This window comes from Pseudoalteromonas sp. S327, from assembly GCF_005886415.1.
GTDB lineage: Bacteria > Pseudomonadota > Gammaproteobacteria > Enterobacterales > Alteromonadaceae > Pseudoalteromonas > Pseudoalteromonas atlantica.
Genome location: NZ_PNDP01000032.1, coordinates 1 through 115343, shown reverse-complemented (window position 1 = coordinate 115343; position 115343 = coordinate 1). Strand labels below are relative to the sequence as shown.

Here is a 115343-nt window from a genome sequence, read left to right as displayed (position 1 = left end):
TTTATTGTATGCATGTAAAAAGCTGAATGTTGAGCCGAGTAAGGCTATTATGATTGGCGATTCAAAAAGCGATATATTGGCAGCACATGCCGCTAAAATTGATGTAATAGCGGTGGATTATGGTTATAACCAAGGCGAAAATCTTGAGGATTATAATCCACAGTACCTATGCGATAACTTCTTAGATATAATACCAACACTAACACAGCGTTAAAATTTTTAATTAACTAAACACTAAAGGAAAATCATGAGTAAACCAGTAGTTTTAAGTGGCATTCAGCCAACCGGTGGTATGACAATAGGCAACTATGTTGGCGCTATTAACCAGTGGCTAAAGCTACAGGAAGACCACGAAAGTTTCTTTATGCTTGTTGATTTACACGCGATTACCGTGCGCCAAGAGCCTGAACTTCTTCGCTCTCGTGTATTAGATGGTATAGCGTTATATGCGGCATGTGGCATAGACCCTGAAAAATCGGCCTTATTTGTACAGTCGCAAGTGCCAGAACACGCGCAGTTAGCATGGGTGCTAAATTGTTACGCACAAATGGGCGAGCTTAACCGCATGACTCAGTTTAAAGACAAGTCATCTAAGCATGCTAACAATGTAAACGTCGGTTTATTCTCGTACCCAGTATTGCAAGCAGCGGATATTTTATTATATCAAGCTGACCAAGTACCGGTAGGGGATGACCAAAAGCAGCACTTAGAGTTAACGCGTGATATAGCGACACGCTTTAATAATTTATACGGTGACGTATTTAAGTTACCAGAGCCATATATTCCTGAATTTGGCGCACGCGTAATGAGCCTTCAAGATCCGCTCAAAAAAATGTCTAAGTCTGACGAAAACCCTAATGGCTACATCATGCTATTAGATGAGCCTAAAAAGATTGAGAAAAAGCTTAAAAAAGCAGTAACCGATTCAGACGAGCAAGCGCGTATTTACTTTGACCGTACTGAAAAGCCAGGCGTTTCTAATTTACTTACTTTATTAAGCGTAGCCACTAAGCGCTCAATTGAAGACTTAGTGCCAGAGTACGAAGATAAAATGTATGGCCACCTGAAAAAAGACACAGCCGATGCAGTTGTTAGCATGATTGAGCCAATCCAAGCACGTTTTAAAGAGATCAGAGAAGATCAAAACCTACTTGATAGCATCATGAAATCAGGCGCAGAAAAAGCCAGTGTACGTGCAGAAAAAACTCTTAAATCGGTTTACGATGCACTAGGGTTTATTCCTCGTACATAAATTGCTTTACTAGTATAAGCAAATAAAAATGCCGCTAAATTTAGCGGCATTTTTGTGACTTTTAATGAATACTTTTTATTATCTATCTTAAAGCAATGGCTTTAGGTAATGCCCAGTATGCGAGCGTTCACATTCGGCTACTTCTTCAGGCGTGCCTGCAATGAGTATTTCACCGCCGCCAGCGCCCCCTTCAGGGCCTAAATCAACCACCCAGTCTGCGGTTTTAACCACATCTAAGTTATGCTCAATTACCACAATGGTATTACCATGATCGCGCAGGCGATGTAATACCACAAGTAGTTGTTCAATATCGGCAAAGTGAAGGCCGGTTGTTGGCTCATCAAGTATATACAGTGTTTTACCTGTATCGCGTTTAGAAAGCTCACGAGCCAGTTTTACACGTTGTGCTTCACCACCAGAGAGCGTGGTAGCAGCTTGTCCTAGGCGAATATACGATAAACCTACGTCCATTAGCGTTTTAAGTTTACGCGCTATTGCAGGTATTTTATCAAAGTAGTCGTGCGCGTCTTCAACGGTCATTTCGAGCACTTGGTGAATGTTTTTACCTTTGTATTGTACTTCTAAGGTTTCGCGGTTATAGCGCGCGCCCTTACATACATCACACGGTACATATACATCAGGTAAAAAGTGCATTTCTACTTTAATTACACCATCCCCTTGGCAGGCTTCACAGCGCCCGCCTTTCACGTTAAAGCTAAAGCGACCTACTTTATAGCCGCGAGAGCGGGCTTCTTGTGTACCTGCAAATAACTCACGAATACCGGTAAAAATACCTGTGTAGGTTGCAGGGTTTGAGCGCGGTGTGCGACCAATTGGGCTTTGGTCAATATCAATAACTTTGTCAAAATGATCAAGGCCACTAATTGATTTGTAAGGCGCGGCTTCTGCTGTGGTCGCGCCGTTAAGCTCGGTATGCGCAAGCTTAAAGAGTGTATCGTTAATGAGCGTTGATTTACCTGAGCCTGATACCCCTGTAATACAGGTTAATAAGCCAAATGGAATTTTTAAGTCTACATTTTTTAGGTTATTACCTGTGGCACCAAATAGCTCAAGCCATTTGTCGCTGGTTGGGTTACGCTCTTGTGGCACTTCTATTTTGCGCACGCCTGATAAAAACTGGCCAGTTACTGAGTCTTTAGTGGCTAAAATATCGTCACGTGTACCTTGTGCAATAATATGGCCGCCGTGCACACCCGCGCCTGGGCCAATATCAATAATATGATCGGCTGCGCGAATCGCATCTTCATCATGCTCAACCACAATCACGGTGTTGCCTAAGTCGCGTAAATGCACCAATGTTTGTAATAAACGGTCGTTATCGCGCTGGTGTAAACCAATTGATGGCTCATCCAGTACGTACATTACGCCTACAAGGCCCGCACCTATTTGGCTGGCTAAACGAATACGCTGGGCTTCACCACCTGAGAGGGTATCGGCACTGCGCTCAAGCGATAAGTAATTAAGTCCTACATTAATTAAAAACGATAAGCGGTCGCGAATTTCTTTCAGGATTTTTTCAGCTATTTGGGCTTTTTGCCCTGTTAGTGATAGCCCTTCAAAAAAGTCCATCGCTTCGCCAATACTCATAGTCGTAATAGCAGGTAGGTTTGTTTGACCTATAAATACGTGGCGTGCTTCTTGGCGTAAACGCGAGCCATGACAACTAGGACACGCTTGGCTAGTTTGATATTTAGCGAGCTCTTCACGCACCGAGTTTGACTCAGTTTCGCGATAGCGACGGTTCATGTTGTTTAACACGCCTTCAAACTCGTGGTTGCGTGTTATTAAATCGCCCCTATCGTTACGGTAGTTAAAGGCTATTTTTGTTTGCCCTGAGCCTTCTAAAATAATTTTTTGCGATTCTTTAGCCAGCTTTTCAAATGGCACATCTAAATCAAAGTTATAGTGCTCGGCGACCGCCTGTAGCATTTGAAAATAATAAAAGCTGCGTTTATCCCATCCTTTAATAGCACCACCGGCAAGGCTGAGCTCTGGGTTATGTACCACACGGTTAGGATCAAAGTATTGGCGTACGCCTAAACCATCACAGCTTTGACACGCACCTGCAGGGTTATTAAACGAAAATAAGCGCGGTTCTAATTCGGTCATTGCGTAGCCACAGGTGGGGCAGGCAAAATTTGCCGAGAACAGCATTTCTTCTATCGTGCTGTCGTCCATGTAGGCTACATTTGCCACACCGCCAGACATCTCTAGTGCGGTTTCGAACGACTCTGCTAAACGCTGCTGTTGGCCATCTTTTACTTTAAAGCGGTCAACCACCACTTCAATAGTGTGTTTTTTATGAAGCTCAAGCGTTGGTGGATCTGATAAGTCGCATACTTCGCCGTCTATACGAGCGCGAATGTAGCCTTGGCTTGCAAGTTGCTCAAGTAATTTAACGTGCTCACCTTTACGATCTTTAACCACTGGCGCTAAAAGCATCAGCTTAGTGCCCTCTGGCAGTGCTAAAACGGTATCAACCATTTGGCTAATTGTTTGTGCTGCAAGTGGTAAGTCGTGGGTTGGGCATCGTGGTTCGCCCACGCGGGCAAACATTAAACGCAAGTAATCGTATATTTCGGTAATGGTACCCACTGTTGAGCGAGGATTGTGCGATGTAGATTTTTGCTCAATAGAAATGGCGGGAGAGAGGCCTTCAATATGATCAACGTCGGGCTTTTCCATTAACGATAAAAATTGCCTTGCGTAGGCAGAAAGTGACTCAACATAACGACGCTGTCCTTCTGCATATAAAGTATCAAATGCCAGTGATGACTTTCCCGAACCAGATAGGCCTGTGATAACAATTAATTTATCACGTGGGATGGTTAGGCTGATGTCTTTTAAATTGTGCGTACGGGCGCCTCGGACTTCAATGTTTTCCATGCTATCTCGTTTATTACCAAAATTATTTGTCCAGTATCGCATAATACGAAACATTATTAATCAATGATCAACGAAAAAAATCCTTACTTATAGGCGATTAATTATTGCCAAGCTTGTGGTAGAATCCCAGCCTAAATTTTTCATATCGTAAGAATACGCAGATAATGACCGCATCTTCACTTAATTCACGAGAAAAGCGCGCCGCTGTATCGCTGGCGAGTGTGTTTGCATTTAGAATGCTCGGCTTGTTTATGCTGATGCCTGTATTGGCTATTTATGGCCAATCGCTTGATGGTTTTTCGCCTATGTGGATAGGATTTGCTATTGGCGCGTATGGCTTAACGCAAGCGGTACTGCAAATTCCTATGGGGCGTTTGTCAGATAAAATAGGCCGTAAAAAAGTAATTGTTGGTGGCTTAGTTGTGTTTGCGTTGGGCTCTGTTATTGCAGCCCTTGCTGAATCTATTCAAATGGTTACAGTGGGCCGTGCACTACAAGGTATGGGCGCTATAGCCAGTGCGCTGCTTGCTTTTGCCAGCGACCTAAGCCGCGACGAACAGCGCCCTAAAGTAATGGCCGTAATTGGTATGAGTATAGGCATGAGCTTTGCTTTTGCTATGTTACTTGGCCCTATTGTTGCCGCGTCGTGGGGTGTCGCGGGGGTATTTTGGTTAACAGCAATACTTGCCGTGTTCGGTATTGGTATTATTTTATTTTTAGTGCCAAACGCAGTAAACAAAGCGCCCAAAGGCGATACCTTGGCAAGCTTTAGTGATATTAAAAAGCTTATTAAGCATCCACAATTATCGCGCTTAAATGCAGGCGTATTACTGCTACATTTAACGCTAACCACTATTTTTGTGGTACTGCCGAGCCAACTAATAAAAGATGGCTTAGTGGCAAACCACCATTGGTATTTATATATTCCAGTATTGCTGTTAGCGTTTATTTTAATGGTCCCTATTATGATTATTGCCATTAAAAAAGAAAAAGAAAAACAGGCGTTTATTGGCTCAGTAGCACTGCTTTCTATTAGTATGTTTGCTATGTCTATTTGGGTGAATAGCGTGGTTGGCATTGCCATTTGTATGTTGCTTTATTTTGTAGCATTTAATTTTTTAGAAGCCACTATGCCTGCGCTTGTATCGCGTATTGCGCCCGCTAGCCAAAAAGGTTCTGCTATGGGAGGGTATTCGTCTAGCCAGTTTTTGGGAGCTTTTTTAGGTGGTATTTTAGGGGGTTATGTTGCCCAAACTACAAGTACGCAAGCTGTGTTTGCGGCAGCAGCACTTGTTGGGTTAATATGGCTTATTATTGCGTGGAAAATGCAAGTCCCACCGAAAAGTAAAGTTATTAGTTTAATGACCAATTTAAGTTCTGAAGAGCAAGCTCAAGCACTTGCTTCTCAGCTAGTTGCTTTACCTGGCGTAATAGAAGCAACAGTAGTACGCGACGAAAGCCGCAGCTATTTAAAGATTAATGATAAAGAATTTGACCTAGACCAAGCACGTAAAGTAGCTGGTTTAATCTAACGTTTATAGGAGATGGTTCCATGGCACGCGGTGTGAACAAAGTAATTTTGGTTGGTAATTTAGGACAAGATCCTGAAGTTCGTTACATGCCTAATGGCAATGGTGTAGCAAATATTACCTTAGCAACGTCAGACAGCTATAAAGACAAAAACACTGGCCAAATGGTTGATAAAACTGAATGGCACCGTGTAGTATTTTTTGGCAAGCTAGCTGAAATTGTTGGTGAGTACTGCCGTAAAGGCTCGCAAATTTACGTTGAAGGTAAACTTCAAACACGTAAATGGACCGACCAACAAGGCCAAGAAAAATACACAACAGAAATCGTTGTTGATGGCTTTACGGGTCAAATGCAAATGCTAGGTGCTCGCGGTGGCGATCAGCAAGGTGGTGGTTATCAAGGTAATCAAGGCGGCCAACAAGGTGGCGGTTACCAAAATAATCAACAAGGCGGTGGCTATGGACAAAACAACCAAGCTCAAAACAGCCAGCAAGGTGGTTATGCACCACAGCAACAAGCTGCACCAGCACAACGGCCAGCTGCAGCACCTGCTCCACAGCAAAATAACCAATACCAACAATCAAACAACAGTGGCTTTGCTCCTGGGCAAAGTAATGCGCCACAGCAGCAAGGTGGTTTTGCACCTAAGCCGCAAAACGCCCCTCAGGGCGGTGCATCAAATCCTATGGAACCAACAATAGATTTTGATGACGACATTCCGTTTTGACCTAAGACAAAAAACAAAATGTTGAAAAAATTTTTAGAAAGCCGCTACTAAGCGGCTTTTTTGTAACAACACGTTTTAGTACAAAAGGTGCAGTGTCTATCTACCGTGTAACGCCTTAAAGTCACTCAAAACGCGCTATTAGCGCTTTTTTATAGGCTAAAAATTGAATAGCACATATAACTAAAAAGCAGCCTGAGTAAGTCACTAACTGAGCAATTGGCTCGGGCCGAACAAAATATTCATGTAACAGCGCCCCAATTAACGTACCCGCCAATAAAACATACGCAACATAGGTAAACAGTGCTTTTTGCTTTTCATTTTTAATAAACAAAAGAGCAAGCATCATTAAACCCACTACCAACTCCAGTAAACCAACGCTATACATATAAATTTTAGCGTTAACGGGCAGTACCTGCGCAAAGTAGCTAAACGTTTTAACGCTTACTTGCGCTGCTAATAACTTTGGCAGGGCAAACTTAAATATAAAAAGCGCGCTGGCTAAATTTAAAAGATTACTAAATAAGTTTTTCATGAAAGCTTATGCCTTAATAAAGCAGCCGTAAGGTAATAAACGCCACGGCTGCAATTTAAATGGTTACACAACAGTGCCGCGAATAGGGTAGTTATTTTGCTCTTTAATAAACTTTAAGCCTCTTACAACCACGTCTAATTCAGGGCGTAAATACGGGGCATTAGAAATATTTACAGCTTGCAATATCCCTTGCTTATTTACGACAAATATCGCGGGCTCTGCAAAGTTGTGATCGGTTTCTTGCTCAGAGCGAGGTGAGGAAATATACAGCCCAAGTTGTTTCATTTGCTGCTGTGTTAATCCATACGCAATAGGAAAGCTAATCGCGAGCGTGTCCATGCTTTGTGTTAGCTGTGCGCGGGTATCTGCTGAAACGGCACAAACGCTCACCCCAAGCGCCTTTAATGCGGGTAATTGCGCTTCTAGTAAATTTAAGTAACGCATACAAAGCGGGCAATGCTTGCCTCTGTATACCACGAGCATTTGCCACTCGGCGCCAGCGTGCGGCTTACTTAGATCTGCGGTTGTCCCATCGAGCAAGTGTGCAGTAACTGTTGGAAATGAATTACCGGCTATTAATTTAAATGACTCTGACATAAAAACCTCTTTTATACTGATTGTGAATGATTTTTTTTAACAAATAAGTACAGCGCAATGAGTGCACATAAGCTGATACAGCTAATAAAAATATTGCGAGTGCCTCCGGGGATATATTCAACAAACGATGTTAGAAATTGCCCAGAAAAAACAGCCATTGTGAAATAAGAGAGGTTACGACCGCGAACAGAGGCTGCGCTACGCTCTACGGTCATATGGTTTAATAGTGGGATGCTAAAACCAAAGCCAATACCGCTAAACACAGCGCCTATTACCAATAACGCTGTACCCGTTTGTAAAAAGAAAGCAAATGATGCCCCATAGCCTATAAATGCCAGCGCAAGTACTTTTTGCTCGCCCATTTTTTTAGTTAACTGAGGCATAAAATGTGCCCCAACAACAGCCACTAACGAGATGAAAGAGAGTAAAAACCCTACTTGTTCTTCATTATAATTTTGCGCATGCATTGTGCTGGGCAGTAAAACAATTGCGCTAAAAAACGTGACCATTGCAAGCACAGCCAGCGAATACACATGCTTAAGAGATAAGCCTTTATTTGATATTACGTGCTCTTGTATTGCTTGTGCCTCTTGTGCTTGAGGGTGATTACGCGGCACAAAAAGTAGCAACATGGCTAAAAATACCCAAGAAATAAGGTACAACGATAATGGTAAAGCCCAATGCTGCACAGCAAGTAGGCCACCTATAAATAGAAATATAACGCCACCGAGCTCTATTGCCATACCTTGCTTAGCAAGCATGCCTAGGCGCGCTTTACCAAAGTACCACTGTGATATTAAAACGGTACAACCGGCCATAACAATTGAGGTAACACCGCCAAGCAAAATACGGTTAGCAAAAACCAACAACGGCCCTTGCAACCAATACACGCTTGCACCTAAAAAGCCGTATAAAAATAAGCCAATAATTAATGAACGGTAAGCGCCATATTTATCAATTAATTTACCTGCAATAGGCGCAAATATAACAGCCCCTAAAGCCGGTAAGGTCACTAAAAATACCGCACTGTCAGCAACATTTAGGGCTGTTGATATACTGATTAAACCAGGTGCAACCAATGCACCCACCATGATTGTTAAGCAAGCTATACACAGCAAAGTGTAGCTTCCTGCGTTATTGAGTTTATTCATAAGTATTCTCTGTTTTTAAATGAGGCAACTAAGGGGGACTTACGCTTAGTTGCAAGGAGTTAATGGCGGTTATTTTTTTGCGAGAGAGTTAAAAGCAGCGCTGATGGTAATTAACACTACACTAAGGACGACTACGCCAGGCCACTGGTACAAAGCAAAGGCTTTCACACCAATAATTGAGCCAAAGGCGCCGCCTAAGTAGTAGCCAAGCATGTAAACACCATTAATACGGCTTTGTGCGCTTGGGTCTATGCTAAATACGCGGACTTGATTGGCTACTTGTGCGCTAAAAATAGCGAAGTCGATTAAAATAATACCGATAATTAGGGCTATTAGGTTTCCTAAAAAAACGCCTGTAATAGCAAAACCAATTGCGGCAAGTGTGAGTACTATCATGACTAATTTTTTAGAGCCCAGCGCATTGACCCACTTACCCGAAGACTTAGCCCCTATTACGCCAGCTAATGCGATGATGCCAAATAATCCGGCCTCTTGGGCACTGTAGTTAAAAGGTGCATCACTGACATAAATAGCTAAAGTAGCCCAAAGTACATTAAAAGCAGCAAACCAAAGCGCGCCAGTTAAAGTAAACACTTGTAGTGGTTTGTGCTGTTTAAATAACGCCACTGTACTTTTAAGTAGCGGCCAGTAACGTAAGCTAGTTTGTGGTTTATTTAGGGGTAAAAAGAGCCTAAGTAGTACACCAAATAGCGCAGCTAATATTGCAGACATAACAAATACGCCACGCCAACCAAAGTGCTCTCCTACAAAGCCGCTTAACGTGCGTGAAAGTAAAATACCAATGGTTAGACCCATCATTAAGGTGCCCAATGTCGCCCCTTTATTTTCAGCAGATACAAGTGATGCCGCAAAAGGGATTAATTGCTGGGTAATGTTGGCACTTATCCCTATTAAAAATACCGACATTAATAACAGCGGTAAGTTAGGTGTAAATACGGCAAAGCTACATGCAATAACCAGTAAGCCCGATAAAATGCTTATTAAGCGCCGACGCGCAATAGAATCCCCCAGCGGCGAAATAAACAATAGGGCAAAAGCGTAACCAAACTGAGTAAATGCGGGAATGCTACCAAGTTGTGAATCCGTTAAATTAAACTCGTTACCAATCAGAGGTAAAATTGGCTGGCTGTAATATAGGTTTGCAGCGGTTGCTGCAATGGCGGTTGTCATCAACAATAAAATAAAGCGACTTAACGAGGCGCTTTGAGTTACCTGGGTCATTTTGCTCTCCAACATTAAAAGGTAGGCGAATGATAGAGGGAGATGCTTGATGTTAGAAATGTTTAAATTTGATGGAATCTATACAAATAACGTATAGTTGCTGCTATACCTCTCACACAGAGCAAATTTGAGTCGCACATGGATATAAAAATATTAAAAAGTTTTATTGCAGTGGCTAAGCACCTGAGCTTTTCAGAAGCGGCTCAAGAGCTACATACTGTTCAACCCGCTATAAGTCGCCATATTTCTTCGTTAGAAGAGCAGCTAGGTGTTAGCTTGTTTATCCGTAACTCTCGGGAGGTGTCGATCACGCAAGCGGGAGAGCAGTTAGTTAAAGATGCCACGGCAATTTTAGCGCTTACAGAGCGGGCTAAAAATAAGGTTAAACTGGTCGATAGCGGGCAGTTAGGCTCGCTAAGTATTGCGTATTTAAGCTCTGCGTGTTTAACATTTTTGGCCAAATTAATCCGAACGTATAAGTCGCAGTTTCCTAATGTTCACGTTACCTTGCTAGAAATGACCGCGACCGAGCAAATAGAGGCCCTTAAAAGCGAACGGGTAGATGTCGCGTTTTCTCGGCCGTTACCAAGCACCATAGCCGATGAGTTTATAAGTGAAACTATGTACGTTGACCGCCTCGTAGCGGTGGTCAACAAAAACCATCCCTTTGCATCGGTGCAAACTATTGATTTGAAAACCCTTAAAAATGAGCCATTTATTCTTTTTAATCGCGACGAAGCCTTAGGGTTGTTTGATGAAATTATTACTCGTTGCAAGCGCGCTGGCTTTTCACCTAACATTATTAGTCAGCCAAGGCATATGCAAACCTTAGTAACAGAGGTTGCCGCCGGTTTAGGGTTAGCTATAGCGCCTTATTGTGTAAGTAAATTATATAGCGAGGGTTGCCATTTTATAGAGTTAGAAAAGGTCGACACACAAATTTATTTGCAGCTGCAATACAAGCAAATTAACAGCAGCGCTACCACGCAAGCGTTTGTAGAAATGGCACTTGATGCCCAAGCAGAGATTCAGCTTAGCATGCGTAATTGAGTTGGCTTTATAAAAGCGCTTTTAGCTAACTTATGCACTGCAATAATTAGCGAGGCGTAAATGCGCAAAAACGCAAAAACACCTTTGTAATTTACATCTCATTTAATTGATTTGTAACTAATTAACATCTACTCTAGTGGTACTAATTACTTCAAGCAACTATGAGAAACATGAAAGCCATTATTTTATTTTTATTTCTTGTTTTTCAATTTGCCAGTTTGCCGGTAAGCGCTCAACCGGATTCTAAAATTACCAATGTCTTATTTATAAATTCTACAAACCAACATATGCCTTGGCATAAAAGTGTTGAAGAGGGCTTAAATAGCGAGCTATCAACACGGACTTTTGACTATGAGCTTTTTGTTGAAAACATTGATGTAGGGCGCTTTGATGAGGCCACTCAAACGCAATTAATGAGCGACTACCTTAAGCAAAAATATAAAAATAAGCACATTGATATAATTGTCACGCAATCCCCCTCAGCTGCCACGTTAATATCGCAATTGAATGATTTTTTTACTAGCACGCCAAAAATTTATTTAGAACCTGGCGAACAGTTTAGGCTACCGGCCAACACAAATAATGCCTCAATGCAGGCTAAGTTAGACTACAAGCAAGCAACCGCCAGCGCGGTTAATTTAATGAAACCTAAAAAGCTCATAGTCATCTTAGATACTAAAAATGAAATAGGTAGAAACTTTTATACAGGGCTGTTTAATTTTATCAGCCAAGATTTTTCGTATTTAGAAGTTGAGCAATGGTTTGATCTTCCGGCTGCTGAACTGATGACAAAAGTAAAAAATGCACCTTCAGACGCCGTTATTTTATTTACCCCTATATTTAGAAATTACGAAAATAAGTCGATTAGCCCGTATCAGCTCGTCAGCTTACTCGCTCAGCATAGTAACGCCCCCATTTTTAGCTACTGGGAAGTTTTATTGGGCTCAGGTGTAGTGGGTGGTTATGTTTTATCAGGTGAGAAAATAGGTAAACGCGTGGGTGAAGCTATTATTTCTTACAGTGAAAATAACGTGTTACCTACTATAAGCGATGAAAATTTAAGTGTTCATAAATACGATTGGCGACAGCTAAAAAAATATAATGTTGCCCCGCAAAGCCTGCCAGAAAAATCGATTATTGCTTATTACAAGCCGAGTTACTTTGAACAAAATAAAGTGTTAATTTACAGCGCTGCCATTACTATTTTTGTATTGAGCGCTTTTTTAGTGTTTGTATTACGGTTAAACCGCCGCCGCATTCAGCTTGTAAATGCGCTTGACGAAGAAAAGCTACGACTTGAATCGCGTGTAGAGCAACGCACTAAAGAGCTATTACAAGCTAAAGAAGAAGCAGAGCAACTTACCTCGTCAAAATCTGAATTTTTAGCCAATATGAGTCACGAGATCAGAACCCCAATGAGTGGCATTATAGGGCTGACGAATATTTTATTGGGCAAAAACTTACCTGAAGAAGATAAACAGTATTTAGAAAAAATAAAGTACTCGTCAGACCAATTGCTTGTGGTTATTAATGACATTTTAGATTTTTCAAAAATCGAGTCAGGAAATATTAAACTTGAGGCCTTTGCATTTTCGTTAAACGCGGTTGTCGATTATATAACGACCACATTTGAAAACAGGGCGCGGAGTAAAGGTATTGCGTTTGAGATTAATATTAGCGATAACGTGAAACATAACTTAGTTGGCGATGTGGTGCGTATAAACCAAGTATTAATTAACTTGTGCTCTAATGCGATTAAGTTTACCTCTAAAGGGGCTGTTTCGGTGCAAATAGACGCAGAAGAAGCCCCCAATGACGCCAAAAGTACTGTTTTAAGCTTTAGTGTTAAAGACACTGGCATTGGTATTGATGCAAAAAGCTTACCTAACTTGTTTGAATCATTTACTCAGGCCGACAGCTCTACAACCCGAAAATACGGGGGAACTGGGTTAGGCTTAGCCATTAGTAAACGTTTATGCCAAGCAATGGGTGGCGATATTTCTGTAAGCAGTACGCAAGGTGAAGGCAGTGAGTTTATTGCTACCATAAACGTTGAGGTAAACACCCAAGCATTAATAGAAGACAGCCCACAGTTATCATTTGCTGAACCATTTGATGTATTACTAATAGATGATAACGAAGATGATTTAAGCTTAATTAAAAGTCAGCTTAGTGCAATGGGACTGCGTTGTACGCCTTGCACGCAGGCAAGTGATGCAATAGAGATAATTAAAGAAAATATAAACACTTATAAAATTATTATTGTTGATTGTGAAATGCCGACCATGAGCAGTGAAACGTTTTTTACCCGCATTTACAAAGTAAACCCACAGCTTTGCAACAATATTATTGTACTTACAGCAAGCAAAAACGACGTAATTTACGACATAGCTAAAAAAATAAACATTAAAACTATTTTGCATAAGCCTGTGCTTACCAGCGTATTATTTGAAGCGATGAAAAGCAAAGTGGTTAGCCCTTCTACAAGTAATACCCATAAACCTGCCACCGAAAAGCCACTGCAAGGGGTAAAAATACTCGTTGTGGAAGATAACGCCATAAACAGGTTAATTGTATCCGATATATTAGCCGCCAGTGGGGCGCAGGTGCACGTAGTAGAAAATGGTTTAGAATGCATACAAACCGTAAAATTAGAAACGTTTGATATTATTTTAATGGATATTCATATGCCCATTATGGACGGTGTAGAAGCGACTAAAGTAATACGCAGTGACAGCAATACTGCGCTTGCCTCTATGCCTATCATTGCGTTAACTGCAAACGTAATGAAAGATGATATTACTCACTACCTATCTATTGGTATGAATGCACATGTTGCTAAACCAATAAAAGCTAAAACATTACGCGATACAATACTTAATTGCTTAAATAAATAAACTTATCAATTACCTACCTTTAATAGCAGGCTTTAACGCCTGCAACGTTAAAAAACCAAACGCAAAATTTATATAAATAGGGTTTGACTCACACCTTTTAATATGTGAAATTTCATATATTCGTTTTTTCATATATTTAGTTCGCTATAGAACTACAAGGTTAAGGATTATGAGTAAATCAATTGAACACGAGCTACCTAATTTAGAACTTTCACAAAGCACTCCTCCTACCGTTAAGGATTTCACGCTAACGTTTTCATCTCATAAACCTAAAATTTTATTGTTATACGGATCGCTAAGAGCTCGCTCATATAGCAAGTTAGTTATAGAAGAAAGTGCACGCTTGCTAACCCACTTTGGTGCTGAGGTTAAAATATTTAACCCTGAAGGTTTACCCATAACAGATAGTGAAGATGAGACGCACCCTAAGGTGCAAGAGCTACGTGATTTAATGCTCTGGTCTGAAGGGCAAGTATGGTGCTCGCCGGAGCGACACGGTGCTATGACGAGTGTATTTAAAAACCAAATTGATTGGGTTCCATTAAACCTGGGTGGCGTAAGGCCTACACAAGGTAAAACGCTGGCTGTGCTGCAGGTTTGTGGTGGTTCACAGTCATTTAATGTGGTTAATCAGTTACGCGTATTAGGGCGCTGGATGCGCATGGTAACAATACCTAATCAGTCATCGGTGCCTAAAGCGTTTTTAGAATTTGAAGAGAATGGCCGAATGAAGCCTTCTGCTTTTTACAATCGAATTGTGGATGTAATGGAAGAGCTCGTAAAATTTACCTTATTAATGCGCGACCAAAAAGATTACTTTGTTGATAGATACTCTGAGCGAGTAGAAACAGCAGAGCAGCTCAGTAAACGCGTAAATCAAAAAGACATTTAGGAGGTTACTGTGGGGTTATTTGAACGCTTTTTATCGGTGTGGGTTGCGCTGGCAATCGCGGTAGGGATTGTCGCCGGTTACACCGTACCCGATGTATTTAGTGTTGTTGCAAGCTTAGAATATGCACATGTAAATATTGTTATCGCTGTACTCATTTGGTTTATGATTTACCCAATGATGGTGCAAATTGACTTCTCCTCTATTAAAAATGTAGGCAAAAAGCCTAAAGGCTTAGTACTGACAGTCGTTATCAACTGGCTCATAAAACCCTTTACCATGGCCTTACTAGGGTGGTTATTTTTTAAAGGCATTTTTGCAGACTTTGTCGACCCACAAACGGCAACAGAATACATAGCCGGTATGATTTTATTAGGAGTAGCACCATGTACTGCAATGGTGTTTGTGTGGAGTCAATTAACAAAAGGCGACGCTAATTACACGTTAGTGCAGGTATCTATCAACGATATTATTATGATTTTTGCCTTTGCGCCCATCGCAGGTTTATTACTAGGGGTAACAGACATAACGGTACCGTGGGACACGTTATTACTCTCGGTGGTTTTGTATGTACTTATTCCATTAATAGCAGGCGCTATTACCCGCAAAAAGTTAGATAAGGGTGAAGATCACACACGGTTAAATCACTTTTTAAAGGTAATGAAACCGTATTCTATAATTGGCTTACTGGCAACGGTGGCACTTTTATTTGGTTTTCAGTCTCAAACATTAATAGATAACCCAGAAGCCATTGTATTGATTGCTATTCCGCTGCTTATTCAAACGTACGGTATTTTTGCAATAGCCTATATAGCCGCAAAAAAAATGGGCCTAGCTCATAATATTGCAGCTCCAGCTTGCATGATTGCAACTTCTAACTTTTTTGAACTCGCTGTTGCCGTAGCCATTTCATTATTTGGTTTACACTCTGGTGCTGCGCTTGCCACCGTTGTGGGCGTTCTTGTTGAAGTACCTGTTATGCTTAGCTTAGTTTATTTTGCTAACAAAACGCGTCATTGGTTTAACTAGGAGAGTGTCATGGTCGTTATTCATCATAACCCTGATTGTGGTACATCGCGCAATGTATTGCAGATTATTAAAGCCGCTGGCTATAACCCAACGGTTATTGAATACCTTAAAGAGGGCTGGACAGAACCTCAATTGTTAGCGTTATTTGCCGCAGCAAACTTAACACCAAAAACAGCGTTGAGAGTGAGTAAATCGCCTGCTGAAGAACTAGGCTTGTTAAATGAAAACGTAACAGATGAAGCTATTTTAGAGGCCATGCTTGAGCACCCTATATTGGTTAATAGACCTATAGTGTGCACCGAAAAAGGGGTTAAACTGTGCCGCCCTAGTGAGCAAGTTTTAACGCTATTAGCACAATGGCCTAAAGGTGAGCTATACAAAGAAGACGGCGAAATGATATTAAACGCGCAGGGCGAGCAACCCTAAAAGTAATAAACTATTTGCCAAAACCCCGTTTACACGGGTTTTTTTTGTTTAGCAAAATTATAAACATTTAAACTTGCTTTGCCTGCTTGTGCTAATGACTATTTTGAACAACACTTTAAATAGTCGCGTTGCCACAGAGAGCACTATGCATAAAGCCTTAATAAAAATTGCTAAGCAAAAAAAAATAATTTACTTAACCAGTTTCACGCTGATGGTAATTATTTTTAATGTGCTTTTAAATGATACGCTCCATAAAAAAATTCATAAAAATGGTCAGCAGTTAACGCAGCAAATTTTTGAGCTGCAAATTAATGCCAATGCCGATAAAGAAATAGTGCAGGCATTGGTGCAAAGTAAGGGCTTTATGCTGGCTGCACACTCAAATGCCGAACACTTCAAATACTTAGTTGATATACAGCACGATGTATTTAGCTATAAAACGCTCAGCATAAGTTTATACCACTGGCCTGCCTGGGTGGAGCAAGCTTACTTATTTTTACTATTAAATATCATTATATTAGGTGCCACTAGCTGGTGGGTTAGATGGTGGAAAGTATTAGTAACAAAACCGGCAGCGAACCTGCCATTGCCTTCCAGCAAAACTAAAGCTGCAAAAAAACTTTCTACGCAAATCACCACATTAAACTGCGAAGTAAAGTCTATGTACGGTGTTAGTGCAGCGCGACATAGCTTATTTGCCATAGTGAAATGTGATTGTGTGTTTGATGAAAATACCGATACCCAAGCAAGCTTTAAGGTATTGATAGCAAAATATTTTAAAGAGCTTCCTGCAGTATCAGTTAATGTATTTGATGCTAACAACCTTGCTATTACTTTAAATAATATCCCCGTAGCAAAGCTAGATACATACAGTGAAAGCCTACACGAATGCGTTTATCAAATTTGTAAGCGTTATCGAAGCACAGTAACGCGTAAAAACATAAAGGTTGGACTGTGCGATTATCGATATGCGACTGAGCAACCCGTTATTTTTAAACTCGCTAAGTCGGCCTTAGTATTTTCAGAAAAAAGCTTAATTCAGCACTGGCATAGGCTCGCGTTACAGCACGAGCAAGGGAACTTAATTTCAAGTAAGCAGGTTATTGAAAATATTAAAAAGAATAAATTTATCTTATTCTTTCAACCGTTATTTATGATCACCAGCGGCGATATTGTACAACATGAAGTGCTAATAAGAATTAGGCAGCAACCGCACGGTTTATTAGCTGCGCGTTACTTTATTAATCAAGACTTTAACAATCACCAAGCATTTGAGTTAGATAAAGCGGTGCTACTTCAAGTTAAAAAGCTTATTTTAGCTGAGCCTAGTGCTCTAACGGTGAGCGTTAATTTGCATATAAGTAATTGGTTTAACGAGCAGTTTTGGAGCTGGTTTGTCACCAATATGAAAGATTTTACGACAAAGCGAAAATTACAGTTTGAAATTAGCGAAGCAGACTTTATTAAGTACCAAGCGCAACTAGCAGGTGCCTTTGAAAAACTGACGGCCCTACAAAGTTTGCTGGTGATTGATAATGTACAGAATGTGGAGCACATTAACCAAATTGCTTCTCAAAAATTAGTTAGCGGTATTAAACTAGGGTATCCGCTTGTTCATAATGTGGATGAAAAAACACAACAGCAAAAACAAGTTAAAAACATTGTGGCGCAAAGCAAGTTGCTCAATATACCTGTGTACGCGGTGGGTGTAGAAACCCAAAAAGAGCTACTTATGTTGGCTAAACTAGGCGTAGTTGCCGCACAAGGTTTTTACTTTTCTGAGCCCTTGCAAGAATACACACATGCCACGTTTTACTAAGGCCAGTTAATCCTTTTAAGCTAAGCGCAGCCAAAAGGGCCACTCTAGCAGTGGTTGTAGAGCTCACTAGGTTACACACTGTGGCCCTAAGTAAGCATGTTTTAATGCCCTGAGGTTAATAGCCTTAAATCAGGCCACGATATTTTAGCCCATTGAGCCCCTGTAAACCGCCTGTATGAATAGCCATTATATGACTACCAGCAGCAAAGTAATCTTGCTCGATAAGCCGCCATAGTGCATACATCATTTTACCGCTGTATATAGGTTCAAGAGGTAAGTTATGTTGCTGTTGCATGCGTTGGCAAAACAGCCATAAGTCATTACTAAATTTGCCATAACCGCCATCATGAAACTCAGTAAGTAGCTGCCAATTGGATTGCTGAGCTGCTTTTTTACTGAGTGCTGTAATTTCTTTGTTCAAGTACTCGGCTTGTTTTAATACCGCAATTCCTAACAGCTGTGTGGCCTCATGGCTACCTTCAATTAAGCCTGCAAGAGTTCCTCCACTTCCTGTGGGGCATACTAAGTAATCATGTTTTGGTAAGCTTTTAGCAAGCTCAGCACACCCAGGCAGGGCGTATGTATTACTTCCACCTTCTGGAATTATATAGGCGTGCATAAAGCGTGCTTGCAACTGGGCTAAATAATCTGGGTCATGGCGCTGCTTATATTCAATACGAGTAACCGCATGTAAATCCATTGCACACTGTTTAGCAAATTGCAGGGTGGGGTTTTGAGAATCTAAGTGTGGCCCTCTAATTATGGCGTGGGTTTTTATATTAAATAGTTTACCCGCACCAGCACAGGCGTGAACATGATTAGAAAAAGCCCCCCCAAAGGTGAGGAGTTGTGTTTTATTAAGGGCTTGCATTTGCTGTAAATTATATTTTAGCTTACGCCATTTGTTACCACTTATTAGTGGGTGAAGTAAGTCATCTCTTTTTATACTTAACCGTATGTTTCTCTTTTTAAGACAGTCGCTATCTATTTGTTGTATTGGACTTTCTTTTTCAATATTGAATAAATTAAGCATTATTTCTCGTGTTTAAACTTGCAAACTAAAAAACTTGTACGACACTTAGTTAATCTCTTATTAACAATAGTAGCTATATGAAAAAAAAGCTGTTTTCGTTGTTATCTTGGTTAAATCGCAGTTTAGACTCAAGCACAGCGATTGGTATTGCTACTTATGCAGATACAGTAAACGCGGTGTGTTTAAAAAAAAATCAAGGGCAGTGGTACGTACATAACTCACACAGTGTGAATGTAGAGGACCAAACGGATTATACAGTCGCTATTGCAACTTGCACAAATGAAGTTTGCGCTGAGGTGTGCCCAGTAAATTTAGTGGTTCCTCATTATTTTTATCAAATAGTGCAAATGGATAAGCCCATGCTGAGTGACGAAGAGATCATTCAATCCTTACCTTGGACAACAAAAGACTTAGTTGATATTCCACCAGAGAACATTGTTGCCGACTTTATCGATTACCCAATCGTTCAGCCTATGCAAAGCAGTAAAATGAATGTGTTTATTACTAATAAACTACAGTTAATGCCTTTTATTGATAGCTTTTCAAAAATAAAGCCTGTGCTCAGAGCAATGACCTCAGAAGAAATGATCTTAGTAACCTTGTTTGGTGAAGATAAAAGCGCTCACATGCTTATAGTGCAACATGCAGGGCATGAGCCGCGTATTTTAATTATTCGTGATGGTCAGCTTTTATTAGCTAGGCGTTTAAACGGGTTTTTAGGCATTTCAGATAAAGAGCGCACACACGGTTTGGTTGAAGCCTTAGGGCTTGAGATCCAACGATCAATGGATTTTTTTGAAAGCCAACTAAAACAGCCTCCTATCAGAAGCATTCAGCTGCATTGCGATGATTTATCGTCTTTAACATTAAGGGCTGGCCTTGCAGAATTTTTGCAAGTAAAGGTTGTTGATTTTAAACCTAATATAGATTTAGCACAGGATCTCGAACCAAGCTTTTATTACGCATTAGGCGCAGCGTATCAATTAACTGATCCGGATTCAGTGTTATGAAAACACGGATTAATTTTTACCAAAAAGCCATTAGGGTTAGGCGCGACCCCGTGCCCTTTAAAGGAATGCTGTTGCTGTGGCTAGGTACATTGTTAGTGGTTGCATTAACTTGGTTGTTTTATTTATACGAAGAGCACAATAGCCAGCAATTACTTACGCAAAGCCAAGCTTATCTAAAGCAAACGCAGCAGCAATTAAACGTGGTAAAGCAGCGATTAGCTGATAAACAAAATAAATCGCATTTGATAGATGAGCTAAAAGTACTGCAACAAGAAATTTTGCATAAACAGCAGGTGTTTGATTATTTAGAAAACACATCCATGCACACGAAAACGGATTATGCCGATGTGATGCGCGATTTGGCAGCGTACCACGAACCGCAAATTTGGCTTGATCAGATAAAATTTGAAGGCCAAAAAGTAATGCTCAAAGGGCGTACTCAGCAAGCCAAATTTTTACCTATTTGGCTTGCTAATCTCAAGCATTCGAGCTTTTTCAAAGGGAAGGAGTTTTCAGTGCTGGAGCTGTCGAGCAGTGATGGCGTGAGCGAGTTTAATGTGGCTACAGAACTTAGTTCAAGTGAGGTAGCACAATGAATGAGCAAAATGAAAATAAAGGCTGGCCATTATTCATTAAATACCAAGCACAATTTGCGGCATTACAGCAGCGGGAAAAGTATTCTGTACTGTTTGTTGGCTTGTTTCTTATTGTTTATTTAGGTTTATGGTTTGTGGTGTTTCCACAGCAAGATGCAGTAAATAGTTTACGCGTTGAACAAAATACATTGTGGCAAAAACTCAATCAAAATGAAGCACAGCTCTCTATGCTTACCCAGGCATTAGAGCATGACTACACAAAAGTACTTAGAAATCAGGTAGGGCAAACCCAGCGCGAGCTAGAAGATATAAATAATAAGTTAAGCACGTTTAGCCAAGGCTTTATTTCAGCAAACAAAGTACCTGCTGTATTAAAGGATTTATTAGTAAATACCCCCGATGTGCAAGTGGTTGGCTTTAGAGTAAACCCAGCAAAAGCAATTGATGTAGAAAAACTTGGTGAGCACGATACGCAAACCTTGTTTTTCGAACACCAAATGGTGGTTACTTTGCAGGGGCGTTATTTTAGCTTACAGCAGTATTTAGAAGGCCTTAAAGCTAGCCAGCAAAAGTTGTTAATACAGCAGTTTAACTATCAGGTGCAAACATACCCTAATGCAGAGTTAACATTACAAATCGCAACGGTGAGTGCCAATGAAAAATTTATCGCTTTATAGTTTGAGTGTGTGTTGCGTGTGTTTTTTCTCTGTTAGTTCAGCTGAAATACTGCGCGATCCTACTCAGCCAAGCAATGCACCGATACTAAAAGGCGCTGCAGTTAGCAATGCAGCGCTGTCGTTACAGTCAATTATTAAAACCGAAAAGCAATACAAAGCGATTATTTCTAAGCAGGTGTATAAGCCAGGAGATGTAATAGGTGAATTTCGGGTGCTAACAATAAACGCCAATTCAGTGTTGTTAGCGAATGATGATAAGCAAATAAAATTAGAATTATACGACTATGAAATTAAAAAATAATATAACAAAGCCATGGCTTGCGCTTATTTTAATACCGCCTTTTTTAACGGCGTGCCATAGTTTTAAGCCCGGAAAAGAGATTCAGCCACACATAGCACAAGAGCTTGCTCCTATAAGCAACAATGCTAAAAGTGTTGCCCCGGTAGAGGTGAGTAGCGCGCTTACACAAAGCTTACTTTCGTCACTTAATAACGAGCAAAGTTTAATAAATGAGTTAGCTGTAAAGCGTTTTGATGTTGCCGCAAAAGAGGTAGAAATAAGCTCATTTTTTAATGGATTAACTGCTGATACTCCATACAGCGTGGCAGTACACCCAAAGGTGAGCGGAGTTATTTCTTTAAATTTAAAAAACGTAACGTTTGAAGAAGTTATAGCTGTTATTAAACGCATGTACCCGTTAGATATTGTCCAAGAAGGTCGTATTGTGCAGGTGTTACCAGCGGTCATGCGCACAGAAACTATACCGGTTAATTATTTAATGATGCAGCGCCATGGGCAATCAACGGTAAGTGTTGTTGCTGGTGGAGTGAGCCAGTTTTCACAAAACAACTCAAGTTCAAATTCAAGCTCAAACAGTAGTAATAATTCGAGCCAAAATAATCAGTTTGGCAGCGATAATCAAAATACCGAGCTAAATGGCTCTCGCATCCAAACAATTAACCAAAACGACTTTTGGAAGGAGCTTGAAGTTGCTCTTAAATCGCTTATTGGTTCAAACGATGGTCGTTATGTGGTTGCCAGCCCACAGGCAAGCTTGGTTACGGTTAATGCATTACCCAGTGAAATAAACCAGTTAAAAGACTTTTTACGTCAAAGCCAAGAAAACCTTCAGCGACAAGTTATTCTTGAGGCTAAAATTGTCGAAATAACCTTAAAAGATGAATACCAACAAGGGGTTAACTGGGAGCGGATTTCTAGAGGGTTAGAAGGTGGGGTGTCGTTTGCAACTACAGCAGGCAGCATAGGTAATTCTATTTCAGCTACTTTAGGAGGGGTTTCCTCATTAACGATTGAAAAAGGCGACTTTAGCGGCGTAATTAGTTTGCTTGAAACGCAGGGCGACCTGCAAATGCTTTCTAACCCTCGTGTAACTGCAACAAACAATCAAAAAGCCGTGATTAAAGTGGGGCAAGATGAGTACTTTGTTACTAACGTTTCGAGCACAACAGTAACGGGCACCTCAACGACTACGTCACCAGAAATAGATCTAACTCCGTTTTTTTCGGGAATAGCCTTAGATGTCACACCACAAATTGATAAATATGGCTCAGTTATTTTACACGTTCACCCATCGGTAACCGAAACAGAAGAGCAGCTCAAGGTGATTACATTAGATGATCAGCGTTTTGAGTTGCCGCTTGCACAAAGCAATATTCGTGAATCTGATACGGTGATCCGCGCTCAAAGTGGTGAAATAGTCGTAATTGGTGGGTTAATGCAAACCACCACAGAAGATGAAGAATCGAAAACACCCATTTTGGGCGATGTGCCAATATTAGGTAATTTATTTAAAAGTATTAGTAAGCGTCAAGAGAAAAAAGAGCTCGTTATTTTAATCAAGCCAACGGTGGTGATGCCCGACACGTGGAAAAAGCAACAAGCTCATAGCCGCGCGCTATTAAATACATGGTATGAGAACTAACTATGTATTTGAGCTTTTTTAATTTAAGTGAAATGCCTTTCACCTTAACCCCAAACACCGAGTTTTTTTGTGCACTTGAGCCGCACCACGAAGCGATGCAAGTACTTACCACAGCGCTAGAAATGGGGGAGGGATTTATAAAAGTAACAGGAGAAGTAGGGACAGGCAAAACCTTACTATGCAGAAAACTTTTAAATCAAATTGAAGAAGACTACTTTGTGGCTTATTTACCTAATTCTTATTTAAGCCCTGAAGAATTACGCTGGGCTATTGCTGTAGAACTAGGCATGGAGGTAGATAAAAGCCTAGATCAACAATCGTTAAGTCAGCAAATAAACCATTACTTATTAGAGCTGCAAGAAGATAACGAACGGGTTGTACTACTAATAGATGAAGCGCAGTGCCTGAGTTGGGATACACTCGAAGCGCTTCGATTATTTACAAACCTAGAAACCGAAACCGAAAAGCTTATTCAGGTGGTGCTATTTGGCCAACCTGAATTAGATGAAAAACTTGCCAATAGTAAAGTGAGGCAACTACGCCAGCGGATCAGTTTTTCCTACTCATTGCGTGCAATGACCGCCGGTGAAGTTATTTATTATATTAATCACCGTTTACAGGTGGCAGGCTTTAATCAGCCACCACTATTTACGAATCGTTTAGGATTAAAAATAGCGCGTGCGAGTCGAGGAATTCCCCGTTTGGTCAATATCTTATGCCATAAAGTTTTACTGCAGGCATACGGTGAAGGCCTTAATAAAGTAACACCGCGCCATATACATCTTGCCATTGCAGACACCGAGGATTGCAAAAACCACCATGCTAACCATTACTGGGCTTACAGCTTAGTAGCTATTAGTGTTTTTGTTATTGCAGTTATGTGGGTATGGAGGCAATGGTTATGAGTGTTATTAATAATATGCTAAAAAATATCGACCAGCGCCAAACTGCACAGCGTAATCAGCAAAGTGGCGGGGTCGATATTCCCCCTGTACGCGACTACCACGATGTATTATTTAAAGTGCTGAGTGTTTTATTAGCGATTGTACTAATTTTTACAGCCTACCTTTATTTACCTTTTGCACAGGCACCACAAGCGAGTAGCGACACGGCTGAAAAAGCATATGCGGTTAATAATAACAGCCAGCCGATTGAAATTGCCCAAGCTAAAATTACCCCCGTAATTAAGCCTTTAAAACAATTAAGCGAAGAAAACACTGGCGCTAAAGCAGCTCATATTAATGCAGATACGCAAAAAGAGCTGGCGCAGGTACAAAGCAATAACGCATTGCTTGATCAGCCAAAAGACGAAGTAATACAGCTACACGCTGCAGACAAAGCCGCGCTACTGAGCAAAAAAGCAAGCCCCCCAGAAGTAAGCGCTAAAGTAGCCACTAGCACAGAAATAAATGCCCCAGTTGAAGCAAAAAGCAGTGCACCAGTAAAAAGCATTACACAGGCTAAGCAGCCGCCCGCTGAAAATAAATTAGTAAAAACTGCCAGTGTTAAACAAAGCAAAGCCCAGCGCATAGCACAGCAATTAAAGCGTGCTAAACAAGCGTTGGAATTTGCTTTATATGATGATGCGATTAACGATTTAACCGCTATTTTACAAACACAACCTGAGCATATAGAGGCGCGTAATTTACTCGCGGCAACGTATTTTCAGCAACAAGATGTACTTATGGCTCAGCAGTTATTAGTTGCTGGCATAAAAATAAACCCTGAGGTTGTGCAGTGGCGTGTAATGCTCAGTAAAATTTTAATTATGCAACAAGAGTACGAAGGCGTACTTAAACTGCTTATAGCCGAACTTGAGCCGCAAGCAAACTTGGAGTTTTGGTTATTAAAAGGTACTGCAGCACAAAATGCGCAGCAACATCAAATAGCGCTTGCGAGTTTTACACAGCTTACACAGCTTCAGCCTCAGCAGGCTAAGTGGTGGCTGGCGTTAGCTACTTCAAAAGATGCGTTGGGGGAATTTGCTGATGCAAAGCACCTTTATAAAGTTGCCCTAGATTTAGGCGGTTTAAATGCCGCAATGACGCAACATGCACTACAGCGCTTAGTCGCATTGAAGGAGGCTGTATGAGACCCAGTTTAAAAATGCGCTTAGGGGACTTACTCGTTCATGAGCAAATGATCACCGAAGCGCAGCTAAGCGAAGCACTCAATGTGCAAGCTGCGTCAGGGCGAAAGTTAGGGGCTACATTAATTGCGCTTGAGTTTATAAGTGAGCCGCAATTATTGCGCTTTTTAGCCCAACAATTACAAATACCGTTTTTAGATATATCGCAGCGCAAAATATCTTCAGATGTATCTAAATTACTTTCAGAGGTTTATGCCAGACGCTACCGAGCATTAGTAATAGAAGATAACGGGGATTCTGTGTTAGTTGGAATGAGTGACCCCGCTGATTTGAGAGCATTGGATCAGTTAGCGCCAATGCTAGCCCCTAAGCGAATTGAGCTTGCTGTTGTGCAAGAAAGCCAGCTTATGGCAGCGTTTGATAATGTGTACCGCCGAACAGAAGAGATTACTAACTTTGCTGAAAAGCTACACGAAGAATACGAAGACGTAGAAGAGTTTGATCTTAATTCCTTAGCAGATGAAACCTCTGACGCCACCGTAGTAAAACTACTGCAATCTATATTTGAAGATGCAGTACAAGTACGTGCCTCAGATATCCACATAGAACCCGATGAAAGGCTATTACGCATTCGCCAACGAGTTGATGGTGTATTGCAAGAGCACACATTAAACCAAGTAAAAATAGCCTCTGCTTTAGTACTTAGGCTAAAGCTTATGTCGGGGTTAGATATATCGGAGAAGCGTTTACCGCAAGATGGCCGTTTTAATATAAAAGTGCACGCGCACAGCATTGATGTACGTTTATCGACAATGCCTGTGCAATATGGCGAGTCAGTTGTGATGCGGTTGCTCGACCAATCTGCAGGGCTTTTATCGTTAGATGAAACGGGCATGCCGGTGCATATTTTAAAACGCCTGCGCAGCATTATAAAACGCCCTCATGGCATGGTGTTAGTGACTGGGCCTACCGGTTCAGGAAAAACGACCACCTTGTATGGCGCTTTAAGTGAGCTTAATCAACAAGAAAGTAAAATTATTACCGTAGAAGATCCGGTTGAATACCGCATTGGACGGGTAAACCAGGTGCAAATAAACAACAAAATAGGCTTAAGTTTTGCCAGTGTATTAAGAACCACGTTACGCCAAGATCCCGATATTATTATGGTTGGCGAAATGCGTGACCAAGAAACCGTTGATATAGGCCTAAGGGCTGCATTAACAGGCCATTTAGTACTTTCTACGTTACATACCAACGATGCTATATCAAGCGCAATGCGCTTAATTGATATGGGGGCACCCGCTTATCTAGTTGCAAGCTCACTACGCGCTATTATTGCTCAGCGTTTAGTTAGGCGTATTTGCAATGAATGTAAAACACCGTATCACCCAGATAAACAAGAACAAAGCTGGCTTACGTATTTAGGCGAAGATGTTAGCAGCACACAGTTTTGGCGAGGCCAAGGCTGCACAGCATGTAGCCATAGCGGCTACAAAGGCAGGGTGGGGATTTTTGAGCTGTTAGAAATGAACGACGCTATGATGGATGCCCTGCGTATTAACGACACACAGCGTTTTGGTGAAGCGGCTAAAAATAGCGCTAATTTTGCACCGCTTTCTTATATGGCTTTAACGTATGCAAAGCAAGGCATTACCTCGTTAGATGAGGTATTTAAAGTGGCTGAATATGTACCTGAAGTGGTAGGTGATGACGATGCAGCTTTATAGTTACAAAGCCAAAGACGCAAAAGGTGCGCTGGTTAAAGGGCGTGTTGAGGCAAATAATGAGGCCGGTGTGGCCGATAGCTTATTAAAGCGCCAGTACATACCTATTTCAATTTCGTTAGTTGAAACAAAAAACAATATAAAGTTATTCGATAACCTATTTAGCGAAAAAATAACCCTTGATGACATGATCATGTTTTCACGGCAAATGTATTCTTTACTTAAAGCCGGGATCCCCATTATTAGGGCAATGATAGGGCTTGCTGATACCACGCAAAATAAAGAGTTTAAAAGTGTATTGCTTGAGGTAACACGCCAGCTCGAACAAGGCCGTGAACTATCTAGTGCGTTAGCTATACACAACAAGGTGTTTAGCCGCTTAACTATCTCTATGGTTAAAGTCGGAGAAGGGTCGGGACGATTAGAAGATGCGTTTTATCAACTGGCTATTTATTTTGAAAAAGAGCAAGAGACTCGTAAGCGCATAAAAGCCGCTATGCGTTACCCCACTTTTGTTATTTTGGCGCTTTTAGTTGCGATGATCATATTAAATATTTTTGTGATCCCTACCTTTGCCAGCATGTTCGAAAAGTTTGATGCAGAGCTGCCTTTAATGACCCAGATCCTCATTGGCACCAGTAACTTTTTTGTCAATTATTGGTGGCTGCTAGCGCTAATGTTAGTGGGGGGAGTCGTTGCATGGCGTCGGTATTTAAATACGGCGGCTGGGCGCTTTAAGTGGGATCACCACAAACTCAAAATTCCATTTGTAGGCGATATTTTAAAACGCACCTTACTTGGCCGTTATAGCCAAAGTTTAGCCATGGTGCTGCGCTCGGGCGTCCCTATGACGACAGGGTTGTCGTTAACGGCCCATGCAGTTGATAACAGCTACATGGAAAAAGCCATTATCACCATGCGTCAAGATATCGAAAAAGGCGATAGTTTGTTGCGGGCTTCGCGAAGTAGCGAGCTATTTTCACAGTTGGTACTGCAAATGGTAGCAGTGGGTGAAGAAACTGGTCGCGTAGATGAGTTATTACAAGAAGCAGCTGATTTTTACGAACGAGAAGTCGATTACGATTTACGCAGTTTAACCGCAAAAATAGAGCCCATTTTGACGGTGTTTGTTGCCATTATGGTGCTTATTTTAGCACTCGGTATTTTTATGCCAATGTGGAACATGATGTCGGCTATTAAAGGGTAGCCATTGTGACTAACGGTCGTGTTCGTGCAACAGGTTTTTCGTTATTTGAGCTCGTTTTAGTAGTTGTTTTACTGGCAGTTATTATGGCTTTTGCTATACCTCAATATATAGGCATTAAAAATCAGGCACACAATGCGAGTGTGGATGTGGTAGCTGGTGGATTTGCCTCTGCGGTGTTGATGGTCAAAGGTCAGTGGGAATTATCGGGGCGTCCAAAGGGCGTTAATAATACAACACATATTAATTACGGAGGTGTCATTGTTGGTGTCGATGGACACAGAGGCACACCAACGGGTGATAAAACGACTAATACTGATACGCGGGCCAGCGCAATGACTGCACTGCAATGCCAAAAAGTATTAAGTGTAATTTTACAAGATGCGCCTACAAGCACATTAAGTACCGAGGTTTCTATAATAACCAAGGTGAGTTATTTAGTGCGTTATAACACTAAAAACAACCAGTGTATTTATTATTTAACTCATAATTTAAACACCAATAACCTACCTACCGATGGCGCCGTTATGGCTAAAAAAGTAGGGTTTTCGTACTTTCCAACAACAGGCAAAGTGCAAATTTTTAAAAACTAAGTAATTATAAAGAGGCTTACTTATGAAAACGCAGTCATTAAAACAACCAATGAATAAGCAAGCAGGTTTTACGCTTGTTGAACTAATAATTGTAATTGTAATTTTAGGTATTTTAGCGGTGACCGCTGCCCCTCGTTTTTTAAACCTGCAAGGTGATGCTAACGCTTCTACACTCGAAGGTTTACAAGGCTCAATTCGCAGTGGTATGAACATCGTTAATGGTAAATCTATTATCGCAAGTGACCACAAAAAAGCGAGTGCAACGGTTACTGTTGATACCGGGAATGCAGTACCTACAGTTTATGGCTACCCTGCAGCGACAGAAGCAGCTTTTGAAGCTTTTTTAGATGTTGAATTTGCATCTGATGACTCTGCTGATTTTAATCTTGTAGCAGTTGCCGCTGATGAAAAAGCAATTATTTTCCCTAATAGCTACGTGCAAACTGATGATTGTCGTATTGAGTATACACAAGCTGCAGATGCAAACGACGGCACGCCGCCTGTATCTGTTACGCCTCCTACTGTTACGCTTATCACGAGTGGGTGTTAATTTACATAAATGAATAGCAGTAGTAATCAACGATTGCGTGGCTTCACACTGGTTGAATTAATTATTACTTTAGTTATTTTGGGCATACTGTCGGTAACGGCAGTGCCCAAGTTGCTAGGAAGTTCAACAGAGCAAGCATACTCATACAGAGATAGGGTATTAAACGCCCTGCGCACAGTACAATTACGCGCGATGCAAAATACTGCAACAAGCAGCTGCCATAAACTGTATATTTCACCTACCTTGGTTGCGGGGCCAGAGCCAGAAACCTGTACTGGCGGCCCAAGTACCAATAATAGCGAGCATTTAGTTGTTGCTATCAATACCGAGCGCAGCGACGTACGATTTAATGCCTTAGATAGCAATGCTAATGTGTTTACGCAAATTAACTTTGACCCATTTGGGCGAGCAGATCAAAACTGCACAGTACAATGTAAAATTGACCTAGGTCTAGCCGCGGTGTGCATTAGCGGTGAAGGGCTTATTTATGCCTGCCCCTAAAATACAATCAGGTTTTACCTTGATTGAGCTGATTATTGGCATTGTAATGTTTGCTATTGCGCTAAGTATCATTACAGCGCTTATAGCACCTCAAGCAAAGCAAAGTGCCGAGCCTATTGTCGCACTCAGGGCCTCAGAGCTTGGGCAAGCATTAATGAACGAAATATTAGCTAAATCATTTGATGAACATAGCGAGCGCACGCCACCATTTAGGCGCTGCTCCGAAACAAGCTTAGGTGCCCAGCCTTGTAGTACTCATTCTGAGCTTGGTGCTGATAGCGGTGAAGCACGGACTAGTTTTAACGATGTTGATGATTACATTGCGCTCACAGGGCAGCCTATTAGTGATAGTTTAGGGAATACATTAGCGCAATACAGCGACTTTTCACTGGCTGTAAACGTGCAATACGACAGCGACCTAAACGAGGCAACCAATAACGATGGCGTTGCCTTTAAACGAATTACCATTGAAGTAACCTCACCCTTGGGACAAGTGTACGGCTTTAGTGCATATAAAGGTAATTACTAATGAATAGAGCAAAGCAAAAGCGTGGCTTTACCTTAGTTGAGCTATTACTTGTGATGGTAATTATTGGCATTTTAGCCGTAGCGTCATTTTCGTTTATTAGCGCCGGATTTAATATTTACAGCCAAGGTGTGAAACGCCAAGAAGCGGTAGCGCAAAGTCGCTTTGTTTTAACCCGATTAAGTAAAGAGCTTCGCCATGCAACCCCTAACTCACTGCGCTTAAATTGCGATAACGCTAGCAATGGAGCATGTAGCACGCAGCAATGTTTAGAATTTACGCCGTTTTTATCTGCCACTCACTATACCGATTACTTACCCACTAGTGCCCCTTTTGAGGTTACCGCCGTGAATTTTGCGCTTAATAATTTAACTGAGCCACAAATAAACGATTGGGCAAGTATTTATCCATTAAATAGCAGCGATATATACGATGAAAGTCAAAACAAGCGCCTACAAGTTAGTGGCTACAGCGCCGTTACAAGTGAGCTAGATACATGGCAATTTAGCAAAGCATTTGCTCAAGAGTCACCGAGTAAGCGCCTTTATTTATTAGATCAGCCCGTTAGCTTTTGTGTAGAAGGTAATTCACTGTATCGCTATAGCAACTACGGCTTTACTACAAACCAATTAAACGCCGCCAGCTTACAGGTTAGCTCGGGCGTTAAACGCGATTTAATGAGTAATTATATTGCCAATAACTTAACGAGCAGAGCCTTTTTTACGTTAAGTGAGATTTCGCTACAGCGCAGCGCAGTTGTTAATGTGTTTGCGCAAATGGGGTTTAACGACACCGAACAAATAAGTATTAGCCATGAGGTGCATGTGCCTAATGTCCCCTAATATAAAAAACATCAGTTTTGCTAAAAAGCAGCAAGGTAATTTGCTCATAATTACGTTGGTGATCATTGTCACTTTGCTGGCACTAGGGCTGGCGCTTTCTAAAGTGTTATCGGGTGCGGCGCAGCAAAATACCATTGAGTATTACGGCGCGCGCGCTTACATGGCAGCCCAAAGCGGATTAGAAACCGGCTTAAGCGAAATTTTTGCACTAAATAGCACTGCGCAAACATGCAGTGCAGTAACCACCAGTAGGAATTTTAGCACCCTCTATCTAGCCAATTGTGAAGTTGAACTGAGCTGTAGTGAATACATAGCCTTACCCGATAGCAGCACCCGCTCTGGCACCGTTAATATTTACTACTTACAAAGCTCTGCAATGTGCACCGCCAATGATTGTGCTGCCGGTGAAGCATGTCAAAAGGAATATTGGCAAACCCAACGTACTCTAAGTGTGGAGGCTAAAACATTACCATGAGCAAATATACCCTCTGTATTTTATGTTTAATAAGTTTGCTACTAAGCCGATGCGCTATGGCTGTACCGCCTAAAATTGAAGGGCGATTTATAGAGCTACAAGACACGTACACTTCACCCATATGGACAAAAATAAATTTTCAGCAGCAATACATAACCCCTCCTGCGGTATTTATGTTGTCCACTAATCAAGGCGGTAACCCCGCTATAGTGAGAATACGCAATGTAACAACCACAGGGTTTGAAGCATTGCCACTTGAGCCATCAGGAGAAGATGGCGAGCATATAACCATGGGCGCGCACTATTTAGCGGTAGAATATGGAGTGCATGAATTTCCTGATGGGACCATTATGGAAGTGGGGAACACCGACTTACGCCTTGAGCTACAATACGGTGATAAGTCGGGGTTTGCACCTATCACACCTAAAGGTTACAAATCACTGACTTTTAATAAACCGTTTGCGGTAAGGCCTAACTTTTTTCATTCGTTACAAACACTAAATAGTTTAGATAGTAACCCGCCGTCTCAAGCGCTTGTGCCTTTTTTAACCATTGCAGTGCAAAGTGGTTCCTTATCTACAAGCGGGGTAAATATAGCGTTAGAGGCCTCAGAAACCGCATTAGGTGTTATTCAAACTGAAACGGTGGCCTACATGGCTGTAGAGCCTGGCAGTAATCGCACCTTTACCGATGACAATGGGGTAGAAGTGTCCTGGGAGACCTTTTTTACAGGGTTCGAAGTTGATGGTTGGAATGATGGATGTAACTACTTTAATTTTAACAATAACTTTAGTGAAGCACCGCTGGTGGTGGCAAGTAAAAATTCCCGACTTGAAGAAGACGGTGGGTGGCTGCGCAGCTGTAATTTAAGAGCGGATCGGTTAGGGCTGGTGGTTGATGAAGACCGTGATGGCGACAGAGAGCGTAACCACGTAAAAGAAGAAGCCTCTATATTGGCCATGACCAGTACGTTTGTATTTAATGGTGATATTTTAGATTGCGATACTTTATTTCCTGGCGCTATTTCTACCTACAATGATGGACAAGTGCAGCTTGTTCAAGGTGTGGAAATAACCGATAGCAATGCACAATTTATCACCACTACTAATTTAATATCAACGGCACTCACCAACCCGCCTTTGTGTAATGGCCAAGGCTGTGTGGCAACTGGGTATAACTCCCTTGAGCCAAATCAAGCTGCGCAAGTACCCACGGTCACAAACGATGGAAGCTCTACCGGTGAAGTGCCTGTATCGTTAGCTGGCGATTATTTTTATGACGAACTAGCACTTAACTTATTGGAAGATGAGTATAAGGTAACAGCGCCCACCCGTATCTTTTTAAAAGATACATCGTCGCTAATTTCTAGCGCATTTTTGAACATAGGCAAAACGAATATTGTGGTTGAGGAAGGGGCGTATTTAGCTATATATGTCGATGGCGATGTTGCCATTGCGGCCGATGCAAATATTGCTGCATACATTGTCGCAACGGGGGAAGTAAGAATTGCCCAAAATGTCACATACCAGGGCTCTATAACCGCTGCAACACAAGTAATAACCGAGGGCAGCTCTACGTTTGATGCGTTAACAGTGCCAGAGAGTATTCCTGGATTTTGCGGTATTTTTACGCCGGTTTTGCTTGATCACTACCGCATATCATTAAGTGATAACCAAGGCTTAACCTGTCAAGCAAAAGAAATGACATTAACCGCCTGTGCAAACGATGCATGTGATTTACTGTACGATGAGCCCTCCGCACTTGACCTGTCTCCAGATAACAGTGGCCAACAAAGCTGGGTAAGCGGTGAAAATATTACCTTTACAGGCTCTGCCACAGTAGCGCTTGCAAAGCGTACCACAGGCACCGTTACACTTGGCTATAATACCGCCGACCCATCTGCACCGCTGCGTTGTTATATTAATGGTAATAACGTAGGGCTGGGCGGGTGCAAAGTGGTTTTTTCTGATGCAGGGTTTATTTTTAATAACGACACAGCCAATACAGCGAGTATCCCCACTCAATTATCTGGTAAACCCTCTAGCGAGGGTTTTAATGCCGCCGAGCTATCCATTCAAGCGGTTAAAACAAATACTACAACAGGCGTATGCGAAGCCGCATTCCCTGCAGGTGGTCAAGTTGATTTAGATTTAGCTTATAGCTGCAGTGCCGGCGCTACGTGTTCAGATCCAATACAACTTAGTAATAATGCGAATACGTATAGCGTGCAGCAAGCATATCAAACTTTTTCGCTCACCTTTGATCAAGACTCAAAAGCCCCTATTGCTATTAACTACCCTGATGCCGCTAAATTAAGTTTAAATGCACGGGCAACAATTGTATTAGACCCAGTAACTAATTTATCAGTAAGCTTAACCGGCAGTTCTAACGAATATGTAGTTAAGCCCTTTGGGTTAGCGATGCAAGTTGCAAGTGACGGCTATGCCCAAACAGCAAACGATAGTTTATTTAGATTAACGGGTGAGTCATTTGATTTAAAAATGAATGCAGTACAGTGGCGTGCAGGGCAAGACAATAACAACGATGGGATACCTGATAACTATAGCGCTATTCATAGCAACCCCATTGCCAAACACTTCATTAGCGAGTCTCCTTTAGTAACACATAGCTTAGTATTACCCAGCTCTGGTAATGAGGGGCAAATTGAAGCGCTAAGTACCCTTGCCTTTACTGATACGGGAAACTTGAGTGAATCCATATCGCAGTACGCTTATGACCAAGTGGGTATTATAAACGTATTTGCGGGTTTACAAGATGGCGATTATTTTGGTGTGGGCGATGTAAAAGGGCAGCTAAACAACGTAGGGCGGTTTGCTCCATCGCACTATCAAGTATTAGGTGTTCAAGCTGCTGCGCAATGTACACAGTTAGGCAGTAATTTAACCTATTTAGATCAGCCCTTTGAGCTTGGTTTTACGGTACAAGCGCTTAATCATAACAACCAGCTAATGGCTAATTACAAACAAGGCTTTGAAAAAGCCCAAGTACAAATAAATGCCGAAAACAATCAAGCTGGTAATTATGTACCAGCAACAACGCTAACCAGCAGGTTAGCCAATATAAGCAGCAATAGTTGGAACACCCTAGCCGATGGACAGTGGCAAATGAGCGACAGCACTGCCATGTTAACGCGCTTGGCTATAAATAACCCCGACGGCCCATTTACTATGGTTAATCTTATGGCCACCGTCACTAATACAGAAGGCGCTACGTTAATTGATGCCAACGATGAGCCGAGTACGCAAGCAAGCTGCAGCACTGATTGCAATAGTGTGCGTTTAAACGATGTGCCAATAGACTTTCGTTTTGGACGCTTAGTGCTAGGCAGCAATGCCGGCTCAGATTTAGACTCATTACGTGTGCCTATGCAGGCTCAGTACTTTAATGGAACAGGCTTTGTATTAAATACCGAAGATAACTGCAGTGTATTTGAGCATCCGCAGTTATCCCAAATATCGCCTTCAACGCCAATATTAAGCTATGAGTATGGTGCAGGTGCAGCGGGTTCATTAGAGGCAGGCAGCTACCCTACAAACAATGCTATTTATGCAATACCAAATGGCAGTGGTACATTTACATTAGAATACGAAACAGAAAATTGGTTAAAGTGGGATTGGCTTGGTGATAATTCACAGCAAGATCCCCATGCTATTTTGCAATTTGGTCGCTTTAGAGGAAATGATCGGGTTATTTACTGGCGTGAAACAAGAGAATAGTTGTAAACTAAGATAATAATTGAACAAAGCTTGTGTTTTGTGCTTCAAGTACATAGCATAAGGCATTGGGTGTATTGATTTTTGATGGTTGAAAAATGTTCAGCTTTCAAAAGTGAGTACACTCTAATAAACAATAATAACGACCAAATAATTGCCGCTTTTTGGGACTGGAATATATGCGAATTGCTCCTTTATCTCTGTTAATTTCCGCTAGTTTGTTAGCTAGTAGTGCATTTGCACAAGACACAGCAACAGTAACCGGAATTGAATCAGAGATTAGTATTAAACAAACAGAATACGATAACTCGACACAAATACTTGAAAAACACTTAAAAGAAGAAAGTCAGTTACAAAACCAACTTGAACTACTTCGTTCTCGCTCTACAGAGCTTGATAAAGAGAAAAACCAAGCACTTGATGCGATGAACGAAATGTATCGCCGCTTAATTGACGATCCTACGCTTGATATTAGTGCTGCCCAATCGCGCTATCAAAAAGCCGTGGTTGATCATAAGCAAAATAAAGACGACATCTCAATGCAGTTGGCGGCAATTGCATCTCATCGTAAAGATATAGAGCAAATTCGTGTTGCAAAACATACGCTTTTAAACACCTTAGAAAGCTTAAAAGAGCAATTAACTACAGCCCGAGTAGAGCGTTTACGTAATGAGTTTACCCGCGAAGGTACACTTGAAGTAAACCACACAATTAACTGTAAGCGTACCGAAACGCTCGCAGCTTGTGAGCAACGCGGCCAGCAAATGGGTTTACAAAAAGCCACTAAGCGCTTTGTTGATCAAATATTTGCTAATTTAACAGAAGAGCGAATTGTTGAACCAAAACGCAACATGGCAGGCGCACAAGTACAAATTTTAAGTAGCCATGTAGTTAACAGTGCATTTAGTGGACAAGGCAATTACAACGTTAACTTAAGCGTAACCATGCGCGGCGAAGTAAACAGCAGCCGCCTATGTAACTTATTAAACGTAGATAACCGTTATTGTTCTGAATATGGCTCGCCACTCGCGACAGCGTATCAGCCTGGTTACGGTACAACCTACTCTGATAGTCAGTTAACATTCAGCAACGCCGCGGATAATACCGACACTGTGTCTGTATCGCGAATGAACAATCAGCCAGTGCGCGATTATTCAGTGAAAGCTGCACCTACAAAAAAAAACTATCCATCAATTATAAATAAAGAGAAAAATCAGCAAGTTGAGCTGACTTTACGTTCAAATGTTTACGATGATGAAGTGTTTATTGATGGGGTGAGCTTTGGCTCTACGCGTTTAGTTACGCGTTTACCGCGTGGTGTGCATAACGTAGAAATACGTAAATTAGGTTATAAGCCTTACAAAGTGAGAGTTGATTTAACTAAAGCACAGACTATTCATGCTAACTTAGTAAAAAAGTCTGAGTCGATTGCTGCACCGGCTTACACTCGCGAGCAACCAAAACCTGTAAGTCGTACAGCAAGCACTAATCGCTCTGCTGATGTACAAAATAATGTTGTAGTTGTGCCCGCCGGTAAATTTAAGATGGGCGATATTAACGGCAATGGTTTAGCAAATGAACGCCCGGTTATTGAAAAAGTGATAGCCAGCTCATTTGCTATGCAAACCAAAGAGGTTACCGTAGGTGCCTATGAAGCGTTTGTAGCAAGTACTGGGTATAAAACACAAGCAGAGCAAAGCAAAGGGTGTGCTTATTATTTAAATGGCGAACCCGTATGGGAAGCTAATTTAAACTGGCGTAACCCAGGTTTTGAGCAAAGCAGCGATTTTCCTGCTGTGTGTTTAACATTTAACGACGCGAAAGCGTACGCCGAATGGCTCTCTGGCGAAACCGGCCAGCAGTACCGTTTACCTAATGAAGTTGAATGGGAATACGCCGCTCGCGCAGGTACAGAAACAGAATACCCTTGGGGTAACGAAATAGGTAAAAATTTAGCTAACTGTGGTTGGTGTGGTAGCGAATGGTCAAACAAACGTGCAGCACCGGTGGGTTCTTTTTCTCCTAACGCATTTGGATTATACGACACCGTAGGCAATGTGTGGGAATGGACAGCTAAAGAGTCGGGCGAATCTGATGTTGCAGTAAGAGGCGGGGCGTGGAACTTTGCACCAAGCCTTGCACGTGCTTCAACACGATTAATTTTAGCGCCAGATTTTAGATCTAACTACATTGGCTTTCGCTTAGTCCGCGAACGATAGCATTTAACCAAGGAAGCCTAGCTTCCTTTTTTCACAAATTAACAAAGGTAGTTGCGCTTTATATTGCTCATCTAATTAGGCATGTTAAAGTGAGTGCAGCTAACATAAGAACGTATTTCAAAGGTCATCCAGCCTCATGTTTAAAAAACTCCGTGGTATTTTTTCAAACGATCTATCGATCGACTTGGGTACAGCCAATACCCTTATCTATGTAAAAGAAGAAGGTATTGTACTTAACGAACCTTCAGTTGTAGCTATTCGTCAAGAACGCGCTGGTGGACCTAAAAGTGTCGCTTCTGTGGGTACAGAAGCAAAACAAATGCTAGGGCGTACACCGGGTAATATTAAAGCGATTCGCCCAATGAAAGATGGCGTAATAGCCGACTTTTATGTAACCGAAAAAATGTTACAACACTTTATAAAACAAGTGCACAACAATAACTTTATGCGCCCAAGCCCGCGTGTACTTATTTGTGTACCGTGTGGTGCAACCCAAGTAGAAAAGCGTGCAATCCGCGAATCAGCAATGGGTGCCGGCGCGCGCGAAGTGTACCTAATTGAAGAGCCAATGGCCGCAGCAATTGGTGCTGGGCTACCAGTATCAGAAGCAACCGGTTCTATGGTTGTTGATATTGGTGGTGGTACTACCGAAGTTGCTATTATTTCACTAAACGGTGTTGTTTACTCATCGTCTGTGCGTATTGGTGGCGATAAATTTGATGAAGCCATTATTAATTATGTGCGCCGTAACTTTGGTAGCCTAATTGGTGAAGCAACGGCTGAAAATATTAAACATCAAATTGGCTCTGCTTTTAAAACTGACGAACCAATTGAAATTGAAGTACGCGGTCGTAACTTAGCCGAAGGTGTTCCTCGCTCATTTACACTTAACTCGCACGAAATTTTAGAAGCACTCCAAGAGCCGCTAATGGGCATTGTAAGTGCGGTAATGGTTGCACTTGAGCAGTCGCCACCTGAGCTTGCATCGGATATTTCAGCTCACGGTATGGTACTGACTGGCGGTGGTGCACTATTAAAAGATTTAGATCGTTTATTAATGGAAGAAACAGGCATTCCTGTGGTTGTTGCCGATGATCCACTTACGTGTGTAGCACGTGGCGGCGGTAAAGCACTTGAAATGATTGATGTTCATGGTGGTGACGTTTTTAGTTACGATTAATGAAATTACTGTTTGGACAAACCATCTCTTTGCAACTGCGACTTTTTGTCGCAGTGCTTTTGAGCATAGTGCTCATTGCGGGCGATAAGTTTACACAAGGCGGCACGGTTATACGTACAAGCCTTAATACACTTGTCAGCCCATTAATTTACGTTGCCAACCTACCTTACGAAATATTTAGCTTAGGTGCTAAAAGCCTGCATACCCGCGATCAGTTACTGAGTGAAAACGAAGCGCTGAAAAAAAAGCAAATGCTACAAAGCGAGCAATTGCAGCAATACCAATTTTTAGCCCGCGAAAACCAAAAGCTACGCGCTTTACTTGGCTCATCGGCTAAGCAATCTAATCGTAAAAAAATAGCCCAAGTACTTTCTGTACATTCAAACCCTTATAGTCATCAAGTGGTTATTAACCGCGGTACCACCGACGGCCTAAGCGAAGGCCAAGCGGTAATTGATGAAATGGGGGTTGTTGGCCAATTAACAAAAGTAGGCTCTACCACATCGCGCGTGCTACTAATGACCGACACAACTCATGCTACGCCGGTACGTATACTACGAAACGACGTACGCACGGTAGTCGAAGGCATAGGTAAAATTAACGTTGTTAAGCTTTCGCATGTACCTCATAGCCTTGATGTTCGCATTGGTGATGTACTCGTGACCTCGGGGCTTGGCGGTACGTTTCCTGAAGGTTACCCGGTGGCTGTTGTCACCGAAATAAACCGCGATGAAGGGCGCCCATTTGCTCAAGTATTTGCAGAGCCTATTGCACAGCTAGACCGTATTCGTTTGTTGGTTATTTTATGGCGCAATCAACAGGAGCAAATCAGCGATGATTAATCGTTATTCATTGTTAATTGCCCTAAGCATCTTTTTTGCTTTAATTATGGCATTAATGCCACTGCCTTTTTCGTTTGAGCCTTTCAGACCTGATTGGGTATTACTGGTATTAATGTACTGGTCGCTGGCAGTGCCGCATAGATTAAATATTGGTACCGCGTGGGTTGTTGGCCTACTCATGGACTTAGCCTTAGGCTCGCCATTAGGGGTTAACTCACTCACGTATTCTATTTGTATATTTGTGACCGCAAGTAACTTTCAAAAAATACGTAACTTTTCGCTTTGGCAGCAAAGCTTATTAGTGGGCTTATTTTTAACCTTGTATCACTTAATGCAATTTTGGTTAAATCACTTTTTATTAGGTGTTTATTTTAATCCACAATACCTGTGGCCAGTGGCGACCGGTATGGTCAGCTGGTTTTGGGTCTTTTTACTTCTTCGCAAATACCGTAGACATTTTAGGATCAGGTAATGACAACCGCAGTATATTTGGCATCAGCCTCCCCGCGACGTAAAGAGTTGTTGAGTCAGTTAGGCATTGAGTTTGAACAGTTCAGTGTAGATGCAGATGAAACCCCACTTGCAAACGAGCAGCCTCATGCATTGGTTGAGCGCTTAGCTCGCTTAAAAGCGCAAACAGGCGTAGCGCTTGGTTACACAGACCGCCCAGTGCTTGGTAGTGATACTGTGGTTGTTATTGATAACGAATCGTTGGGTAAACCACGCGATAAAAACGATTTTATAACAACACTTAAACGTTTATCTGGTAATACACATCAAGTACTTACTGCCGTTGCTTTTGCTACACAAACAGATGTACTAAGTTGTGTAGTGAGTACCGATGTGACCTTTAAAACCCTCAGCGATGAAGAAATAAATAGCTATTGGGAGTCAAACGAGCCACAAGATAAAGCCGGTGGTTATGGCATTCAAGGCTTAGGTGGTCGCTTTGTTACACACATTGCGGGTAGCTATTTTGCTGTTGTAGGCTTACCTTTATACGAGACCGAACAATTATTACAAGCATTCTTAAGAAGGTAACATGAGTACAGAATTACTAATAAATGTCACGCCAAGTGAAAGCCGTGTTGCCCTAATCGAAAACGGTGTATTACAAGAAATTCAACTAGAGCGTATAGGCAACCTAGGTATTGTAGGCAATATTTATTTAGGAAAAATAAGCCGCGTACTGCCAGGCATGCAAGCTGCTTTTGTTGATATAGGCCTAGAAAAAGCCGCTTTTTTGCATGCATCAGACATAGTCAATAGCGCCTCAATAGTTGAGGGCGTAGACGACGAGCCAATAAAAAAAGTACAAGACATACGTGAGCTAGTACGCCAAGGGCAATACATTATGGTGCAAGTGGTTAAAGACCCACTAGGCACTAAAGGAGCAAGGCTTACTACCGATATCACTATACCTTCGCGCTATTTAGTGTTTATGCCAGACGCTACGCATGTAGGTGTTAGTCAGCGTATTGAAACCGAAGAAGAGCGTGCGCGACTAAAAAAAATAGTGGCAGAATACGGCGACGATAATGGCAGTTTTATTGTTCGTACAGCGGCAGAGGGCGCCAGTGAAGCGGAGCTAAGACACGATGCTGAATTTTTACGAAAACTGTGGCAAAAAATTGTATCACGTCGTAAAAAAACCAATAAAGCCAGTATATTACACGAAGACTTAACGCTTGCATTTAGAACCCTGCGCGACTACGTAGGTGAAGATATGGAGCGTATTAGGGTTGACTCTAAGCTAACCTATCAAGAGCTAAAGCTGTTTACTGAAGAGTTTGTGCCTTTGCTTTCGCAGGCACTTGAGTACTACCCAGGTGAGCGCCCAATTTTTGACTTATTTGACGTTGAAACCGAAATTCAAAAAGCATTGCATCGTAAAGTCACGCTTAAGTCGGGCGGTTATTTAATTATCGACCAAACCGAAGCGATGACAACCGTTGATGTGAATACAGGTGCGTTTGTAGGGCATCGTAATTTAGAAGAAACCATTTTTAATACCAATGTAGAAGCCACATCAGCCATTGCTAGGCAGCTACGCCTGCGTAACTTAGGCGGTATTATTATTATCGATTTTATCGATATGATCAGCGAAGATCATAAACGCAGAGTATTACATTCTCTAGAGTCAGCACTATCTAAAGACCGTGCAAAAGCCAACATAAATGGCTTAAGCGCATTAGGCTTAGTAGAAATGACCCGTAAGCGCACCCGCGAAAGCCTTGAGCATATTTTGTGTGATGTGTGTCCGGCTTGCTCTGGGCGTGGCTCACAAAAAACAGTCGAAACCGTATGCTATGAAATACTGCGTGAAATAGTGCGCGTTAATCGTGCCTACGATGCCGATAAATTCATGGTATATGCGGCGCCGGCTGTAAGTGAAGCCTTACTCAATGATGAGTATCATAACCTTGCCGAACTTGAACTATTTATTGGTAAGCAGGTCAATATTCAAACAGAGAGCCTATACAGCCAAGAGCAGTTTGATGTGGTAATGATGTAATGAAAACGAAAGCGGTCTGTTTTTTTTGTTTTAGAAAGTTATGGCAAACCTGCGCCATAATTTTAGTATTACTGGCCGTGATTGTTTCTATTTTAAAGTACACCTTACCTTATGCAAACGACTACAAAGGCGATATAGAAACCTACCTGCACGATAAATTTGCCATTAGTCTTTCTATAGGCGCAATCTCTGCCAGTTGGCATGGCGCCGGCCCTGCCTTGGTATTAGAAGATCTCTCCTTTAAGGATAACGAAACTGCGCCTATATCGCTTACTATTGCCAAAACAAGCCTAGAACTTAACCTATGGGAGAGCATTAAAGCCTTTCAGTTAAAGTCTAATTACTTTGTTATTAATGGCTTTCATACCAGTGTAAATATTCAAAATTTATTTAATAACACCAATAACGATGATGTCTCGTTTGAACAAAAAGAGCTAATTGAAGAGCTGTTTTTGGGAGATACAGGGCATTTTGCTATTGAAAATTCGAGTATTAATTTCATTTTAGAAGATGGTAGAGAGCGCAAACTATTACTCGAAAACATAGTATGGCAAAACCAAGATGAACAGCATTTAGGAAGCGGCAGCCTCGCCTTGCCCGGCATTAGTGTGGGTAGCTTTGACGCTCGTATCGCACTTAGTGGCAAAACTATAGAGCAAATTGCGGGTGATATTTACGTACAAGCAAATAGCGTAGATGTGTCTAATTGGTTGGCGCAATATATTAATACTGAAAAACAACAGCTTTACACAGACATAAACTTAAAGTCTTGGCTTAAGCTCGAAAATGGTTTTATCAGCGATGTAAAAATGCAGTGGTTACCTAGCTTTGTGCACTGGCAAAACAACCAACAAGCTAAACAAGTAAGCTTAAGCGAAGGGGGATTTCATTTATTTCCTGAGGCAAACGCTTGGCACTTAAAAAGCACGGGCCTAACATTTAGTAATAACGACACAACCTGGCCAAGTCTAGAATTTGAGGCAAACTTAGGTAAGCAAAATAAAGTGTGGCTGCAGCAGGTTGATCTTTCTTTACTGAGTAACTTGGCGTCGTTAACTAATTTTGAAGCATTACAGCCACTTTTAAACCGCAAACCAAGCGGTTTTATCGATCAAGCCTACCTAGAACTTAATCCAGATGAGCAATGGCAGTTATGGTTTTCAGCTAATAATATTGGCTGGCAAGAAGTGTCTGGTATTCCTGCAGCGCAGGCGCTGAGAGTCTCGGGGCTTATAAATCAGCAGCGCGGGCGAGTGCAGCTATTTGGCGAAAACGGGACTTTAATAACCGGCAACAGCTTCAGTAAAAATATTGATTACAACCAAATTAATATCGATCTGGATTTAGCAAAAACAGATAATTACTGGAATGTAAGCAGTAATAATATTTGGTTTGATAATAACGAAGTTACCTTAGCGGCTGAGCTAAATGTAAGCCTTAGCGACGATCCTCGCTTAGATCTATACGCAGAAGCCTATGCAGAGGATGCCACAGTAGCTGGGCACTACTTTCCGTTAAAGGCAATGAGCCCTCAACTTGTAAGCTACTTAAACGGTGCAATAAAAGGGGGCGAAGTAGCTAAGGCGCAAGTATTATTTGCAGGTCCGCTCTCAGGTTTTCCTTTCACCGATGGCAGCGGCCAATTTGATGTACTCGCGCAAATAGATAACGCAACGTACGCGTTTGACCCCAATTGGCCGGCAGTAACTAACGCTAATGTGCAGCTGCATTTTGCCAACGAGCGAATGGATATTTATAGCCAGCAAGGCCAGTTAGTTAATTTAGAAGTAGGCGATAGCGTGCAAGTGAGTATTGCCGATTTAATGCACGCTGATCAACTCATTGTACAAATAGATAAACGCGCGCAAATGGAAAAACTGCATGACTTTTTTGCAGCCACCCCGATTGCAAACCCACTGGCCAATATTTTTGAAGTGGTGCAGGGTAAAGGTCAAGCCGATGCAAGCGTAACTCTTTTGATTGGCTCTAAATTTAAAGGTGGAGCCAGTGTCAGCGGCAAAGTAAAACTAAACGATTTGCCTGTTTATATTGCAGCCCCTGGCATTGCGCTTGAAAAACTAAGCGGCGAGCTCAGCTTTGAAAACGATACAATTAGCATGCAAAACGCCAGCGCTACATGGTTGGGTATGCCGCTTAGCATTAACTATAATAGTGCAAGCGAAGCACAGCAGTACACCGCTAATATTGATATAACGGCGTTACTAAATGCAGATAGACTAACAACCCAGGCGCAAGGTGTACTGAAAGGGTACCTGAGTGGGCAAAGTGAAGTTGATTTAGGCCTTGCACTTAATTTTACTGAGCAAGGCTTTAATTACCGCGCTCAGGTAAGCTCAGAGCTACGAGGGTTAACGAGCACGCTACCAGCGCCCTATGGCAAAACAAGTGAACAGGTTTGGCCGTTAACTGGCATAGTGCAAGGCGATGATATTTCAAATCTTATTACGGCTAATGCTAATCAGCAGTTATATTTTAATGCGATTTTAGAAAACGGTCAGCCGCAATTTAGTAATATGCATATTGTACTTGGTGAGCAAGATTTAGGGCTAAATCAAAAAGATTTAAGCGTTAATATTAACCTTGAACAAACGCAACTAGAAGCATGGTTTGAATTAATAGACCAAATAATTAAAGCCGCTCAAGCTAAGCCAAACCAGCAGTCTGAGGGTATTATGCCGCCATTAAATGAAGTGGTTGCGCATATTGACAAAGTTAATGCTAGCGACATTATTTTTAACGATTTTGAAATGCGCTTAGCGCCCCAGCAAAACGACTTATATTTAAAGCTTAATGCCAAAGAGCTGCGTGCTGAGGTGTTTATTCCTAGCTCTCAGCCAAGCCAGCCGATACGTATAAATAGCGATTACTTAAGACTCAACTTTGCACCTAAAGTAGATGAAGAACTTGAGATCACCGATGTACTGCCAGAGCAAAACCTAGAGTGGCTTAACACAGTACCTGCCATTGAATTTGAATGTGCAGATTGTAAAGTGGCAAGTTATCAGCTTGATAAAGTGAGCGCTTCGCTGGTCGGTAAAGGCGACAAGCTCAGTATTTCTGAGCTTGTGGTTGATAAGGGCGACCATATTTTACGTACCAAAGGGCAATGGCAAGGTGGCTTTACGCAATTTAATGGTGAACTTAAAAGTGACGATATAGGCGCGCTATTTGATGAGTTTGATATCACCACCGCTATAAAAGACTCAAAAGCCGATATTAACTACAACCTTGCTTGGCAAGGCGCTCCGTATAACTTTGATATACCTAGTTTGGGCGGTGAAGTTAAGTGGGATTTAGGCGAAGGCCACATTGCTGAAATAAGTGATGGTGGGGCACGTGTGTTTTCGTTACTTAGCCTTGACTCGCTAGTGCGTAAATTAAAACTCGATTTTAGAGATGTATTTTCAAAAGGCTTTTTTTACAACAGCTTAAAAGGCTCTATGCAGCTAGATAAAGGTATAGCCTACACAAAAGATACCAAAATGGATGGCGTGCCAGCCGATTTAACGATTAACGGCTATGCTAATTTAAACACCCTTGAAATAGATTACGATTTAGCAGTGGCACCACAAGTAACATCTAGTATTCCGGTTATTGTGGCTTGGATGGTTAATCCCGTCACAGGGCTTGCCGCTTTAGCGCTTGATAAGGTTATTCACTCAGCAAGGGTGATCTCCGAAATTAACTTTAAAGTAACCGGCAAAATGAATGACCCTGTGGTACAAGAGCTTGAGCGTAAAAGTAAGGAAGTTACCTTACCGCAAGCTGCGCAAAATCAGCCGCAAGCGGCCAGCACACTCACACTTAAAGATGCCGCGGTAACAGCAACACAATGAGTATGCTAAATACCAATATAATTGCTTTGCAAATGTGCTCAGGCATCAACCCCGACGACAACATGGCAACCCTTGGCGAGGCGTTAAATAAACTCCCCACAGCCAGGCCAATGCTTGTGTGTTTACCCGAGGCGTTTTTAGTATTTAGTAAAAGTGGCCATGATACGCTAGCGGTTGCTAAACGTATTACACACTATAAACAGCAATTAAGTGCATTGTGTAAAAAGCATAATATTTGGCTAAATGCGGGCACCATCCCTGAGCCACACAAAAATAATAAATACTTTGCGGCCTCGCACTTATTTAATAGCCAAGGTGAATGCGTAGCCACGTACAATAAAATGCATTTATTTGATGTTGATGTGGCCGATAAAACCGCCAGCTATCGAGAGTCAGACTTTACTCAGGCAGGCGATGATGTGGTGGTTGTTGCTACACCGTTTGGTAAAATTGGCTTAACAGTATGTTATGATTTGCGCTTTAGCGGATTATTTAGCGCACTTACGCGCCAAGGGGCTGAAATAATTTTAGTGCCCAGTGCTTTTACACTCCCTACAGGGCAAGCACATTGGCAACCCTTATTAAAAGCACGCGCAATAGAAACGCAATGTTACGTTATTGCAGCGGCGCAGTATGGAACGCATCAAAATGGCCGCCAAACATACGGCCACAGTATTATTATTTCACCGTGGGGCGAGCAAATAGCAACGCTTGAAAGTGGAGTAGGGTTTATAAGCGGTTACGCCGACCTAAACCAGTTAAATAAAATTAGAAGAGATATGCCCGTGCAATCTCATCAACGATTTAGAGAGCATTTATTATGAATTCGGTTGAACAGCATTTATTACACGACAGCCAGCTAAATCGAGAAGAACTCGAAAAAACGCTTGGGTATATTCATCAGCATAAAGTGGATTACGCCGATTTATACTTTCAATCAAGCCATCATGAGTCTTGGGTGCTTGAAGACGGCTTAGTAAAAGAAGGCTCGTACAATGTTGAGCGCGGAGTAGGTGTTCGTGCCGTTAGTGGTGAAAAAACAGGGTTTTCTTACTCTGATGCTATTAACCTTGAAGCGTTAAACAAAGCCGCAACGGCAGCTCGTAGCATTGCCGATGCAGGCGAAGATAAAACCATTAAAGTATTTAGCGATGTGAAAGCAAAAGAGCAATTTGCCCCGCATCAGCCAATATCAAGCATGAGTGACAGCGATAAAGTGAGTTTATTGCGTGAGCTTGAAAACTACATACGCGAACTCGCCCCTGATGCTGAGCAAGTAATTAGTTCAATGTCGGCTGTATACGAAGAAGTATTAATTGCTGCCAGCGATGGCACGTTTGCTACCGATATACGCCCGCTTATTCGTTTAAACTGCTCCGTTTTACTTGAAAAAAATGGCCGCCGTGAGCGCGGTGGTGCAGGGGGCGGCGCACGCTTAGATTATGGTTACTTTAAAGAACTAGTTGAAGGCAAGCCACGTTGGATGGGCTTTGCCGAAGAAGCTGTACGCCAAGCTAAAGTAAACTTAGAGGCAATTGATGCACCAGCTGGCACAATGGAAGTGGTGTTAGGCAATGGCTGGCCTGGCGTGCTTTTACACGAAGCTGTAGGCCATGGCCTTGAAGGCGACTTTAACCGTAAAGGGGCTTCGGCATTTAGCGGTAAAGTGGGGCAAAAAGTAGCGTCTGAGCTGTGTACAGTAGTTGATGATGGCACCATGGCCGATCGCCGCGGTTCACTTAACGTTGACGATGAAGGCACGCCTGCAGCTTATAACGTACTTATCGAAAACGGTATTTTAAAAGGTTACATGCAAGATAAGCTCAATGCGCGTTTAATGGGTGTAAACCCAACAGGTAATGCACGTCGTGAGTCGTATGCGCATTTACCTATGCCGCGTATGACCAACACCTACATGCTAGGGGGCGAGCATAGCCAAGCCGATATTATAAGCTCAGTTAAAAAAGGGGTATTTGCACCAAACTTTGGTGGCGGCCAAGTAGATATTACTTCAGGTAAGTTTGTATTTAGCGCATCAGAGGCGTATTTAATTGAAAACGGTAAAATTACCCAGCCAATTAAAGGTGCAACACTGATTGGCAATGGCCCAGAGGTGATGCAGCATATTTCTATGGTAGGCAACGATTTAGCCCTTGATAAAGGCGTAGGTGTCTGCGGTAAAGATGGCCAAAGTGTTCCTGTAGGGGTAGGTCAACCAAGCCTTAAAATAGACCAACTTACAGTAGGTGGCACCGCATAAAACAATAAAGCGCGAAGCAATTCGCGCTTTATAGGTTACCAATGCGAGGTTTACGCCTCGCTTTGCTCTTCTTTGTTCTTCTTCGCCTGTTCGTACCACAAAGCCATAAAACACTCAGTTAATTTATGCTCTATTTCAAGTGCTTTGTTGGTTGGGCAAAATAGCGTAAAGCTTGCTTTAAACTCACCAAGCTCCGTAGTACCAAAGTGAATAACCGGTGCCGGACCTGAAATTTTTGCATCGAGTTTACGCTCTATCATCGAATTATAACGTGTTGCTACATCGTGAAACTCTTCGCAGTACAGCTTTGCCTGATTGACTAACTCGTCATGAATAACATAAGGGTTAAAGCTCTCTCTGCGTACAATAGTAAAATGATGAGTAACAAAGCGCTTTACATAATTAAGGTTTTTAATTGAGCTGGTGATCAGCTTATTATTTGGTATATAAATTGTTTTGCGCGAAAACTGATAAGTGTGCATGTCTATTTCATGCATGGTGGTTTTTACCCAGTCTGTTTCGGCTACTTCGCCAAAATAGTCACCTACTTGTATCCAATCACCTACTCTAAACGGGCGGGTGGTAACTAGGTAAAAAAAGCCAATAACGCATTGTATAAACTCGCGAGTTGCAAGCACTATAGCCACTGCAAACGCAGCAATAGACAGCGCAAAATTTTGTATTTCGGTCGACCACACAAATAGCAGCGACAACACCATAACAAAATTAATAAAGTGCTTAATGTTATGAGTGATGTAACGAATGTCTTTTTCTTTTTTTTCTGCGCGGTTTCTTGCTAGTTTATCAACCAGTACTTTAAGCACAAATGCAATGGCAAGCACGAGCACAGAAACTAAAAAAGGGTGCATGAGTATGTCTTTAATCATAACTTCCAAATACGAGTAGCAATAGGCACGCTAAGTATATTGAGTAATCAAACCAATTAGCAAATTTAAGCTACATAAAATCACTTATACCAATTGTATTAAGTTATGAGCCATTTATAGCAATAGCTGAATAGCGTTATAACCCTGTTAGCGCTTTATCTTGTACGCTAGAATGGCTAATACTTAATTAAACCGGTATTACTTAGCAGCTAGGCTGTTTGCTCTGTAATAGAGACCTGCGTGTGTTTAGCGTGTTTTTGGCAAAACAATACAAGCTCAATGGCAGCGATAAAAATAAGCGTGTAACCTAGGGTTTCTATGCCTTCCTCAATAATATTTTTAACTACCCGAACGTATTGTTCTCCCATAACTGAGTGCCAAAACTCGCCCTTGCCCATCATTCTCGAAAAAGCGAGTAAGGTCACTAAGCCAGATAGACAAATACCATAGCTCGGTGTTTGCGCATAGGCTTTTAACGAGCTGTAAATAAAGCCTAGTTGGGCTTTTAAGTAAAGTAGTACGCTCGCTAATAGCGTATATACAATTGCTTGCCATGCGCCATCAAATACATACATATCTAGATAGGTGTCAAATTCTCTAACAAACATAGCAGCCGACAAAGCAGCCAGTAACAGCGCGGCTATTTTAAGATCAGAGTGAATACGTGAGGCGTAGAAAAACAGCATACAACTTAAAAACGTTAAAATATCTTGCATGTGTTCTGTTAGTGTTTCTTCACTGTAAAGTGCATTTTGCTGTAAATCAAAACCTTCAAGCTGAATTAAAAAAGCCACACCTGCTAAGCATAATAAGTAAATAAAAGATCGCAGTAAAAACATATAAAAGCTCAAATAGAAAACAATGCGCGGCAGTTTAATTATAAAAATGGCTAAAAGCCAAAACATTATAGAAACTTTTTATATATTTGTCGGTCTAAGTTTTTTGCTGTTAAATTAATGGGTTATATTTTTATATTATGTATTTATGATGTGTTTTTTGTAATAAGTTGAGTTAATTAGTTGTGCTGTATAGGGTTAAATGCGTTAAGCATAAAAAAGCCCTTACTAAAACATAGTAAGGGCTTTTAACGTTATAAGCAGAATTTGCTTAGCGCATCGTCACAAACTCTTCTGAGCCTGTAGGGTGCAGTGCAACAACAGCATCAAAATCAGCTTTAGTTGCGCCCATTTTCATAGCAACCGCAAAGCCTTGAATCATTTCGTCAACGGCAAAACCAATGCCGTGTAAGCCAACTACTTTTTCTTCAGGGCCTACGCATACAAGCTTCATTGCACACGGTTGGCGGTGTTGTGTAACGGCTGTGTACATAGCGGCAAAGCCCGACTTGTACACTTTTACGTTTTCTTCGCCGTGGCGAGCAATAGCTTCTTGCTCGGTTTCACCAATAGTACCAATAGGTGGGTGGCTAAATACCACAGTAGGTACAAGGCTGTAATCCATTTTTAAATCATCAGGTAGGTCTTTATTAAATAAACGCTCTGATAGGGTGCGACCGGCTTTAACAGCGACAGGCGTAAGTTCTATACCGTGCTCAATAATATCGCCTACAGCATAAATACCAGGTACGTTTGTATTTTGATATTCATCTACTTTTACATAACCAGAGCTATTTAGTTCAACCCCTGCTGCTGCAATGTTAATTACATCGGTGCTTGGCTCGCGGCCAATAGCCCAAATTACTTGGTCAACATTTTGGCTGTAACCATTTTCAAAATGAATGGTTAAGCTACCATCGCTTTCTTTAACAATTTCTTTAGGCGAGCATTCGGTATGCAGTGTTGGGCCTTCTTTTTTCATGATCTCTACTAGGGTTTCAACCAGTAGCGTATCAAAATTACGAAGCGGCGCGTGTCTGCGTACAAATAAATGAGTTTCTGTGCCTAAACCATGTAGTACACCGGCAAGTTCTACAGCAATGTAACCTGCGCCAATTACCGCTACTCGCTTTGGCTGCTCTGTTAATTCAAAAAAGCCATTTGAGTCTATACCGTACTCAGCACCTGGAATATTAGGAGTATGCGGACGTCCACCTACTGCAATCAAAATATGATCGGCCGTGTAATGCTCGCCGTTTACTTCTACGGTTTTGCTATCAACAAATTTAGCAAAACCATTAATTACGGTTACGCCATTGTTCGCTAAACCGTTGTCGTATCCTTTGTGAATGCGACCAATGTACGCTTCGCGGCTCTCAACGAGTTTGCTCCAGTTAAAGTCTTTTACTTCTACGTTAAAGCCGTAATCAGGTGCGTATAAGTTAATTGCTTCAGCAACTTGTGCGCCATGCCACATTACTTTTTTAGGCACACAGCCTACATTAACACAGGTGCCGCCCATGTGTTTTGCTTCGATAAGCGCTACTTTAGCGCCACGCATTGCCGCACGGTTAGCAGAGGCAATACCGCCACTACCACCACCAATCGCAATGTAATCAAAATGCTGAGCCATGTTTTATCCTCAAAAAATATATTTAACTATAATGTGCCGATGATAGCATATGCTAAGTGCAAGTCACCCAGCGCGGCGCGCTAAAAAGCTGATAAATACAACAAACGAAATTGTTTATTATGCCGATCAGTTTCATCCTAAGCTATATTAGACCCATTAATGGAGGCTTGTATTTCACCGTTTTGCCCCAACTTCAAATTCATAGTCAATTAAATTGAGAAAATTCATGAGCGAAGCACAAACAAATCCACTCATTGGCCTAGAAGGCTTACCCCCGTTTTCAAAAATAAAGCCAGAGTACGTAGTACCGGCACTAAAGCACGGTATAGAGCAATGTCGTAAAGCCATAGATGACGTGTTAGCGAAAGGCTCGTTTACATGGAACGATTTAGTATTACCCCTTGAAGAAGCCGACGATAAACTCTCGCGTATGTTTTCACCGGTATCGCACCTTAATTCAGTCATGAATAACGACGAGCTGCGTGAAGCCTACGAGCAATGTTTACCACTTATATCGGAGTACTCAACATTTGTCGGGCAGCATCAAGGCCTGTACGAAGCGTATAATGCGCTTTATAACAGCGATGAATTTAAAACACTTAGCACTGCGCAGCAAAAAACCATCACCAACGCCTTACGCGATTTTAAACTTTCAGGCATTGCATTATCAGCAGAAGATCAAAAGCGCTACGGCGAAATTAGCACGCGTTTATCTGAGCTAGCCTCTAAATTTGGCAACAACGTAATGGATGCAACGCTTGCATGGCATAAACACATTACCGATGAAAGCCAATTGGCAGGCTTGCCAGAGTCGGCATTAGCGCTTGCTAGCGAAACAGCTAAAAGCAAAGGTTTAGACGGCTGGGTATTTACGCTTGATTTTCCGTCTTACTTACCGGTAATGACCTATGCAGATGACCGCGAACTGCGCAAAGAAACCTACACGGCATTTTGTACGCGCGCTTCAGATCAAGGCCCTAATGCGGGTGAGTTTGATAACTCAGCCATTATGAAAGAAGAGCTTGCACTACGCCATGAGCTATCGCAGCTATTAGGGTTTAATAACTACGCTGAAAAATCATTAGCAACTAAAATGGCCGAGTCGCCAGCGCAAGTTTTCTCATTTTTAGAAGACTTAGCCGCTAAGTCTAAGCCTCAAGCAGAGCAAGAAGTGGCAGAGCTAAAAGCCTATGCTGAGCAACACCATGGCATTACTGAGCTTCAAGCATGGGATTTTGGTTACTACAGCGAAAAGCTCAAGCAAGAAAAATACGCAATTTCAGATGAAGTACTGCGCCCTTATTTCCCTGCAGATAAAGTACTTAGCGGTTTATTTGAAACCGTTAGCCGCCTTTTTGGTATTAAGGTAAAAGAAGTAAGCGACTTTGATAGCTACCACAGCGATGTTCGCTTTTTTGAAATTTTTGATAGCAGTAATACATTGCGCGGTCGTTTTTATCTTGATCTATATGCACGCGAGCGCAAACGTGGCGGCGCGTGGATGGATGACTGTATGGGGCGTAAAGTGCGCGCCAGCGGAGAATTGCAAACACCCGTGGCATACTTAGTGTGTAACTTTAATAAAGCGGTAGGCGACAAACCGGCGCTATTTACACATGACGAAGTAACCACGCTTTTCCACGAATTTGGCCATGGTATACACCACATGCTTACCCAAGTTGATGCTGCTCCTGTTGCTGGTATTAACGGCGTTGCATGGGATGCCGTAGAGCTACCAAGCCAATTTTTAGAAAACTGGTGTTACGATGAAGAAGCGCTGAGCTTTATTTCAGGCCACTTTGAAAGTGGTGAGCCATTACCAAAAGAGCTACTTGATAAGCTACTGGCTGCTAAAAACTATAATTCTGGCATGCAAATGCTGCGTCAGATTGAGTTTTCGTTGTTCGATTTTAGAATCCACCACGACTACCAGGCAAACCAAGAGTGCCAAATTCAAGCGATTTTAAACGACGTACGTAGCCGCACGTCGGTGGTTAACCCGCCTGAGTTTAATCGTTTTCAACATGGCTTTAGTCATATTTTTGCAGGTGGCTACAGCGCCGGTTACTACTCGTACAAATGGGCTGAGGTACTCTCTGCCGATGCATTTTCTAAATTTGAAGAAGACGGTATTTTTAACGCCGAAACAGGTAAAGCCTTCTTAGAAAATATTTTAGAAAAAGGCGGCAGTGAAGAACCTATGGAGTTATTTAAAAAGTTCCGAGGTCGCGAGCCAAATGTTGATGCGCTACTGCGTCACAGTGGTATAGCTGCATAAACAACTACTTAACCTTATAAAGCGCCTACATGGCGCTTTTTTTATGTTTTTTAATATATTGGCCAATTGTTTTTAGTAATTTTAACCTCCCGTACTATGCTTTGTGTATACGCAGCAAAATGGACTAGGGCATGGCAAAGTTGGTACTAACGATTGATGACGATTTGTATGTTCATCGAATTATTGAAGAGGCTTTAGCGGGCTTTTGTAAGCTTATTCACGCTAAAGATGGCGAACAAGGACTTAAGCTAGCCAAAAAGCACACGCCCGACATAATTTTACTTGATATAGAAATGCCCGGTAAATCCGGCTACCAAGTATGCCAAGCACTAAAAGAAGATGAGTCAACACACGATATACCCGTTATGTTTTTGTCCTCTAAGGTGGAGCTTAACGATAGAGTAAAAGGTTACAGCGTAGGCGCATCTGACTACATTATAAAACCCTTCAACACCGAAGAGCTAATGGCACGCATTAAAGTGCTTTATGAGTACCGGCAGCAATGTGAAAAGCTAAAATTTGATGTTGCTAAAGCGCAAGATACCGCCGCAATGGCTTTGGCGGAGTCGGGGGATATGGGGCGTATTGTTAGGTTTGTGGGGCAAAGCTATCACTGTCATAACTTTCACTCGTTAAGCGAGCACTTACTTGCCTTTTTCAGCCCGTTTAATTTAGACGTGGTTATTGTGTTTTGGTATCAGGGGGGGAGCTATTTTTATAGTTTTGAAAGTGGTGTATGCCCGCTCGAGCAGGAGCTTTTAGAGCAGCACCGTAATGCCAGTCGATTTGTGGATATTGGTAACAGCACCATTATTAACTACCCCAAAATATCTTTATTAATTAAGAATATGCCGGCTGATAATCGTGCTTTATACGGCCGTTATAAAGACTTATTCCCGCACATACTCGAAGTGACAAACGAAAAGGTCGTTGCTATGGAAAGAAACGAAAATAGCTTTGAACAAGCCACCCAAATTAGCACTGCTTTGCAAGATATAGTAAAGCAGCTTACTAGCCAAAATGTTGTACAAAACGACTACACAAGGCAGTTTATAGAGCAGCTTCATGAACTCAACTGTGCAATTAAGCAAACACAAGCACACGCCAATCCTGCTGATTTAACTTTATACATGTCGCAATTAGACGAAACTATGCAACTGCTAGTAACGGCAAATAGTGATTTAGCGTTTATAAAGTACCAGCTTAAACAAGTGACCGAGAGCCGCAACGAATTATTGTGCAACTTACGCTCTAAAGTAGAGGAGGCCAGCTCACATAGTCTTGCGCACCAAAGCGATATAGAGCTATTTTAGTGCTTTAACGCTTGTTATACTGCAGCTGAAATTTTTCGTCGGAGTGTGTAGTGGTTATTCAGTGTGCTTTTAAAGAGTGTCGCCCATATTTAAATGAGCTAGAAACGCGTTTTAACTTAGCCCAATGGGCGCAAAGTTGTAGCGGTTTTACTCTGCATTACGACGATAAAGGCCTTAGCCTTTTAAAAAGCGATGAGCCTAAACTTGGCGCAATAAACGTAGACTTTGTAACAGGTGCAGTTGCTCACAGGCGTAAGTTTGGCGGCGGCAAAGGGCAATCAATCGCAAAAGCGGTAGGGTTAAATAAAGGCGCAACCCCTGTTGTACTTGATGCCACCGCCGGGCTTGGCCGAGATGGCTTTGTGCTAGCGTCACTTGGTTGTAAAGTTATACTGCATGAGCGCCACCCTGTGGTAGCAGCTTTATTATTTGATGGCTTAAAACGCGCTTACGAAGATGCAGAGATTGGTTCGTGGATGCAGCAAAATATGAGCTTAGTGTTTGGCTCAAGCCACACGTTATTAGAGCAGTGCGAGAGCATGCCTGATGTAGTGTATTTAGATCCTATGTTTCCACACCGAGAAAAATCAGCGTTAGTTAAAAAAGAAATGCGCGTATTTCAGGCATTAGTAGGCGCAGATACCGACGCCGATGACTTACTTGAATTCGCCTACCCACTTGCCAGTAAGCGTGTGGTCGTTAAACGCCCCGATTACGCCCCATTTTTAAACAACCAAACTCCCAGCATGCAAATTAAAACAAAAAAGAACCGTTTTGATGTGTACGTAAAAGCGGCCATGGTTTAACGGTATTTAGCGTGTTGATCGGCCTTAAGGATCTAGGATCTTAGCGCGCTTTTATGTTAGAATTCGCACAATTTTTTGGCATAGTAAAGTAGCACAGCAATGATCTTAGATGATATTCGCATCGTTTTAGTTAATACCTCACACTCTGGCAACATTGGTTCGGCGGCTCGCGCCATGAAAACCATGGGTTTATCAAAACTGTATTTAGTGGACCCTGCTTGTGAAGTAGACAGCCATGCAAGCGCCTTGGCAGCCGGTGCAACCGATGTTTTAGGTAATGCGGTTATTGTTGATACCGTGGCTGATGCGATTGCCGATTGTGCATTAACTATTGGTACGAGTGCTCGTTCACGCACGCTGTCTTGGCCTATGGTTGAGCCACGTGAGTGCGGTGAAAAGCTAGTTGCTGAGGCTGTAAACGGTCCTGTAGCGCTTGTATTTGGCCGTGAAAACAGCGGATTAACTAACGAAGAACTACAGCTGTGTAATTACCATGTATGTATTCCTGCAAATCCACAGTACAGCTCGCTTAATTTAGCTATGGCGGTACAAACGCTAAGCTACGAAACACGTATGGCGTTTTTAAATCAGCAGCCAAAGGCTGAGCAAGCAGACGATGAGACTGCTTACCCAAGCTCAAAACAAACAGAGTTATTTTACGAGCATTTAGAAGAGACGCTCGATAACACCGGTTTTATTATTAAGCAGCATCCAGGTTTAGTAATGACCAAGCTACGCCGTTTGTTTAACCGTGCACGCCCAGAAGAGGCAGAGCTGAACATACTGCGCGGTATTCTTACCTCAATTAATAAATCTATTCCTAAGTAAGGTATAGCGATTGGTTATAAAAACCTGCGGGTAAATAACGAGCTAATACTTGACTAAAACACTCAAGTAATTACAATGCATCTAATACTTGACCAAAAAGGTCAGGTATTAAAAATTTGTTAATAGAACAGTGTTCTTTAATCAAATTTTTATCAAGTGATAATACTTGACTATTTTACTCTGGTAATTAAAATTTGCACTCTTTTGTGCGGGGGGCGTTATGAAGTTAACATCAAAAGGCAGATATGCCGTAACAGCTATGCTGGATGTTGCACTACATGCGAGTGTAGGTCCTGTTGCCCTTGCTGATATTTCACAAAGACAAGAAATTTCTTTGTCTTACCTTGAGCAATTATTTGCCCGTTTACGTAAAAATGGCTTAGTGAGCTCGGTTCGTGGTCCTGGCGGCGGTTATTTGCTAGGCCGAGAAGCCGCGGTTATCTCTGTTGGCGATGTAATTAGCGCCGTAGACGAATCGGTAGATGCAACACGTTGCCAAGGTGCCGATACCGGGTGTCAAAGCGGTATGCGTTGTTTAACTCATAACCTATGGTCTGATTTAAGCGCACGTATCGAAGAGTTTTTAAATAATATTACCTTAGCTGAATTGGTGGAAAAATCAGATGTGAAAGAAATCGCATCTCGCCAAGATAACAGCATCAATAATGCAATTAAGCAGTTGGAAAACATTCAAGTAAGCTGTCAACTATAAAAGTTGACCTGCAGCGGAGAGAGAAATGAAGTTACCGATTTATTTAGATTACGCAGCGACCACGCCTGTTGACGAGCGTGTTGCAAAAGAAATGATGCAATGCCTGACAATGGACGGTAATTTTGGTAATCCTGCGTCACGTTCGCACCGTTTTGGTTGGCAAGCTGAAGAAGTAGTTGACCAAGCGCGTACAGACATTGCCGATTTAATTAATGCCGACCCGCGTGAAATTGTTTTCACATCGGGCGCAACAGAATCAAATAACCTTGCAATTAAAGGTGCAGCGCAGTTTTATAAAAAGAAAGGTAAGCACGTTATTACCGCTAAAACTGAGCACAAAGCAGTAATCGATACGTGTCGTGAACTTGAGCGCCAAGGCTTTGAAGTAACCTACATGGACGTTGAAGAAAACGGCCTATTGGATCTTAAAAAGCTTGAAGAAACTATGCGTGACGACACTATTCTTGTCAGCATTATGCACGTTAATAACGAGCTAGGTGTAATTCAAGATATCAATACTATTGGTGAAATGTGTCGCGAACGTAAAATTATGTTCCACGTAGATGCAGCACAAAGCGCAGGTAAAGTATTAATCGACGTACAACAGCTTAAAGTTGATTTTATGTCGTTCTCAGGCCACAAAGTATATGGCCCTAAAGGTGTTGGCGCACTTTACGTTCGTCGTAAACCACGTGCTCGCCTAGAAGCGCAAATGCACGGTGGCGGCCATGAACGTGGTATGCGTTCAGGTACACTTGCAACTCATCAGCTAGTAGGTATGGGTGCAGCATTTAGAATTGCTAAGCAAGATTTTGAAAAAGATCACGCACACATCAGCGCATTACGTAAACGCCTAATTGACGGTATTATGGCTGATATGGACGAAGTATACTTTAACGGCGCACAAGACCAATCAGTACCAGGTATTGTAAACATCAGCTTTAACTTTGTTGAAGGTGAGTCGTTACTTATGGCAGTAAAAGACATAGCGGTATCATCAGGGTCTGCGTGTACATCAGCAAGTTTAGAGCCTTCATATGTACTACGCGCACTTGGCCGTAACGACGAACTAGCACACAGCTCAATTCGTTTTAGTATTGGCCGTTTTACTACCGAAGAAGAAATTGATTACACCGTTGAATTAATGAAAAACTCTATCGGTCGCCTACGCGAGATGTCTCCTTTATGGGAAATGCATCAAGAAGGTGTTGATTTAGATTCAGTTGAATGGGCTCACCACTAATACGAGTGAGCACCTACCGTAGCAGGTAATGAGGATAGAATTATGGCTTATAGTGATAAAGTAATCGACCACGTAGAAAACCCACGTAACGTTGGTGTTTTAGACAAAAATGATCCGTCAGTGGCAACGGGTATGGTTGGCGCACCAGCATGTGGTGACGTAATGAAATTGCAAATTAAAGTATCGTCTGAAGGCGTTATTGAAGATGCAAAATTTAAAACATACGGTTGCGGCAGTGCAATTGCTTCATCATCGCTTGTAACAGAGTGGGTGAAAGGCAAAACACTAGACGAAGCATCAACTATTAAAAACACTGATATCAGTGCAGAGCTTGAATTACCACCAGTGAAAATTCACTGTTCAATTTTAGCTGAAGATGCAATTCAAGCAGCAATTGCTGATTACAAAAGCAAACAAGCGAAGTAAGAGAAATTCATGGCAGTGACATTGACAGATGCGGCAGCAAACCGCGTACAATCATTTTTAGCAAACCGCGGTAAAGGTTTAGGCCTGCGCGTTGGCATTAAAACGACGGGCTGTTCAGGTCTTGCTTATGTACTCGAGTTTGTTGATGAGCTTAACGAAGACGATGAAACCTTTAAAGCTAAAGGCGTTACCTTAATTGTTGACGCTAAAAGCTTGGTTTACATCGACGGCACTGAGCTTGACTACACCAAAGAAGGCTTAAATGAAGGGTTTAAATTTAATAACCCTAACCAAGCTGACGAGTGTGGTTGTGGCGAAAGCTTTACTGTTTAAGCTCAGCTACCTTTGTAGTATTTTTAAGCCCTGCCAGTAATTGTAGGGCTTTGTTATTTGTGAAATTTGTATTTCTAAATTTTATTGGTTGAAGCTATGCGTTACTTTGAGTTATTTGCAATACCAGTTGATTACAACATTGACTTGGCAACAATAAATAAGCATTACCTAGAGCTGCAGCGCGCAGTGCATCCCGATCGCCACGCTAATGCGAGCAGCCGTGATAAGTTAATGGCCGTACAAAGTACCGCTGAAATTAACGATGCGCTACAAACGCTAAAACACCCAGTAAAACGAGCTGAATATATGCTCAGCGAACTAGGTGTTGATATTCGAGCTGAGCAACAAACACTGCAAGATCCAATGTTCTTAATGCAGCAAATGGAACTGCGTGAAGAGCTTGAAGAGCTCGCTTCAGCAAGTAATCCTGAGGCCGCTATCGCCAATTTTGAATCACAAATAAAGCAATTAAAAATCCAATACAGTAATGAACTTGCCGAGCAACTTGCAAGTAACGACGAGGCGCAATATCAACAAGCTGCTGACAACATTCGCAAATTAAAGTTTGTATATAAATTAGAAGACGAACTTGAGCGCATTGAAGACAGTTTATTTGACGATTAATTACTTGCTGTAAAGCGAGCAACACGAGTTTAAAGAGCATTATGGCATTATTGCAAATTGCTGAGCCGGGGCAGAGCGCGGCACCACATGAACACAAATTAGCAATAGGTATTGACCTAGGTACCACTAATTCATTGGTTGCAACGGTACAAAGTGGCGAAGCCCGCACATTAACAGATGACCTTGGTGCAGCCATGTTGCCATCGGTTGTGCGTTACCAAGCTGGCGGCATCACGGTAGGCACCGATGCTGCACAAGCTGCAACACAAGACCCAGCCAATACCCTTATTTCGGTTAAGCGTTTTTTAGGTAAAACCCAAGCCGAAATAGAGCAAAGCTACGGCCAATTACCGTACCAGTTTTGTGAAGATAACGGCTCACTTGCCATTCAAACCGATGCCGGGAAAATCAGCCCTGTTAAAGCCTCTAGCCATATTTTAGCGGCTCTAAAAGCGCGTGCAGAGCAAAGCTTTGGTAATCAAGAGATTTTAGGTGCAGTAATTACTGTGCCTGCGTACTTTGATGACGCACAGCGCCAAAGCACTAAAGATGCAGCCGAACTTGCTGGCATTAACGTATTACGTTTATTAAACGAGCCAACCGCTGCGGCAGTCGCTTACGGGTTAGATTCGGGCCAAGAAGGTATTATTGCTGTTTACGATTTAGGCGGCGGCACCTTTGATATTTCTATACTTCGCTTACACCAAGGTGTGTTTGAAGTAATGGCAACTGGCGGTGATTCAAGCTTAGGTGGCGATGATTTCGATTCGTTATTAGTCGATTACTTTAAGCAGCAAACAGGTGTGTCATCATTATCACCTTCTGTGCTTCGCTTATTTATTAATAAAGCAAAAGCCTGTAAAGAAGCCCTAAGCCAGTACGCAAAAGTAAATGTAGTGCTTGAATTTGACGAGCAAAAACACACCGTAGAAGTGACACGCGAAACTTTTGACGAGCTGGCTATGCCACTTGTTAAAAAAACACTTCGTTCGTGTCGTCGTGCAGTTAAAGATGCTGGCATCGAAAACGAAGAAGTGCTGCAAGTTGTAATGGTAGGTGGTTCAACTCGCATGCCACTGGTTCGCAGCCAAGTTGAAGGCTTTTTTGAAAAAGAGCCGCTAACATCAATCGATCCGGATCGTGTTGTTGCACTAGGTGCTGCATTACAAGCTGATGTATTAGTAGGTAATAAGCCCGATTCTGACATGCTATTACTTGATGTATTGCCACTGTCACTTGGCCTTGAAACGATGGGTGGGTTAGTTGAAAAAATAATTCCGCGTAATACCACTATCCCTGTTGCTCGTGCGCAAGAATTTACTACCTTTAAAGACGGCCAAACGGCAATGTCTTTACATGTGCTACAAGGTGAGCGCGAACTGGTTGACGATTGCCGCTCGCTGGCTAAATTTAGCTTAAAAGGTATACCGGCTATGGCAGCAGGTGCTGCACATATTCGTGTTACCTTTAAAGTGGATGCCGATGGCTTGTTAAGTGTATCAGCAATGGAAAAATCAACGGGTGTGCAAGCTGAAATCCAAGTTAAACCATCGTTTGGCTTATCTGATGACCAAGTAGCTAACATGCTTAAAGAGTCAATGAGTAACGCTAAAGATGACATGCAAGCACGTATGCTTAAAGAGCAACAAGTAGAGGCGCTACGTGTTATAGAAGCACTAGAGGCGTCACTTGCTAGCGACGGTGACTTGCTCGACGATATTCAACTTGCTAATTTAAAAGCTGAAATAAGCGAGCTTGCTAAAGTGCGCGAAACCGCACAGCAGCCAAGTGATATTAAAGCCGCAATTGAAAAAGTAGATAACGCTAGCAGCGATTTTGCCTCGCGCAGAATGGATGCATCAATTAAAAAGGCCCTTACAGGGCAGTCAGTAGACAACGTTTAAAGAGGTTAGAATGCCACAAATTATTTTTCTTCCCCATCCGGAATTATGTCCTGACGGTGCAGCACTTGAAGCGCCTGCGGGCGAAACAGTCCTTGATGTGGCCCTTAAAAACGGCATTAGCATTCCACACGCATGTGAAAAATCGTGTGCATGTACTACATGCCATTTAGTGATCCGCGAAGGCTTTGACTCACTAGATGAAAGCGATGAGCTAGAAGACGACATGCTAGATAAAGCATGGGGCTTAGAGTCAGAATCTCGCTTAGGATGCCAAGCAGTTATTAGAGATGAAGACTTAGTGGTTGAAATACCTAAGTACAATCTCAATATCGTTAATGAAGAGCACTAGTTTTTAATTAACGAGAATTTTTTAAAAGCCGCTGTTTTTTACAGCGGCTTTTTTGTTTAAGAGATTGTATAAGCACGTAGCAGCGACTTTATGTCGCGTTTTTAAATGAATGATCACGTAATCATAATCGCCGGGTAAACCCGCTGCTACATTTACACCTTAGCAGCGACTTTACGTCGTGTTTTTAAATGAATGACCACGTAATCATAATCGCCGGGTAAACCCGCTGCTACATCTTACACCGTAGCAGCGACTTTATGTCGCGTTTTTAAAATAGGCCTAGATCTAAAGTGATCACGTTTTACAGGTCGAATTACAGTCAAGGAATTATCGCTTTTGGCTAAACCCGCTGCTACGCGTTTTACCTAACCCATAAAACTATTTCGGAGGTCTATTTTGAGTAATCTAATTTTTTGTGACTCGTTTATTAATGGTGAATTTTATAAAACCAATAAACGTTTTAGCGTTGACGACCCCGCGACCGAAAAAAGTATTGTTGAAGTAAGTGATATAGATGAGCAAGGCGTTAATAGCGCAATAAAGGCAGCGCAAGGTGCGTTTGTTAAGTTAAAATCAACCAATGCCACTGAGCGAAGTGATACGCTAATGCGTTGGTATGAGCTGATAATAAAACACAAGCAAACGCTTGCTGAGCTAATGACAAAAGAGCAAGGTAAACCGCTTAAAGAGTCGTTAGGTGAAATAGACTATGGGGCTGGGTTTATAAAATGGTTTGCAGAAGAAGCTAAACGCAGTTACGGCGATGTGATTCCCCCAACCGACGATACACATAGATTAACGAGCTTTAAACAACCTGTAGGCGTTGTGGCTGGCATTACTCCTTGGAACTTTCCGGTTGCTATGGTGACACGTAAAGTGGCGCCAGCATACGCTGCAGGCTGTAGCTTTGTGCTAAAACCTTCTGAATATACACCTTTATGTGCTTTGGCGTTGGCATACCTTGCCGATCAAGCCGGGTTTGTAAAAGGGGCTTTTAACGTACTGATTTCGCAAGACGCAAAAACAGTAGGACAAATACTTACAGACTCAGAAGTGGTGCGCAAATTTACTTTTACAGGTTCAACAGGCGTAGGCAAGCAGTTACTTTCTCAGTGTGCGGGTACGATTAAACGTACCTCCATGGAACTTGGCGGAAACGCCCCCTTTATTATTTTTGATAATGCCGATATAGACGAAGCAATCGACGGCCTCATGGCGGCTAAGTTTAGAAACAGTGGCCAAGCATGTGTAGCCGCAAACCGCATTTTTATTCAGCGCAGTATTTTAGATGAAGTGCTGAGTAAAATTACGCCTAAAGTAGCCGCATTAAAAGTAGCCAATGGGTTTGAAGAGGACGTAGACATTGGCCCCCTGATTTACCCAAAAGCGAAAGAAAAAGTGCAGCAGCTTGTGCAAGATGCACTTGATAAAGGTGCAGACCTAATAGGGGATAACAGCGACTTAGGCGGCAGCTTTCAAAACCCGCTTATTATTACTAACGTAACGACCGAAATGGATATATACCACGAAGAAGTATTTGGCCCAGTATTAACGGTTATTCCTTTTGATGAGGAAAGCGAAGTACTTGCCCTTGCTAACGATGTTCCATATGGCTTAGCGGCTTATTTTTACAGTCAAAATATCAAGCAGATTTATCGTATTAGCGAAGGGCTTGAGTTTGGCATGGTTGGTGTTAACGAAGGGGTTATATCTAATCCTGTGGCACCGTTTGGTGGAGTTAAGCAATCTGGATTAGGCCGAGAAGGCGGCCATCAAGGGCTTGATGAATACCTTGAAGAAAAGTACGTGTGTATCAAAGTTTAAAAACGATGACACCATAAACCATGAAAAATTGGTTACCCAGCACGGTTTAGGTTACTAATACCAATTTGCTTAATTAAGTGATCTATAACTACAGGTTACCTTTTTATTGCTAGATATAGGCCTTAGTGCTACATTTACGGCATAATTTTTGTTTAAAAATAATCAAAAATAAAAAGAATTTCTACTTGTAGAAATAACCCGTGTGTAAATGCCACCGCAAGGTGGCATTTTTTATAGCTTGAGTAAGTTTAGCTGGCTTATTTTATAGGTGAATAGCCCGGTAGGGTGGTTAAATCAACAAAGTCTAATTGCTCTGCAATTGCGTACTCATTTATGTAGTGCTTATACACTTCACTCTCTACAAATACCGCGAATATATCGGCGTCTAAATGGTTGTTCTCTACCATTTTTCCTAAAATAGCTAAACACTCACTCACAGGCTTTGCTTTTTTATAAGGCCTATCTACTGCTGATAAGGCTTCAAAAATGTCTGCAATGGCCATTAGCCTTGCAGGAATCGACATTTGCTCTTTAGTTAATCCTTGCGGGTAGCCTGTACCATCTAGTTTTTCGTGGTGGCCCAATGCATATTCAGACACATTACTTAAATGTTTAGGGAATGGCAGTGTGTCTAAAATATTTTTAGTCACATCCATATGGCGCTTCATAACGTCGCGCTCGCCGAGCGTTAGTGTGCCCCTGCGTATTTGTAAATTCTCTACTTCATCTGCGTTTAGTAACGGGGTATCTTTGCCGTTTATAGTTAAATGATAGTGAGATGCTATGCGGTCAATATTCGCAACATCTTCATCTGATAAAAACTCGCCACCCACATTAACTCTTTGCAAAAACGCGCGATCTAAAGAAAGTTGTTTTAATTCGGTATCGAGTAAGCGCTCAAATTGTAAAACCTCAATTGGCCTATTGAGCTTCATTGCAGAGATAATTTGTTTTTGATAGCTTATTTCTAAATCCCGTTTAATAACTTCAAATTTAGCTTCAATGTGTTCAATACGATCAAAAATAGTTTCTAACTTGGTCGACTTTTCCATGATGTGATCGGGGGTCGCTATTTTGCCGCAATCATGAAGCCAGCCTGCTATATCTAGCTCATGGCGGTCTGCATCACTCATTAAAAAGTTAGCCAAGGGACCACGGTCAATTTTATGCACAGCATCAGCAAGCATTAAAGTAAGCGCAGGAACTCGCTTACAGTGTCCGCCGGTATGAGGGGACTTTTCGTCGATGGCCATAGCAATGGTTTCTACAAACTTAGAAAATAGCTCTTCCATTCCCTTAATAAGGGTAGAGTTTGTCAGTGATATAGCGCCTAACGATGCAAATGATCGTATCAATGTGACAAGTTCGTCACTATAAGTGATTATATTGTCGTGTTGATCTTTTACGTTGATCAGTTGGATCACACCAATAATATCATCGGTATGATCTTTTAGCGGAATCGTTAACATAGATTTAGTACGATATCCCGTACGCGCATCCATATTACGCGCAGCGCTCATATCAAAGGGCAGGGCCGCGTAGACATCCGGAATATTAATAATCTCACCAGAGTTAACCGCATGAGCGACAATAGCTGTTTCGTTTTCTTTTCCATCTATAAACAAATCTATATTAGGAAAGTCAACGGGCTTCCCTGAAGCTCCCCCTAAATAGAGGTCTAAAGATTTATTAATAACCGTTTCAAACTTTAGCTGCTTGTCATCTGTAATAGAGTAAATAGTCCCTGCGTCAGAGTTAGAAATAGACATAACAACTTGTAGAATTTCTTCAAGAAGTTTACTCGCATCCTTTTCTGTTGTTAGCCTAATACTAATATCAATAAAGTGATGAAGATTTGTTCTATCTTTAATGTACTCAGACATATTATTACTACTTTGTTTTGTGAATAAAGGCGCCATTCCAATCCTGTGCTAAAGTTTGCAAATCGGTATTTTTAATTCGGTTAATAAAAATGTGGTAAACGTGATCACTCAATAAGGCAGTTTCACTTAGCTCTTCAAATAACGATAGAGCCAGTTGCCAATTTTTATTATTGTAATGCTGCATAGCAGTGAACGACTTTTTAATTTCAAATAGCTGGCTTTCGCTTATATCAGCTATAAAGTTGACAGGTTCATATAGCTCAGTTGCATTTACTTTACCCACTACCTGTACTTTATCAATTAAGCGAAATGCAATATGTGGACAAGCAAGCATTGTCTCTTCTGTAACCAGAATAGCTACCCCGTAAAATTTGGTCAAGCTTTCTACTCTTGAGCCTAAATTAACTGCATCTCCAAGTACTGTATAGGCTTTTCTGTACACCGAGCCCATATCGCCAACATTCATTTCACCAGTGCTTATACCCACACCAATGCTAATGGGAGGAAGCTGTTGCTCAGCAAATGCTTTATTAAGGCTTGTAAGGCCTGCTACCATTTCTATTGCTGCCTCAACACCGTGTTTTGCGTGGTCGCTATCTTCAAGTGGGGCATTCCAAAAGGCCATAATCATATCGCCTACGTATTTGTCTATAGTGCCGCTGTGATCAAAAATAACTTTTGTAGTCGCCGATAAGTACTGATTTAAATAATCACTTAATTGATTTGCGCTCATTCCTTCCGACAGCGCAGTAAAACTTCTTATATCAGCAAATAATACGGTCATATTTCGTTTTATACTTTGCTGAGTAAGCTGTTTACGTTGGCGAATTAACTGCTCAATATGGTCAGGCGGTACATACTGATTAAACATCGATTTAATTTTTCGGCTGTGCTTCATTTCTGCTATAGAGCCAATAAAAACAAAGTAGGCTGCTAATAGGGAAATAAGTAACAGCGGCATAAATAGCGGCAGACTAATTTTTTGTACTGACCATAAATAAAAATTAAGCAATATAACTAGCCCAGCCATACTCACTGAAAGAGTAACAATAAAGCGGGCGCTTTTACGAAAACTTAAAAACGATAAGCAACAGCCCACAAAGGTAATTATTAATAATGTTGCCCCTAAAGCCCATGTGGGTTGAGAAGGTAAAATTTCTGGATGGAGTAGCCCTTCAAAAATATTGGCATGCACTTCTACCCCTGGGTATTGTAAACCCACTGGTGTTGCTCTTAAATCAGCTAAACCAATTGCGGATGTACCAATAAATGCTACGCTGCCTTCTAATTGCTGCTCGGTAACTTTTTTGGTTAATACATCTGTGGCAGAGTAATATTGAAAACTTTTAGCACGGCCTTTGTACGGGATATAAATTTGGCCGTACTCATCTGTTTGAATCCAATGCTCATGAAATTTAACCCCTTCAAAGAAGGTCAGGTCGCCTTGGGCACTCGCGCGTGTTTCAATACTGTTCGCTAAGGTATATAAACGTGCTGCCTCAAGTGCCAAAGAAGGGTAGAGCTTATCACCGACTCTATTCACCAGTGCCGCTTTACGGATAAATCCGTCGTTTTCGCTGTGAGCATTGATAAATCCGTTGCCCGTAGCACTATTTTGCAGCATAGGTATATTAACAGTAGCGCCTAAAAACTGGGTTACTTGGGAGTTACTTTGCTCGCTCTTTGGCCATAGTACGCTTGTTTCTGGCAACGGGTTACGCTGTTTGTAGGTATCGTTGTTTAATAAAAAACCCAATACGGTATCGTTACTATTGAGTGCTTTAGCAAAGGTGGTATCAGCATCTACCTGATGTTTAATATCATTTAACGCTACTTTGTATGCACTTAATAAATCAGGGGCTCTAGATTGAATTTGGTTAACAGGGTTTGTTTCCGGTTCAGAAAAAAATATATCAAATGCAATAACTACAACACCGGCCTCTGTGAGTTTATTTACCAGGTCAGCCATTTTTGCCCGGCTCCACGGGAAACGCCCTTGCTCTTGCATCGTTTTTTCATCTATGTCGATAATAACAACGGTTTCGTCGAGCTGACGGGGAGTATCGGGTAAAGTTAGCAATAGCCTAGAGTCGTAAATAATACCTTCGACCCTATTGAGCAGCTTGGCTAATGCGCCACTAGAGAATAATTCTACAGCAGCTATAAGCAGCGTAATGGCTAAGCCTACAAATATGTGGCGATAAATTTTAGGAATATAAACGCGAGAAATAACTATTAATCCTTACTTGGCGTAAACTCAAACGTTCGGCCTTCTCTGGCACATTCAATATTAATATGCTCGCCATAATTTGCCTGTAAATGTGTTTCTATTGCGAGTAGCTCGTCATCGGTTCTTGTTGGGTCGTGGCTTATAATCGCTAAATTTTTAATACACGATTGCATTGCTAATTCAGCTACTTGCTTAAATGTACTATGCCCCCAACCGTGCTTAAGCGTGAGCTCTTCGGTAGTAAATTGTGCATCATGAATTAATAAGTCAGCATCTTTAATAAAATCAGCCCACTGGGTAACTGTGGTTTTAACAACACCGGGTGGGGCCAATTCGTTATCTGTTATATAAGCAATTTTTTTGCCTTCAGCATGCACACAATACGCTGTACCACCGCCTGGGTGATTTAACGGCGCGGTAAATACGTTAAAACTATTTAGAGTAAAGTTTTTTTGAGTAGCAAGCTGAGTGTTTAATGTAATGTTTGCAGGTAAGTGTTGGTAGCTAACCGGAAAAAAAGAGCCAGACATTTGCATTAAAATCGCATTTTTAGTTTGCTCGTCTTCAACATCACCTACAACAATGGTTATATCACGATCGGCTTGGTAAATAGGCTTAAAAAAAGGAAAGCCTTGAATATGATCCCAATGATTATGCGTTAATAAAATTGCAATGGGGGTCGTGTGCTCTATGAGCTTTTCACCTAACTGTGCAATGCCCGTTCCTGAGTCGAGAATCAGGCTTTTGCCATTTGTTTGCTCAACATACACACATGAGGTGTTACCACCAAATAGGTGCGTATGCTCACCCGGAGATGGCATTGAGCCTCTTACGCCATAAAATTTAACTTTCATAATTTAGGGCTTAACTCCATCAGGGTAAAAGTTAAACTTAGATAAACTGACATTATTAGAGGCATTATCAAAGCATGTACTGCTAAGTACCACTTGGGTATCTGTTTGTAAAAGCATTGATGTAAACTGATGTGTGCCATCGCATTGATTAGCCTGATAATAACCAAGCGTATTTTCTCCAAATAAGGTGTCGATAGTGCCATTAGCTAATATACGGCCAATCACTCCTTTAGAATCACTCATGCCTGATAAAATTATATTACCTGTAGTATCAATCGCCGCATCGGTAACTTTAGTATCAGAACTTGGTGCTAATTGATATTGCCCCACACCACTAGTGGCAAAGCTTGTATCTTCAGTTCCATCTGGTTGTAACTTGATGATCACCGCTTGGTTTGGCGTAGTGCCTTCATTAGCAACTAAATAGAGATTTGCCGCGCTATCGGCGAGTATTTTTGCTGCTCTATTACTAATATCTGTCGAAGAGCGGCTATCTGTATAGCTAAATAGCGCGTTAGCATCGTCGTCTATTTTCAACATTATTAATTGCGAGTCACTGCCAGATACTTGCTTGCCTGCAATATATATATCTTTATTTGCATCTATATAGAGTGTTTCAAAAAACTCATCTACGCTGCCGTAGTAAGCACCGCTTGTAGCAAAGCTATTTTCTAAATTACCATCGCTTTTTAACATCGTTGCAAACGATCTTGTTACGCTTAAAGCATTAGTCGAAGATCCTACAGCAACAATATAGCCGCTGCTATCTACTGCAACATCTGCAAAGTTAATATTGATATTTAATATATCTACAGTGGTATAAATACCTTCGGTGGCAAAGCTTTCATCTAGGTAACCGTCCTGGTCTATTTTTGCTATAAAGCCTTCTTCGTTTAAACCGTTTATGAGTGTACCCGCAATAATGATGCTGCCATCGCTAAGCTCTTTTAAAGTAATGGTTTTAAAGGCAACATTAATATTTAGGGCTTTACTACCATCAAGGCTAAAGCTGGTATCAATAATGCCTGCACTGGTATAGCGAGTGAGCACTAGCTTATTATTAGTATTAAGTTGTGCAATAGAGGCACTTAAAAACTTATTGGCTTGCACGCCGTTTTGTAGCTGCAATACATTCATTGATAAGTCGTCTGAGCTAACACTTAAGTCATTTATACTTGTATAGCCATTTATTGCAAAGTCGGTGTTTAAATTTGCATCACTCGTTATTGACGTTACAAAAGGCTCATTAGATGAATCGTTAAATCTGCCTGATAGCCACAGAGTGTCATTTACATCAATAGTTGATGCATTAGCAGATTGATGACTGATAACGTTAGAGACGATGTTTATGCCTGCATTGCCGTAGCTGGTGTCAAGCGCGCCATCAGATATAGATACTCGCGCCGAAAATAGTTGCTCGTTTTGGGTATCACCAGAGGCTTCCACACCAGTAGTACCTGAGAGAATTAGTTGATTACTCATAGGGGCGTATTGCACACCCGTTATTTGTGCGCCGCCATTAGCAGAGCCCGAGTTTCCATCAATATTATAAATTGTAATTTCTTCTTCAATATCATCATCGTCAATATCGCCTAAGTGGTCGACTGAAATCAAAACTGCTTCTTTTTCACCTGATGGACGAGTAATATAACCTCCTAAATAAGCAGTAAAATTAATCGCGTCTATGCCACCAATAGCAAATAGCTCATCGTCCCCTTCTTCATCCGATAAATCTAATATAAGCGCTTCGCCAGAGTTAAAACTTCCTCGATTGTTGCCATCCGGAATAAGGTATCTGATAGTTGCATCTAAATCACCTTCTTCACCTATGGCGCTGCCCACTACAAGTAAATCAGAGTTACCAAAGTTTTTAATAGCGTGAGATTCATCATCCAGGTTCTGGCCACTTACATCCACTATACCTGGGCTGCCTGATTCATAAGCGAGGGACGATACATCAAATTTAAGAAATAAACTGTCTTTGTCTGAGCCACTTACCGAGTAGCCAACGCCTTGTATTTTATTATCGGTGAACTCAAGGTCGTTTATTACAGATTCACTAGCCAGTGTTGTACATTTAGTACCGCTGTTAGCGTCACCAGAGTTAGTACTTATAATGCCTGTAGCACTCATTTTTAATAAACATGCTTCAGTTTCTGAGCCATTAAAGCTTGAATAACCTATAAACAGCTCACCATTACCAGAGATGATAGCAGTGCCTTTTTCATCTTCACCTAGGTCAATTGTTATAAAGCCATTGCCATTAAATGCTGTGTTTACATTGCCGGCATTTGTATATGAAGCAACAATAATATCTGCGTCTGAGTTGTTATTGTATCCAACAAAATAAAGGTTAGTGTTAAGCTCAATACTGTCGTTAAATTCACCGTCAGAAAAAACACGCGTAAGGTCTATTTGCCCATTAATTGGCCGCCCAAATGTATCATCTTCCACTGGAATTAGCGGGTCGTTTTCGCGAATAATGTTTACAGTAACGGTTATTGTCGTGGTTTCATTTGGAGAACCATCATCAGTAATATTAATATCTATAGTATGTTGCGTAGCCGTTTCATAATTGAAAGGGCTTGTACCATTTGCGCTTAATTGTCCGCTAATGCTATCGATACTAAATAGCGTTGTTTGGCCGCCGCTTAGGCTAAAAGTGAGGGTGTTATTTTCAATATCAGACGCTGTTACAGTACCAATTGTTTCTCCATCTGTGGCATTTTCACCAATAGCAAAGGTTTGGTTTACTGCAGTTGGAGCATCGTTAATTGGTACAATTGTAATGGTTAAATTACCTTGCACCTCATCAGTACCATCACTTAATGTGTAGGTGATTGTTGCTGTGCTTTCGTTGTTTAAGGCGGGGGTATATTTAATCTCATTATTTTCAAGGCTCGCTGTACCAATATCCGCTGTAACAGCTGTTATAGCTAGGGTATCGGTTGCATCTGCATCGGTGTCGTTGCTTATAACGTCAATGGTTGTTTCGGGAGCATCTTCATCGATTGTTGCTGTATCAGGTTGCGCTACAGGCGCATCATTTACCGGGGTTACATTAATGGTTAGTGTTCCCGCAGCAGTGTCTGTACCATCGCTTAGGATATAATTTACGATTACTTGGCCATTAAAGTCGGCTTCTGGCGTGTAAACAACGTTAGCACCAGAGCTAGAAATAGCGCCAACATCAGCATTTACAGAAGTAATAGAAAGAGTATCGTTTTCTATATCAGTATCGTTGCTCAGCACATTTATATTTGTTGCTGCGGCATCTTCTAAAATAGTGGCAGTATCAGGGTTTGCTACAGGGACATCGTTCACAGGTGTAATTGTTACTGTAAGCGTACCTGTAGCACTTTGCGTACCGTCACTAATAGTGTAGGTAACGCGGGCAGTGCCATTATCGTTTGCTTCAGGTGTATATTGAATTTGATTATTAGCAATAGAGACATTACCAACATCACTTATTACTGAACTAATTGTTAAGTTATCGCCATCTAAATCAGTATCATTACTTAGTACATTTATTAAAGTTGCCTGTGCATCCTCAGCAATTGTAATATTATCGGAATTTGCCACGGGTGCATTGTTAGTCGGAGATATAGTTATTTGTAAATTGGCGCTGGCACTCGCTCCATTACCATCTGATACTATATAAGAGACAATGGCAACTCCATTACTGTGAGGGGGGGGGCTATACTGAATTTTATTATCAACAATGCTGGCTGAGCCAAATTCGGTGCCAACACTTGTTATAGTTAAATTATCACTGTCTATATCAGTATCGTTGGCAAGCACATCAACTAAAATTGGCGATGCATCTTCTTGCATTGCGGCACTATCAGCCACTGCAATGGGGGCATCGTTAACCGGTATAATAATGAGGGTGGCTATTGCGCTACTTTGAGCTGGCGTCCCATCTGCAATACCATCAGAAATCGTATAGTTTAGGGCTACTTCACCAAAGTAATTGGGCTCAGGTGTATACTCAATTCTATTGTTTACAATGCGTGCACTGCCGATTGTATTTGTAACATTAGTCAGGGTAAGTGTATCGCCGTTGGCATCGGTATCGTTTTCTAATACGTTTAGCGAAGTAGCTGGGCTGTCTTCTAATATCGTATATTCATCATCATTAGCTTCAGCAGGGGAGTTAGAGCCTGTTTTACTTAATACAACTTGTGCTTTGGATGTTAGCCCTTGTTCATTTGAAACTGAATAAGTAAAACTATCAACATCTAATGCATCTGAATCGGGTTGATAGGAAAATGACCCATCAACGTTAAGTGTCAAAGTACCGCTTTGTACGTTAACTACGGGAGTGGTGTTAACGGTGAGATTACCTGGCTCTATGTTTACATCGTTTTTAAGTAAGCCATTTTCAGCTGAAATAACCAGTGTTTGATTATACTGAAATTGGTATTCATCATTTTGAGCATTAGGGGTATCAGGCGTGCTATTTATTGTGAGTGTTACCGTTGCAGTGGCAGTGGCACCGAAAGTGTCGATCACTTGGTATTGAAATTCATCGATACCGTAGTAGTTAGCATCAGGAATATATGAAAAACTACCATCGGTAGCTAATTGCAATTGCCCATGGGCAGGTGAAACAATATAAGTATCATCAATGATGAAAGTATCATTATTAGGGTCTGTGTCGTTAGCAAGTAAACCCTGGCTAGCATCAACTACAAGTGTGGTATCTTCATCTACACTATAGCTATCGTTTGCAGCAGTAGGCGGGCTATTTTGATCCAGTGCATTAATTTTAACACTAGCAATAGCCTCAGCACCTTGAGCATCAAAAATACGGTACTGAAAACTATCAGTGCCTTGCATATTTGCACTACCTACATATTCAAAGCTGCCATCAGCAACAAGTGTGAGAGTACCCTTACTCGGTAGGCTAACAGGCGTTGTATCTAGAGTGAGTAGATCTTGGTCTATATCGCTGTCGTTATTTAATAAGCCGGGGGCGCCAACTAATAACGTTCCGTCAGCACTTATATTGTATGTGTTATTAAGGGCTATGGGGGCATCGTTTACAGCGTTAATCATTATTTCTACAATACCGGTATCTGTCATCCCAAGTTCATTAATTACTTGGTAACTAAATGCATCAATGCCGTTAAAGTTAGCTCGTGGCGTATAAGTAAAATCACCGCTTTCGCTGAGTGAAATACTGCCATGCTGAGGGGTAACTAAAGGGGTTGTGTTTATATATAGCTCCCCTTGGTACTCATCAGTGTCGTTAGTTAAAACGTTGCCTTGCAAGGCTTGATCTTCATTAACTAAAAATTGATCGTTTACCGCTTTTGGCGCAAAGTTTAGCTCTCCTCCTTGCGGTGCTACGTTAATTAACTCAGCAAAGCCACTTTCACCACTGCCATCTACACCAGTTATTAAAACTTGATAGCTTTTATCAGCTAATAGGTTGTCTACACTAAAGCTAGAGCCAGATACACTTAAAAACTGCTGGCCATTTTCTAGCGTATTTATATTGCTGGTGGTAATGCCAGCTTCGGTTGCTAAGTAAATATTGTAGCGGTTTAAGTTTTCGTTTTCTTGCCACGCTAAATTAATCGTTTGACCGTCTCGCTGTGCAGTTGTGCCTTCTATTTGGTAGGGTTGCCAATTAGCCGTCACTGCGTCTGCAAGTACCTGGTTGTTAAGGCTATCGGTGATCCATATCTCTAAACGCAGATCACCAGGATCAACGCCATAAAAGTAAGGGCTCAACCCTATAACCGACTGCTCAAAATCTGTTCCACATGCTTGTGTGCAAAGTGCTAGGCTTTTATTTACACTCGGCAGTACTAAATTTACTGCGCTAATGCCATCGGGATCAGATACGCTAAGTAAAAAAGTGATATTGCCTTGTATCACTTCATTAATTTGCGAAAGAGTTATTGTCGCTTGAGAGTTTGCAACTGTTGTGCCTACAACCCCTCTGCTAGAGGCCACAGCACCCGACACCTGTGTTTTAGTAACAACAGAGTCACCCGTTATACCTGTAAGGTTTATCGGTGTAGCAGAAGGGGAGGGTGTAACTTGTTCTACAGGTAGCTGTTCTGAGTCTTCTTGAGCTGTCTCATCGGAGCCTCCACACGCACTAAGCAAAAAAACCATTGAACCGAGCAAAAATAGGCTCTTTGCTGTCATTCTACATACTCCAATAAAAAGCTTTATATTCAAGTTACTTAACCTGAATACTAGTTAAGAAAATTATTACCCACAGTGCAGGTTACTTAAGGTTCTAATCTAAAGTCGCCACCGGCATTTACAGCAGGATTATTAATTTCACTAAGGCTAAAATCACCCGTGATGGTATCTATGTCATTTAAAAACACAGCATCAATTTGGCCAGTTGCTTTATTGTTGTTATGAGAAGCAAATGTAACGGCTAAATCTAGTTTGGTTAAATCAATTAAGCCGCTGTAAGCTGCGTACCAGTTGCCGCCAGCATCATTAAAGCTAATTTCACCATCGGGAACCGTGCCGTTATCAAAATCTACCGACATAGACATAGAAAAATCACTGACTGCTCCTAGGCTCGACGACACATCAAAGCTGGTTGCTTGGTAATTAAAAACACCTTGGCGCTGCGCGATTTGGTCAATTAAGGTTGCATCATTTACCGCTTGAAATTGCTGCTGAGCATAAACATCAGTTATTGATATATCGGCATCTGTCGTTTTTTCTGAAGTATTGTTTTGTACTATTGATTGCTGCTCTGTTGGTTGCTCAGCACTTGTGTCATCACTAATAGTCGCTATGGTTTGGGTAAAAACAGCAGGTGCCTGAGTTGTTTTAATCACGCGCCCTAATGAAGTAACCTGCGCAAAAGAAAAAGGCTCATTACTGCCAAGGGATACAACACTTTGATCTTCTAATGTTAAATCTATTGCGCCATCCCAAACAGCTACATACATATCACCATCTATAAGCTGTAGTTCAAAATGGGTACCGCGAATACCAATTGATCCAACCGGTGTTTTAACACTGTACGCGCCACCATTTTTTTTAATAACACCCGAAATAGAACGCAGCCCGCCTTTTATTAGCTCAATAGAGGCAGAGCCTTGCTGAGTCGTTGTATTAAATTCATAGTTAGCAATATTTAGCTCAGAGTTTTCTTTTAATGCAATTAAGCCGCCATCAGACATTGAAAATTGCGCTTTGCTTTTTTCGCCAGTCGTTATTTTATCAACGCCATATACCGTGTCGCGTCGCTTAAGTGTTCGTTGTTGGGCGGATTCGGCATCTGTAGCAAGTACAGCGCCCCGAGCTAAAATAGTTTTTCCTGCAACAGTTGTGCTCGCTTGAGAATAAAAACTCACACAAAGTAAGGTGGTTAATACCGGAATTAAATGTTTCATAAGTACCTTAATTAGAATGAGTAACTTGCGCTTATATTGGTATCAAAGCGATCGTATTCGAACAAAGAAATATCACTGGTTTTGTCTTGATAGTTCAATGCTAATTGCAACGCTAAACTTTTATTAACTAAGTAGCGTAACGAGCTAGAAAGTATCAATAGGTTATCGCTTCGCTCTTGAAGAAATAGCGGGTGCTCATCCTGATATTCAATCCATTGATACCCTGTTTGTGCAGAGACTTGCCATTGTTGGCTAAGTAATGCATTTATTTGGTAATAAATTCCGCTAATGCTTCTTGCATTAAACTCACCTTCGTCAATGTTAGCGCTTTCATTTTTAAAGTTTGCGCTAACGCTTTGGTACCATTTTTGAGACAGATAACTTGCACCTATATTAAGAGTGTAAAAGGAGTTATCTAGTTTCTCGTCAAATGTATTATTCATAAGGCCAATTGATAGCGCTCCAAATACACTTAACTGTTTATCAAACTGGTAACTAGCTCCACTTGTTAATGATGACTCGGTTCTGTATAGCTCGCCATCTAACAGTAAAGGCGTAATACCAGCTTGCAAATACCACAGGGTGTTATCATTTAACTTTTGTTGGTACCGACCTGATATATTGGTATTAATACGGTCGTATTCAGATAGCTCATTAAATTTATACCAATCGGTATTTACACCTAAAGCAAAAGAGCTTCGCTGGTCAATGGGGTGAAAGTACCGCCCTTTATAATTTAGCTTTATATAATTATCGTCGGTGCTTTTACTTTCTGGTGATAGTAAAAACTCACCCAAATTAGGGATTAAAATTGTATCCTCAGAGGTGCCTGCATTAACGTTACCATCTACACCATATGCAAGTTCAATGCTCTGATCATATGTACGCTCTGTTAAGCGCTGCTTGTGCTGTGATGTTGATAATAAAGAACGAGCCGATTTTTTACACGCTTTGGTGAAGTATCAGTATTAATTAATACATTCGCTTGAGCGTTAGCTGCAGGTAAATTATTGGCTGCAATATAAGATTTTACTAAATATAAACGTGCCTCATACCACTGTGGTTTTGCTTCTATTACTCGCTCAAAAGCAAATACCGCCGGAGCAGAAAGACCAGAATTTAGTGCTGAAACCCCAAGCAAGTAGTCAAAATCAGGTTCGCCCAAATATTTATAGTGTTTTTGACTGCTTTTGTATGCTTCATCAAATTGCTTTTGCGAAATTAAATATTGCAGTTCACCAAGTAGCTTTACATAGGAAATATTATTTTGGGCTTTTGCATTCAAACTAGCAAAAGAAAGGTAACCAAGTAATAAAATAAAAATAGCGTGTTTGATCATGCTCGTCAGAATATCCCAAGAAGAAGTGGTGGTTTGCTAATACTAAATGCTATTAAACGTTAATAAGGTAGCACTTTCTGTTTATATGTAAAGTATATTGGTGCATTATTGTGCGATTGTAAACAGCAAACTAATTTAGTATCTGTTCAAGTAAGGTATTAGGTTAAAGTAGATTAGATGAGTAAATTTAAATTGAAAAAACTAAAGGGAGATAAAGCAGGAACAAAAGGAAAAGAATGGGGCGATTGACGGGGCTTGAACCCGCGACAACCGGAATCACAATCCGGGGCTCTACCAACTGAGCTACAACCGCCACTACACACCTCGTTTGGTGTGGCGCGCATAATACATAATATTATAAATGTTGTGAAGCCTAAAATTAAAAAAAATCAAAAAAAATAAATATTTCATAAAATTGCCTACTATCAGTAAAGGTTCATAAAGAGTGTGTAGCGTAATAGCGCTGACAATAAAAACTATTTTGTAGTGATAATTTACTATTTGATGAGAATAAAATGTAAATTAATGTATACTCACTTGCGAGAAATTGCTTAATAAAAACTATTTGGAGTTACTATGGATTCAATACTTACTTGGCTAAACGAAAACTCAGGCCTAATTTTACACTACGGTATTCAAGCAGTTATTGCGCTTGTTATCTTTTTACTTGGTAGCCGTATTGCCAAGTTTTGTGCAGGTTTAACAGAAAAAGCATTCGATAAAAAGAAAGTTGATAAAGCTGTAGGCTCATTTGTATCGAGTATAGTTTATGCTATCGTATTTGCTGCCACTATTTTAATGGCACTTTCGCAAATCGGTATAGAAACAACCTCGTTTATTGCTATTTTAGGTGCGGCTGGCCTAGCTGTTGGTTTAGCACTGCAAGGTTCGCTGTCTAACTTTGCATCTGGCGTACTTATTATATTACTTCGTCCATTTAAATCAGGTGAGTTTGTTGAAGCTGGCGGTAAAATGGGCACAGTTAAAAAAATTGAAATATTCTCTACAGAGCTTCGCACCCCAGATAACAAAGTAATTATCGTACCAAATTCACAAATTATGTCGGGTGCTATTACTAACTTCTCGCGTGAGTCTACTCGCCGTATCGATTTAGTAATTGGTGTAAGTTACGAAGCCGACTTACGAAAAACAAAAGAAGTATTACAGTCAGTACTTGACGCAGAGACTCGTTTACTTAAAGATCCAGCATATACTGTTGCAGTTTCTGAACTTGCAGACTCAAGCGTAAACTTTATTGTCCGTCCTTGGGTAAACTCAGGTGATTACTGGCCGACTTACTGGTCATTATTAGAGAACATAAAAATTGCATTAGATGATGCAGATATTGCAATTCCATATCCGCAAATGGATGTACATTTACACAAGCAAGACTAATTCAAAGTACTAAATAGGTTATTTTTAATGAAATTAAAGCTTTTAACACTTTTAGTTGCAGCCTCTGCTGCAACTAACGCATTCGCTGAAGACGCAGAGAAAAAAACGTGGGAAGTAACAAGTGAGCTTGGTGCTATCGTCACGAGCGGTAACACTGAAACTACAACGTTAAAAGGCGGTTTAAAGGTATTACACCACCTAGAAAACTGGAATAACGAGTACAAAATCGACGGCATCTATAAAGAAGATGAAGTAGAAGATGACAACGGCGATAAAGACAAACAGCGCACCAACGAAAAGTACTCTGCATCTGCGCAAGGTAATTACAAATTAAATGAAAAGAATTCTCATTTATTCATTTATGGTTCACACGTTTCAGACTACTTTGGCGCGTATAGAACTGAATCTGTAATTTCTGCGGGTTACGGCTTACGTTTAATTGACCAACCAGATATGTGGTTAAATGCAGAGTTTGGTCCGGGTTACAAATTTTTTGAATACTCAGACGACAGCACGCAAGTTGATGACGACGGTAACCTACTTGCAGGCGAAAGCGACAGTGAAATAATTGCTTTAGGTAAACTTGATTACAACTGGCAGATTTCAGACAGTGCACGTTTTACTCAACTTGTATCAGTTGAGTACGGTGACTCAAACACCAAAACGCGTTCAGAAACTGCATTGCTAGCAAAAATAAATGGCTCGCTGCAAATGAAAGTCGCTTTTAATGTTACCAACAACTCAGATGTTGCTGATGACGAAGAAAGCACAGATACAGAGACGTCATTAACGTTAGTGTATAGTTTTTAACCAAATAAACATATTTAATGACAGTTAGCTGACAAAAGGGACGAAAGTCCCTTTTTTATTTGAAACTATTAATGTAGTTAGAGCAGAACAGTTATAGATTAAATTACGCTTTGTTGCAAGTGGGTGTGGACATGGGGCAAGAAAGTGTTACTTGTACATATGTAAACTATTAAAGTAATAGAAGTGAGTTAGCGAACAAACTAAGCGTAAAATGACTATTTCGATTGAATTCGCACAAGTGACTAAATGGAAATCCAAAAATAAGCCCCCTATCACTCCACGTTTTCACTTGCACACAAACTTATTTACTGGTTGAAAGCTAAATAAAGTTAAACAATATTGATACCCAATATGGTTAATATTAATAGCTAGCTTCTTAGTCCACTGCGCTTCTATTTAAAAGCAAATAATGTATTATAGCTGAAATTTTCGGTCGTCGATTAGGGATATATACACTCGTGAAAGCTTTGAAATATTACGTAAGTTTTTTATTTTTAGTTTTTAGCGTTAATTTATTAGCGTTTACACCAACAGCAGCTCAGCTTGAACAGTTTAAAAATTTACCACGTGCTCAGCAAGAGGCTTTAGCTAAGCAGTACGGTGTAGATATTTCAGCTATTACAGGTGATGGGCAAACCTCGAAAGCAAGTAACTCACCTCAACCAATATCTATTGGAGAACGTTTTGACGAGAAAGAGAAAACCTTAACCGATGAAGAGCGGTTTAAGCCTAAAGTCGAGGAACTGAAACCGTTTGGATATGAACTTTTTGCTGGTGAACCAACTACTTTTATGCCAAGTGAAAATGCTTCAATCCCAGATAGTTATACTATTGGCACTGGCGATGAACTAAAAATTAGCTTTTATGGGAAAGAGAGTAACAGCTTTGATGTAACTGTCGACAGAGAAGGACGCATTAGCATACCTAATCTCAGTCCTGTAGAAGTCGCAGGCCTTACTTTCGCTGAAGTAAAAGAATTAATTAAATTAAAGGTAGACCAAGAGGTTATTGGAGTTAAGGCATTTGTATCATTAGGGCAGCTACGCAGCATGCGTATCCTTGTTTTAGGTGAAGCTTATAAACCCGGTAGTTATAGTGTTTCATCATTAACTACAGTGTCGCATGCTTTGTTCGTTAGTGGTGGGGTATCAGATATAGCTTCACTTCGCAATATACAAGTAAAGCGCTCTGGTCAGGTTATTACTAACTTCGATCTCTATGATTTACTCATCGAAGGCGACAGTAGTAACGATATAGTATTAAAATCAGGCGATGTTGTCTTTGTTCCTCCCGTAGGAAAACAAGTAACTGTTGAGGGGTTAGTAAAGCGCCCAGCAATATTTGAGCTAAAAGCGGGCGAAACAGCAAAGCAATTACTCGCTATGGCAGGTGGGCTTAAACCAGGAGCATATGCTAAAAATGCAGTTGTAGAGCGCTTTAACGCTGAACGAAAAGAAATTCTTTCTATTGATTTTACAAAATCTCAAGTTAACTATACCCCTCAAGATGGCGATCGTTTACGTTTTAATTCAATAAGTGAACAATATTTAAACTCTATTAGTTTAATTGGTGCTGTGGCACGCCCTGGGAGTTATGAATGGCAACCAGGCAAGCGAATTTCTGATGTTTTAAAGTCTGTACGTGGCGACCTACTTCCACAAGCTGATCTAAGCTATGGCCTGGTTATTCGTGAAATAAATATTAATGGTGACATAGAAATTCATCAATTTGATGTAGCGCAAGCAATAGTCAAAAATAAGAAAAACGACTTAAAGCTGCAAGCAAACGATAAAGTTATTATCTTTAGCCGATTCGAAGAGAAAGAAGTTGAGCAAGTGGCATTAGCTAATATGGCTTTAAGTGAAAAGCAGCGCATTCAGCAACTTAAAACTCAGCAATGGCAAAAATTTCAACAAAAAGAATTTGAAAAGTACATCGGTATAAACGAAAAGGAACAAGAGTTAATAACTGATAATGATCAAATATTAACAATAGCAGAATATACTGAGCGTAAAAAAGAGGAAGAGCAAAGCTTAAAACCTGAAGATTACGCAACATTTAGTCGTTTTAATCTTTTAGAACCAATTATTGCAAAGCTACGAAAGCAAGCCTCTTTTAGCCAAAACATGCAGTTAGTTGAAATCTCAGGGCATGTAACCTACCCAGGAATTTACCCGTTGTCAGTAGGTGGAAAAGTGAGCGACTTAATTGCTGCTGCAGGAGGTTTGTTAGAGTCGGCTTACGTAAAGCAAGCAGAAATTACACGTATAGCGGGATCAGATATCTCTGAGGTTGAACACATACAATTTGACTTGCAAAGTGTCGTTAGTGGCGATAATCGCGACAATGTAACGCTAAAAAGTAAGGATAGTTTAAATATATTCCCTATTCCAAATTGGCAAGAAAATGTAAAAGTTGAGTTAAAAGGGGAGGTTAAATTTCCTGGGGAATATACCATAAGACGAGGCGAGACTTTAAATGACTTACTAAAAAGAGCGGGTGGCTTTTCACAATTTGCTGAGCAAAGTGCCGCTGTTTTCACTCGTAAGTCTATAAAAAAGCAGGAGCAAGAGCAATTAGCTCGTTTATCTACAGAGTTACGTCGCGATATAGCCTCAAAGAGCTTCCAAAGTTCTATAACCAGCAATTCTTTATCGTACGACGAAATGAATAATCTACTTGATGATTTAGCCAATGTTAAAGCGATAGGGCGCTTAGTCATTAATTTACCATTAATAGTACAAAATAAACAAAAGCTAGTTTTACAAGATGGAGACATGTTGTTTGTCCCTAGTAAGCGTGATTCTATAAGTGTAATAGGGGAAGTTAACTACTCAACATCGCACTTGTATGAAAGAGGCGTATCAATTGAAGATTACATAAATAAAAGTGGTGGCCTAAAATCCAGAGCAGCGGATGATCGTATTTATATAATAAAAGCCAATGGCTCAGTTAAAGTGCCTAACAAAAGTAGCTGGTTTGCAGCGAATGAAGCAACGATGCTAGAGCCTGGTGATACTATAGTAGTGCCATTAAATGCAGAGCATATGGATAAACTAACTCTGTGGAGTAAAGCGACTCAAGTTTTATATCAATTAGGTGTCGCAGTTGCTGCTTTAAGTGCGCTTTAATTAGGGACAAATGTTCATAAAAAGTTACGAATAAAATAGTAATTAAAAGTCTTAACATTCAAAAGGTTGAACATTATTCAACCTTTTTTTTATGCTTTGCAACACATTTTTATTAATAAACCCTTGAATTTAGTAACCTAAGTTATCATAATTACCACACCTCGAACTGATACTTCTTTTTGAGGAGTATCGGATGAGTTTAAGAATATTTATGTTAACTAGCTTTAGTTAGCAAAAACAGTTTTAAAACTAACGTGCTAATACAGGCACATTTAAAGGTCAAGGAGATAAAAATGAAGCGTTTTACTAAACTCGCTCTAATCCCTGCAGCAGTAACAGCTGTGTTAGCAGGTAATGCATATGCTGGTACGGAAGCATGTTTTGAAATTTACAAAACTGGTGATAATGCTGGCGTTTCAGCGTTTGATCAAAAGTATACTGGCGCAGCTTGTGAAATTACACGTTCTGGTGCTGGTGAAACTACTTTAGCACCTATCGATGAAACAAAAATTGCATACGAGCTAACTGGTAACTTACCAATCGATTTTGATGATATCGATGGCGATGATATTACAGTAAATGATGCAGGTCGCGACCAGCAAATCGTTTACATTCCAACTACTGATATCCCAGGTGGTACTAAGCTTAAGTTTAAATTAACGGGTGCTGTGTTCGACGGTAACGCAAACCAAATCCACCTAGTTAAGCACACTGATGAAGACGGTGCTGCTCGAATAGAAGCTGTAGCTTCTTCAGATGGTCAAGTTGATGGTGAGTCTGAAATTACTTTCATCACTAAAGCTGGTATTACTATCGGTGCGGGTACGCGTTTAGCGTTCTCTCGTGTTTCTACTGGTGAAGACGATGGTACTTTAGGAAGCGAAGTAGATCCTGTAGGTATCCTAATTGCTAATGATGAGTGTACAACTGCTGATGTTTCGGCATCTGTAAGCTTGAAAGCGCTTGAAGCTGTTACAGATGGTGGTAATGGTTACAGCATTCTTGGTGCAATTTCTCCAAACACTAAAATTGCAGACATTTCTGCGCAGTTTTACGCTTTCCAAGACGTTGTGACAGCTGAAGCTGATGTAAATGCAGAAAGCACTAACTCATTAGGTCAAGCTATTACAGCGCGTACTGAATTCGTGTTTGATCCAACAGCTGCAAATCAATTAGTAGCTCGTCAGACTCAAGTTGTTTACAAATCAGCTTTCTACGATCGTGAAGCACTTTTAGACCGTAGTATTGATCTTCAGGTTGATGATTACTTAGAAACCTCATTCGTTGCTTCAGGTGCTCCTGGCGCATCTGTACGTATGGGCGCTTTCAATGCACGTTTAGACGCTGATAATGTTCCAAAAGATCAGTTTGAGCTTGATAACGGCGCTGTATGGGGTACCTTTGGTTTAACTAAAGCTGCTGCTCGCGTATACGACACTCAAGCTATAGATGTGTTTACTCCAGCATGGGATAACGGTACAGCTGAAGCTAACCCTCGCCCTGTTACTGATGAAACGCTTTATGGTGCAGCATATAACGAAGTTTTCTACGCAGTTTCAAATCTTCAAGCTGACGGCGTAATGAACTTTAACTATGCTGTTGATACTAACTACACACTAGACTTTGACGATGCTAACTACATTGACCACTGTGAGATGACTGTTCGTTCACACGAAATCGGTGTTAACGGTGCAGTACTTAAAGTACCATACGCTGTAAACGGCGAAGGTAACTTTGTACGTGTAACAAACGAGCATGACGAAGCAGCAGAAGTAACTGTAGACGTATTTGGTGAGTCAGCTGACGGTACTACTAACAACCGTAAAGTAACAGCTGTTAAACTTGGTACTGTTGCTGCTCAGTCTTCAGTAGTTTACTTTGTTCCAGACCTAATCGAAGAAGCTGTTGAACAAGCAGGTTACACAGGCGCTGACGGCGGTTACGCTGCAGGTGACTTAGGTGCTAACGCTGCTGCTGGTACTAAGCGTCATTCACTTACTTTCACTGTAACAGCACCACGTGACACAGTTCACGGTGTATCTGTACAACGTGTAGTGGGTGGTTCTGACCGTGTAATGCCAGTACTTGACCGCAATGTATGGAGCCAGTAATAATTAATTAATTTAGTTATTTACTGATAAACCCTCGCTTAAGCGGGGGTTTTTTTTAATCAAAAGGAATATTAATGAAAAAGCTATTATTACTTTGTTTTGTTGTTATTTTATCAGGGTGTCAAAGCACACAAAACAATGAAAGTGAAGAGTTAAAAAAAGAGCTTGCGCAATTAAAGAAAGTGCAAAGACAAGTTGCTATTAAAGTAGGCTTAGGTGCGCTAGTTCGACCAGAAAAAATTGAATTATCTTCAGAAGCTATTTGGATTGGTAGTAAAGATGCTGAAGTAGTAATGATAGAGTTTACAGACTTACACTGTCCATATTGCAAAAAGTTTCAGCAAACAGTATGGCCAGAGTTAAAAGCTAAATATGTTGATACAAACAAATTAGCTGTTTCGGCACGTGAATTTCCGCTAGCAAGTTTACACCCTAAAGCACCCTACGCTGCAGTAACGTTGCGTTGTGCCAATGAACAGGATCAATACGAAAACGTAAAAGACCGTTTATTTGAACTTGGCAAGTCTATGGCTAAAGCCTCTTTAGATGAAATTGTAAAAGATTTTAACTTAGATCAAGAGCAGTTTGACGCTTGTTTGGCAAATACTGATGTTCATAATGTTGTTACCCGTTCGCTACAAGATGCTGCAGAACTGGGTCTATCTTCAACGCCAACCTTTATAATTGGTAAAAAAGAAGGTAATTACATTACTAATTACCAAATATTGACAGGTGCTGGAAGTTTAGAAAAGTTTGGTTCTGTAATAGATGAAGTAACAAAATCTAAATAGTGAATGTAGTTGCATTGCTTTTTAGCTGTGATAAATTTGGGGGCTAAATAAAAAGCCTCCTTTTTTATCTAAAAAACAAAACGTCATGGATTTGATTATGAAATACAAATTTAAAAGCTCCGGTTTTACACTCGTGGAACTGCTAATTGTTATGGTTATTTTAGGCCTTTTAGCTTCAATTGTTGCACCTCGCATGTTTAGTAAAGTGGATTCTGCCAGAGAAGGGACAGCGAAAGCGCAAATGCAAGTAATCGCGACTGCTCTTGACTCATATCGTCTTGATATTGGCTATTATCCCGACACCTTAAATGAGTTACTCCAAAGTACTAAAAGACAATGGGATGGACCATATTTCCCACAAAAAATACCACTAGATCCTTGGGGTAACGAATATAGCTATTCTGCCAGCTCAGAAGCTAATAGTGATATGTTTGTTTTAAAAAGCTTTGGGCGTGATGGCAAATTAGGTGGCGAGGGTGAAGACGCTGATGTGGAATACTAAAATAAAGGAATATGTAACCGCACACAATTTAATTGATGCAAATAGGCTGTCTCAAGCGCTTGAATACCAAAATGCAACATCAGAGAAGTTAGATGTTCTTTTATTAAATTCTGGTTGGATCGATGAAGATCAGCTAAGTACTATGTACGCTGATTTATTAAAGTGTGGTAGGTGGACTCAGCCACTGCAGCTAGATCAAGCAGATATAAAAGCGTTAGAGGCTGTCAATACAGACTTTCTACTCTCAGCACAGCTATTGCCACTAGAAATAAATAATAAAACGCTTAAGCTGGGGTTTGCTTCCCCACATAATATGGATGGCTTGGATTATCTAAGGTTTCTAGATTTTGAAATAGATTTTTTTGCTTTATCAAAAAAAGATTTTGAGCTGCTCAGCGAGCAATTTAAAGCGTTTTTCCAGCAGCAGCCCGATTTAATAGTTTCATCAGATAATGTAGCCGCACTTAAAGAGCTCGCGTTAGGGGCACCTACAGTTAATTTAGTGAATAGCCTTATAAATAAAGGTGTTAAGTTGGGTGCCTCTGATTTACATATAGAACCAGTGGACGGGCGATATCGTGCCCGTTATAGAATCGATGGCATTTTAAAAGAAGCTGATCCAATCCCACATAGTCTGCAGCTTGCCGTTATCTCTAGAATAAAAATCTTATCAGGTATGGATATAGCCGAAAAGCGCCGACCACAAGATGGCAAAATCGAAATGAAAGCAGGTTCTACAGACTTAGATATACGTTGCTCAACATTACCACTAGGGGTAGGTGAAAGTGTTGTAATGCGTTTTTTAATAAAAAATGCAGTAAAGTTTGACTTAGGTACTTTAGGTTACTCGGAAGATTTAATAGATTATATAAACCAAGATCTAAAGCGTACATCTGGTGTTATTTTAATGACAGGCCCTACAGGGTCAGGTAAAACAACTTCATTATATTCTTTTTTAAACCAGATAAATAAACCCGATATAAAAATTATCACCTTAGAGGATCCTATTGAGTACCAACTAGCCGGCGTAAACCAAGTGCAAGTAAATTCTGATATTGGATTTGATTTTTCTGCAGGTTTAAGAAGTATAGTACGCCAAGATCCTGATGTTATTATGGTTGGTGAAATCCGAGATAACGAAACAGCGAAAATTGCTTTGCAATCTGCATTAACAGGGCATTTAGTATTTAGTACTGTTCATACTAATGATGCGCCCTCAGCTTATACTCGTTTAATGGACTTAGGTATAGAAGAATACCTACTTAATGCGGGTTTAGTTTCAATCATGGCGCAGCGTCTTGCTAGGACTTTATGTAACCATTGTAAGAAACCGTTAGAGCAAGAAGAAAGCCAAGAACTTATTGCTAAATATACACTTAATAAGTTAGCTCCGTTACAAAACATTAAGTTACACCAAGCTGTAGGTTGCGATCATTGCGAGCATACTGGTTACTCGGGCCGTGTTGCTTTTTTAGAGTACCTTCCTTGTGATAGCGATATTAAAAAAATCCCTAAAGATGAAAAGCTTTTAGATCACCTTTATCAACTAATGGAAGACAAAAACCTGCGAAGCTTAAAGCAAGATGGTTTATTAAAAGCAATCCAAGGGACTACAACGGTTGAAGAAGTTATGAGGGTGGCAGGATGAGCCAACTATATAAGTATAAAGCTTACTCTCATAGCGGCGAAACTGTAAACGGAGAAATCTCTGCCGAAAATGAAAAAGAAGCGTTTTCTAAATTAAAACAAGATTACAAATTAGTTATTAAGGTAAATGCAACTTACCAAGCAAGGCAACGAAAAAGAATCACCTTAGCTGATCTGGAGCAATCGACAAATCAATTAGCAACGCTGCTTAAAAATGGACTTAAAATTGATAAAGCACTTTCTGTGCTTGTAAAGTCAAATCAAAAATCGGCAATCGGTTTGGTATGGTCCTCGGTACTTTCTGATATAAAACAAGGCGCTTTATTAAGCGATGCACTCGCAAAAAGGCCAGAGGCATTTTCTACTTTATTTGTAGAAATGGTTAAAATAGGAGAGAGTACAGGTAACTTGCCTCAAGTATTCAATAGGCTTAGCCAAAACCTTTTGTTTCAAAATGCGCTGCGCAATAAGGTAATTCAAGCAATAACATATCCCTTTTTTATACTTATAGTATGTATTACCGCTATTTGGGCTATTTTTAACTTTGTTATACCTAGCATGTCATCAATGTTTGATTCCGTCGATGATGTTCCTACTTACACGCAAGTACTTATTGACGCATCACAATGGATACAGAATTATCAGCTTCATTTACTAGTATGCATTTTAGCAGTGATATCGGGCCTTATTTTTGCCTTTCAAAATCATGAGTTTAAAATAAAAATGATACAGGCAACAGTAAACTTGCCTTTAATACGCACTATAATTAAGCAATCAGATCGAATACGCTTTGCCACATCATTGCAGTTGACATTAGAAAGTGGCGTAAGTTTATCTTCGGGGTTGCAGCTAGCCAGTGAAACCGTAATAAATCCTAAATTAAAGAAAAGCTTAAAAAATATTGTATTATCAGTATCTGCTGGCGGCGTATTAAGTGACGAGTTAGCTAAATTAACGTTATTTGATGATATTGGTATTTCGCTAATTTCCGTGGGTGAAGAAAGTGGCACGCTTACAAGCTCATTCACCGAAATAGCTCAACGCTCAAGATTAAGTTTTGAGCAATGGCTTGTTAAATTTACAGCTATGCTAGAACCATTACTGATTTTAGTAATGGGTGGAGTAGTAGGTTCTGTGGTTATCACCATGTTGCTTAGTATTGTATCGATAAACGATGTCTCATTCTAAATATAAAGGGTTTACATTAATAGAGCTCCTTATCGTATTGGTGCTGATTGGGTTAGCAACATCGTTTGTTCTACCAAATATGTGGAAACAATTTGATCAAGCTAAACTCTATAGCGAAAAAAAACAGCTCTATTCAATTATAACTTTTGCTAAAGAGTACAGTGTTTATAAGGGCGGTTCATTAAAGTTAGTTTTAAACGAAAATACATTAAGAGTTTACGAACAAAAAATACCGCAATCTGATGCAGGAATGAATGAAATCAAAGATGAAACGAAAAATCTTGATGATGAACAAAATTTACAAGATGAAAATAAAGACGCTGAGAATCTAGAGCGGTTAATTAAAAAAATTGAATTTAATAAATTAACATTACAAGATAAGTCTTTTATTTTTGATGCACAAAGCTACTTCAATAAAGTAGTAATAACGATTGGCATAAATGGAACTCAAAAGAGAGAAAAAATTGAGATATAGCAAGGGAATGACGCTTATAGAGGTATTAATTGCTTCTATTATCTTATTTATAGCTGTTAGCGCAATTAGTTTTGTATCTCGAGCGTCAATGCTACATGAGCAAAAGCTAAAAAATAATATATCTCGGGGTTTACTTGCCGAATATATAAAAGATTTTGTGAGTTACAAATATCAATATGAAAATATAACGCAAGGTAGTTATAAGATAGGCACTAATGAATATAAATGGCATGTAGAGGTGATTGAATCAAAGCCTGTAGTGCGTTTTATTTCCTCCGAAACGACACAGGATACTGACAAAAAAGAGGATAATTTAGAACTGTACGAAGTAACTGTTAGTCAGAAAAGCCAAGAAAAGACAATATTGAGATTTAAAGATGTATATTGGAAGCAATAAAGGGAGGCAGTTGGCTTTTACGTTAATCGAAGTACTCGTCGCAATGGTAATATTTTCTCTAGTTATGAGTATATCAGTTACAAGTTATCGCTTTTCTGTTAGTGAGCTAACCAAATCAGAAAAGAATTACCAAATTAAAAAATTGTCCACAATTAAATTAATTAATAACCAAATCCACTCGCTTATTCCATTTATTTTTAGGACTGAGCTTGCGGAACAGGTTCCTTTTTTTCATGGTAATGCTTATGGCTTTTCATTTATCACCGATACCCCTATACAAGTTAATTCTCCTTTGGCTGTGGCGTCGTTAAAAGTGATTGACGATACGGTGCAATATTGTGAGATAGAATATGGTATGTTCTTACTAGAAGATATAGAGCTTATAAATAACACGTGCAGTACTCCGATTAATTATTTGTCAGGTAAAGGCTTATCAATTAGCTACTTTGGCTGGAAAAATAGCTTTGAATTAAGCAATTTTTATTCTGAATATTTAAATGTAACAGTAAAGCCAAAGCCATCATGGAGTACTTCATTCTCAGCTTTTAAAAGAAAGCTAATGCCACTATATATTAGATTTTCCATAGAGGGCCAGTCAGATATCCTTATTAAAGTACCTCAATTGACTTCTTTTGAGTTAGGGGCAAGCAATGCTTTCGAAGGTTAAAACGAACCGAGGAGTCGCATTAATTGTTGTTTTAATGATTACGGCTGTAATGGCGGTTATCATGCTGTATATGTCTGGCCAAGGACAAAATAATGCCCGCTTGGCTGGTATGGTGAAGCAAAATACAGATGCATATTTAAATCTAGAAACCGCTCAAGCAGAAATTATTTACAGTTACATGACAAGTAACTTTAATATTTTAGGTCCTAGAGCTGATTACTTAGGAAAGCCCATTAAAAATGATTTTACTAAAAGCTTTACAGGTGAAGCTAAAGAGCTAGGAGAGTACAGTGTTTCGGTACAAGATATAAGTGGGTTAGTCTCTCTAGTGCCATTTAATAAAAAAGATTTTAACCGCTTATTGGCCTTGCAAGGCGTGGGAGAGACAGAGCTTTTAAAAATTCAAGATAGGCTTGATGATTGGCAGGACCAGGATAACTTCAGACATTTAGAGGGGGCTGAAAAAGGCGATTACTCCCAACCTGAGCTTCCTAAAAATGGAGTTATTCAAACAACGAAAGAACTGATGTATGTTTTAGACAACGAAGCTTTATATGAACAAATACAACCTTATATTACAATGTATGGGGGAGACTACATAGTTCGACAATTTACGCCTAAATCTTTATACTCCGCACTAGGAATTTCTGAACAGGGAGCGCAAAGTACATCAGAAGGGGATATAAGTTATCCTAGCGGACGTTTCCTCATTAAAATTTCTTCAAATAACAATATTTCAATAACAAAAAAGTTTATTTTATTACGGGGACAGGAATCCTTCCGTCCATACTCCATAACAGATGAAGAGTTGATTTTTAGATAATGAACAACTTATTAAAAAAGTTAGGTTCACCCTCTGCTTTTTGCCACTACAAGTACCATCTGACAGCAGAGTGTATTGTATCGCAAACCATATTAAGTAAACCCAAGCTGAGATTAATGACAGCTTGCTTTTTGGATCGTAACCTTTTCTGGGCGACAACACGGACTTATGAGAACACCTCAATAACTGAACTAAAAAGTATAATTCAAGCTGAAAAGTTGCAATTACCACCTATGGATGGAGATTTTTATTGGTCAATAGAAGCTCTGCAGAGTAATCAATTTACAGTATCATATTTTGTTGTACCTAAAGATGTTTTGAGCAAGGTTCCGTCAGATTGCCAATTAATAGTCCCTCTATATTCTGATACTGCCGAAACAGAAGCACAGCCTTTACTGATAAAGCATAACGTAGAAAAGGTTGACTTGTCAGGCCACGTAAGTAGGTTAAGCTGGTTAAGCGTATTGGGTTTATTTGGCTTAAATAATAGAGCTGTAAGTAAGTTCGAAAAGCTTTCCAATCGAAACCTGCTAATAGCAATAATATCATTATTAAGTGCAACAGCTATTTTGATGAGTGCATACCTAATATTAGCTACTAATTATTACGCTGATAAAAAGCTGCAAAATGAAGCGGCAGTAACAAAGGTGTTGTCTGGGCGTCAAGAAACTAATCAGGAATTAACTTTAGCGTCGGGTTTAATCGAATTTTTAGCGACTAATCCAAATGTGCTTGATAAGTTGAGCCAAATAAAACTAGAAGACGATAATGTATTTATAGAGCGAGTTAAAGTGATCCCTACCGGAGTTGAGCTATTTGGAACAACAGAGAACTCCGCAACAAAAATACTTGAGCAAATAATTAGTGCTGAATCTGTCAAAGAGGCTAAATTTTCGCGAGCGGTTACAAAAAACAAACAAGGTTTGGAAACGTTTACTATTGAGGTGACATGGAAGTGAATGCATCATCTATATCTATAAAAAAGTGGGGCGGTATATCTATAGCGTTGCTTTTAAGTTTTGAATTTTTGGTTTTCCCTTGGCTAGATTGGTTAGATTCGAGTAAAAATGAGCTAAAAAGTTTAGAGAAAATAGTAGTGAAGCAGGAGAGCTTGCTAGCTTCAGATAAGCAGGTGCAAAATAATTCCGAGTCGATCGCAGCTAACTTAAGTGATTTCTCACAGCTGCCTACTTTAGATAAAAATCAGGACCCTGCATTATTATGGCTTCAGGTCATTGATGCGGCTGTAGAGCGGTATGAGTTGAGTATTAATAACAAAGCCCCTTTTCGAGAAGTAAAAATCAACGATGCATACTCTGTTTATGCAGGTAGACTCAACGTATCAGGCAGTTATAACGAGGTTCTAAATTTACTTTATGAACTCGAAAACGTTAAGAAAGGTAATCGTGTCAGGCAAGTTTCTTTCTCGCGCACAAAAGCGACTCCTGATAAAGTGACTGCAAATATAGAGTTTGTGCGGGTATTTAAAAGATCATGAGAAATATACTAATACTTTTATGCGTATGTATTGCGATAATTATATGGGTAAGCGATTTTTTGTTACCCGGAAATCAAAGTCATCAAAAAAAAGCGCCCGCTTCGGTAAAATTAAATGTAAGTAGAGTAGCACAAACTCAATTCGATATAGAGCAATTGGCGAGCACCTTAGGCGTTGATTACACAGAAATAGGTAAAGACAGCAACGAGGACGATGATAAAGGTCCCGATATTATAGATGCTACGCTTTCATTAGTGTCTGTTTACACCAGCGGTGAGATTGCTAATGCGAGGATAAGGATAAATAGTCCTGATGGAGAGGAATTAATTAACCTCTCTAAAGGAGATAAGTATGAATCGATGGAGCTACAAGAAGTTTTAGCAGCAGCGGTTGAATTAGCTAACAATGGTGAACAAGTTTTACTGAAAATGTACAAACCTGAGATTGTCAGTATTACAAAAACAAATGGTGTTGAGGAAGTAACAAAATGATTGATAAACCATTAAAAGGATCTCTTTTAGTTTTAGTCGCATTAGCAGTATCTGGTTGTACAACAACAAGTAAATTACGAGATAACGATTTAGCAGTAGATAGATCAATACTAAAAACAACAGGTATTAAACAAACACAAGAGCAGATAGCTAAAGAGCAAGCTAAAACGCAGGCTGAATTTAGTTCATTAAAAGTTCAAGATTTAGGTGGCATAACGCGTTTAGAAGAAGAAGCTAAAAAAGCGCCTAAACTAACCGGAGAGCCGATTACTTTTTCTGCAGATGAAGTGTCTATAAAAGAGTTTACAAGCCGTGTATTTGACGACCTTTTAGATATTAACTACGTGGTTGCGCCGAAATTGGCGGCATCAGGTGAAAAAATAACATTAAATATATCGAGCCCTATATCACGAGCTGCATTTTATGAGGTTGTGATAAGAACACTCGAAGAAAGTGCAATAAGGACATTAAGAAAAGATAATATTTTATATCTTTCTAAAGCAACGTCTTCAGATAAAAAGAATTCAATAGCAATTGGTATAGGGAATAATACCGCGGATATCCCTGACATATCGGGTGCTATCACACAGATTGTGCCTTATGTTTATAGTAGTAGCCGAAACATTACTAGCATAATGAAAAAGCTATCCACAGCCCAAGTTACTGTTAATTCATTACAAAAGTTAATTATTTTAGAAGGCGAGCGAGCTGAAATTTTACGCGCTATGAAAATAATTAATATGCTAGATGTACCTCGTGCATATGGTCGACAGATTAGGCTGATAGAATTTGCTAATATTTCGCCTATTGAAGGGATAGAACAAATTGAAAAGCTGTTAATCGAAGATGGAATGCAAGTGTCAAAAGAGGGCGATGCCTCGTTTGTTCCTATTCCTCGTATTAACGCATTTGTAGCGTATGCGGCGAGTGAAAAAATAATCGACAGAATTACATTTTGGGCAAATAAAATAGATGTGCCAATCGCGGGTGATGAAAGGCAGTACTTTGTCTACAAACCAAAGTTTGCTAAAGCTGATGAAATGCTAGAGTCGATAAATGGGTTATTGTCAGGGCAAACACCTACACAAAGGCCTAAAGGTGAAGGCAACAGTAATAAATCTAGTGGTACTACCGGTACTATGCGTTATAGCCTAGATAAGCAGCAAAATGCGCTGATCTTTTATGCAACAAACGATGAATACCGCTTAGTTGAATCGTTAATGCAAAAAATGGATGTACTACCCGGACAAGTGATTCTTGATGTGACTATTTTGGAAGTAACACTCGGTGATAGTATGTCATCTGGTATAGACTGGTTTTATGAAAATTCAAATTCTAATGAATCGCTTTCTGCTAGTAATGCAACTCTTTCTAGTTCCGGAAGTATTGCTGGGGCGGTGTTAAGTGGTAACTGGCAAGCAACCTTCAACTGGAAGGACAGCGTGAGCGATGCCCGTGTTATATCAAGACCATACTTAATAGTAAGAGACGGTGAGTCAGCAACGATTACCTCTGGTGATCAAGTGCCTATTATTACGCAAACAGTAGAAAGCCTGGGTAACAACAGTGCAGTATCTAACTCTGTGCAATATCGCTCTACAGGTGTAAATGTGTCTATCTCACCCATTATTAACTCTCAAGGTGTAATTACATTGAGTGTTTCAATGTCGGTGAGTGATGCAAACCCAAATGAACTTGGGGGGAGTTCATCACCTACAATCACAAACCGTGCGATCACTTCTGAAATTTTATCAGCAGATGGCCAAACAGTAGCGTTAGGTGGCTTAATTCAAGAAAAGAAAAATAAGTATAACAATGGTGTACCGTTATTAAGCACAATCCCAATTATAGGTAACTTGTTTAAAAGCAATGTAGATTCACTGGACCGCACTGAGCTAGTTATGTTAATTACCACAAAAGTTGTAAACGAGAGCTTTGAAGTGGATGAATTCAGTGAAGCTATGGCCGAGCTATACAGCGCACCAATTACAATTAAATGAGTAAATGAATGAAGTTATTATTAATAGGTAATCACACGTGTGGTAATAGAGGAGACGCAGCAATTTTAAGAGGCTTAATGGCTGAACTAAGACTGCAGCATCCTGATGTAATGATTGATGCTTACAGTCGTTATCCTGTGAGCTCAAGTTACATTCTTGATGAAACACTAACCGTAGACCCTATCGAGCAGTACCACGACAGCGCAACTTCATTTATAGATAAAGTGTATAAAAGGTTTAGCCGTCGGTTTTTGGGTTATTATTTAGCTAGAAAGCTAAAAAAAGAAGACTTTGTTAATTTACCAAAACACATATTAAAACAAATTAATGTAATGCATAATTACGATGCTATCATTCAGGTTGGTGGCTCAAACTTTGTTGACTTATATGGCCCAGCCAAATTTGAAAGTGCTCTGTGCGCGCTATTGGCTAAGAAAAAACTATTTTTAATTGGTCACTCTGTTGGGCCTTTTAATAGCAAACGTTATGCAAAATTAGCCAGTACTGTTTTTTCACGGGTGGAAGTTTTAGCGCTAAGGGAAGAGTTGAGTCACGGTTTAATGAAAAAATCTAACGTTGCTGATATTAAAGTAACGAAAGGCGCAGATACAGCTTGGATTGTTCCAAATACGCCAATTACATTATTTCCTCATTTAGCCAAGCTTTTAGAAAACAAACCCGTCATAGCTATTACGTTAAGGGAGTTAGCCCCCTTTGATCGCCAGTTAGGCGTTACTCAGGCTCAGTACGAAGAGCGTTTTGCTGATTTAATAAACGCGCTAATACAAGAAGGTTATCGAGTTGTAATATGTTCTACAGGCACAGGTATAGACAGCTACTGGCGAGATGACCGTATGATTGCCTTAAAAGTGCAAGCGTTAACACAAAATCCTGAATGTCATGTCATTATGGACGAACTTAACGATGTACAAATAGGAAGCTTCTTGAGCCACTGTATCTTAACGATTGGTACTCGCCTACACAGCGCCATTATTTCAATGAACTTTGGCACGCCTGCAATTGCGATAAATTACGAGCACAAATCTAAAGGCATTATGGCGCAGCTGGAAATGCCCGAGCTTTCAAAAGATATTAGTACCTTATTTGATGGTAATTTATTAACTAGTGCAAAGGAAGTACTAAACAACATTGAGCAAGTTAAAGTAAAAATGAATGTTCAGGTTGAACATGAAAGGCAAAAAGTAAGGATGATGGTACAAAATACATTGAATAATATCAGCGGAAAAAAATGAAAATCACGTTCTTTTTGAACCAATTTCCAGAACCCTCAGAAACATTTGTTATTAATCAGATCATTGGGCTGATCAAACTTGGAAATGAAGTCAATATTATTGCTACTCGCAAGGGTAATATAGCGCAGTGCCACCAATCTGTAATAGACTACTCACTAATAGAAAAAACGACTTACTTAACAAGCGAATTAACACAAGATAGCGCGATTAATATTAGAGCTAAACGTATATTAAATACAATTAAGCCACTAAACATAAAAAATAAATTAAAAGCATTAAATATTAATCGTTTTGGGATCCATAGTCGGTCACTATTATTACCTAGTATTGTTACTCGAAATAGCAAGGTATATAAAGCTGATGTTATTGTTGCCCATTTTGGTACTGCAGGCGTAGTAGCAAACAAATTAAGAGAGCTAAATTTATTAAAGGGTAAACTTGTAACGATCTTCCATGGTTCGGATATTTCTGTCTATTCCATATTAAAAGTATTCAAAGATGACTACAAAAAACTCTTTATGACCGGCGAACTTATGGTTCCTATTAGTGACCTGTGGAGGAGTAGGCTAGAAGAGCTAGGCTGTCCTGAGAATAAAATAAAAGTCAATCGCATGGGGATAGATAGTAAGCAGTTTAAGTGTAGGAGTTTTGATAAGCCTTTATCTAAAAAGCTTAAAATTATCACCGTCGCTCGCTTTACAGAAAAAAAAGGGCTTACATACGCGCTAGATGCAATGGCTATATTGCAAAACCAAGGAGTTGAGTTTGAATACAGTATTATTGGTGGCGGCGAATTAAAAAGTGATATTGAAAATCAAATAGCTAAATTAGCATTAAAAAATGTAAAATTATTAGGCTTTCAGCCACAAAATAAAGTCTCAGAGCTACTTAATGAGTCAGATGTATTTTTATTGCCATCAATAACAGCAAAGTCAGGAGATATGGAAGGCATTCCAGTGTCCTTAATGGAAGCTATGGCCATGGGCCTAATTGCTGTATCTACTTACCATAGTGGTATACCAGAATTAATAACTGACTCGAAAAGTGGCTTTTTAGTACCAGAGCGTAATGCCGAAGAAATAGCTAAAGTGGCTTTAAAAATAGCAAATGATGAAATAAATATCGAAAAAATACGTAAAGAAGCCAAGGAAAGGATTGATGCTTCTTTTGAACAAACCAAACTTTACAAAGAGTTTATAGGGATATTGGAAAAGGTTAATGAGCAATAAAAAGCAGGGAGCTTGGTTATTTTTATCGTCAGGGGTAGCAGGAGGTGTACAGTTTTTAATATTTTCAATGCTAGCGTATTACACAAGCCCAGAAGCAATTGGTGTATTAGCTATTGTAAATGTATTTTTAGCAATTGCATTTTTAGTGCAAGATATGGGGTTGTCTAATTATTTTATATATAAGCAGCATTTAACCCGAGCAGAAAGCTCTACTCTGTATTTTACAAATTGTGTTTTAGGTGGTTTAGCGAGCATAATTATTTTGCTATTGGCTTCGCCAGTTGAAAGCTTTTACAAGTCCAGTGATATAGCAAAAAGCATGTATATTATGGCCTTTAACTTCATTTTATTGGCTATATCGGCGCAATACCAAGCTAATTTTATCAAAAGTGAAAAAAACGTCGTTTTGGCAAAAATTGATATTTTTGTTAAATTTGGCATGCTAATTTCTACATTCACCTTAATAAAATTAGGTGTACCCAGTATTTTTCCATACCTTTATTCGTATCTTATAATGAACTTTGCACGTTATATTATTTTTATAATCAATGCAGAAAAAACATGGCACCCTACATTTACATTAGACCTAAAAATAATTAAGCCAGCGCTTGAATTCGGCAGTTATCAAATGGGCTCACAAATTGTAAGCCAAGTGAGGACACAGCTAGATCAGTTAATTATAGGTAAGGTAATGGGGGTCGAAATCTTAGGCCTGTATTCTTTTGCAAAAGAATTAATAATGCAGCCTATTAAATTTATCAGGATCCTAATCGCCAGAATGCTTTACCCAAAGCTTGCTAAGCTTCAAAGTAACGAAGAAAAGTTTTACAGCGTACTAAACCGTTCAACCAGAACGCTATTAATATTAAATTCTACCCTATATCTACTCTATGTAGCAGGGCTACTTACCTTAGTAAGCTTATTTTTTAGTGAATACAGCAAATCGCTCCCCGTACTATGCATACTATTTATATTAGGCCTTGTAGCTCCCTTTGGCAGTTTATTTGGCGTAATAGCACAAGCAAAGGGTAATACTAAAATTGAATTTAAATGGAGTATGATATCTGCTTTTATTAGTGTAACTTCATTATTTTTTATCGCACAATTTAACAATATAAATCAATTTGCGTTAGGGGTAGCTGTATTACAAATTGCGCTGACAATAGGATCATTTTTCTACTTTCGTAGCTACGATAAAAACATATCAAAAAGAAACTTTTTTATCATGTTAACCGCGAATGTGGGTTTATATGGCTTATTAAATTTAATATTTATTTCTTGGTAAAGCTTGTTCTTAAGTAGCTTCACTCTGTTTATTACGTAGTGTCGTCGTATATTTAGCTGGCGTTACAGGGCTTGATTACTGGCACTCCCTTGCAATTAAAGCTGAGGGGGCGTTTTCAGGCACAATCGCTATCGCTTTAATCAATTTATTGATGAAAGCTAATAGAGCAATTACAAAGCTTGACCACAAAGCTGAGCGGTATGCATCCACTGGTGTTCCTGTAAATGAATATAATGACGCGGCAAAAAAACTAACATGACATCCAACACTTAATTGAAATAGCTCAAAAGTAATTAACTGTTTATCAAAAAGCTTTTTACACTTAATGCAAACCATGAGTGAGTAAAAATAAAAAATAAAAATCATAGAAGTGAAAGCGAATAAACCAAGCAGACCATAGCGAAATAGGTAATCTAAGTAACTGTTTTCAATGATCATGCCTTGTAAAGCTAGTGGAGAGCCTCTATGCCAGTATTTAAACCCCTCATCTAAGGCAAGTAGAGTTTGACCTTTTCGAGTCGATGTAGAGCCATCTAAATGCCCCTGTTGGAGTAGATCTATAAATCTCGTGATGTAATCAAGATTAATATCAAAATAAATAATAAAAAGTATAAATAATGTAAAAAGAATAAGCATGCTTAAAAAAATTTTCTTTGCAATACCTAGTCTTAAAATTATAGATAAAAGCGTAAAGTATAATGCAATTATTATAGTGGCTAAGTAACCAGTTTTGGATTGAGATAAAAATATGGCTAACAAACTTAAAGTTACAAATAGAGCTGCTGTTTTCCTTTTTTTACCAAAGAAAAACTCAATAATATGAATAGCTAAAAAAAAGCTTAAGAAATAACAGGTAATATATACCCAGTCAAAAGTGCCAGGGGCTCTAAAACCAAAGCCACTATAAACGTCCTTGAAGCTCAGTATTTTCAATGCTGTAATATCACCAAAAACTATTTGCAATACAATAACTATTAATTGGATGAGAAAGATATAAGTTAAAGCTTGCTTAACTTTTAAAGCACCATTAAAGCCGAAATTTTCCGCAAGTAACGAATAGAAACAAATAACATATGAAAATAGTAAAATAGGCTTTATTAGGACAGAAAAGTGAAAGCTCGATAACTCCTCAATAGAAAAAGGGAAACTCATTATCATTGCAAAAAGTGGAAGGCAATAAATATAGGCCACATTCGGGACTGTGGCTGTAGTCCTTGTAGCAAACACTACAAAAACTAAATAACCAAGCATAACTAAAAAGTAAGACTTCTGCATTACAGCCGGTTCTATAGACAAAATAAAGTACGTAGGCCAGTAACATAAAACAAATAATGTCGATAGCACTAGCCATTGTGCAGTGTTTAGAGGAACATTATTTTTTTGCAAACTTAAACCCAATCATTTTATATAAATAGCTTATTGTAAATTTAGGGTATTTTTTTAATACTCTGTCGCGCACATGCTTGTGCAATACCATACGTTGTAGCCATCTTAACCCAAGCTTTTTCACTAAAGGGTGATAGTAATCGGGTTTTATGGATGTTTGCGTTAAAAAACCACCGCAAGTAATAATAACAGCTGATTTAATCAGTTGATGTTTTACCTTTATAGAAAAATGTTCCTGATATGGAGTACCCATACCGACTAACACAACATCAGGCTTTAGCAAATTAAGCTCATTAATTGTCTTATCAGGGTCATTGATATATCCATCTCGCTGGTACACAACATTCAAGTTAGGGAACTGCTTTTTTAGGTTAATAACGGCCAGTGTATTTTCGTCAGTAGTGGCACCTATAATTGCAATGCGTTTATTTTTTGTTGCTACATACTGTAAGAAAGGCTCCGCAATTGAGCTGTAGTCAAAGCTTGCCCTGGTTATTTTGGGTAAAAATAAGTTGTGAAGAATGCATAGCAAAGCGCCATCAGAAAAATAAATATCAACGTCATTAATTAAACTTTCTTCTTTAACTACTTCGTAATACGAAAAGGGATTGAGAAACGAAATGACAGTTGAATTTTTTGATTCAAATGCACTGTTTCGAATATCAATAAAGCGATCGCCAGAGTGTATTTTATTATTAAGCTGTTCGTTCATAATAGTGATTTGAATAATGTGTAATAGTATTGTGTGGCTGCAGGTAATAAAAAATCATCCACGGCAGGTGAGGGCAATAGGTTTCTTTTTTCGTTTACAGTGATTATTTTTTTTACAAGTTGATCTGTATCTAAAAAGTCAACTAAATAGCCATTTTTACCATTGTTAGTCAGCTCTTTAGGGCCATATCGGCAATCAAACGTTATTATTGGTGTATTTAGATAAGCGGCCTCGACTAAAACAGTGGGTAAGCCTTCCCATCGTGAGGTCAGTAATATTGCCTTTGCATTGGCAATATATTTATATGGGTTATTTGTTGAACCATGAAGAATTATATTGTCACTTAAACTTTTATCGCTTATCAGTTTTTTTAAATTTTTAAGCTCAGGACCATCGCCAATAATTACGACTTTTATTACGTGGTTTGTTTGCTTAGCCTTGCCAATCGCATCAACAAGGAAATCGTAACCTTTTTGATGATGTAATCTACCAACACACACAAAGTAATCACTGTATTTAACTTCTTTGTTTGCTAATTGTTTAATTGACTCATCTAGTACAGGGTTGTAAATACAATGCACATTATTTTTTGATACAACATTTAGTTTTACTAAGTTTGTTAAAATACCTTTTGATACACAAACTACAGCGTCCAGCTGGGAGTACAGGAATGTGGCACCTAAGCGCCTAACGACATTTTTAAATCTGCTCTCCTGAGGAAGATTAATAGGTGTATGCTGTATGGCTATTTTTTTTATTTTTTTAGATATAAATAATCCATATTTAGATAGCCCGCCTTTAGTGAATACAACTAAATCGGGATTTAAGTCGAGCGATATTTGGCGAAAATTTATAAATTTATTTTTATTACCCAATTCGTAAATTGGCGCTAGTTCTTTAAAACGAGCCGTTAAGTCGCCACTTTTTTGTTCGCACACAATCGTAATATTACAGTTATGAATTGATTGCAAACCGGTTATAAGCTGCTCGGTTACCCTTTCTACACCACCTAAGCAAAAGTCTTCAAAAACAAAAAAAATGTGCATGTTAACACCTAACGTCCCAGTAATCTTTTCATATTGTGAAGCAGTGCATACTTATAAATATCTTTATGTGAATTTACTAGCAAACTAAGCGACACCCAATTGCCACATATAATTGCTTCCCAACATTTCATGGCGTTTAGTTGCTTGTTGTCCATTAATAGCGAGTGTTTATTTAAGAACTGCTTAAACCCTGTAAGCCTGTTTGGAGAGCGCGTTATACTTGTATCACATTGTTCTTCGTATTGTAGATAGGTGGATTTAGGTAGTTTTAGGCCGGTGCCATAATGTTTGAAAAATCTAATCCACGTGTCGTAATCTTGCCATGCTTTAAACTTAGTATCAAACCCACCAATACTTTTAAGGTTTTCAGTTTTGCAAAACAATTGATTGCCTACTTTATTCACTACAAGGATATCGTTTAAGGTAAGTTCGCCTATAAAGAAATTGTGCTCAACTTTTGAGTTGCTTTTACATACGGTTACAGGAGTACATAACGAGGTGTATGAATCAGACCAGTTATCCATAAAATAGGAAAGCCTGTCATATGTGAATGCGTCGTCGTCATCAAGGCCTGTTATAAATTCACCAGAGGCTGTGTTAATTGCTTTGTTACGAGCAGCGCAGGCGCCAAGCGCTGTTTCATGATGAAAAACAATAATGCGTGGGTCAGTGAGCGCTAACTCATTTAAGTAGTCAAAGGTTCCGTCAGATGAACCATCGTTGACTATAATAAGCTCCCACTGAGAGTAAGACTGACTAAGCACGCTTTGTACAGCACGTTTTAGGTTGTTAAGCCTATTATGCGTTGGCATATAAACTGTTATTAAAGGGGCTTGCATTAGCGAGCCTTATAAAAGCGAATTAGGGCTATAAAACTTCCAAAAATACCACCTAAAAAAATGCTTACTATAATAATGAAAGCACGTTTAGGACCTGCCTTTTCTTCAGGAATAATAGCCGGATCCAAAGTAGTAAATATATACTCACTTTTTATTTCGGTTAACATTTTTGTTTTAGTTTGTTCTTCTATTAGCCTATAAAAAACCGCTTCCATATCCGCAATACGAGTTTGTGTTAGTTTTTCGTTGAGGTAATGTATGCTTTTATCTGCTTGTTCTATATCATAACTTTGCATTTGTGCGTTTATATCTTTAACTAAATTGGTCACAATTTGTTGCGCGAGTACAGGAGATATATGCTCATAAGAGATTCTCACCAATCCATTTTTTTCTGTATCTATTAGCAGGTTGCTTTCAAACTTTTTATAGGCAAGCCAATATGGGTTTGTATCTTCTGGGAGTAAAAAGCTAGCGTTGTTAGTGTCGTATATTTCTGAATCGTATGTAAATGACTGCTCTTCTTTATTCCAGCTCTTAGCGGCAATAAGAGGAGCAACTAGGTCGTATTTTTTTATAAACGCATATACAAACTCTTTGGTTAACATTTTTGCTTGGGCAACTTCTGTTTTAAAGTCGTCATCTGTTAAGTCACCTAAACCGGCAAGAGAAGCAAGACCTCCAAGCTGTGAGTCCATTTGTGAGCTTTGCCCTTGAAGCAACTGTGTTGGGGCTAGTAATGTTTCAGCTCTGTAGGTATTGGGAGTATTTATGGCTACAAAAAAAGAGATAACTGCACAGACAAAGCAAATTGCAAAGATATAAAGTTTAAAAGACCATATAGAGCTTATTATTTCACTCAGTTCTGGAGGCGGTAAGCTCTCAAAAGCTTTATCAGCGTTGCCCATTATTTTTCCCTGCTTAATTAGTGACGTACTTGATTTTAGTGGAGGGATTATACCTAAGTTTATTTAGGTTGCCATAGCTCAAATGTGCGCTTGTAAATACACGTAGGGTAAAAAGAGATATTAAAACGTAATAGCTACTCAATGTATGACTTTAGTTGAAAAGCTTTCGTAAATTGCAAGCTCAGTGTAAACAGTTGTGATTTACAAAAAAAGCTATGTTAGAATCTCCGACTATTTGATTTAAAGTAGAATTTAACTCCACTCATTTTATGGGTGCGTTAAGTTTAGATACGCAGTAGTGGTTAGGGTTAATTTAAAGCAGGATGCTTTAAGCTTAAGGGAAGGAATCTGTTGATAATATTCATATCAATTGGTTTATCCGCATTTAAAAGCGCCATAAGTTAGTAGTCACGTATTTATAGAAAAATACTATAAATCGCTTAAGATTGCGCGTAACAATAAAAATGGGTTTTCATGAGTACTAATAATTTATCATTAAGATATTACACAGCATAGGAGGGCGTATGGAATTTATTTTAGCTATTATTTCATCATTTGTTCTGTCGCTTTGCTCCATTAAATTATTTAGACCATTTGCAGTTAAGTATAATCTTGTCGACAAACCAAATGAGCGTAAACACCATGATGGACACGTACCGCTTATTGGTGGAGTCGCTGTTTTTGCAAGTGTTGCTATCTCATGCAGTATCTGGCTGCCTTTTAATCAAGAACTAACGAGCTATTTATGTGCGTCTGGTTTAATGGTTTTGCTTGGTGTGATGGATGATAAACACGAATTAAGCGTGAAATTTAGAGTTGTTTTCCAAATTATTGTTGCAACGTTCATGATAATAGCAATAGATAATTATATTGTAGAACTTGGCGATATTTTTTATTTTGGTGATGTACAGTTAGGTTATTTTGGTATCTTTTTTACTTATTTAGCAGTCATTGGGTTAATAAACGCTTTTAACATGGTCGATGGGATAGACGGCCTCTTAGGGGCTATGGCCATTAACACTTTAGGTGCAATTGCCCTTTTGTTACTGCTAAACCAAAAAGAAAACCTATTTACCGTGTTAATTGTAGTTGCATTAATTCCATATTTAATTTTTAACCTAGGCTTTTGTGGAACCCGTTATCGAAAAATTTTTATGGGAGACGCTGGTAGTATGTTTATAGGTTTTACGGTTGTATGGTTACTAGTGACCAACACTCAAGGACAATCGGCAAGCTTTAGACCTGTTACTGCCTTATGGATAGTCGCTATACCATTAATGGATATGGCCGCACTTATTGTTAGGCGTATAAAAAAGGGGAGATCTCCCTTTCATGCTGATAGAGATCACCTTCACCATATATTTCTTCGGGCTGGGTTTAGCTCACGTTCAGCTTTGATAATTATATTTACTTTAAGTGTACTTTTTTCAGGCGTAGGTGTGATAGCAGAATTACTTAATGTACCCGAGTTTGTAATGTTTTTTGGGTTTATTATTTTATTCTTAATTTACAGTGTTACTATATTACACATCTGGAAGGTACTTACTTTTGTTAGGCGTTTTACTACAAAGCAAATTTAATTGAGTTTACAGTTTAATGGGCTTAGCATACGCTCTAATGAAGGCTTTTTTAGTAGGTTAATGCAAACCCTATAAAAGTTGTTTAAGCGCATATACATTTACCTGATAAAGATTAAACAGTCTCAATGGCCTAAATATGGACTTTTGGTTACCTCTAACAATATCTTTTATATTATCTTTTGTAGCAATAAAGATTGTAAATCCTATCGCTATAAAAACAGGCCTAGTCGATTATCCATGCGCACGCAAAGTACATGAAGGGCACATACCTTTAGTAGGTGGTATAGCTATATATTTGTCTATTATGCTTGCATCAGTGTTATTTATTGAGCATAGCCGAAATTTAAATATATATTTAGTCGCTGCAGCCTTAGTTTTATTTTTAGGGGTGCTAGACGACCGTTACGACTTATCTGTAAAAACGAGGTTAGTTGCGCAAGTTATTGTTGCCTCTTTAATGATATTTGGCACTGAAACGCACTTAAATAGCCTTGGTTATCTTTTAGGTGATTTCGAAATTAAGCTTGGAACATTTGGAATAGTTGTAACCATAGTCGCGATTATTGCCGGCATTAATGCAATAAATATGATGGATGGAATCGATGGGCTTGCGGGTGCGCTTAGCTTAATTGCTTTTGCTGCTATAGCATTTTTTTTAAACAGGGTAGCAAATGACTGGTTTTTACTCCCCACTTTATTTATAGCCTCATTACTTGCGTATTTAATGTTTAATTTAAATCTACATAAGTCTTTTTCAAAAATATTTATGGGTGACTCAGGTAACATGCTCATTGGTTTATCATTGGTGTGGTTAATGGTATTAAGCGTCAACTTAGAAACTCCTGCATTCAAGCCTGTAACCGCTCTCTATATAATGGGGGTGCCTATTTTAGATATGGCTACTGTGATAATACGCAGGTTAAAATCTGGAAACTCCGCTTTTTCTGCTGATCGTCAGCACTTACATCATTTATTTGAGGCTGCAGGGTATAGTCGTACGTCAGCACTTATTTGTATTTCTAGTTTTGCCTCGTTACTGGCTGTGCTAGGGTGTGCTGCTGATATATTTCTAGTGCCTGAATGGATTATGCTAGTCACATTTATTATTTTATTTATTTGTTATGCTGCTATAACACAGCGTGTATGGAATAAAATTGAGCTTAAAAATAGTTAGCATTAGTTTGCTAATTTTCTAATACGTAAGGTTATGAATTATAAAATGAAACATAAAAGTTTAATTGCGTTGCTTACACCTCTATTATTTACACTAGGTTGTACTTCGTCTCCTCCAGTTATAAAAGCTTCAGTTGCCCTTATTGATAAACCTATAGAGTCTAATAAAGTAGATGCATTGCCTAGTGAGCTAGATAAAGCAGTTCAAGGCCGCCCACAAGGATATGTTAGTATTTACAATGGGACAATGATGCTCTTAGGAAAAAAATATACATCTGCTTTAGGCACGCAGTGTCGCATAATATATTTAAGTGATGAAAACAACAAAGTAAAAAAAGAGCGTCGAACAGTATGCAAAAACGAAAAAACTCAGCAATGGTCTATGACCCCGCAAGTTATCGAAAATAAAAATAACCAAATTAGCTTTGGAGTTTAACGGCTGCTATGAACACTTTTATCCATAATTTAAAATCAATTTATGCGTTGGTCTTGTTAGCTATAAGCTTACAAGTGACAAATGTTGCATATGCTGCTGAAAAAGTTTCGTTAAACCAATTAGAAAACGGTACCTACAATTCGCAGCCTCGCGCAGGGACTATGTTACCGGGCGAAATGTCGGCTTCGCAATTGCTACCTTCTGCAGAGGCTGGTTTACCGCCACCTTACGGTGCAAACTTATTTGCTGGGGGTTATGAAAGCGAACGCCAAGATGGCCTAAATGACGACTATACGATAGCACCAGGAGATAAAGTATCAATATGGTTATGGGGTGCAATTAACCAATCAGAGGTTATTACTGTAGATAATCAGGGTAATTTGTTTATAACTAACATTGGCCCAGTATATGTAGCAGACGTTAAAGCCAGCCAGTTAAATAGCTACGTGACAAAAAAAATTAAGCAAGTATATAAAAAGAGCGTTGAGATTTACGTAAACTTGCTTACCGCTACACCGGTTAGCGTTTATATAAGCGGTAGTGTTGCTCGCCCAGGGCAATATGCCGGTATCGCCTCAGATAGCATACTTTATTACCTCAAACGCGCAGGTGGTATAGACTCTGAACGCGGTAGTTACCGCAGCATAAAAGTATTACGAGACAATAAAGTAATCCAAAATATTGACCTATATGACTTTATTTTAAAAGGTTACCTCCCCAAATTTAATTTTAAAGACCGTGACGTAATTTTAGTAGAGCGTCAAAAAGCAACCGTAGTTGTATCAGGGAGTGTACGAGCTCCATTTAGGTTTGAATTTAAGGGCAGCCAAGCAACTGGCGAACAATTAGCTGAGTTTGCACTACCTATGGCTAAAGTAAGCCACGTAGCAATTTCAGGGGATAGAAACGACGGGCCTTTTTCTGTGTACTTGCCATACGGTGAATTTAAACACTTTACGCTAAAAGATGGTGATAAACTTATATTTAATGACGACATACGTGCTCAAGTTTTAGATATACAAGTCGCAGGCAGCTATTTAGGGCCATCGTACTTTGCTGTTAAAAAAGAAACACGTCTTCATGACCTCCTAGCTAATATCGAAATTGATAAAGACCTTGCTGATTATCAAGCCATTTATATCCAGCGTAAAAGTGTAGCGGCTAAACAAAAAGAAATGATAGAGCAATCGTTAGATAGGCTAGAGCGAAGTGTATTTACAGCACCAGCTTCATCAGACGGCGAAGCTAAAATTAGAGCCGAAGAAGGCCGAATGATTTTAGAATTTACCGAGCGAGCACGTAAAGCCGTGCCGTTAGGTAAGGTTGTTATTGCTGATGGTGGTAAAGTGGCAAACATACGCCTAGAACAAGGTGATGTAGTTCATATTCCCGCTAAAACAGATTTAGTGCATGTAAGTGGTGAGGTATTAATGCCACAATCACTGGTATATAACGAACAAGCCACCATAGAAGACTACGTAGCGTGGGCGGGCGGCTATAGCGAGCGAGCTAACTTTGAACAAATTATGGTTATTCACCCAAATGGAATGATTGACCTTAATGCAAGTGGCCCACTTAAGGCAGGCGATCAAATTTTAGTACTCCCTAAAGTAGATTCAAAGCTAATGCAATCGGTTAAAGATATAACGCAAATTATTTATCAAATTGCCATTGCTGCAAATGTAGCTACTTAATCAATGACTGCAGTAATTAAACGCAACAATTGGGCAATATGGCGCGATGTTATATTTGCCCTGTTTGTTCGCGAAATCCGTACCAGCTTCAACGATAGGCTAGGGTTGGCTTGGGCGGTTTTTCAACCACTCAGCTTTATATTTTTATTGTCTTACTTGCGTGGCATGATAGAAGGAAATGAATCACATACTGTTCCAACATTTGAATTTATGATGTATGGAATGCTACTCATACAACTGTTTTTAGACACGTTTATGAATGTTTCCAACTCATTTAAGAAAAATAAAGCTCTATTCGCTTTTAGACAGGTACAACCTATAAGTAGTGCGATTGCTATAGGCTGTTTTTATTTTTTAGTGAAAATTGCAGTTTTTGCTTTAATAATCCTGTTGATGTTTTTTCTACGTATTGATATCCGAATCGACGATCCTCTTTTTTTGCTGTTTAACGCAGCTACTGTTTGGTTCATAGCATTATCTTTGGGTTTACTGTTTGCAATCAGTCAATGCTATATACCAGAGGTAGGAAAAGTTCAATCTGTATTAACGCGGCCCTTATTCTTTATATCTGGCGTGTTTTTTTCGATGCAAGATATCCCTAAAGAATATTGGGCGTATGTAAATTGGAACCCAATATTGCATGCAATAGAGCTTTCGCGCCATGCTGCATATAACACCTACAATACCGATGGGGTAAGTGAATTTTATTTATTTGCATCAGCCTTAGTTTTATTGTTTTTTTCAATAGCAACGTATCATGTGTCGTGGAAACAGGCAATTAGCCGTTAAATAAAGTACAAGGTTAAATAATGATTAAGCTCCATAATGTAACTAAGTACTACCCATCTACACTAGGGAACCAGTACATTTTTAAAAACTTAAACTTTGAAATACCTAGTGGTCATAATATTGCCATTTTGGGTTCAAATGGGGCGGGTAAATCTACGTTATTTAGAATGCTTGCCGGCAGTGAATACCCCAATAAAGGGGAAATTATTACCGATTTACACTTGTCGTGGCCGGTAGCACTTACAACGGGGATACACCCACAAATGAGTGGCGCTGAAAACGCTCGGTTTATAGGCATGATCAATGGTGTGGCCGATCTAGATTTATATGTACGTAGGGTGCGGCAATTTGCAGAGTTAGGCCCTAAATTTGACCTACCTGTAAATACGTACTCAAGTGGTATGAAACCTCGCTTAGCATTTGCCTGCTCAATAGGAATCGATTTTGATGTTTATTTAATCGACGAAGTTACATCGGTAGGTGATGCTAATTTTAGAAATAAAACACGCCAAGCGCTTACACAAAAAAGTAAAAGCGCCAATGTTATTATGGTTAGCCACGAGATGGACGAACTACGTCACTTTTGCGACAGTGCAATTGTGCTCCATAAAGGCGAACTCACTTTTTACAACGATTTAGAGCAAGGAATTGCTCATTACCAGGCATTATAACTATGAGTCAACAAGCGGTAGATAAAATAGAGCAACGTTTTCAAGATATTGGTTTAAAAACCGATAAAGTTATTTGGGACGATGGCGAAAAATTAATCGGCCTTGCCAAGCAAGTAGAGCCAAAAGACATATATTTAGCTCGTCGAATTATGCAGCGTGCCCGAAATTTAAAACCCCAAAGTGAGCAAATAAATAAAGAACTTGAGCGCTTATCAACAAAAATAGCGGACAAAGCAAAGCAAACGCAAACAAGCTCATCTACAGAAAAAAGTGATGCCGACAATTTAAATAAAAATAGACATTTTTTAAAAGCACACAGTTTTTATGCAGAGCTAAGTAAAAAGCCACGCTTTAAAACATATACGCAGCCTTGGTTTTTATTTTTGTTAGTACCATTTTTATTATTTGCGTTTTATCAGCTGGTGTGGGCTGCGCCAAGGTACGAAAGTAGGGCGCAGCTTATTATTCAGCAGCCAGATGGCATGGCAACTATGGATCCTTCAATGGCGATACTCAGTGGTTTAGGGGTGAGCTCAAGCTCAACCGCAGATACCGAGATAGCCAAAGCGTATATTCACTCTGAAGACATGCTAAATTATTTGCAAACGCATAGTAATATTAAGCAACACTATTACGAAGGCGGGGATATTTTTTCTCGTTTAAGTGCTAATGCAAGTATTGAAGATTTACTCAAGTATTATCAAGATCACACCACAATTGAGATTGATGAAAATTCAGGGGTTATAAAAATATTAGTACAAGGGTTTACACCAGAGTTTGCCAAACAATTAACACAAACTATAGTTAACCGCGCTGAGTGGTATATAAACTCTATTGGGCACCAATTAGCAGATGCACAACTTAAATTTATAAAAACAGAGCATAACAAAGTAGAACAACGCCTACGTAATGCACAAAGTAAAATTTTGGCGTTTCAGCAAAAGAATAACTTGCTTGACCCAGAGGCAGAGGGTTTGGCACTACAAAAAATTACTTATGGATTAGAAAGCGAAATAGCAACTAAAAGCGCTCAGCTAAAAGGCCTTCGAACAACGATGACGGATAAAGCTCCACAAGTTGTAATGCTTGAGGCAGAACTAAGCGCCTTAAAGAATCAACTTGAACTAGAGCGTGAAAGACTTTCACAACAAGGTGATACTGCAAATAGCAACCACCTAGCACCTAGCAGCAAACTTAATGAAAGAGCAGTTAGTGAAGTATTGGCTCAGTTTGCTGATTTAAAAATTGAGCTAGAGCTTGCTGTACAAGGCTATACCTCATCAGAAGTTTCGCTAGACAAAGCACGTATAGAAGCCTACAGACAGCTAAAATATTTAGTAGTAGTAGAGGCCCCCACATTGCCAGAAGATAATCAGTACCCGAAAACTCTTTACAATATTTTACTGTTCGCGGTATTACAAACCATGATTTATGGAATAGGTAAAATTTTATTCGCGACGGCAAAAGAGCTCAGATAGGGTTAAGCTAAAAAAGCATACAATTGTCAAAATAATTTAAATAATTTAAGTTTTAGTAGTCAAATTTAGTACAAAATTTAAATTACATTAATGAAGTATAATTTATAAACTAGGTATGACATGAATATAGTAACTGCTGTAAAGCAAAAAACAGCTCGTAAAGGGATAATTTTAGCAGGAGGTTCGGGTACCCGTTTGTACCCACTTACAAAAGTGGTAAGTAAACAGTTAATGCCTGTATACGATAAACCGATGATTTTTTACCCTGTATCCACATTAATGGTTGCTGGCATAACCGAAATTTTAATTATTGCCACCCCTGCTGAGCTACCACGATTTAAAGAGCTACTAGGCGATGGCAGTGCATGGGGCATTAGTTTTGAATACGTAGAGCAACCAAGCCCTGATGGTCTAGCGCAAGCCTTTTTATTAGCCGAAGACTTTTTACAAGGCCAAAATGCAGCATTAGTACTAGGCGATAACTTATTTTATGGCCATGACTTATCGCTATCGTTACAAAATGCAACACAGTGTGAAAATGGCGCTACCGTGTTTGGTTACCATGTAGCTAACCCAGAGTCTTATGGTGTGGTTGAATTTGACATAAACGGCAAAGCAATATCAATAGAAGAAAAGCCAGCTAAGCCTAAATCTAATTATGCCGTGCCGGGGTTATACTTTTTTGACAATCGTGTGGTTGAGTTTGCTAAAAACGTAAAGCCATCAGAACGTGGCGAGCTAGAAATTACCGATGTAATAGAGCAGTACTTAGCAAAAAAAGAACTAAATGTTGAGATAATGGGACGAGGGACTGCATGGCTAGATACCGGCACGCTCGATGACCTGCTCGATGCCGCTAATTTCATTCGCGCTATAGAAAAACGCCAAGGATTAAAAATTAACTGCCCAGAAGAAATTGCTTACCGTATGGGCTATATTAATGCCGAGCAGTTAAAAAAATTAGCCAAACCGCTTAAAAAGTCAGGGTATGGCAAATACCTTTTAGATATACTTGATCAAAAAGTCTTTTAAAAGCTTCGCATATAAGTTTAAAGCAAATAAAAATTCATTTATTTGCTTTAAACTGTTCACTCTGCCTTTCAAAATATCAAAGTAATACATATGAAATTTATAGAAACAATAATACCAGATGTAAAAATTATAGAGCCAAAAGTTTTTGGTGATGAGCGAGGTTTTTTTATGGAAACATTTCGCACTGAGCTATTTAACGAACACTGTAGTGAGCGTACTTTTGTACAAGAAAACCATAGTAAATCATCACACGGTACTCTGCGAGGTTTACACTACCAAACACAAAACACTCAAGGTAAGTTAGTACGTGTTACCCAAGGTGAAGTATTTGATGTGGCAGTAGATATGCGTAAAAACTCGCCAAGTTTTGGGAAGTGGGTCGGAGTGTTATTATCGGCTGAAAACAAACGCCAACTATGGGTGCCAGAAGGGTTTGCTCATGGCTTTTATGTAACCAGCGAAAGCGCTGAGTTTGTATATAAATGTACAGACGTATATAACCCAAGCGCAGAGGTGTCGATAAAGTGGGATGACCCAATTCTAAATATAGCTTGGCCATTAGTAAGTGGAAAAGTTCCGCAGCTTTCAGCTAAAGATGAAGCTGGCCTTGCATTAAATGATGCGCCCACGTTTAACTTATAAAAGCTAGTAAAGTATGAAAGTAATAGTAACAGGTAAAAATGGCCAGTTAGGCAACGAGTTGGCCAAGCTAAGTCCTGCGAATGCAGAGATAGAATTATTTGATAGTAAAGCGTTAGATATAACCAACATAGCTATGTTAAACGAAGTGTTAATCGCACATTCACCTGATGTAGTTATTAATGCTGCAGCCTATACTGCGGTAGACAAAGCCGAAACCGAAACCGAGCTTGCCTATGCTGTAAACGAGCAGGGCGCTGCTAATTTAGCTACTGTGTGTAAAACAATTGGCGCGAAGTTGATTCATGTTTCAACCGATTTTGTGTTTGATGGAACAAAAACCACCCCCTACGAAGCAAACGACATAACCAACCCATTAAGTGTGTACGGTGCATCGAAGTTAGCAGGCGAGCAAGCAATAAAGAATGTATTAGGCAGCCAAGCTATAATTGTGCGCACTGCGTGGGTTTACTCGGCTTTTGGCAATAATTTCGTAAAAAGCATGTTGAATTTAATGCAACAAAAAGAGCATTTAGGTATAGTGGCAGACCAAGTAGGAACTCCTACTTGGGCTAAAGGTCTTGCTGAATTTATATGGGCTTTAATTGTGCAAATAATGTCAAAAAATAGTATAAATTCAACACAAAATGACAATAAAGCAGATATTTTAAATTGGACCGATGCAGGTGTTGCTTCTTGGTACGATTTTGCCGTGGCAATACAAGAGCTGGCGTTGGAAAAGGGGTTGCTAAATAAAGAAATACCTATACGCCCGATACCGGCAACTAGTTACCCAACACCGGCAAAGCGCCCCGCGTTTAGTGTTTTAAATAAAGCTCAAGCAGAGCAGGTTAGTGGCGTACAAACAATACATTGGCGTGCACAGTTAAGTAATATGCTAGACGAGCTAGCGCAAAAAGCTAATTCGTAGAGGCTCAGCGTCTCGGTGGTAAATTTGTTTTTAAACACACAAAGTGATTAAGAGATTGTTATCACCACAGAGAACACAGAGAAGAGAAGGAGAAGTAATTATTACTTGTAGACGTACAGCTTGCTGGCGTTATTAATATCTTCTCGGTGTAGCGCGCAGCGCCTCTGTGTTCTCGGTGGTCAAATTGTAATTTAAATAAATTTATAGATTTTTTTAAGCCGAGAGCAGAGAGAGAAG

At 40.1% G+C, this 115343-nt stretch carries 97 protein-coding genes and 1 tRNA gene (1 of these 98 running past the window's edge); 76 read left to right on the top strand and 22 right to left on the bottom strand.

Annotation, left to right across the window (positions count from 1 at the left end; genetic code table 11):
- A protein-coding gene (locus CWB60_RS10195) for a phosphoglycolate phosphatase (RefSeq protein WP_004589357.1) crosses the window boundary here: on the top strand, window positions 1-214 show its final stretch. 452 nt of this gene lie to the left of the window's left edge; only the last 214 of its 666 coding nucleotides appear in the window; the start codon falls outside the window, past its left edge; it ends in the stop codon at window positions 212-214.
- Window positions 215-247: 33 nt separating this feature from the next.
- On the top strand, window positions 248-1252 hold the full coding sequence (trpS, locus tag CWB60_RS10190) for a tryptophan--tRNA ligase (RefSeq protein WP_029771853.1): 1005 nt from the start codon (window positions 248-250) through the stop codon (window positions 1250-1252).
- An 87-nt stretch (window positions 1253-1339) separates the two neighbouring features.
- Here the strand turns inward: trpS and uvrA are convergent, their stop codons facing one another.
- On the bottom strand, window positions 1340-4159 hold the full coding sequence (uvrA, locus tag CWB60_RS10185) for an excinuclease ABC subunit UvrA (protein WP_054982959.1): 2820 nt from the start codon (window positions 4157-4159) through the stop codon (window positions 1340-1342).
- A 164-nt stretch (window positions 4160-4323) separates the two neighbouring features.
- Here uvrA and CWB60_RS10180 point away from each other — a divergent pair, with 164 nt between their 5' ends.
- Both CWB60_RS10180 and ssb read left to right on the top strand, forming a co-directional pair.
- Complete coding sequence (locus tag CWB60_RS10180; RefSeq protein ID WP_024032520.1) at window positions 4324-5691, top strand: MFS transporter; 1368 nt, start codon at window positions 4324-4326, stop codon at window positions 5689-5691.
- 20 nt (window positions 5692-5711) lie between these two features.
- Entirely contained in the window at window positions 5712-6416 is a 705-nt protein-coding gene (gene ssb, locus CWB60_RS10175) for a single-stranded DNA-binding protein (protein ID WP_024032519.1), read from the top strand.
- Between the two features lie 121 nt (window positions 6417-6537).
- Here ssb and CWB60_RS10170 read toward each other — a convergent pair whose 3' ends face one another.
- The 4 genes from CWB60_RS10170 to CWB60_RS10155 all read right to left on the bottom strand — a co-directional run bounded on the left by CWB60_RS10170 (window position 6538) and on the right by CWB60_RS10155 (window position 9938).
- Window positions 6538-6948 (bottom strand): hypothetical protein, encoded by a 411-nt coding sequence (locus tag CWB60_RS10170; RefSeq protein ID WP_138576975.1) that lies wholly within the window; start codon window positions 6946-6948, stop codon window positions 6538-6540.
- Window positions 6949-7011: 63 nt separating this feature from the next.
- Window positions 7012-7545 carry a redoxin domain-containing protein gene (locus CWB60_RS10165; protein WP_138576977.1) on the bottom strand — a complete coding sequence of 178 codons (534 nt, stop codon included), beginning with the start codon at window positions 7543-7545 and terminating at the stop codon, window positions 7012-7014.
- Between the two features lie 11 nt (window positions 7546-7556).
- Complete coding sequence (locus tag CWB60_RS10160; RefSeq protein WP_054982918.1) at window positions 7557-8696, bottom strand: MFS transporter; 1140 nt, start codon at window positions 8694-8696, stop codon at window positions 7557-7559.
- A gap of 69 nt (window positions 8697-8765) precedes the next feature.
- Complete coding sequence (locus CWB60_RS10155) at window positions 8766-9938, bottom strand: MFS transporter (RefSeq protein ID WP_138576979.1); 1173 nt, start codon at window positions 9936-9938, stop codon at window positions 8766-8768.
- Between the two features lie 138 nt (window positions 9939-10076).
- Here CWB60_RS10155 and CWB60_RS10150 point away from each other — a divergent pair, with 138 nt between their 5' ends.
- The 6 genes from CWB60_RS10150 (at window position 10077) to CWB60_RS10125 (ending at window position 18048) form a co-directional block, all read left to right on the top strand.
- Entirely contained in the window at window positions 10077-10988 is a 912-nt protein-coding gene (locus CWB60_RS10150; RefSeq protein ID WP_138576981.1) for a LysR family transcriptional regulator, read from the top strand.
- A gap of 170 nt (window positions 10989-11158) precedes the next feature.
- Entirely contained in the window at window positions 11159-13885 is a 2727-nt protein-coding gene (locus CWB60_RS10145; protein ID WP_138576983.1) for a response regulator, read from the top strand.
- Window positions 13886-14054: 169 nt separating this feature from the next.
- Window positions 14055-14777 carry an arsenical resistance protein ArsH gene (arsH, locus tag CWB60_RS10140; protein WP_024032512.1) on the top strand — a complete coding sequence of 241 codons (723 nt, stop codon included), beginning with the start codon at window positions 14055-14057 and terminating at the stop codon, window positions 14775-14777.
- Window positions 14778-14786: 9 nt separating this feature from the next.
- Window positions 14787-15803: an ACR3 family arsenite efflux transporter gene (arsB, locus tag CWB60_RS10135; RefSeq protein ID WP_138576985.1), complete on the top strand. Its 1017-nt coding sequence runs from the start codon at window positions 14787-14789 to the stop codon at window positions 15801-15803.
- 9 nt (window positions 15804-15812) lie between these two features.
- Window positions 15813-16229 carry an arsenate reductase (glutaredoxin) gene (arsC, locus tag CWB60_RS10130; protein ID WP_138576987.1) on the top strand — a complete coding sequence of 139 codons (417 nt, stop codon included), beginning with the start codon at window positions 15813-15815 and terminating at the stop codon, window positions 16227-16229.
- Between the two features lie 145 nt (window positions 16230-16374).
- Complete coding sequence (locus CWB60_RS10125; RefSeq protein WP_138576989.1) at window positions 16375-18048, top strand: EAL domain-containing protein; 1674 nt, start codon at window positions 16375-16377, stop codon at window positions 18046-18048.
- Window positions 18049-18172: 124 nt separating this feature from the next.
- Here the strand turns inward: CWB60_RS10125 and CWB60_RS10120 are convergent, their stop codons facing one another.
- Window positions 18173-19081, bottom strand: coding sequence for a 1-aminocyclopropane-1-carboxylate deaminase/D-cysteine desulfhydrase (locus CWB60_RS10120; protein WP_138576991.1), 909 nt, complete (start codon window positions 19079-19081; stop codon window positions 18173-18175).
- Between the two features lie 77 nt (window positions 19082-19158).
- On the opposite strand from CWB60_RS10120, the gene CWB60_RS10115 reads away from it, so the two are divergent.
- From CWB60_RS10115 to tldD, 25 genes are all read left to right on the top strand, one after another.
- Window positions 19159-20091: an MSHA biogenesis protein MshI gene (locus tag CWB60_RS10115; RefSeq protein WP_138576993.1), complete on the top strand. Its 933-nt coding sequence runs from the start codon at window positions 19159-19161 to the stop codon at window positions 20089-20091.
- Window positions 20088-20687, top strand: a complete 600-nt coding sequence (locus CWB60_RS10110; protein WP_054982910.1) for a PilN domain-containing protein — start codon at window positions 20088-20090, stop codon at window positions 20685-20687. Before CWB60_RS10115 ends, CWB60_RS10110 begins: the two co-directional genes overlap by 4 nt.
- Window positions 20684-21364 carry an agglutinin biogenesis protein MshJ gene (locus CWB60_RS10105; protein ID WP_138576995.1) on the top strand — a complete coding sequence of 227 codons (681 nt, stop codon included), beginning with the start codon at window positions 20684-20686 and terminating at the stop codon, window positions 21362-21364. The genes CWB60_RS10110 and CWB60_RS10105 overlap by 4 nt, the downstream gene beginning before the upstream one ends.
- Window positions 21342-21665 carry an agglutinin biogenesis protein MshK gene (locus tag CWB60_RS10100; protein WP_138576997.1) on the top strand — a complete coding sequence of 108 codons (324 nt, stop codon included), beginning with the start codon at window positions 21342-21344 and terminating at the stop codon, window positions 21663-21665. The genes CWB60_RS10105 and CWB60_RS10100 overlap by 23 nt, the downstream gene beginning before the upstream one ends.
- Window positions 21649-23307 (top strand): pilus (MSHA type) biogenesis protein MshL, encoded by a 1659-nt coding sequence (gene mshL, locus CWB60_RS10095; protein WP_138576999.1) that lies wholly within the window; start codon window positions 21649-21651, stop codon window positions 23305-23307. The genes CWB60_RS10100 and mshL overlap by 17 nt, the downstream gene beginning before the upstream one ends.
- A gap of 2 nt (window positions 23308-23309) precedes the next feature.
- Window positions 23310-24212, top strand: a complete 903-nt coding sequence (locus CWB60_RS10090) for an ExeA family protein (RefSeq protein WP_138577001.1) — start codon at window positions 23310-23312, stop codon at window positions 24210-24212.
- Window positions 24209-25399, top strand: coding sequence for a tetratricopeptide repeat protein (locus CWB60_RS10085; RefSeq protein WP_138577003.1), 1191 nt, complete (start codon window positions 24209-24211; stop codon window positions 25397-25399). Before CWB60_RS10090 ends, CWB60_RS10085 begins: the two co-directional genes overlap by 4 nt.
- Window positions 25396-27123, top strand: coding sequence for a GspE/PulE family protein (locus CWB60_RS10080; RefSeq protein WP_096738997.1), 1728 nt, complete (start codon window positions 25396-25398; stop codon window positions 27121-27123). The genes CWB60_RS10085 and CWB60_RS10080 overlap by 4 nt, the downstream gene beginning before the upstream one ends.
- Window positions 27110-28327 carry a type II secretion system F family protein gene (locus tag CWB60_RS10075; RefSeq protein ID WP_138577005.1) on the top strand — a complete coding sequence of 406 codons (1218 nt, stop codon included), beginning with the start codon at window positions 27110-27112 and terminating at the stop codon, window positions 28325-28327. The genes CWB60_RS10080 and CWB60_RS10075 overlap by 14 nt, the downstream gene beginning before the upstream one ends.
- A 5-nt stretch (window positions 28328-28332) precedes the next feature.
- On the top strand, window positions 28333-28917 hold the full coding sequence (locus tag CWB60_RS10070; RefSeq protein ID WP_024032498.1) for a hypothetical protein: 585 nt from the start codon (window positions 28333-28335) through the stop codon (window positions 28915-28917).
- 22 nt (window positions 28918-28939) lie between these two features.
- Window positions 28940-29467 (top strand): prepilin-type N-terminal cleavage/methylation domain-containing protein, encoded by a 528-nt coding sequence (locus CWB60_RS10065; protein ID WP_138577007.1) that lies wholly within the window; start codon window positions 28940-28942, stop codon window positions 29465-29467.
- 9 nt (window positions 29468-29476) lie between these two features.
- Entirely contained in the window at window positions 29477-29968 is a 492-nt protein-coding gene (locus tag CWB60_RS10060; RefSeq protein ID WP_138577009.1) for a type IV pilin protein, read from the top strand.
- Complete coding sequence (locus tag CWB60_RS10055) at window positions 29955-30497, top strand: type IV pilus modification PilV family protein (RefSeq protein WP_138577011.1); 543 nt, start codon at window positions 29955-29957, stop codon at window positions 30495-30497. The genes CWB60_RS10060 and CWB60_RS10055 overlap by 14 nt, the downstream gene beginning before the upstream one ends.
- Window positions 30497-31336, top strand: a complete 840-nt coding sequence (locus CWB60_RS10050) for a PulJ/GspJ family protein (RefSeq protein WP_138577013.1) — start codon at window positions 30497-30499, stop codon at window positions 31334-31336. Before CWB60_RS10055 ends, CWB60_RS10050 begins: the two co-directional genes overlap by 1 nt.
- Entirely contained in the window at window positions 31326-31811 is a 486-nt protein-coding gene (locus tag CWB60_RS10045; RefSeq protein ID WP_138577015.1) for an agglutinin biogenesis protein MshP, read from the top strand. The genes CWB60_RS10050 and CWB60_RS10045 overlap by 11 nt, the downstream gene beginning before the upstream one ends.
- Window positions 31812-31867: 56 nt before the next feature.
- Window positions 31868-35548, top strand: a complete 3681-nt coding sequence (locus tag CWB60_RS10040) for an H-type lectin domain-containing protein (RefSeq protein ID WP_249318390.1) — start codon at window positions 31868-31870, stop codon at window positions 35546-35548.
- Between the two features lie 176 nt (window positions 35549-35724).
- The gene (locus tag CWB60_RS10035; protein ID WP_004585755.1) at window positions 35725-37764 is read left to right on the top strand and encodes an SUMF1/EgtB/PvdO family nonheme iron enzyme; all 2040 of its coding nucleotides are present in this window, start codon (window positions 35725-35727) and stop codon (window positions 37762-37764) included.
- Window positions 37765-37900: 136 nt separating this feature from the next.
- Entirely contained in the window at window positions 37901-38944 is a 1044-nt protein-coding gene (locus CWB60_RS10030; RefSeq protein ID WP_002958401.1) for a rod shape-determining protein, read from the top strand.
- Window positions 38944-39786: a rod shape-determining protein MreC gene (mreC, locus tag CWB60_RS10025; protein WP_138577019.1), complete on the top strand. Its 843-nt coding sequence runs from the start codon at window positions 38944-38946 to the stop codon at window positions 39784-39786. Before CWB60_RS10030 ends, mreC begins: the two co-directional genes overlap by 1 nt.
- Entirely contained in the window at window positions 39779-40258 is a 480-nt protein-coding gene (gene mreD, locus CWB60_RS10020; RefSeq protein ID WP_004585757.1) for a rod shape-determining protein MreD, read from the top strand. The genes mreC and mreD overlap by 8 nt, the downstream gene beginning before the upstream one ends.
- Window positions 40258-40827 carry a Maf family protein gene (locus tag CWB60_RS10015; protein ID WP_024032489.1) on the top strand — a complete coding sequence of 190 codons (570 nt, stop codon included), beginning with the start codon at window positions 40258-40260 and terminating at the stop codon, window positions 40825-40827. Before mreD ends, CWB60_RS10015 begins: the two co-directional genes overlap by 1 nt.
- A gap of 1 nt (window position 40828) precedes the next feature.
- Window positions 40829-42301, top strand: a complete 1473-nt coding sequence (gene rng / locus CWB60_RS10010) for a ribonuclease G (RefSeq protein WP_004585759.1) — start codon at window positions 40829-40831, stop codon at window positions 42299-42301.
- On the top strand, window positions 42301-46158 hold the full coding sequence (locus CWB60_RS10005; protein WP_138577021.1) for a YhdP family protein: 3858 nt from the start codon (window positions 42301-42303) through the stop codon (window positions 46156-46158). Before rng ends, CWB60_RS10005 begins: the two co-directional genes overlap by 1 nt.
- Window positions 46155-46982, top strand: coding sequence for a carbon-nitrogen hydrolase family protein (locus CWB60_RS10000; RefSeq protein ID WP_138577023.1), 828 nt, complete (start codon window positions 46155-46157; stop codon window positions 46980-46982). Before CWB60_RS10005 ends, CWB60_RS10000 begins: the two co-directional genes overlap by 4 nt.
- On the top strand, window positions 46979-48418 hold the full coding sequence (gene tldD / locus CWB60_RS09995) for a metalloprotease TldD (RefSeq protein ID WP_024032486.1): 1440 nt from the start codon (window positions 46979-46981) through the stop codon (window positions 48416-48418). The genes CWB60_RS10000 and tldD overlap by 4 nt, the downstream gene beginning before the upstream one ends.
- 50 nt (window positions 48419-48468) lie before the next feature.
- Here the strand turns inward: tldD and CWB60_RS09990 are convergent, their stop codons facing one another.
- The 3 genes from CWB60_RS09990 to gorA form a co-directional block, all read right to left on the bottom strand.
- Window positions 48469-49305 (bottom strand): mechanosensitive ion channel family protein, encoded by an 837-nt coding sequence (locus tag CWB60_RS09990; RefSeq protein WP_055254579.1) that lies wholly within the window; start codon window positions 49303-49305, stop codon window positions 48469-48471.
- 209 nt (window positions 49306-49514) lie between these two features.
- A complete protein-coding gene (locus CWB60_RS09985) occupies window positions 49515-50099 on the bottom strand; it encodes a hypothetical protein (protein ID WP_249318388.1) in 585 nt (194 codons plus the stop codon).
- Window positions 50100-50412: 313 nt separating this feature from the next.
- Window positions 50413-51774 (bottom strand): glutathione-disulfide reductase, encoded by a 1362-nt coding sequence (gorA, locus tag CWB60_RS09980; protein ID WP_055254577.1) that lies wholly within the window; start codon window positions 51772-51774, stop codon window positions 50413-50415.
- A 226-nt stretch (window positions 51775-52000) separates the two neighbouring features.
- Here gorA and prlC point away from each other — a divergent pair, with 226 nt between their 5' ends.
- From prlC to CWB60_RS09920, 12 genes are all read left to right on the top strand, one after another.
- Complete coding sequence (gene prlC / locus CWB60_RS09975) at window positions 52001-54052, top strand: oligopeptidase A (RefSeq protein WP_138577027.1); 2052 nt, start codon at window positions 52001-52003, stop codon at window positions 54050-54052.
- 131 nt (window positions 54053-54183) lie between these two features.
- Window positions 54184-55365, top strand: a complete 1182-nt coding sequence (locus tag CWB60_RS09970; RefSeq protein WP_138577029.1) for a response regulator — start codon at window positions 54184-54186, stop codon at window positions 55363-55365.
- Between the two features lie 50 nt (window positions 55366-55415).
- On the top strand, window positions 55416-56171 hold the full coding sequence (locus CWB60_RS09965; protein WP_004585768.1) for a class I SAM-dependent methyltransferase: 756 nt from the start codon (window positions 55416-55418) through the stop codon (window positions 56169-56171).
- Window positions 56172-56270: 99 nt separating this feature from the next.
- The gene (gene trmJ / locus CWB60_RS09960) at window positions 56271-56999 is read left to right on the top strand and encodes a tRNA (cytosine(32)/uridine(32)-2'-O)-methyltransferase TrmJ (protein WP_054982876.1); all 729 of its coding nucleotides are present in this window, start codon (window positions 56271-56273) and stop codon (window positions 56997-56999) included.
- 220 nt (window positions 57000-57219) lie between these two features.
- On the top strand, window positions 57220-57711 hold the full coding sequence (gene iscR, locus CWB60_RS09955; RefSeq protein WP_004585770.1) for a Fe-S cluster assembly transcriptional regulator IscR: 492 nt from the start codon (window positions 57220-57222) through the stop codon (window positions 57709-57711).
- Between the two features lie 25 nt (window positions 57712-57736).
- Window positions 57737-58954 carry an IscS subfamily cysteine desulfurase gene (locus tag CWB60_RS09950; protein WP_004585771.1) on the top strand — a complete coding sequence of 406 codons (1218 nt, stop codon included), beginning with the start codon at window positions 57737-57739 and terminating at the stop codon, window positions 58952-58954.
- 42 nt (window positions 58955-58996) lie between these two features.
- Entirely contained in the window at window positions 58997-59380 is a 384-nt protein-coding gene (iscU, locus tag CWB60_RS09945) for a Fe-S cluster assembly scaffold IscU (protein WP_004585772.1), read from the top strand.
- A gap of 9 nt (window positions 59381-59389) precedes the next feature.
- A complete protein-coding gene (gene iscA, locus CWB60_RS09940; protein WP_004585773.1) occupies window positions 59390-59713 on the top strand; it encodes an iron-sulfur cluster assembly protein IscA in 324 nt (107 codons plus the stop codon).
- Window positions 59714-59809: 96 nt separating this feature from the next.
- Complete coding sequence (gene hscB, locus CWB60_RS09935; protein ID WP_004585774.1) at window positions 59810-60337, top strand: co-chaperone HscB; 528 nt, start codon at window positions 59810-59812, stop codon at window positions 60335-60337.
- A 41-nt stretch (window positions 60338-60378) separates the two neighbouring features.
- Window positions 60379-62241 carry a Fe-S protein assembly chaperone HscA gene (hscA, locus tag CWB60_RS09930; RefSeq protein WP_138577031.1) on the top strand — a complete coding sequence of 621 codons (1863 nt, stop codon included), beginning with the start codon at window positions 60379-60381 and terminating at the stop codon, window positions 62239-62241.
- A 10-nt stretch (window positions 62242-62251) separates the two neighbouring features.
- Window positions 62252-62590 (top strand): ISC system 2Fe-2S type ferredoxin, encoded by a 339-nt coding sequence (gene fdx / locus CWB60_RS09925; RefSeq protein ID WP_004585776.1) that lies wholly within the window; start codon window positions 62252-62254, stop codon window positions 62588-62590.
- Between the two features lie 396 nt (window positions 62591-62986).
- Complete coding sequence (locus CWB60_RS09920; RefSeq protein WP_138577033.1) at window positions 62987-64414, top strand: NAD-dependent succinate-semialdehyde dehydrogenase; 1428 nt, start codon at window positions 62987-62989, stop codon at window positions 64412-64414.
- Window positions 64415-64671: 257 nt separating this feature from the next.
- Here the strand turns inward: CWB60_RS09920 and CWB60_RS09915 are convergent, their stop codons facing one another.
- The 8 genes from CWB60_RS09915 to CWB60_RS09885 form a co-directional block, all read right to left on the bottom strand.
- Window positions 64672-66333 (bottom strand): HD family phosphohydrolase, encoded by a 1662-nt coding sequence (locus CWB60_RS09915; protein WP_096739011.1) that lies wholly within the window; start codon window positions 66331-66333, stop codon window positions 64672-64674.
- On the bottom strand, window positions 66305-68527 hold the full coding sequence (locus CWB60_RS09910; protein ID WP_417655425.1) for a CHASE2 domain-containing protein: 2223 nt from the start codon (window positions 68525-68527) through the stop codon (window positions 66305-66307). Before CWB60_RS09910 ends, CWB60_RS09915 begins: the two co-directional genes overlap by 29 nt.
- Window positions 68528-68532: 5 nt before the next feature.
- Window positions 68533-69381, bottom strand: a complete 849-nt coding sequence (locus tag CWB60_RS09905) for an MBL fold metallo-hydrolase (RefSeq protein ID WP_096739013.1) — start codon at window positions 69379-69381, stop codon at window positions 68533-68535.
- Between the two features lie 3 nt (window positions 69382-69384).
- Window positions 69385-75546, bottom strand: a complete 6162-nt coding sequence (locus CWB60_RS09900; RefSeq protein ID WP_138577037.1) for a beta strand repeat-containing protein — start codon at window positions 75544-75546, stop codon at window positions 69385-69387.
- 86 nt (window positions 75547-75632) lie between these two features.
- Window positions 75633-76763 carry a FecR family protein gene (locus tag CWB60_RS09895; RefSeq protein WP_138577039.1) on the bottom strand — a complete coding sequence of 377 codons (1131 nt, stop codon included), beginning with the start codon at window positions 76761-76763 and terminating at the stop codon, window positions 75633-75635.
- An 11-nt stretch (window positions 76764-76774) separates the two neighbouring features.
- Entirely contained in the window at window positions 76775-77560 is a 786-nt protein-coding gene (locus CWB60_RS20975) for a porin family protein (protein ID WP_249318387.1), read from the bottom strand.
- A 95-nt stretch (window positions 77561-77655) separates the two neighbouring features.
- The gene (locus CWB60_RS20970; RefSeq protein ID WP_249318385.1) at window positions 77656-78102 is read right to left on the bottom strand and encodes a hypothetical protein; all 447 of its coding nucleotides are present in this window, start codon (window positions 78100-78102) and stop codon (window positions 77656-77658) included.
- 237 nt (window positions 78103-78339) lie between these two features.
- Window positions 78340-78415 (bottom strand) — tRNA-His (locus CWB60_RS09885).
- A gap of 263 nt (window positions 78416-78678) precedes the next feature.
- Here CWB60_RS09885 and CWB60_RS09880 point away from each other — a divergent pair.
- From CWB60_RS09880 to CWB60_RS09790, 19 genes are all read left to right on the top strand, one after another.
- The gene (locus CWB60_RS09880) at window positions 78679-79497 is read left to right on the top strand and encodes a mechanosensitive ion channel family protein (protein ID WP_138577041.1); all 819 of its coding nucleotides are present in this window, start codon (window positions 78679-78681) and stop codon (window positions 79495-79497) included.
- 27 nt (window positions 79498-79524) lie between these two features.
- Window positions 79525-80307: a DUF481 domain-containing protein gene (locus CWB60_RS09875; protein ID WP_004585785.1), complete on the top strand. Its 783-nt coding sequence runs from the start codon at window positions 79525-79527 to the stop codon at window positions 80305-80307.
- Between the two features lie 458 nt (window positions 80308-80765).
- Entirely contained in the window at window positions 80766-83438 is a 2673-nt protein-coding gene (locus CWB60_RS09870) for an SLBB domain-containing protein (RefSeq protein ID WP_138577043.1), read from the top strand.
- Between the two features lie 293 nt (window positions 83439-83731).
- Complete coding sequence (locus tag CWB60_RS09865; RefSeq protein WP_138577045.1) at window positions 83732-85549, top strand: hypothetical protein; 1818 nt, start codon at window positions 83732-83734, stop codon at window positions 85547-85549.
- 74 nt (window positions 85550-85623) lie between these two features.
- The gene (locus CWB60_RS09860) at window positions 85624-86340 is read left to right on the top strand and encodes a DsbA family protein (protein WP_138577047.1); all 717 of its coding nucleotides are present in this window, start codon (window positions 85624-85626) and stop codon (window positions 86338-86340) included.
- A gap of 97 nt (window positions 86341-86437) precedes the next feature.
- The gene (gene gspG, locus CWB60_RS09855) at window positions 86438-86842 is read left to right on the top strand and encodes a type II secretion system major pseudopilin GspG (RefSeq protein ID WP_055016685.1); all 405 of its coding nucleotides are present in this window, start codon (window positions 86438-86440) and stop codon (window positions 86840-86842) included.
- A complete protein-coding gene (locus tag CWB60_RS09850; RefSeq protein WP_248443211.1) occupies window positions 86817-88490 on the top strand; it encodes a GspE/PulE family protein in 1674 nt (557 codons plus the stop codon). Before gspG ends, CWB60_RS09850 begins: the two co-directional genes overlap by 26 nt.
- Window positions 88487-89677, top strand: coding sequence for a type II secretion system F family protein (locus tag CWB60_RS09845; RefSeq protein WP_138577049.1), 1191 nt, complete (start codon window positions 88487-88489; stop codon window positions 89675-89677). The genes CWB60_RS09850 and CWB60_RS09845 overlap by 4 nt, the downstream gene beginning before the upstream one ends.
- On the top strand, window positions 89664-90152 hold the full coding sequence (locus tag CWB60_RS09840) for a prepilin-type N-terminal cleavage/methylation domain-containing protein (RefSeq protein WP_138577051.1): 489 nt from the start codon (window positions 89664-89666) through the stop codon (window positions 90150-90152). The genes CWB60_RS09845 and CWB60_RS09840 overlap by 14 nt, the downstream gene beginning before the upstream one ends.
- The gene (locus CWB60_RS09835; protein WP_138577053.1) at window positions 90118-90549 is read left to right on the top strand and encodes a type IV pilus modification PilV family protein; all 432 of its coding nucleotides are present in this window, start codon (window positions 90118-90120) and stop codon (window positions 90547-90549) included. Before CWB60_RS09840 ends, CWB60_RS09835 begins: the two co-directional genes overlap by 35 nt.
- Entirely contained in the window at window positions 90530-91216 is a 687-nt protein-coding gene (locus tag CWB60_RS09830) for a type II secretion system protein (protein ID WP_138577055.1), read from the top strand. The genes CWB60_RS09835 and CWB60_RS09830 overlap by 20 nt, the downstream gene beginning before the upstream one ends.
- Window positions 91200-92039, top strand: a complete 840-nt coding sequence (locus tag CWB60_RS09825) for a type II secretion system minor pseudopilin (RefSeq protein ID WP_138577057.1) — start codon at window positions 91200-91202, stop codon at window positions 92037-92039. The genes CWB60_RS09830 and CWB60_RS09825 overlap by 17 nt, the downstream gene beginning before the upstream one ends.
- Window positions 92039-92998, top strand: a complete 960-nt coding sequence (locus CWB60_RS09820) for a hypothetical protein (protein ID WP_138577059.1) — start codon at window positions 92039-92041, stop codon at window positions 92996-92998. Before CWB60_RS09825 ends, CWB60_RS09820 begins: the two co-directional genes overlap by 1 nt.
- The gene (locus CWB60_RS09815; protein ID WP_138628007.1) at window positions 92989-93537 is read left to right on the top strand and encodes a hypothetical protein; all 549 of its coding nucleotides are present in this window, start codon (window positions 92989-92991) and stop codon (window positions 93535-93537) included. Before CWB60_RS09820 ends, CWB60_RS09815 begins: the two co-directional genes overlap by 10 nt.
- On the top strand, window positions 93534-94028 hold the full coding sequence (locus CWB60_RS09810) for a hypothetical protein (protein WP_138577063.1): 495 nt from the start codon (window positions 93534-93536) through the stop codon (window positions 94026-94028). Before CWB60_RS09815 ends, CWB60_RS09810 begins: the two co-directional genes overlap by 4 nt.
- Window positions 94025-96028: a secretin GspD/PilQ domain-containing protein gene (locus CWB60_RS09805; RefSeq protein ID WP_138577065.1), complete on the top strand. Its 2004-nt coding sequence runs from the start codon at window positions 94025-94027 to the stop codon at window positions 96026-96028. Before CWB60_RS09810 ends, CWB60_RS09805 begins: the two co-directional genes overlap by 4 nt.
- An 8-nt stretch (window positions 96029-96036) precedes the next feature.
- On the top strand, window positions 96037-97281 hold the full coding sequence (wcaK, locus tag CWB60_RS09800; RefSeq protein WP_138577067.1) for a colanic acid biosynthesis pyruvyl transferase WcaK: 1245 nt from the start codon (window positions 96037-96039) through the stop codon (window positions 97279-97281).
- Window positions 97278-98510, top strand: coding sequence for a glycosyltransferase (locus tag CWB60_RS09795; protein WP_138577069.1), 1233 nt, complete (start codon window positions 97278-97280; stop codon window positions 98508-98510). The genes wcaK and CWB60_RS09795 overlap by 4 nt, the downstream gene beginning before the upstream one ends.
- A complete protein-coding gene (locus CWB60_RS09790) occupies window positions 98500-99795 on the top strand; it encodes an oligosaccharide flippase family protein (protein WP_138577071.1) in 1296 nt (431 codons plus the stop codon). The genes CWB60_RS09795 and CWB60_RS09790 overlap by 11 nt, the downstream gene beginning before the upstream one ends.
- Window positions 99796-99870: 75 nt before the next feature.
- Here the strand turns inward: CWB60_RS09790 and CWB60_RS09785 are convergent, their stop codons facing one another.
- The 5 genes from CWB60_RS09785 to CWB60_RS09765 are packed head-to-tail and all read right to left on the bottom strand — an operon-like array spanning window position 99871 to window position 104683.
- Complete coding sequence (locus CWB60_RS09785) at window positions 99871-101181, bottom strand: O-antigen ligase family protein (protein ID WP_138577073.1); 1311 nt, start codon at window positions 101179-101181, stop codon at window positions 99871-99873.
- Window positions 101168-101893: a WecB/TagA/CpsF family glycosyltransferase gene (locus CWB60_RS09780; RefSeq protein ID WP_138577075.1), complete on the bottom strand. Its 726-nt coding sequence runs from the start codon at window positions 101891-101893 to the stop codon at window positions 101168-101170. Before CWB60_RS09780 ends, CWB60_RS09785 begins: the two co-directional genes overlap by 14 nt.
- A complete protein-coding gene (locus tag CWB60_RS09775; RefSeq protein ID WP_138577077.1) occupies window positions 101890-102939 on the bottom strand; it encodes a glycosyltransferase in 1050 nt (349 codons plus the stop codon). The genes CWB60_RS09780 and CWB60_RS09775 overlap by 4 nt, the downstream gene beginning before the upstream one ends.
- Before the next feature lie 8 nt (window positions 102940-102947).
- Window positions 102948-103778: a glycosyltransferase gene (locus CWB60_RS09770; RefSeq protein ID WP_138577079.1), complete on the bottom strand. Its 831-nt coding sequence runs from the start codon at window positions 103776-103778 to the stop codon at window positions 102948-102950.
- Window positions 103778-104683, bottom strand: coding sequence for a Wzz/FepE/Etk N-terminal domain-containing protein (locus CWB60_RS09765; RefSeq protein ID WP_138577081.1), 906 nt, complete (start codon window positions 104681-104683; stop codon window positions 103778-103780). Before CWB60_RS09765 ends, CWB60_RS09770 begins: the two co-directional genes overlap by 1 nt.
- Window positions 104684-105207: 524 nt before the next feature.
- On the opposite strand from CWB60_RS09765, the gene wecA (CWB60_RS09760) reads away from it, so the two are divergent.
- The 10 genes from wecA (CWB60_RS09760) (at window position 105208) to rfbD (ending at window position 115106) form a co-directional block, all read left to right on the top strand.
- Window positions 105208-106263, top strand: a complete 1056-nt coding sequence (wecA, locus tag CWB60_RS09760; protein WP_138577083.1) for a UDP-N-acetylglucosamine--undecaprenyl-phosphate N-acetylglucosaminephosphotransferase — start codon at window positions 105208-105210, stop codon at window positions 106261-106263.
- A 136-nt stretch (window positions 106264-106399) separates the two neighbouring features.
- The gene (gene wecA, locus CWB60_RS09755) at window positions 106400-107437 is read left to right on the top strand and encodes a UDP-N-acetylglucosamine--undecaprenyl-phosphate N-acetylglucosaminephosphotransferase (RefSeq protein ID WP_138577085.1); all 1038 of its coding nucleotides are present in this window, start codon (window positions 106400-106402) and stop codon (window positions 107435-107437) included.
- Window positions 107438-107482: 45 nt separating this feature from the next.
- Entirely contained in the window at window positions 107483-107872 is a 390-nt protein-coding gene (locus tag CWB60_RS09750) for a hypothetical protein (protein ID WP_248443205.1), read from the top strand.
- A gap of 74 nt (window positions 107873-107946) precedes the next feature.
- Window positions 107947-109566: a polysaccharide biosynthesis/export family protein gene (locus CWB60_RS09745; RefSeq protein WP_502704739.1), complete on the top strand. Its 1620-nt coding sequence runs from the start codon at window positions 107947-107949 to the stop codon at window positions 109564-109566.
- Window positions 109567-109569: 3 nt separating this feature from the next.
- The gene (locus tag CWB60_RS09740; protein WP_138577089.1) at window positions 109570-110355 is read left to right on the top strand and encodes an ABC transporter permease; all 786 of its coding nucleotides are present in this window, start codon (window positions 109570-109572) and stop codon (window positions 110353-110355) included.
- A 20-nt stretch (window positions 110356-110375) separates the two neighbouring features.
- Window positions 110376-111026 carry an ABC transporter ATP-binding protein gene (locus tag CWB60_RS09735; RefSeq protein ID WP_138577091.1) on the top strand — a complete coding sequence of 217 codons (651 nt, stop codon included), beginning with the start codon at window positions 110376-110378 and terminating at the stop codon, window positions 111024-111026.
- Between the two features lie 2 nt (window positions 111027-111028).
- Window positions 111029-112504 carry a KpsE/RkpR family capsule polysaccharide export protein gene (locus CWB60_RS09730; protein WP_138577093.1) on the top strand — a complete coding sequence of 492 codons (1476 nt, stop codon included), beginning with the start codon at window positions 111029-111031 and terminating at the stop codon, window positions 112502-112504.
- Window positions 112505-112624: 120 nt separating this feature from the next.
- Window positions 112625-113536, top strand: a complete 912-nt coding sequence (rfbA, locus tag CWB60_RS09725) for a glucose-1-phosphate thymidylyltransferase RfbA (RefSeq protein ID WP_138577095.1) — start codon at window positions 112625-112627, stop codon at window positions 113534-113536.
- Between the two features lie 90 nt (window positions 113537-113626).
- Entirely contained in the window at window positions 113627-114178 is a 552-nt protein-coding gene (gene rfbC / locus CWB60_RS09720) for a dTDP-4-dehydrorhamnose 3,5-epimerase (RefSeq protein ID WP_138577097.1), read from the top strand.
- Between the two features lie 13 nt (window positions 114179-114191).
- Window positions 114192-115106: a dTDP-4-dehydrorhamnose reductase gene (gene rfbD, locus CWB60_RS09715; protein ID WP_138577099.1), complete on the top strand. Its 915-nt coding sequence runs from the start codon at window positions 114192-114194 to the stop codon at window positions 115104-115106.
- Window positions 115107-115343 lie beyond the last annotated feature (237 nt).

Bases quoted from the DNA above. Each gene is read 5' to 3' on its own strand.
- trpS (WP_029771853.1), top strand. From the start codon at position 248: ATGAGTAAACCAGTAGTTTTAAGTGGCATTCAGCCAACCGGTGGTATG.
- uvrA (WP_054982959.1), bottom strand. From the start codon at position 4,159: ATGGAAAACATTGAAGTCCGAGGCGCCCGTACGCACAATTTAAAAGAC.
- CWB60_RS10180 (WP_024032520.1), top strand. From the start codon at position 4,324: ATGACCGCATCTTCACTTAATTCACGAGAAAAGCGCGCCGCTGTATCG.
- ssb (WP_024032519.1), top strand. From the start codon at position 5,712: ATGGCACGCGGTGTGAACAAAGTAATTTTGGTTGGTAATTTAGGACAA.
- CWB60_RS10170 (WP_138576975.1), bottom strand. From the start codon at position 6,948: ATGAAAAACTTATTTAGTAATCTTTTAAATTTAGCCAGCGCGCTTTTT.
- CWB60_RS10165 (WP_138576977.1), bottom strand. From the start codon at position 7,545: ATGTCAGAGTCATTTAAATTAATAGCCGGTAATTCATTTCCAACAGTT.
- CWB60_RS10160 (WP_054982918.1), bottom strand. From the start codon at position 8,696: ATGAATAAACTCAATAACGCAGGAAGCTACACTTTGCTGTGTATAGCT.
- CWB60_RS10155 (WP_138576979.1), bottom strand. From the start codon at position 9,938: ATGACCCAGGTAACTCAAAGCGCCTCGTTAAGTCGCTTTATTTTATTG.
- CWB60_RS10150 (WP_138576981.1), top strand. From the start codon at position 10,077: ATGGATATAAAAATATTAAAAAGTTTTATTGCAGTGGCTAAGCACCTG.
- CWB60_RS10145 (WP_138576983.1), top strand. From the start codon at position 11,159: ATGAAAGCCATTATTTTATTTTTATTTCTTGTTTTTCAATTTGCCAGT.
- arsH (WP_024032512.1), top strand. From the start codon at position 14,055: ATGAGTAAATCAATTGAACACGAGCTACCTAATTTAGAACTTTCACAA.
- arsC (WP_138576987.1), top strand. From the start codon at position 15,813: ATGGTCGTTATTCATCATAACCCTGATTGTGGTACATCGCGCAATGTA.
- CWB60_RS10125 (WP_138576989.1), top strand. From the start codon at position 16,375: ATGCATAAAGCCTTAATAAAAATTGCTAAGCAAAAAAAAATAATTTAC.
- CWB60_RS10120 (WP_138576991.1), bottom strand. From the start codon at position 19,081: ATGCTTAATTTATTCAATATTGAAAAAGAAAGTCCAATACAACAAATA.
- CWB60_RS10115 (WP_138576993.1), top strand. From the start codon at position 19,159: ATGAAAAAAAAGCTGTTTTCGTTGTTATCTTGGTTAAATCGCAGTTTA.
- CWB60_RS10110 (WP_054982910.1), top strand. From the start codon at position 20,088: ATGAAAACACGGATTAATTTTTACCAAAAAGCCATTAGGGTTAGGCGC.
- CWB60_RS10105 (WP_138576995.1), top strand. From the start codon at position 20,684: ATGAATGAGCAAAATGAAAATAAAGGCTGGCCATTATTCATTAAATAC.
- CWB60_RS10100 (WP_138576997.1), top strand. From the start codon at position 21,342: ATGAAAAATTTATCGCTTTATAGTTTGAGTGTGTGTTGCGTGTGTTTT.
- mshL (WP_138576999.1), top strand. From the start codon at position 21,649: ATGAAATTAAAAAATAATATAACAAAGCCATGGCTTGCGCTTATTTTA.
- CWB60_RS10090 (WP_138577001.1), top strand. From the start codon at position 23,310: ATGTATTTGAGCTTTTTTAATTTAAGTGAAATGCCTTTCACCTTAACC.
- CWB60_RS10085 (WP_138577003.1), top strand. From the start codon at position 24,209: ATGAGTGTTATTAATAATATGCTAAAAAATATCGACCAGCGCCAAACT.
- CWB60_RS10080 (WP_096738997.1), top strand. From the start codon at position 25,396: ATGAGACCCAGTTTAAAAATGCGCTTAGGGGACTTACTCGTTCATGAG.
- CWB60_RS10075 (WP_138577005.1), top strand. From the start codon at position 27,110: ATGCAGCTTTATAGTTACAAAGCCAAAGACGCAAAAGGTGCGCTGGTT.
- CWB60_RS10065 (WP_138577007.1), top strand. From the start codon at position 28,940: ATGAAAACGCAGTCATTAAAACAACCAATGAATAAGCAAGCAGGTTTT.
- CWB60_RS10060 (WP_138577009.1), top strand. From the start codon at position 29,477: ATGAATAGCAGTAGTAATCAACGATTGCGTGGCTTCACACTGGTTGAA.
- CWB60_RS10055 (WP_138577011.1), top strand. From the start codon at position 29,955: ATGCCTGCCCCTAAAATACAATCAGGTTTTACCTTGATTGAGCTGATT.
- CWB60_RS10050 (WP_138577013.1), top strand. From the start codon at position 30,497: ATGAATAGAGCAAAGCAAAAGCGTGGCTTTACCTTAGTTGAGCTATTA.
- CWB60_RS10045 (WP_138577015.1), top strand. From the start codon at position 31,326: ATGTCCCCTAATATAAAAAACATCAGTTTTGCTAAAAAGCAGCAAGGT.
- CWB60_RS10040 (WP_249318390.1), top strand. From the start codon at position 31,868: ATGGCTGTACCGCCTAAAATTGAAGGGCGATTTATAGAGCTACAAGAC.
- CWB60_RS10035 (WP_004585755.1), top strand. From the start codon at position 35,725: ATGCGAATTGCTCCTTTATCTCTGTTAATTTCCGCTAGTTTGTTAGCT.
- CWB60_RS10030 (WP_002958401.1), top strand. From the start codon at position 37,901: ATGTTTAAAAAACTCCGTGGTATTTTTTCAAACGATCTATCGATCGAC.
- mreC (WP_138577019.1), top strand. From the start codon at position 38,944: ATGAAATTACTGTTTGGACAAACCATCTCTTTGCAACTGCGACTTTTT.
- mreD (WP_004585757.1), top strand. From the start codon at position 39,779: ATGATTAATCGTTATTCATTGTTAATTGCCCTAAGCATCTTTTTTGCT.
- CWB60_RS10015 (WP_024032489.1), top strand. From the start codon at position 40,258: ATGACAACCGCAGTATATTTGGCATCAGCCTCCCCGCGACGTAAAGAG.
- rng (WP_004585759.1), top strand. From the start codon at position 40,829: ATGAGTACAGAATTACTAATAAATGTCACGCCAAGTGAAAGCCGTGTT.
- CWB60_RS10005 (WP_138577021.1), top strand. From the start codon at position 42,301: ATGAAAACGAAAGCGGTCTGTTTTTTTTGTTTTAGAAAGTTATGGCAA.
- CWB60_RS10000 (WP_138577023.1), top strand. From the start codon at position 46,155: ATGAGTATGCTAAATACCAATATAATTGCTTTGCAAATGTGCTCAGGC.
- tldD (WP_024032486.1), top strand. From the start codon at position 46,979: ATGAATTCGGTTGAACAGCATTTATTACACGACAGCCAGCTAAATCGA.
- CWB60_RS09990 (WP_055254579.1), bottom strand. From the start codon at position 49,305: ATGATTAAAGACATACTCATGCACCCTTTTTTAGTTTCTGTGCTCGTG.
- gorA (WP_055254577.1), bottom strand. From the start codon at position 51,774: ATGGCTCAGCATTTTGATTACATTGCGATTGGTGGTGGTAGTGGCGGT.
- prlC (WP_138577027.1), top strand. From the start codon at position 52,001: ATGAGCGAAGCACAAACAAATCCACTCATTGGCCTAGAAGGCTTACCC.
- CWB60_RS09970 (WP_138577029.1), top strand. From the start codon at position 54,184: ATGGCAAAGTTGGTACTAACGATTGATGACGATTTGTATGTTCATCGA.
- trmJ (WP_054982876.1), top strand. From the start codon at position 56,271: ATGATCTTAGATGATATTCGCATCGTTTTAGTTAATACCTCACACTCT.
- iscR (WP_004585770.1), top strand. From the start codon at position 57,220: ATGAAGTTAACATCAAAAGGCAGATATGCCGTAACAGCTATGCTGGAT.
- CWB60_RS09950 (WP_004585771.1), top strand. From the start codon at position 57,737: ATGAAGTTACCGATTTATTTAGATTACGCAGCGACCACGCCTGTTGAC.
- iscU (WP_004585772.1), top strand. From the start codon at position 58,997: ATGGCTTATAGTGATAAAGTAATCGACCACGTAGAAAACCCACGTAAC.
- iscA (WP_004585773.1), top strand. From the start codon at position 59,390: ATGGCAGTGACATTGACAGATGCGGCAGCAAACCGCGTACAATCATTT.
- hscB (WP_004585774.1), top strand. From the start codon at position 59,810: ATGCGTTACTTTGAGTTATTTGCAATACCAGTTGATTACAACATTGAC.
- hscA (WP_138577031.1), top strand. From the start codon at position 60,379: ATGGCATTATTGCAAATTGCTGAGCCGGGGCAGAGCGCGGCACCACAT.
- fdx (WP_004585776.1), top strand. From the start codon at position 62,252: ATGCCACAAATTATTTTTCTTCCCCATCCGGAATTATGTCCTGACGGT.
- CWB60_RS09915 (WP_096739011.1), bottom strand. From the start codon at position 66,333: ATGGCGCCTTTATTCACAAAACAAAGTAGTAATAATATGTCTGAGTAC.
- CWB60_RS09905 (WP_096739013.1), bottom strand. From the start codon at position 69,381: ATGAAAGTTAAATTTTATGGCGTAAGAGGCTCAATGCCATCTCCGGGT.
- CWB60_RS09900 (WP_138577037.1), bottom strand. From the start codon at position 75,546: ATGACAGCAAAGAGCCTATTTTTGCTCGGTTCAATGGTTTTTTTGCTT.
- CWB60_RS09895 (WP_138577039.1), bottom strand. From the start codon at position 76,763: ATGAAACATTTAATTCCGGTATTAACCACCTTACTTTGTGTGAGTTTT.
- CWB60_RS20970 (WP_249318385.1), bottom strand. From the start codon at position 78,102: ATGATCAAACACGCTATTTTTATTTTATTACTTGGTTACCTTTCTTTT.
- CWB60_RS09880 (WP_138577041.1), top strand. From the start codon at position 78,679: ATGGATTCAATACTTACTTGGCTAAACGAAAACTCAGGCCTAATTTTA.
- CWB60_RS09875 (WP_004585785.1), top strand. From the start codon at position 79,525: ATGAAATTAAAGCTTTTAACACTTTTAGTTGCAGCCTCTGCTGCAACT.
- CWB60_RS09865 (WP_138577045.1), top strand. From the start codon at position 83,732: ATGAAGCGTTTTACTAAACTCGCTCTAATCCCTGCAGCAGTAACAGCT.
- CWB60_RS09860 (WP_138577047.1), top strand. From the start codon at position 85,624: ATGAAAAAGCTATTATTACTTTGTTTTGTTGTTATTTTATCAGGGTGT.
- gspG (WP_055016685.1), top strand. From the start codon at position 86,438: ATGAAATACAAATTTAAAAGCTCCGGTTTTACACTCGTGGAACTGCTA.
- CWB60_RS09845 (WP_138577049.1), top strand. From the start codon at position 88,487: ATGAGCCAACTATATAAGTATAAAGCTTACTCTCATAGCGGCGAAACT.
- CWB60_RS09840 (WP_138577051.1), top strand. From the start codon at position 89,664: ATGTCTCATTCTAAATATAAAGGGTTTACATTAATAGAGCTCCTTATC.
- CWB60_RS09835 (WP_138577053.1), top strand. From the start codon at position 90,118: ATGGAACTCAAAAGAGAGAAAAAATTGAGATATAGCAAGGGAATGACG.
- CWB60_RS09830 (WP_138577055.1), top strand. From the start codon at position 90,530: ATGTATATTGGAAGCAATAAAGGGAGGCAGTTGGCTTTTACGTTAATC.
- CWB60_RS09825 (WP_138577057.1), top strand. From the start codon at position 91,200: ATGCTTTCGAAGGTTAAAACGAACCGAGGAGTCGCATTAATTGTTGTT.
- CWB60_RS09820 (WP_138577059.1), top strand. From the start codon at position 92,039: ATGAACAACTTATTAAAAAAGTTAGGTTCACCCTCTGCTTTTTGCCAC.
- CWB60_RS09815 (WP_138628007.1), top strand. From the start codon at position 92,989: ATGGAAGTGAATGCATCATCTATATCTATAAAAAAGTGGGGCGGTATA.
- CWB60_RS09810 (WP_138577063.1), top strand. From the start codon at position 93,534: ATGAGAAATATACTAATACTTTTATGCGTATGTATTGCGATAATTATA.
- CWB60_RS09805 (WP_138577065.1), top strand. From the start codon at position 94,025: ATGATTGATAAACCATTAAAAGGATCTCTTTTAGTTTTAGTCGCATTA.
- wcaK (WP_138577067.1), top strand. From the start codon at position 96,037: ATGAAGTTATTATTAATAGGTAATCACACGTGTGGTAATAGAGGAGAC.
- CWB60_RS09795 (WP_138577069.1), top strand. From the start codon at position 97,278: ATGAAAATCACGTTCTTTTTGAACCAATTTCCAGAACCCTCAGAAACA.
- CWB60_RS09790 (WP_138577071.1), top strand. From the start codon at position 98,500: ATGAGCAATAAAAAGCAGGGAGCTTGGTTATTTTTATCGTCAGGGGTA.
- CWB60_RS09780 (WP_138577075.1), bottom strand. From the start codon at position 101,893: ATGAACGAACAGCTTAATAATAAAATACACTCTGGCGATCGCTTTATT.
- CWB60_RS09775 (WP_138577077.1), bottom strand. From the start codon at position 102,939: ATGCACATTTTTTTTGTTTTTGAAGACTTTTGCTTAGGTGGTGTAGAA.
- CWB60_RS09770 (WP_138577079.1), bottom strand. From the start codon at position 103,778: ATGCAAGCCCCTTTAATAACAGTTTATATGCCAACGCATAATAGGCTT.
- CWB60_RS09765 (WP_138577081.1), bottom strand. From the start codon at position 104,683: ATGGGCAACGCTGATAAAGCTTTTGAGAGCTTACCGCCTCCAGAACTG.
- wecA (WP_138577083.1), top strand. From the start codon at position 105,208: ATGGAATTTATTTTAGCTATTATTTCATCATTTGTTCTGTCGCTTTGC.
- wecA (WP_138577085.1), top strand. From the start codon at position 106,400: ATGGACTTTTGGTTACCTCTAACAATATCTTTTATATTATCTTTTGTA.
- CWB60_RS09750 (WP_248443205.1), top strand. From the start codon at position 107,483: ATGAAACATAAAAGTTTAATTGCGTTGCTTACACCTCTATTATTTACA.
- CWB60_RS09740 (WP_138577089.1), top strand. From the start codon at position 109,570: ATGACTGCAGTAATTAAACGCAACAATTGGGCAATATGGCGCGATGTT.
- CWB60_RS09735 (WP_138577091.1), top strand. From the start codon at position 110,376: ATGATTAAGCTCCATAATGTAACTAAGTACTACCCATCTACACTAGGG.
- CWB60_RS09730 (WP_138577093.1), top strand. From the start codon at position 111,029: ATGAGTCAACAAGCGGTAGATAAAATAGAGCAACGTTTTCAAGATATT.
- rfbA (WP_138577095.1), top strand. From the start codon at position 112,625: ATGAATATAGTAACTGCTGTAAAGCAAAAAACAGCTCGTAAAGGGATA.
- rfbC (WP_138577097.1), top strand. From the start codon at position 113,627: ATGAAATTTATAGAAACAATAATACCAGATGTAAAAATTATAGAGCCA.
- rfbD (WP_138577099.1), top strand. From the start codon at position 114,192: ATGAAAGTAATAGTAACAGGTAAAAATGGCCAGTTAGGCAACGAGTTG.